This window comes from Roseococcus sp. SYP-B2431, assembly GCF_004336745.1.
Lineage (GTDB): Bacteria > Pseudomonadota > Alphaproteobacteria > Acetobacterales > Acetobacteraceae > Roseococcus.
In genome coordinates, this window is record NZ_SJXD01000022.1 from 1 (window position 1) to 112,379 (window position 112,379).

General features: G+C 71.3%; 102 protein-coding genes and 3 tRNA genes (1 of these 105 running past the window's edge). 49 read left to right on the forward strand and 56 right to left on the reverse strand.

Annotated features, from left to right (window positions below; genetic code table 11):
- From EJV46_RS08005 to EJV46_RS08015, 3 genes are all read right to left on the reverse strand, one after another.
- Positions 1-107, reverse strand: a 107-nt coding sequence (locus EJV46_RS08005; RefSeq protein ID WP_131546788.1) for an NAD-binding protein, incomplete at its 3' end; no start/stop codon positions are given.
- Between the two features lie 135 nt (positions 108-242).
- On the reverse strand, positions 243-1,112 hold the full coding sequence (gene galU / locus EJV46_RS08010) for a UTP--glucose-1-phosphate uridylyltransferase GalU (protein WP_206020750.1): 870 nt from the start codon (positions 1,110-1,112) through the stop codon (positions 243-245).
- Between the two features lie 156 nt (positions 1,113-1,268).
- Complete coding sequence (locus EJV46_RS08015) at positions 1,269-2,477, reverse strand: D-alanyl-D-alanine carboxypeptidase family protein (RefSeq protein ID WP_131548105.1); 1,209 nt, start codon at positions 2,475-2,477, stop codon at positions 1,269-1,271.
- A 293-nt stretch (positions 2,478-2,770) separates the two neighbouring features.
- Here EJV46_RS08015 and EJV46_RS08020 point away from each other — a divergent pair, with 293 nt between their 5' ends.
- The 4 genes from EJV46_RS08020 (at position 2,771) to EJV46_RS08035 (ending at position 6,759) form a co-directional block, all read left to right on the forward strand.
- Positions 2,771-3,277 carry a phasin family protein gene (locus tag EJV46_RS08020; protein ID WP_131548106.1) on the forward strand — a complete coding sequence of 169 codons (507 nt, stop codon included), beginning with the start codon at positions 2,771-2,773 and terminating at the stop codon, positions 3,275-3,277.
- A gap of 214 nt (positions 3,278-3,491) precedes the next feature.
- Complete coding sequence (clpS, locus tag EJV46_RS08025; protein ID WP_206020771.1) at positions 3,492-3,821, forward strand: ATP-dependent Clp protease adapter ClpS; 330 nt, start codon at positions 3,492-3,494, stop codon at positions 3,819-3,821.
- A 149-nt stretch (positions 3,822-3,970) separates the two neighbouring features.
- A complete protein-coding gene (gene clpA / locus EJV46_RS08030) occupies positions 3,971-6,325 on the forward strand; it encodes an ATP-dependent Clp protease ATP-binding subunit ClpA (protein WP_131548107.1) in 2,355 nt (784 codons plus the stop codon).
- A 71-nt stretch (positions 6,326-6,396) separates the two neighbouring features.
- Positions 6,397-6,759, forward strand: a complete 363-nt coding sequence (locus EJV46_RS08035; RefSeq protein WP_131548108.1) for a carboxymuconolactone decarboxylase family protein — start codon at positions 6,397-6,399, stop codon at positions 6,757-6,759.
- Here EJV46_RS08035 and EJV46_RS08040 read toward each other — a convergent pair.
- Positions 6,756-7,583: an alpha/beta hydrolase gene (locus tag EJV46_RS08040; protein WP_131548109.1), complete on the reverse strand. Its 828-nt coding sequence runs from the start codon at positions 7,581-7,583 to the stop codon at positions 6,756-6,758. The two genes, EJV46_RS08035 and EJV46_RS08040, sit on opposite strands and share 4 nt — an antisense overlap.
- Positions 7,584-7,662: 79 nt before the next feature.
- On the opposite strand from EJV46_RS08040, the gene EJV46_RS08045 reads away from it, so the two are divergent.
- Positions 7,663-7,738 (forward strand) — tRNA-Glu (locus EJV46_RS08045).
- A gap of 353 nt (positions 7,739-8,091) precedes the next feature.
- On the opposite strand, the gene EJV46_RS08050 is transcribed toward EJV46_RS08045, so the two are convergent.
- From EJV46_RS08050 to EJV46_RS08060, 3 genes are all read right to left on the reverse strand, one after another.
- Positions 8,092-8,823 carry a polysaccharide pyruvyl transferase family protein gene (locus tag EJV46_RS08050; RefSeq protein ID WP_165585414.1) on the reverse strand — a complete coding sequence of 244 codons (732 nt, stop codon included), beginning with the start codon at positions 8,821-8,823 and terminating at the stop codon, positions 8,092-8,094.
- A 411-nt stretch (positions 8,824-9,234) separates the two neighbouring features.
- Positions 9,235-10,371: a CaiB/BaiF CoA-transferase family protein gene (locus EJV46_RS08055; RefSeq protein ID WP_131548111.1), complete on the reverse strand. Its 1,137-nt coding sequence runs from the start codon at positions 10,369-10,371 to the stop codon at positions 9,235-9,237.
- Positions 10,372-10,404: 33 nt separating this feature from the next.
- Complete coding sequence (locus tag EJV46_RS08060) at positions 10,405-11,379, reverse strand: tripartite tricarboxylate transporter substrate binding protein (protein ID WP_131548112.1); 975 nt, start codon at positions 11,377-11,379, stop codon at positions 10,405-10,407.
- 254 nt (positions 11,380-11,633) lie between these two features.
- Here EJV46_RS08060 and EJV46_RS08065 point away from each other — a divergent pair, with 254 nt between their 5' ends.
- Positions 11,634-11,828 carry a hypothetical protein gene (locus tag EJV46_RS08065; RefSeq protein ID WP_131548113.1) on the forward strand — a complete coding sequence of 65 codons (195 nt, stop codon included), beginning with the start codon at positions 11,634-11,636 and terminating at the stop codon, positions 11,826-11,828.
- 7 nt (positions 11,829-11,835) lie between these two features.
- Here EJV46_RS08065 and EJV46_RS08070 read toward each other — a convergent pair whose 3' ends face one another.
- Both EJV46_RS08070 and EJV46_RS08075 read right to left on the reverse strand, forming a co-directional pair.
- Positions 11,836-12,492: a PAQR family membrane homeostasis protein TrhA gene (locus EJV46_RS08070; protein WP_131548114.1), complete on the reverse strand. Its 657-nt coding sequence runs from the start codon at positions 12,490-12,492 to the stop codon at positions 11,836-11,838.
- 74 nt (positions 12,493-12,566) lie between these two features.
- Positions 12,567-13,334, reverse strand: coding sequence for a hypothetical protein (locus tag EJV46_RS08075; protein WP_240782459.1), 768 nt, complete (start codon positions 13,332-13,334; stop codon positions 12,567-12,569).
- Between the two features lie 262 nt (positions 13,335-13,596).
- Here EJV46_RS08075 and EJV46_RS08080 point away from each other — a divergent pair, with 262 nt between their 5' ends.
- The 6 genes from EJV46_RS08080 (at position 13,597) to EJV46_RS08105 (ending at position 25,917) form a co-directional block, all read left to right on the forward strand.
- Positions 13,597-15,327 (forward strand): ShlB/FhaC/HecB family hemolysin secretion/activation protein, encoded by a 1,731-nt coding sequence (locus EJV46_RS08080; protein ID WP_165585415.1) that lies wholly within the window; start codon positions 13,597-13,599, stop codon positions 15,325-15,327.
- Positions 15,328-15,346: 19 nt separating this feature from the next.
- Complete coding sequence (locus tag EJV46_RS08085; protein ID WP_165585416.1) at positions 15,347-19,924, forward strand: filamentous hemagglutinin N-terminal domain-containing protein; 4,578 nt, start codon at positions 15,347-15,349, stop codon at positions 19,922-19,924.
- 3 nt (positions 19,925-19,927) lie between these two features.
- Complete coding sequence (locus EJV46_RS08090) at positions 19,928-22,840, forward strand: CHAT domain-containing tetratricopeptide repeat protein (protein WP_131548117.1); 2,913 nt, start codon at positions 19,928-19,930, stop codon at positions 22,838-22,840.
- 34 nt (positions 22,841-22,874) lie between these two features.
- Entirely contained in the window at positions 22,875-23,639 is a 765-nt protein-coding gene (locus EJV46_RS08095; protein ID WP_131548118.1) for a hypothetical protein, read from the forward strand.
- Between the two features lie 106 nt (positions 23,640-23,745).
- Complete coding sequence (locus EJV46_RS08100) at positions 23,746-24,801, forward strand: PHB depolymerase family esterase (RefSeq protein WP_131548119.1); 1,056 nt, start codon at positions 23,746-23,748, stop codon at positions 24,799-24,801.
- A gap of 654 nt (positions 24,802-25,455) precedes the next feature.
- The gene (locus tag EJV46_RS08105) at positions 25,456-25,917 is read left to right on the forward strand and encodes a hypothetical protein (RefSeq protein WP_131548120.1); all 462 of its coding nucleotides are present in this window, start codon (positions 25,456-25,458) and stop codon (positions 25,915-25,917) included.
- Positions 25,918-25,921: 4 nt separating this feature from the next.
- On the opposite strand, the gene EJV46_RS08110 is transcribed toward EJV46_RS08105, so the two are convergent.
- From EJV46_RS08110 to EJV46_RS08120, 3 genes are all read right to left on the reverse strand, one after another.
- Complete coding sequence (locus tag EJV46_RS08110) at positions 25,922-28,189, reverse strand: NADP-dependent malic enzyme (RefSeq protein ID WP_131548121.1); 2,268 nt, start codon at positions 28,187-28,189, stop codon at positions 25,922-25,924.
- 116 nt (positions 28,190-28,305) lie between these two features.
- The gene (locus EJV46_RS08115) at positions 28,306-30,162 is read right to left on the reverse strand and encodes a serine/threonine-protein kinase (protein WP_165585417.1); all 1,857 of its coding nucleotides are present in this window, start codon (positions 30,160-30,162) and stop codon (positions 28,306-28,308) included.
- Between the two features lie 346 nt (positions 30,163-30,508).
- A tRNA-Leu gene (locus tag EJV46_RS08120) sits at positions 30,509-30,594 on the reverse strand.
- 20 nt (positions 30,595-30,614) lie between these two features.
- Here EJV46_RS08120 and lipB point away from each other — a divergent pair.
- The gene (gene lipB / locus EJV46_RS08125; RefSeq protein WP_131548123.1) at positions 30,615-31,334 is read left to right on the forward strand and encodes a lipoyl(octanoyl) transferase LipB; all 720 of its coding nucleotides are present in this window, start codon (positions 30,615-30,617) and stop codon (positions 31,332-31,334) included.
- Between the two features lie 62 nt (positions 31,335-31,396).
- A complete protein-coding gene (locus EJV46_RS08130; RefSeq protein ID WP_131548124.1) occupies positions 31,397-32,320 on the forward strand; it encodes a cation diffusion facilitator family transporter in 924 nt (307 codons plus the stop codon).
- Positions 32,321-32,508: 188 nt separating this feature from the next.
- Here the strand turns inward: EJV46_RS08130 and EJV46_RS08135 are convergent, their stop codons facing one another.
- From EJV46_RS08135 to EJV46_RS08195, 13 genes are all read right to left on the reverse strand, one after another.
- Positions 32,509-33,909 carry a DEAD/DEAH box helicase gene (locus tag EJV46_RS08135; protein ID WP_131548125.1) on the reverse strand — a complete coding sequence of 467 codons (1,401 nt, stop codon included), beginning with the start codon at positions 33,907-33,909 and terminating at the stop codon, positions 32,509-32,511.
- 271 nt (positions 33,910-34,180) lie between these two features.
- Positions 34,181-34,456 (reverse strand): acylphosphatase, encoded by a 276-nt coding sequence (locus EJV46_RS08140; RefSeq protein ID WP_131548126.1) that lies wholly within the window; start codon positions 34,454-34,456, stop codon positions 34,181-34,183.
- Between the two features lie 10 nt (positions 34,457-34,466).
- The gene (locus EJV46_RS23465; RefSeq protein ID WP_131548127.1) at positions 34,467-35,165 is read right to left on the reverse strand and encodes an ATP12 family chaperone protein; all 699 of its coding nucleotides are present in this window, start codon (positions 35,163-35,165) and stop codon (positions 34,467-34,469) included.
- Positions 35,166-35,171: 6 nt separating this feature from the next.
- On the reverse strand, positions 35,172-37,559 hold the full coding sequence (locus EJV46_RS08150) for an AsmA family protein (protein WP_131548128.1): 2,388 nt from the start codon (positions 37,557-37,559) through the stop codon (positions 35,172-35,174).
- A complete protein-coding gene (locus EJV46_RS08155; RefSeq protein ID WP_131548129.1) occupies positions 37,556-38,527 on the reverse strand; it encodes an RluA family pseudouridine synthase in 972 nt (323 codons plus the stop codon). The genes EJV46_RS08150 and EJV46_RS08155 overlap by 4 nt, the downstream gene beginning before the upstream one ends.
- Before the next feature lie 43 nt (positions 38,528-38,570).
- Complete coding sequence (locus tag EJV46_RS08160; protein ID WP_131548130.1) at positions 38,571-39,233, reverse strand: hypothetical protein; 663 nt, start codon at positions 39,231-39,233, stop codon at positions 38,571-38,573.
- A 142-nt stretch (positions 39,234-39,375) separates the two neighbouring features.
- Entirely contained in the window at positions 39,376-40,257 is an 882-nt protein-coding gene (locus EJV46_RS08165; RefSeq protein ID WP_131548131.1) for an MBL fold metallo-hydrolase, read from the reverse strand.
- 15 nt (positions 40,258-40,272) lie between these two features.
- Entirely contained in the window at positions 40,273-41,133 is an 861-nt protein-coding gene (gene rsmA / locus EJV46_RS08170; protein WP_131548132.1) for a 16S rRNA (adenine(1518)-N(6)/adenine(1519)-N(6))-dimethyltransferase RsmA, read from the reverse strand.
- A gap of 154 nt (positions 41,134-41,287) precedes the next feature.
- Positions 41,288-42,598 (reverse strand): peptidylprolyl isomerase, encoded by a 1,311-nt coding sequence (locus tag EJV46_RS08175; protein ID WP_240782460.1) that lies wholly within the window; start codon positions 42,596-42,598, stop codon positions 41,288-41,290.
- 82 nt (positions 42,599-42,680) lie between these two features.
- On the reverse strand, positions 42,681-45,155 hold the full coding sequence (locus tag EJV46_RS08180; RefSeq protein WP_240782461.1) for an LPS-assembly protein LptD: 2,475 nt from the start codon (positions 45,153-45,155) through the stop codon (positions 42,681-42,683).
- A 3-nt stretch (positions 45,156-45,158) separates the two neighbouring features.
- Entirely contained in the window at positions 45,159-46,283 is a 1,125-nt protein-coding gene (gene lptG / locus EJV46_RS08185; RefSeq protein ID WP_131548134.1) for an LPS export ABC transporter permease LptG, read from the reverse strand.
- Positions 46,280-47,410 carry an LPS export ABC transporter permease LptF gene (gene lptF, locus EJV46_RS08190; protein ID WP_131548135.1) on the reverse strand — a complete coding sequence of 377 codons (1,131 nt, stop codon included), beginning with the start codon at positions 47,408-47,410 and terminating at the stop codon, positions 46,280-46,282. Before lptF ends, lptG begins: the two co-directional genes overlap by 4 nt.
- A 30-nt stretch (positions 47,411-47,440) precedes the next feature.
- Positions 47,441-48,868: an FAD-binding oxidoreductase gene (locus tag EJV46_RS08195; RefSeq protein WP_131548136.1), complete on the reverse strand. Its 1,428-nt coding sequence runs from the start codon at positions 48,866-48,868 to the stop codon at positions 47,441-47,443.
- Between the two features lie 162 nt (positions 48,869-49,030).
- Here EJV46_RS08195 and EJV46_RS08200 point away from each other — a divergent pair, with 162 nt between their 5' ends.
- Positions 49,031-49,336, forward strand: a complete 306-nt coding sequence (locus tag EJV46_RS08200; protein WP_131548137.1) for a hypothetical protein — start codon at positions 49,031-49,033, stop codon at positions 49,334-49,336.
- 31 nt (positions 49,337-49,367) lie between these two features.
- On the opposite strand, the gene EJV46_RS08205 is transcribed toward EJV46_RS08200, so the two are convergent.
- Together EJV46_RS08205 and EJV46_RS08210 are read right to left on the reverse strand one after the other, a co-directional pair.
- Entirely contained in the window at positions 49,368-50,324 is a 957-nt protein-coding gene (locus EJV46_RS08205; protein WP_131548138.1) for an L-threonylcarbamoyladenylate synthase, read from the reverse strand.
- Positions 50,321-51,088, reverse strand: a complete 768-nt coding sequence (locus tag EJV46_RS08210) for a 3'(2'),5'-bisphosphate nucleotidase CysQ (RefSeq protein WP_131548139.1) — start codon at positions 51,086-51,088, stop codon at positions 50,321-50,323. The genes EJV46_RS08205 and EJV46_RS08210 overlap by 4 nt, the downstream gene beginning before the upstream one ends.
- Positions 51,089-51,175: 87 nt before the next feature.
- On the opposite strand from EJV46_RS08210, the gene EJV46_RS08215 reads away from it, so the two are divergent.
- The 4 genes from EJV46_RS08215 to EJV46_RS08230 all read left to right on the forward strand — a co-directional run bounded on the left by EJV46_RS08215 (position 51,176) and on the right by EJV46_RS08230 (position 55,541).
- Positions 51,176-52,648 carry a leucyl aminopeptidase gene (locus EJV46_RS08215; protein WP_131548140.1) on the forward strand — a complete coding sequence of 491 codons (1,473 nt, stop codon included), beginning with the start codon at positions 51,176-51,178 and terminating at the stop codon, positions 52,646-52,648.
- 4 nt (positions 52,649-52,652) lie between these two features.
- A complete protein-coding gene (locus EJV46_RS08220; RefSeq protein WP_131548141.1) occupies positions 52,653-54,038 on the forward strand; it encodes a M17 family metallopeptidase in 1,386 nt (461 codons plus the stop codon).
- A gap of 18 nt (positions 54,039-54,056) precedes the next feature.
- Positions 54,057-55,037 carry an NADPH:quinone reductase gene (locus tag EJV46_RS08225; RefSeq protein WP_131548142.1) on the forward strand — a complete coding sequence of 327 codons (981 nt, stop codon included), beginning with the start codon at positions 54,057-54,059 and terminating at the stop codon, positions 55,035-55,037.
- Positions 55,038-55,100: 63 nt separating this feature from the next.
- Positions 55,101-55,541 (forward strand): DNA polymerase III subunit chi, encoded by a 441-nt coding sequence (locus tag EJV46_RS08230; protein ID WP_131548143.1) that lies wholly within the window; start codon positions 55,101-55,103, stop codon positions 55,539-55,541.
- A 9-nt stretch (positions 55,542-55,550) separates the two neighbouring features.
- Here the strand turns inward: EJV46_RS08230 and EJV46_RS08235 are convergent, their stop codons facing one another.
- The 6 genes from EJV46_RS08235 to grxC all read right to left on the reverse strand — a co-directional run bounded on the left by EJV46_RS08235 (position 55,551) and on the right by grxC (position 59,992).
- On the reverse strand, positions 55,551-56,516 hold the full coding sequence (locus tag EJV46_RS08235; RefSeq protein ID WP_131548144.1) for a tripartite tricarboxylate transporter substrate binding protein: 966 nt from the start codon (positions 56,514-56,516) through the stop codon (positions 55,551-55,553).
- A 51-nt stretch (positions 56,517-56,567) separates the two neighbouring features.
- Positions 56,568-57,923 (reverse strand): siroheme synthase CysG, encoded by a 1,356-nt coding sequence (gene cysG / locus EJV46_RS08240; RefSeq protein ID WP_240782462.1) that lies wholly within the window; start codon positions 57,921-57,923, stop codon positions 56,568-56,570.
- A 34-nt stretch (positions 57,924-57,957) separates the two neighbouring features.
- The gene (locus EJV46_RS08245) at positions 57,958-58,227 is read right to left on the reverse strand and encodes a chaperone modulator CbpM (protein WP_131548146.1); all 270 of its coding nucleotides are present in this window, start codon (positions 58,225-58,227) and stop codon (positions 57,958-57,960) included.
- On the reverse strand, positions 58,224-59,162 hold the full coding sequence (locus EJV46_RS08250) for a DnaJ C-terminal domain-containing protein (protein ID WP_240782511.1): 939 nt from the start codon (positions 59,160-59,162) through the stop codon (positions 58,224-58,226). Before EJV46_RS08250 ends, EJV46_RS08245 begins: the two co-directional genes overlap by 4 nt.
- On the reverse strand, positions 59,159-59,641 hold the full coding sequence (locus EJV46_RS08255) for a DUF1178 family protein (RefSeq protein ID WP_131548148.1): 483 nt from the start codon (positions 59,639-59,641) through the stop codon (positions 59,159-59,161). Before EJV46_RS08255 ends, EJV46_RS08250 begins: the two co-directional genes overlap by 4 nt.
- Positions 59,642-59,734: 93 nt before the next feature.
- A complete protein-coding gene (gene grxC / locus EJV46_RS08260) occupies positions 59,735-59,992 on the reverse strand; it encodes a glutaredoxin 3 (protein ID WP_131548149.1) in 258 nt (85 codons plus the stop codon).
- 223 nt (positions 59,993-60,215) lie between these two features.
- On the opposite strand from grxC, the gene EJV46_RS08265 reads away from it, so the two are divergent.
- Positions 60,216-60,944: a hypothetical protein gene (locus tag EJV46_RS08265; protein WP_131548150.1), complete on the forward strand. Its 729-nt coding sequence runs from the start codon at positions 60,216-60,218 to the stop codon at positions 60,942-60,944.
- An 18-nt stretch (positions 60,945-60,962) separates the two neighbouring features.
- On the opposite strand, the gene EJV46_RS08270 is transcribed toward EJV46_RS08265, so the two are convergent.
- Genes EJV46_RS08270 through EJV46_RS08280 form a run of 3 tightly spaced genes read right to left on the reverse strand, consistent with a single transcriptional unit; the run spans position 60,963 to position 63,897 of the window.
- On the reverse strand, positions 60,963-61,805 hold the full coding sequence (locus tag EJV46_RS08270) for a ComF family protein (RefSeq protein ID WP_370323078.1): 843 nt from the start codon (positions 61,803-61,805) through the stop codon (positions 60,963-60,965).
- Complete coding sequence (locus EJV46_RS08275; protein WP_240782463.1) at positions 61,733-63,268, reverse strand: rhodanese-like domain-containing protein; 1,536 nt, start codon at positions 63,266-63,268, stop codon at positions 61,733-61,735. The genes EJV46_RS08270 and EJV46_RS08275 overlap by 73 nt, the downstream gene beginning before the upstream one ends.
- On the reverse strand, positions 63,268-63,897 hold the full coding sequence (locus EJV46_RS08280; RefSeq protein WP_131548151.1) for a cysteine dioxygenase family protein: 630 nt from the start codon (positions 63,895-63,897) through the stop codon (positions 63,268-63,270). Before EJV46_RS08280 ends, EJV46_RS08275 begins: the two co-directional genes overlap by 1 nt.
- A 64-nt stretch (positions 63,898-63,961) precedes the next feature.
- On the opposite strand from EJV46_RS08280, the gene EJV46_RS08285 reads away from it, so the two are divergent.
- The 5 genes from EJV46_RS08285 to EJV46_RS08305 all read left to right on the forward strand — a co-directional run bounded on the left by EJV46_RS08285 (position 63,962) and on the right by EJV46_RS08305 (position 67,962).
- On the forward strand, positions 63,962-64,855 hold the full coding sequence (locus EJV46_RS08285) for a methyltransferase domain-containing protein (protein ID WP_131548152.1): 894 nt from the start codon (positions 63,962-63,964) through the stop codon (positions 64,853-64,855).
- 64 nt (positions 64,856-64,919) lie between these two features.
- A complete protein-coding gene (map, locus tag EJV46_RS08290; protein ID WP_131548153.1) occupies positions 64,920-65,723 on the forward strand; it encodes a type I methionyl aminopeptidase in 804 nt (267 codons plus the stop codon).
- Positions 65,724-65,841: 118 nt separating this feature from the next.
- Positions 65,842-66,588, forward strand: a complete 747-nt coding sequence (gene radC / locus EJV46_RS08295; protein ID WP_131548154.1) for a RadC family protein — start codon at positions 65,842-65,844, stop codon at positions 66,586-66,588.
- Positions 66,589-66,736: 148 nt separating this feature from the next.
- Positions 66,737-67,576: an AraC family transcriptional regulator gene (locus EJV46_RS08300; RefSeq protein WP_206020751.1), complete on the forward strand. Its 840-nt coding sequence runs from the start codon at positions 66,737-66,739 to the stop codon at positions 67,574-67,576.
- Positions 67,577-67,605: 29 nt separating this feature from the next.
- The gene (locus tag EJV46_RS08305; protein ID WP_131548155.1) at positions 67,606-67,962 is read left to right on the forward strand and encodes a VOC family protein; all 357 of its coding nucleotides are present in this window, start codon (positions 67,606-67,608) and stop codon (positions 67,960-67,962) included.
- A 28-nt stretch (positions 67,963-67,990) separates the two neighbouring features.
- On the opposite strand, the gene metF is transcribed toward EJV46_RS08305, so the two are convergent.
- Positions 67,991-68,929, reverse strand: a complete 939-nt coding sequence (gene metF / locus EJV46_RS08310; RefSeq protein ID WP_131548156.1) for a methylenetetrahydrofolate reductase [NAD(P)H] — start codon at positions 68,927-68,929, stop codon at positions 67,991-67,993.
- 186 nt (positions 68,930-69,115) lie between these two features.
- Between metF and EJV46_RS08315 the strand changes: the two genes are divergently transcribed.
- Entirely contained in the window at positions 69,116-69,925 is an 810-nt protein-coding gene (locus EJV46_RS08315) for a VacJ family lipoprotein (protein WP_165585418.1), read from the forward strand.
- A gap of 36 nt (positions 69,926-69,961) precedes the next feature.
- A complete protein-coding gene (locus EJV46_RS08320; protein ID WP_131548158.1) occupies positions 69,962-70,612 on the forward strand; it encodes a phospholipid-binding protein MlaC in 651 nt (216 codons plus the stop codon).
- A gap of 92 nt (positions 70,613-70,704) precedes the next feature.
- Here EJV46_RS08320 and EJV46_RS08325 read toward each other — a convergent pair whose 3' ends face one another.
- The gene (locus EJV46_RS08325; protein ID WP_131548159.1) at positions 70,705-71,874 is read right to left on the reverse strand and encodes a pyridoxal phosphate-dependent aminotransferase; all 1,170 of its coding nucleotides are present in this window, start codon (positions 71,872-71,874) and stop codon (positions 70,705-70,707) included.
- The gene (locus EJV46_RS08330) at positions 71,871-73,358 is read right to left on the reverse strand and encodes a gamma-glutamyltransferase (RefSeq protein ID WP_165585419.1); all 1,488 of its coding nucleotides are present in this window, start codon (positions 73,356-73,358) and stop codon (positions 71,871-71,873) included. The genes EJV46_RS08325 and EJV46_RS08330 overlap by 4 nt, the downstream gene beginning before the upstream one ends.
- Before the next feature lie 156 nt (positions 73,359-73,514).
- On the opposite strand from EJV46_RS08330, the gene EJV46_RS08335 reads away from it, so the two are divergent.
- Positions 73,515-74,240 (forward strand): DsbA family protein, encoded by a 726-nt coding sequence (locus EJV46_RS08335; protein WP_131548161.1) that lies wholly within the window; start codon positions 73,515-73,517, stop codon positions 74,238-74,240.
- 173 nt (positions 74,241-74,413) lie between these two features.
- Here EJV46_RS08335 and EJV46_RS08340 read toward each other — a convergent pair whose 3' ends face one another.
- Positions 74,414-74,956 carry a hypothetical protein gene (locus EJV46_RS08340; protein ID WP_165585420.1) on the reverse strand — a complete coding sequence of 181 codons (543 nt, stop codon included), beginning with the start codon at positions 74,954-74,956 and terminating at the stop codon, positions 74,414-74,416.
- Positions 74,957-75,040: 84 nt separating this feature from the next.
- Between EJV46_RS08340 and ispH the strand changes: the two genes are divergently transcribed.
- Genes ispH through rnhA form a run of 3 tightly spaced genes read left to right on the forward strand, consistent with a single transcriptional unit; the run spans position 75,041 to position 77,426 of the window.
- A complete protein-coding gene (gene ispH / locus EJV46_RS08345; protein ID WP_131548163.1) occupies positions 75,041-76,003 on the forward strand; it encodes a 4-hydroxy-3-methylbut-2-enyl diphosphate reductase in 963 nt (320 codons plus the stop codon).
- A gap of 3 nt (positions 76,004-76,006) precedes the next feature.
- Entirely contained in the window at positions 76,007-76,984 is a 978-nt protein-coding gene (locus EJV46_RS08350) for a homoserine kinase (RefSeq protein ID WP_131548164.1), read from the forward strand.
- The gene (gene rnhA, locus EJV46_RS08355; RefSeq protein WP_131548165.1) at positions 76,977-77,426 is read left to right on the forward strand and encodes a ribonuclease HI; all 450 of its coding nucleotides are present in this window, start codon (positions 76,977-76,979) and stop codon (positions 77,424-77,426) included. Before EJV46_RS08350 ends, rnhA begins: the two co-directional genes overlap by 8 nt.
- Positions 77,427-77,430: 4 nt before the next feature.
- On the opposite strand, the gene EJV46_RS08360 is transcribed toward rnhA, so the two are convergent.
- Complete coding sequence (locus EJV46_RS08360; RefSeq protein ID WP_131548166.1) at positions 77,431-78,096, reverse strand: aspartate/glutamate racemase family protein; 666 nt, start codon at positions 78,094-78,096, stop codon at positions 77,431-77,433.
- A gap of 142 nt (positions 78,097-78,238) precedes the next feature.
- Here EJV46_RS08360 and EJV46_RS08365 point away from each other — a divergent pair, with 142 nt between their 5' ends.
- Entirely contained in the window at positions 78,239-78,946 is a 708-nt protein-coding gene (locus EJV46_RS08365) for a substrate-binding domain-containing protein (RefSeq protein ID WP_131548167.1), read from the forward strand.
- A 47-nt stretch (positions 78,947-78,993) separates the two neighbouring features.
- On the opposite strand, the gene EJV46_RS08370 is transcribed toward EJV46_RS08365, so the two are convergent.
- A tRNA-Ala gene (locus tag EJV46_RS08370) sits at positions 78,994-79,069 on the reverse strand.
- Between the two features lie 164 nt (positions 79,070-79,233).
- Between EJV46_RS08370 and EJV46_RS08375 the strand changes: the two genes are divergently transcribed.
- From EJV46_RS08375 to EJV46_RS23210, 9 genes are all read left to right on the forward strand, one after another.
- A complete protein-coding gene (locus EJV46_RS08375) occupies positions 79,234-79,545 on the forward strand; it encodes a YggT family protein (RefSeq protein ID WP_131548168.1) in 312 nt (103 codons plus the stop codon).
- Between the two features lie 42 nt (positions 79,546-79,587).
- Positions 79,588-80,427, forward strand: coding sequence for a bifunctional methylenetetrahydrofolate dehydrogenase/methenyltetrahydrofolate cyclohydrolase FolD (gene folD, locus EJV46_RS08380; RefSeq protein WP_131548169.1), 840 nt, complete (start codon positions 79,588-79,590; stop codon positions 80,425-80,427).
- Between the two features lie 88 nt (positions 80,428-80,515).
- Positions 80,516-81,352 (forward strand): DMT family transporter, encoded by an 837-nt coding sequence (locus tag EJV46_RS08385; RefSeq protein WP_131548170.1) that lies wholly within the window; start codon positions 80,516-80,518, stop codon positions 81,350-81,352.
- A 19-nt stretch (positions 81,353-81,371) separates the two neighbouring features.
- Entirely contained in the window at positions 81,372-82,553 is a 1,182-nt protein-coding gene (gene coaBC / locus EJV46_RS08390; protein ID WP_131548171.1) for a bifunctional phosphopantothenoylcysteine decarboxylase/phosphopantothenate--cysteine ligase CoaBC, read from the forward strand.
- Positions 82,550-82,993, forward strand: coding sequence for a dUTP diphosphatase (gene dut / locus EJV46_RS08395; protein ID WP_131548172.1), 444 nt, complete (start codon positions 82,550-82,552; stop codon positions 82,991-82,993). Before coaBC ends, dut begins: the two co-directional genes overlap by 4 nt.
- A gap of 64 nt (positions 82,994-83,057) precedes the next feature.
- A complete protein-coding gene (locus EJV46_RS08400; protein WP_131548173.1) occupies positions 83,058-83,651 on the forward strand; it encodes a hypothetical protein in 594 nt (197 codons plus the stop codon).
- 53 nt (positions 83,652-83,704) lie between these two features.
- Positions 83,705-84,502, forward strand: a complete 798-nt coding sequence (locus tag EJV46_RS08405; protein WP_131548174.1) for a molybdopterin-synthase adenylyltransferase MoeB — start codon at positions 83,705-83,707, stop codon at positions 84,500-84,502.
- Positions 84,499-84,870 carry a DsrE family protein gene (locus EJV46_RS08410; RefSeq protein ID WP_240782464.1) on the forward strand — a complete coding sequence of 124 codons (372 nt, stop codon included), beginning with the start codon at positions 84,499-84,501 and terminating at the stop codon, positions 84,868-84,870. Before EJV46_RS08405 ends, EJV46_RS08410 begins: the two co-directional genes overlap by 4 nt.
- Before the next feature lie 53 nt (positions 84,871-84,923).
- The gene (locus tag EJV46_RS23210; RefSeq protein ID WP_240782465.1) at positions 84,924-85,760 is read left to right on the forward strand and encodes an SH3 domain-containing protein; all 837 of its coding nucleotides are present in this window, start codon (positions 84,924-84,926) and stop codon (positions 85,758-85,760) included.
- Positions 85,761-85,806: 46 nt separating this feature from the next.
- Here the strand turns inward: EJV46_RS23210 and EJV46_RS08420 are convergent, their stop codons facing one another.
- Both EJV46_RS08420 and accD read right to left on the reverse strand, forming a co-directional pair.
- Positions 85,807-87,108 carry a folylpolyglutamate synthase/dihydrofolate synthase family protein gene (locus tag EJV46_RS08420; protein WP_131548176.1) on the reverse strand — a complete coding sequence of 434 codons (1,302 nt, stop codon included), beginning with the start codon at positions 87,106-87,108 and terminating at the stop codon, positions 85,807-85,809.
- 154 nt (positions 87,109-87,262) lie between these two features.
- A complete protein-coding gene (gene accD / locus EJV46_RS08425) occupies positions 87,263-88,135 on the reverse strand; it encodes an acetyl-CoA carboxylase, carboxyltransferase subunit beta (RefSeq protein WP_131548177.1) in 873 nt (290 codons plus the stop codon).
- 232 nt (positions 88,136-88,367) lie between these two features.
- Between accD and EJV46_RS08430 the strand changes: the two genes are divergently transcribed.
- Both EJV46_RS08430 and EJV46_RS08435 read left to right on the forward strand, forming a co-directional pair.
- Positions 88,368-90,266 (forward strand): transglycosylase domain-containing protein, encoded by a 1,899-nt coding sequence (locus tag EJV46_RS08430; protein WP_131548178.1) that lies wholly within the window; start codon positions 88,368-88,370, stop codon positions 90,264-90,266.
- Between the two features lie 3 nt (positions 90,267-90,269).
- Positions 90,270-90,575 (forward strand): AzlD family protein, encoded by a 306-nt coding sequence (locus tag EJV46_RS08435; protein WP_240782466.1) that lies wholly within the window; start codon positions 90,270-90,272, stop codon positions 90,573-90,575.
- Positions 90,576-90,723: 148 nt separating this feature from the next.
- On the opposite strand, the gene EJV46_RS08440 is transcribed toward EJV46_RS08435, so the two are convergent.
- Positions 90,724-93,009, reverse strand: a complete 2,286-nt coding sequence (locus EJV46_RS08440; RefSeq protein WP_131548179.1) for a mechanosensitive ion channel domain-containing protein — start codon at positions 93,007-93,009, stop codon at positions 90,724-90,726.
- Positions 93,010-93,101: 92 nt separating this feature from the next.
- On the opposite strand from EJV46_RS08440, the gene EJV46_RS08445 reads away from it, so the two are divergent.
- Positions 93,102-93,290 (forward strand): HIG1 domain-containing protein, encoded by a 189-nt coding sequence (locus EJV46_RS08445; RefSeq protein WP_131548180.1) that lies wholly within the window; start codon positions 93,102-93,104, stop codon positions 93,288-93,290.
- A 7-nt stretch (positions 93,291-93,297) separates the two neighbouring features.
- On the opposite strand, the gene EJV46_RS08450 is transcribed toward EJV46_RS08445, so the two are convergent.
- From EJV46_RS08450 to EJV46_RS08470, 5 genes are all read right to left on the reverse strand, one after another.
- The gene (locus EJV46_RS08450; RefSeq protein ID WP_131548181.1) at positions 93,298-94,719 is read right to left on the reverse strand and encodes a TRAP transporter large permease; all 1,422 of its coding nucleotides are present in this window, start codon (positions 94,717-94,719) and stop codon (positions 93,298-93,300) included.
- Positions 94,720-94,722: 3 nt separating this feature from the next.
- The gene (locus tag EJV46_RS08455; protein WP_131548182.1) at positions 94,723-95,256 is read right to left on the reverse strand and encodes a TRAP transporter small permease; all 534 of its coding nucleotides are present in this window, start codon (positions 95,254-95,256) and stop codon (positions 94,723-94,725) included.
- Positions 95,257-95,268: 12 nt separating this feature from the next.
- Positions 95,269-96,237 (reverse strand): TRAP transporter substrate-binding protein, encoded by a 969-nt coding sequence (locus EJV46_RS08460; RefSeq protein ID WP_131548183.1) that lies wholly within the window; start codon positions 96,235-96,237, stop codon positions 95,269-95,271.
- Positions 96,238-96,436: 199 nt separating this feature from the next.
- Positions 96,437-96,889 carry a CBS domain-containing protein gene (locus EJV46_RS08465; RefSeq protein WP_240782467.1) on the reverse strand — a complete coding sequence of 151 codons (453 nt, stop codon included), beginning with the start codon at positions 96,887-96,889 and terminating at the stop codon, positions 96,437-96,439.
- A 135-nt stretch (positions 96,890-97,024) separates the two neighbouring features.
- On the reverse strand, positions 97,025-98,785 hold the full coding sequence (locus EJV46_RS08470) for a glucan ABC transporter ATP-binding protein/ permease (RefSeq protein ID WP_131548184.1): 1,761 nt from the start codon (positions 98,783-98,785) through the stop codon (positions 97,025-97,027).
- Positions 98,786-98,969: 184 nt separating this feature from the next.
- On the opposite strand from EJV46_RS08470, the gene EJV46_RS08475 reads away from it, so the two are divergent.
- From EJV46_RS08475 to EJV46_RS08490, 4 genes are all read left to right on the forward strand, one after another.
- Entirely contained in the window at positions 98,970-99,998 is a 1,029-nt protein-coding gene (locus EJV46_RS08475) for a tripartite tricarboxylate transporter substrate binding protein (RefSeq protein ID WP_131548185.1), read from the forward strand.
- Positions 99,995-101,002, forward strand: a complete 1,008-nt coding sequence (locus EJV46_RS08480) for a tripartite tricarboxylate transporter substrate binding protein (RefSeq protein ID WP_165585421.1) — start codon at positions 99,995-99,997, stop codon at positions 101,000-101,002. Before EJV46_RS08475 ends, EJV46_RS08480 begins: the two co-directional genes overlap by 4 nt.
- 76 nt (positions 101,003-101,078) lie before the next feature.
- Positions 101,079-102,089, forward strand: coding sequence for a tripartite tricarboxylate transporter substrate binding protein (locus EJV46_RS08485; RefSeq protein ID WP_131548187.1), 1,011 nt, complete (start codon positions 101,079-101,081; stop codon positions 102,087-102,089).
- A gap of 124 nt (positions 102,090-102,213) precedes the next feature.
- Complete coding sequence (locus EJV46_RS08490) at positions 102,214-102,705, forward strand: glyoxalase/bleomycin resistance/extradiol dioxygenase family protein (protein WP_131548188.1); 492 nt, start codon at positions 102,214-102,216, stop codon at positions 102,703-102,705.
- A gap of 158 nt (positions 102,706-102,863) precedes the next feature.
- Here EJV46_RS08490 and trxA read toward each other — a convergent pair whose 3' ends face one another.
- The 6 genes from trxA to tsaE all read right to left on the reverse strand — a co-directional run bounded on the left by trxA (position 102,864) and on the right by tsaE (position 111,960).
- Complete coding sequence (gene trxA, locus EJV46_RS08495) at positions 102,864-103,193, reverse strand: thioredoxin TrxA (protein ID WP_131548189.1); 330 nt, start codon at positions 103,191-103,193, stop codon at positions 102,864-102,866.
- 51 nt (positions 103,194-103,244) lie between these two features.
- A complete protein-coding gene (gene addA / locus EJV46_RS08500; RefSeq protein ID WP_131548190.1) occupies positions 103,245-106,685 on the reverse strand; it encodes a double-strand break repair helicase AddA in 3,441 nt (1,146 codons plus the stop codon).
- The gene (gene addB, locus EJV46_RS08505) at positions 106,682-109,699 is read right to left on the reverse strand and encodes a double-strand break repair protein AddB (RefSeq protein WP_240782468.1); all 3,018 of its coding nucleotides are present in this window, start codon (positions 109,697-109,699) and stop codon (positions 106,682-106,684) included. The genes addA and addB overlap by 4 nt, the downstream gene beginning before the upstream one ends.
- Positions 109,696-110,409 carry a nucleotidyltransferase family protein gene (locus tag EJV46_RS08510; protein WP_240782469.1) on the reverse strand — a complete coding sequence of 238 codons (714 nt, stop codon included), beginning with the start codon at positions 110,407-110,409 and terminating at the stop codon, positions 109,696-109,698. The genes addB and EJV46_RS08510 overlap by 4 nt, the downstream gene beginning before the upstream one ends.
- Positions 110,410-110,581: 172 nt before the next feature.
- Positions 110,582-111,526, reverse strand: a complete 945-nt coding sequence (locus EJV46_RS08515; RefSeq protein WP_240782470.1) for an aminoglycoside phosphotransferase family protein — start codon at positions 111,524-111,526, stop codon at positions 110,582-110,584.
- Positions 111,523-111,960 carry a tRNA (adenosine(37)-N6)-threonylcarbamoyltransferase complex ATPase subunit type 1 TsaE gene (gene tsaE / locus EJV46_RS08520; protein ID WP_131548192.1) on the reverse strand — a complete coding sequence of 146 codons (438 nt, stop codon included), beginning with the start codon at positions 111,958-111,960 and terminating at the stop codon, positions 111,523-111,525. Before tsaE ends, EJV46_RS08515 begins: the two co-directional genes overlap by 4 nt.
- A 90-nt stretch (positions 111,961-112,050) precedes the next feature.
- Here tsaE and EJV46_RS08525 point away from each other — a divergent pair, with 90 nt between their 5' ends.
- Positions 112,051-112,379, forward strand: the 5' portion of a protein-coding gene (locus EJV46_RS08525) for an NAD(P)/FAD-dependent oxidoreductase (protein WP_131548193.1). It continues 688 nt past the right edge of the window; the window shows 329 of its 1,017 coding nt (coding positions 1-329); its start codon is at positions 112,051-112,053; its stop codon lies off the right edge, out of view.

The window sequence follows — 112,379 nt, forward strand, 5'->3', positions numbered from 1 at the left end:
ATCTTGCTGGAATCCGTGTCCACCAGCGCCACGTCGACGCCAAACTCGGCAAAGCAAGCACCAGAGACGAGGCCGACATAGCCGGCCCCGATCACCGCGATTTTCATAAGGGAACCCCCGAGGACCGCATGACCAAAACAGCATGCGGAAGCAGCATTTGATCGGATCGCTGGAGGTTCATCAACATCCTAGCCCGGCCGACCGGGAAAGTTCAAAATCCCGCGGCGGTCGCGGAAACGGCGTCAGCGGTACTTCGCCAGGAATTCCCGGACCTGCGGCGCGAGTTCGGGGCGCTTCAGGGCGAAGGCGATCTGCGCCTCCAGGAAGCCCACCTTGTCGCCGCAGTCGAAGCGCCGGCCCTCGTAGCGCAGGCCGTGGAAGGGCTGGTGGCCGAGGAGCTTGGCCATGCCGTCCGTCAGCTGCACCTCGCCGCCGGCGCCCAGCTCCATCTTCGCCAGATGGGCGATGACCTCGGGCATCAGCACGTAGCGGCCGATGATGGTCAGGTTGGAGGGCGCCTGGTCGATTGGGGGCTTCTCCACGAGGCCCTTCACCGAGACGAGCCGGCCCATGTCCTTCTCGATATCGATCACGCCATACTTGTTGACGCGATCCCTCGGGACCTCCTCTATGGCCACGACGTTGCCGCCCGTCTCCTGATAGGCATCGGCGAGCTGCCTGGTGCAGGAGACGTCGCACATCATCAGGTCGTCGGGCAGCAGGATGGCGAAGGGATCGTCGCCGATGAAGCTGCGCGCCGCCCAGATGGCGTGGCCGAGGCCCATGGGCACCTGCTGGCGCGTGGTGGTCACGCTGCCGGGCGGCAGGGCCTGGGCGCGGAGCTCGGCGAGCTCCTTGGCCTTGCCGCGCTCCTCGAGCATCCGCTCCAACTCGAAATGGACGTCGAAATGCTCGACGATGGCCATCTTGCCGCGGCCGGTGACGAAGCAGAACTGCTCGATGCCGGCGGCCCGGGCCTCGTCCACGGCGTATTGGATCAGCGGCCGGTCGACGACCGGCAGCATCTCCTTGGCGATGGCCTTGGTGGCGGGGAGGAAGCGGGTGCCCATGCCGGCGACGGGCATGACGGCCTTCTTGAGCGGCTTCAGCACGGGGTGATCCCTTTGTTCATTCGGCGCAACCTGTTGCCACGCCCTGGCTGGCGGCGGCAAGCCAGGGCCGGTCGGCTTTCATCCCGATCTGCGCCCCGATCTCCGCCCCGAGCTGCTCCAGGCGCAGGGGACAGGCCGCTTCCACCCGGGCCACCGTCACCCGGGGTTCCGGGCCAGCTGCTGCCGGGGCGGCGGCGCAGCGTCGGCCGACCGGGAGGGCGTGCGCGGCGTGGCCTGGGCGGCGCGCGTGACGGGACGGGCGGCGGGGCGGGCGACAGGACGGACGGCGGAACGGGGCGCGGCGCGAAGCTGGCGCGGCCGGGCCGCGGGGGACGGCGTCGTTGCCACGACCCGGCGCACCCGCGCCGCGGGCTGGCGGGCGGCGGCCACCGACCGGACGCCGGGCGCGCGGTTGCGCGGCGCCGGTTCCCGCAGGGCGGCCTGCCGGACGTTGGCCGCCCGGCGCGGGCCGGGGCCGACGGTGGCATCATGCCGGACGGCGACGCGCGGCGGCAGCGCGGCCATCAGCGGCGGCACCTCGCGCACGCCCAGGCGGGCGAAGCCGGCGTCCAGCAGCTCGGCCATCCGGCCATTGCGCTGGGCCCATGAATTGCCGCCGAAGACCGCGCCCACCAGCCGCACGCCCTCGCGCTGGGCCGAGGTCACGATGTTGAAGCCGGAGGCATTGATGTAGCCCGTCTTGATGCCGTCGGCGCCGGGGTAGTCGCGCAGCATGCCGTTGTGGTTGCGGATCAGGCGGTTGCCATGCGCGAAGTGGGTCAGGGAGAAGTAGTGGTACTGCTCCGGGAAATCCTGGATGAGCCGGCGGCCGAGCAGCGTCATGTCGCGGGCCGTGGTCACCTGGTCGGGGTCCGGCAGGCCGGAGGCGTTGCGGAAGGTGGTGCGCGACATGCCGAGCGAGCGGGCGCGCAGGGTCATCATCCGCGCGAAGCTCGCCTCGTCGCCGCCGAGCGCCTCGCCGACGGCCACCGCGATGTCGTTGGCGGAGCGCGTGACCAGGGCCAGGATGGCAGTCTCGGTGGAGAGGGTGCCGCCGGCGGGCACGCCAAGCTTGGAAGGCGGCATCGAGGCCGCCTCGGCGCTGACGCGGATGGGCGTGGAGAGGGTAAATCGGCCGGCCTGCATCGCCTCGAAGAGCATGTACAGCGTCATCATCTTGGTGAGGGAGGCCGGATGCCGGGTGTCGTCCGCGGCCTCCGCGATCAGCACATTGCCCGTGCGCGCATCCACCACCATGCCGGAATAACGTGGGCTCGCGGTGATCTGGGCGCTCGCCGCGGCCGGCAGGAGGCCCACGGCCAGGAGCGCGCCGGCGACGGCGCGGAGAACGGCGGATCTGAACATGCGGCTTCCCCAAAGCGGACGCTGGCCTCGCCTCCCCCAAGGCCCGGCCCGCGTTGAAATGCAAAGAAACAGTCGAGCCGCCATTTGTCCATCCGTTTCGCGCGAAACTGTGGCCATGCGGTTCCGAATCGGCCTGATCCGCCGAGCGCCGGAATTTTTGTGCACTGCACAAAAACCGCTTGCATTGGACCGGACGACCTCATAAGTAGGCCCTCGTGATGCTGCACTGCAACAAACGCAGCAAGACCATGCCTTCCTCGCATCGGGGCAGGCCACGCGAAGGAGCGAATGACATGGCCACTTCGGCTGAGATCAAGAAGACCATGGCCGACGCGGCCCAGACCGGCGCCGCCCAGGCGAAGCAGATGGCCACGGACGGCGTGGCCCAGGCCCGCGTCGCGGTCGAGAAGACCATGGAGACCGCCAACAAGACCGCCGGCGACCTGATGAAGGCCTCCGAGGAGGCCGTCGAGTTCGGCCGGGGCAATTTCGAGGCGGTCAGCAAGGCCACCCAGGTCTACGTGACCGGCATGCAGGACCTGTCCCGCCAGACGGTCACCATGTTCCAGGCCTATTCGGAGCAGGCGATCGAGGCGGCCAAGACCCTCACCTCGCTGAAGAGCCTCAAGGAGGCGGCCGATTTCCAGGCCTCCTTCGCCAAGACCGCCTTCGAGCGCGCGATGGCCGACGCCACCCGCCTGCAGGAGGCTTCGCTGAAGCTGGCCGAGGCCGCCGTGGAGCCGATCTCCGCTCGCATGACGGTCGCCATGGAGAAGATGACCAAGCCGCTCGCGGCCTGATCGTCCGCCGTGCCCGGGGACGTTCCGCCCCGGAACGGCCCGCACACGCCTGAGTTGAGGGCCCGCATGCCGAAGGCATGCGGGCCCTTTCCTTTTGTTCATTCCGCCCTGCGAGGCTTTCAACCCCTTCCCGTGGGCTGCCGGCTCCCGATATCCTGTCCAGGACCATGAAGACGCGATGCACCACCGGAAGCGAGAGATGACCAGGATCACGATGTCCGATCCGGACAAGCGGGACGGCGAGGGCGGCCCGACGACCGGGGTCGTCGTCAAGCCGCGGCCGAAGACCAAGAAGCCGGCCATGTACAAGGTGCTGATGCTCAACGACGACTACACGCCCATGGAGTTCGTCGTGCATGTCCTGGAACGCTTCTTCCAGAAGAACCGCGACGAGGCGACGCGCATCATGATGCACGTCCACCGCCGCGGCGTCGGGGTTTGCGGCGTCTATACCTACGAGGTCGCGGAGACGAAGGTCACGCAGGTGATGGACCTGGCCCGCCAGAACCAGCATCCGCTGCAATGCACCATCGAGAAAGAGTGACACAAAAAATCACGTGCGGAATCGCGCCACGCAATTGTCTTATGCGTTGGTGTCGGATGTGACGGCAGGGGGAGAGCCACCACATCACTGTCAACCCGCCGCGCCGCCAACCTCGGCGGCCGGCCTTCGCTGAAGGGGAGCGTTGAACCATGCTATCCCGCAATCTCGAGCAGACGCTCCATCGTGCGCTCGGCCTCGCCAACGATCGCCGCCACGAATACGCCACCCTCGAACATCTCCTCCTCGCGCTCGGTGACGATGCGGACGCGACGACCGTGTTGCGCGCCTGCGGCGTCGACGTGGACAAGCTCAAGCGCGAGCTGACCGAGTTCCTCGACAAGGACCTCGCCGGCCTCGTCAGCGACCGCACGGGTGATCCCAAGCCGACCGCCGGCTTCCAGCGCGTCGTGCAGCGCGCGGCGATCCATGTGCAGAGCAGCGGCCGCGACGAGGTGACGGGCGCCAATGTGCTCGTGGCCCTCTTCTCGGAGCGCGAGTCGCACGCCGTCTATTTCCTGCAGCTGCAGGACATGACGCGGCTGGACGCGGTGAACTTCATCAGCCACGGCATCGCCAAGGCCCCCGGCCGCTCGCAGCCCCGCCCCGTCCAGGGCCAGGCCCCGACGCCCGAGGACAATGCCGGCAAGGAGGACCGCGAGGAGAAGCCGCGCGGCGGCGGGCGCAACCAGGACGCGCTCAGCACCTATTGCGTCAACCTCAACAAGCGCGCGCTCGCTGGCAAGATCGATCCGCTGATCGGCCGTGACAGCGAGATCGAGCGCACCATCCAGATCCTCTGCCGCCGCACCAAGAACAACCCGCTCTATGTGGGTGATCCGGGCGTGGGCAAGACGGCCATCGCCGAGGGCCTGGCCAAGCGCATCGTCGAGGGCGACGTGCCGGAGGTGCTCGCCAAGAGCACCATCTTCTCGCTCGACATGGGCAGCCTGCTGGCCGGCACCCGCTACCGCGGCGATTTCGAGGAGCGGCTGAAGGCCGTGGTGAACGAGCTGGAGGCCCAGCCGGGCGCCGTGCTCTTCATCGACGAGATCCACACCGTGATCGGCGCCGGCGCCACCTCCGGCGGCGCCATGGACGCCTCGAACCTGCTCAAGCCCGCGCTGGCCCAGGGCACGCTGCGCTGCATCGGCTCGACCACCTACAAGGAGTACCGCAACCACTTCGAGAAGGACCGGGCGCTCGTCCGGCGCTTCCAGAAGATCGACGTGAACGAGCCCTCCGTCGAGGACACGGTGAAGATCCTGACGGGCCTGAAGACCAACTACGAGAAGCACCACAAGGTGAAGTACACGCCGGAGGCCATCCGCGCCGCCGTCGAGCTCTCGGCCAAGTACATCCATGACCGCAAGCTGCCGGACAAGGCGATCGACGTGATCGACGAGGTCGGCGCCTCGCGGATGCTGCTGCCGGAAGGCCGCCGCCGGAAGACCGTGACCCTGAAGGATGTGGAGGAGACCGTCGCGAAGATCGCGCGCATCCCACCCAAATCCGTCTCGGCCGACGACAAGGAGACGCTCCGCACGCTGGAGCGCGACCTCAAGGCGATGGTCTTCGGGCAGGACAAGGCGATCGAGGCGCTGTCCTCGGCGATCAAGCTGTCCCGCGCGGGGCTGCGCGATCCCGAGAAGCCGATCGGCAACTACCTGTTCAGCGGCCCCACCGGCGTCGGCAAGACCGAGGTGGCGAAGCAGCTCAGCAAGACGCTCGGCATCGAGCTGCTGCGCTTCGATATGTCCGAATACATGGAGCGGCACAGCGTCAGCCGGCTGATCGGCGCGCCGCCGGGCTATGTGGGCTTCGACCAGGGCGGCCTGCTGACCGACGGCATCGACCAGCATCCGCATTGCGTGCTGCTGCTGGACGAGATCGAGAAGGCCCATCCGGACCTCTACGCGATCCTGCTGCAGGTGATGGACCACGGGAAGCTGACCGACCACAACGGCAAGACGGTCGATTTCCGCAACGTGATCCTCATCATGACCACCAATGCGGGCGCCGCGGACATGCAGAAGTCGGCGATCGGCTTTGGCAACCCGGTGCGCCAGGGCGAGGACGAGGAGGCGGTGAAGCGGATGTTCACGCCGGAATTCCGCAACCGCCTCGACGCCGTGATCCCCTTCGCGGGTCTCTCGGCGGAGATCGTCGCCCAGGTGGTCGAGAAGTTCGTGATGCAGCTTGAGGCCCAGCTGGCCGACCGCAACGTCACGATCGAGCTCTCGAGCGCGGCCAAGGAGTGGCTGGCCGAGCGCGGCTACGATCCGCTCTATGGCGCGCGGCCGCTGGCCCGCGTGATCCAGGAGTTCATCAAGAAGCCGCTGGCCGAGGAGCTGCTCTTCGGGCGGCTGGTGAAGGGCGGCTCGGTGAAGGTCAATCTGACCGACGGCGCGCTGACCTTCGACATCGCCGAGGCGCCGGTCGCCGCCCTGCCCAAGCCGGAAAGCGACGGCGAGGCGGAGAAGGAGCCGGAAGCCACGGCGGAGTAGCCTGCTCGCGGCTTGTGGAGAGGGCCCCGATGGGAAACCATCGGGGCCCTTCTCATTTCCGGACCGAAGCCATGACCACCGACAACCGAATCGAGGACTGGGACAGCTACAACGCCGCGCTGCGCGAGCGCGGCAAGGAGTTCTCGCAGCTGCATCCCGAGGCTGTGAAGGCCTTTTCGGCCCTCGGCCGCGCCTCGGCCGTCACGAAGCACCTCGACGCAAAGACGCGGGAGCTGATCGCGATCGCGGTGGCCGTGACCACGCGGTGCGGAGGCTGCATCGACGACCATGCGCGTCGCGCCCGCGCGGCGGGCGCGACGAAGGAGGAGATCGCCGAGGCGTTGGGCGTGGCGGTGGCCGTGAATGCCGGCGCGGCCTTCACCTACTCGCTGCACGTGCTGGACGCTTATGACGGGGCGGGTGCGCGGCCCTAGGCCAGAAAGGCACGAACCTCGCCGAGGACATCGCCCCCCTCCAGGCCGAGGGCGCGGATCGGGTCGGCCAGCGCGGCCACGATGCCGAGATGGCTCATGCCGGGATAGGCGACATGGCGCACCGGAACGCCCGCCTCGCGCGCCCGGGCCGCGAGGTCGGCGGAATGCTGCGGGCGGACGGTCGTGTCGGCCGCGCCATGCAGCAGCAGCATCGCCGGTGTCGCGGGGCCGAGCGGCAACGGCGCGGCGACGGCACGCGGCGTTCCGGCGAAGACCCCGGGCGGGTCAACCTCGTCCGCGCCGAAATCATAAGGGCCGGCGAGGCCGATGAAGCCGCCGACGCGGTCCTGGGCGCGCCAGTGCGGATCCAGCGCGACGCAACCGGCGTTGAAGGCCCCGGCCGAATGCCCCATCAGGATCAGGCGCCGCCGAGGCTCGCGGGCGGCCAGGAAGCGGACGGCCAGAGCCGTGTCCTCGACGAAGCCGGGAAAGCGCCCCTCGGGCCACAGCCGGTAGTCGATCACCGCGAGGAGGCAGCCGAGCCCGGCCAGCGGATAGGCGAGGAAGCGGTAGTCCCCGCGCTCCGCCGAGCGCCAGCCGCCGCCCGGGACGAAGACCAGCAGCGGCGCGGCCTCGGCCAGGCCTGGCGGCGCATAGAGGTCCAGCCGGTGGCGCGGCAAAGGGCCGTAGGCGATGCCCTGCTCGCGTGTCGTGCCGCGGGCGCGGGTCAGGGCCCCGGCGAGACCGGTCGGCGAGCAGGCTCCCAGCGGGAGGAGCGCCGCGCCGGAGAGCAGGGCGCGGCGCAGGGGCGCGGGAAGCTTCATCGCAGGGAAATGATCCGGCGCGGGGCGGGTTGCCAGGATTGACCGCGGCGCCCTTCGCCTCTAAGCCGCGCAGCTTCACGTCCCCATCGTCTAGAGGCCTAGGACACCAGCCTTTCACGTTGGCAGCACGGGTTCGAATCCCGTTGGGGACGCCACCTTCCTTGGCTTCCGAAAGTTTGCCCCTCCGGCAAATTGGCGGTTCGGATCTCACTTTTCGAAGCCGCGCTGCGGCAGCTCGCGAATCCGCCGATTCATCTCAGCATCTTCAACGCCGCGGCGTGAGCTTCTTCATCGGCCAGGGCCGAGGCGCCCGGGAGCCCTCGGGCACCCGCCGGACGCCCGACCCTCGTGCCCGGCGTCCAGCGTCCGAGGACTCAATCGAAGATGAGTCCGGAGTATCCGGCCGATTTCATCTCCTGCAGTTTACGGAGCCAGAGCTTCCTGCGGCTGGCCTCGATGAACGGGCACGCGTTCAGAAGTCGCCCGGCATTGATCCGGGTCGGGGGGATTACCTCGTCACATTGGGACCAAGATAGCCTTCCGCTCCCATCAATGGTGCATTTGACATTCGATGTGATTCCGACGCTTGCGAGATAATCGTAGAACTTGAAGCCATCGCCGGCCGGCAGTCGCGTCGCCTGATGCCAAAACGCTGGAACGCTGGAACGCCGTAGGCATGGGCCGCAATGATTCCGTGCAAGGAGCTGGATACGATCATCCGGCATGAGAGTATGGCGTCGACAACTGAGTTAATTTCACCGGTGATGTCGATATTGAGCCGATGAATTTCGGGAGAGATCGGAAAAGTGTCTTCCGGCAATTCTTGCTCGTTGATATGGCGTATAATACCTATATCATATACGATCTGAATTGTCGGATAATATATCAGTGGATAAAGAACCGCTGGATCGCCAAAAACCCCAGGGCAATCAATGCCCATCGATATCAGCTTTCCCCGGGTCAGGGGGCCACGAACAGCATGTATTTTGCGCGGAGGAGCGTTAATCTTCTCTGAAAAGAACTTGAACCCCATCCCCCATACCTCGTGATGAGGGCGCGTATTTGCCAGTCCGCTGCCAATCACGCGGTATACGCTACGGCCATCCCATCCCGTCGCGGGCTTGGAGTTACTGACTTCGCGCCCCGAAAGCGCCTGAACCAATATCGGATTGAGCTTATCCCCCCAATTCGCAGCCACCTTACCCTCGCTCGGCCAGCTGACGAAAAGAGGATGATCCATCCCGGAGGCAGCCTCTTTTTGAGGAACCCGGAGCGGCAAGTCTCGCATCCCCGAATTTGTTGGAGGTGGGCGAGCCTAAGGGACCGCCGCATCACGAGCAACACGCGCTCTCGACGCGCCGCGATGTGACCTGAGCGGTGAACCTGCCGTTCCTCGGCAGCCACTGACAAAATCCGACGGGACGTCCGAGATTTCTATTGCAGTGCAACCAAACGGTCTCAGGGGCGTTCCCCAATCACTCTCCTCTGCAATCTCCTCTTCAGCCCGGCCGGGTCCATCCCCTCGGCCGGGCCTTTTACGCTGCCGCCCGTTCGGCCGAGGATGCGGAAGGCAACCTGCTCTTTCGCCCGCGCGCCTGCCGCAAGCGCAACGACCCGCCGCGTTCAGGCCGGCCGCCGACTTACCCAGCCCTCAGTCCCGCCCCAGGATCTCGCGGTTGTGCTGCCCCACCCGGGGCGCCGCCCGCCGGGGGAAGGGCCGCCGCCGGTTGAAGGAGATCGGCAGGCTGACGATCTTCGGCCCGCCCTCCGGCAGCTCGCGCAGCAGGCCGACCGCCTCCATCTGCGCGGAGTTCGTGACCTCGGCGATGTCGTTCACCGGGCCGCTCGGCACGCCCACGGCGTCCAGCGCGGCCAGCCAATGGTCGCGCGGGCGGGTCAGGAAGGCCTCGGCGATGAGCGGGATCAGCGCGGCCTTGTTCCGCACCCGGTCGCCGGCCCTGGCGAAGCGCGGGTCCTCGGCCCATTCGGGATGGCCCAGCACCTTCGCCGCCCGGGCGAAGAAGCGGTCGTTGCCCGCGGCGAGGCAGAGCGGCCGGTCCGCCGTCTCGAAGGTTTGATAAGGCACGATCACCGCGGCGCCGGTGCCATGGCGGGTCGGGATGTCGCCGGTCGCCAGGTAGTTGTTGATCTGCCCTTCCACCCAGAAGGCCGCCGTCTCGAAGAGCGAGCTGTCCACCAGGCAGCCCTTCCCCGTCTTCTCGCGCCAGCGCAGCGCCGCCAGGGCGCCGACGGTGACGAAGAGGCCCGTCGCCTTGTCGTTGATCGAGGCGCCGCAGAAGGTGGGCGGGCCGTCCGGCTGGCCGGTCACGCTCAGCATGCCGCCATAGGCCTGGAGCAGCGGGTCGAAGCCCGGCTTGAGGCGCATCGGCCCCTCAAAGCCGAAGGCCCAGATCGAGCAGTAGATGAGGCGCGGATGGCGCGCGAGCATGGCTTCCGGGCCGATGCCGATCTCGTCCACCACGCCCGGGCGCAGGTTCTGGATGAGGATGTCGGCCGTCGCGCAGATCTTGTGCAGCGCCTCGATGTCCTCCGGCTTCTTGAGGTCGAGGGTGATGGAGCGCTTGGACCGGTTCTGCCCGTGGAAATAGAGCGAGGTCACGCCATCCGGCCCATAGGGAGGGCCCCAGAGGCGGGCATCGTCGCCGCCGTCCGGCTTCTCGACCTTGATGACATCGGCGCCCATATCGGCCAGCACCGCGCCGGCCAGCGGGCCGGCGAGCGCCTGGCCCACCTCGATGACGGTGACGCCGTCCAATGGCAGATCCATGAAGTCTCCTGGGGGTGATTCGGGCATGATCGGCTATTCGGGCCGCATTCCGGCCCGGCGCGCAACCTCCGCCCAGGCGCCCACATCGGCGCGGATGCGGGTGGCGAGCTCCTCCGGCCCCGCATAGGCCGGGACCGAGGCCTGGGTGGCGAGCTGCGCCCGCGCCTCTGGCTTGGCGAGAAAGGCCGACAGCGCCTGCGAAGCGCGGAGCACGATCGGCGCCGGCGTGCCAGCCGGCGCCAGCACGCCGAACCACACGCCGGAGTCGGCGACCTCGTGGCCGAGTTCCTTGAGCGTCGGCACCTCCGGCAGCTCCGGCGCGCGCCGCGGGCCGAAGACGACCAGCGGGCGGAGCTGGTTCTCCCGGTAGGGCCCGATGGCGCCCACCAGGGTCTGCAGCATGAGCGGCACGCGGCCGGCCACCACGTCCAGCAGCGCCGGCGCCGTGCCGCGATAGGGCACATGGGTGATGTCGATGCCCAGCGCCTGGCGCAGCGTCTCGCCGCCGAAATGCCCGTTGCCACCATTGCCCGTGCTGGCATAGCCGAGCGTGCCCGGCCGCGCCTTGGCCGCGGCGACCATCTCGTCGAGGCTTCGCCAGGGCTGCGAGGCGCCGCACCACAGCACGTTGGGCGAGGTCGCGACCATGCCGATGGGCGCGAAGCTCGTCACCGGATCATAGGGCAGCCGGGCATAGACGCTGGCATTCATCACCAGCGAATTCGAGGAGAAGAGCAGGGTCTGGCCATCCGGCGCGGCGCGCGCCACAGCCTCGGCGGCCAGGACGGAATTGGCCCCCGGCCGGTTCTCGAAGACCATGGTCTGCCCGAGTTGCTCCTGCAGCCCCGTGGCGGTGAGCCGGCCGACGAAATCGGTGGGGCCGCCCGGCGGAAAGCCCATGAGCACGCGCACGGGCCGGTCGGGCCAGGCGGGCTGCGCGAGCGCCGGCGAGGCCAGGAGCGTGGTCAGGGCCAGGGCGCCGCGGCGGCGGATGTGCATCTGTGGCATTCGGTCATCTCCCTTGCCCGGCGTCCTGCGCGCCGGCGCCTTGCCGCCGATGTTGCCCGCGGGGAAAGCGCGGCGGCAAGGGCGTCGCCCCTATCCGCGGACGGCGAACGGGGACTATACCGTGCGGTGCAGGGGCGATGGGCGCGATGTCCCCTGCCGGAGCCGTGACGTCCCGCGGCGAAGCCGGGACAGCCCAGCTTCATTCCCTCCTCCCGGGCCCTCGCTCCGGGCGAGGCTTCGGAACAGGATTCACCATGAAGAACCCGGCAAAGGCCGCGGCGGCGCCCAAGGCGCCGGAGCCCGTGATGCTCGACCCGAACGAACTCCAGGACATCGCGAAGCGGCACCGCCTCTCCGTCGCGATCGTAACGGAGATCGTGCGGCGCGTGGGCACCGGCGAGCGCGCGGCGATCGAGCGCGAGATCAAGAAGGGGATGGCGCGGCGCTGAGCCCGGCTCAGCCCAGGCCCTTCGCAAGTCGCAGCACCACCACGAAGTGGCAGGCGGCCGCGGCGAGCACGAAGCCGTGCCAGATCGCATTCTGGTACGGCATCCGCCGCGACACATGCACGATGACGCCCAGGCTGTAGAGCAGCCCGCCGGCGCCCAGCAGCGCCAGGTCAAGCCCAGGTAGCGCGGCCGCCAGCGGCACGATGGCGACGATCCCGGCCCAGCCCAGCAGCAGATAGGCGGCGATGGCCGCGCGCTCGAACCGTCCCGGCGCGAAGAGCTTGAGGCCAGCACCCGCGAGCGCGCCCGCCCAGACGAAGGCCGCCACGCTCCACCCCCAGCCGCCGCCCAGGCCGAGCAGCGCGACGGGCGAATAGGTTCCCGCGATCATCACGAAGATGGCGGCATGATCGAGGCGGCGCAGGAGGCGCTTGCCCCGCCCCTCGGCGGCCAGGTTATAGGCGGCCGAGCAGCCCAGCATCGCCACCAGCCCAAGGGCGTAGAGCCCGAGCGCGAAGGCCGGCACCCACTCCACGGGCCAGGGCATCGCCGCGGCCAGCGTTACGCAGGCGGCGATGGAGGCGGCCAGGCCCAGGACGTGGATGCAGGCATCGGCCCGCAGCGCGCCCCGGGAGACGGGCGGCAGGGCGAGGGATTTCGTCATCCGGCCATCCTGAAGCACCCGCTCAACCAAAACACCAGATCATGCCCGGGGAGCGAAGGCGTCGGAGCCTGGAGCTAGACGCGCAGCAAGATCTCGTGGTCCAGGCCGCGGCAGTCCATCTCGAAGTCGATCTTCTGCACGGGCGGGCGGCAGGGATGCCAGGTGATGCCGTTTTGCGCGGCGCCGCGCGCGGCGATCTCGTCGAGGAAGAAGGGATGCAGGTCATAGACGGTATAGACCTGCACGGCCGTCGTATCCGCCCAGCCGAAGCCGAAGGCGGCCAGCCGCCGCTCCATCTCGCCCAGCGTCTGGCGGGCCTTGGCGCGCAGCCCCTCGGGCGAGGTGTCGCCATAGGCGACGACGGCCTCCGCCACCGGCCCGCCCCCGCGCCGCTCCGCCCCGCCCGCGATCAGGAAGGTCGGCCCGACCCGGCTGTCCGGCACGGTGTAGGTGAAGGCGTGGAAGCCGGACTCGCTCGGCGGAGCCAATTCGGGACAGACGTTGCTGCGCGCGACGGGATTGTCGTCGCCCTCCAGGATGCCCCAGTCGCGCAGCACCTGGGCGTAGCCCAGGTTGAACTCGCGGAAGCCGTCCTCGGTAAAGGGCAGCGCGGAGCGCAGCTCGCAGGCCGCGAAGGCCGTGAGCGGACGGCCGAGCGCTTCCAGATGCGCCTTGATCCGGGCGAAGCCTTCCTTCATCGGCAGCAGCCGGCTGAACCGCGCGCGCTCGAGCCGGTAGCCCGGCAGCGCCGCGACGCCGGAGGAGTACTGGAACACGGCGGGGATGTAGCGGTAGTCCCCCGCTTCCATGGTCTTGAGGGTGGCAGCGGGGGTAGCGGACATCGTCGCATCGTCCTTCGAAGAGGGGCACCGGCGCCAGTTAAGCCGGGAGATCCGGCGCAAGGCCATCCCCAGCCCCCGGGCATCGCCCTCCGGGGGAAGGCACCCGCGTGCTTCCCCAGACACAACCCTGGAGCAAATCCCTGCCAGGGTATTCTTCGACTTGCGCCGAGCGCGAATCGAGTAGCATCGTAAAGCATATAATTTCAGTGATGAGCGGGCGTTACTCGGCCCTGGTACGTTGCTGAACAGGGGGATGGACTGCATGCGGAAGTCTAGGGCGGTGCTTCCGCGCCACGGCGCGACCATCGCGGCGATCCTTATGGGCCTCTCCGCGACCGGTGCCCTCGCGCAGGTGCCGCCCCCCGGCATCATCCCGCCCGGCGGCACGCCCATCCCGCAGCTCGCCCCGCCCAGCCTGCCCCGCGTCGGCCCGGGCCTGTCGCCGCCGGGCCCCGCCCGCCCCGCCGAGGGCGTCACCGGGCAGGTCGCCATCCGCGACGTCACCTTTCTCGGCTCCACGGCCTTCACCCCGGCCGAGCTGGCCGCCGTCTCCGGCCCGCTGACCGGCCCCGCCGTCCCGATCGCGAAGATCGAGGACGCGCGCGCCGCCATCGTCACCCTCTACCGCGAGCGCGGCTTCGCCTTCGTCACCGCCGACGCCACGGTCGGGCCCGACGGCACGCTGCGCTTCCAGATCGCGGAGGGCTTCATCAGCGAGGTCCGGCTGGACGGCGATGTCGGCCCCGCCGGCACCCAGGTGCTGCGCTTCCTGAACCGCCTCGTGAACGTCCAGCCGCTCGACATCGCCACGATGGAACGCCAGCTCCTGCTGGCGCAGGACATCCCGGGCCTGACCGTACGCACGGTGCTGCGCCCGGCCGGGACGGCGCCGGGCGCGCTGTCGCTCGTGGCGCAGCTCTCGCGTCGGGCGGTGACGGGCTATATCGCGGCCGACAACCGCGGCCCGCGCTTCTCGGGGCCCGAGCAGGGGCTGGCGGCGGTGCAGTTCAACTCCTTCACCTCGCTCGGCGAGCAGACGGAGCTGGCGCTCTTCTACGCCCGCGCCACGACGCAGATCTTCGGGCAGGCGAGCTGGCGCGGCTATATCGGCGGCTCGGGCCTGCAGGTGCGGCTCTATGCGGGACACGGCACCAGCAACCCCTCCGGCGTGCTGCGCAGCCTCGGATACGAGGGCGCTTCCACGGTGGCCGGCGCCTCGCTGACCTATCCGGTGATCCGCCGCCGCTCGCAGACGCTGAACCTGATCGGCGCCTTCGACACGATCGACAGCGACATCTGGGTGGACGGCAGCAACGGTCAGCGCGCGCGCCTGTCGCAGGACAGCCTGCGCATGCTGCGCGCGGGCGCCGACTGGACCACCTTCGACCTGCTGGCCGGCGACACGCGGCCGGGCACCAATTTCGTGAGCCTGCGCCTCAGCCAGGGCGTCGGCGGCTCCCTGGGCCGCAACCCGGCGCGGCTCGGCTCGACCGGCGACTTCACGAAGCTCAGCGGCGAGGCCACGCGCACCCAGGCCCTCTTCGCGCCGTGGTCCGGGGCGATGCTCGCCTTCCAGGGCACGGTCGCGGGGCAGTGGAGCAACGACATCCTGCCATTGGCGGAAAAATTCTACCTCGGCGGCAATCGGCTGGGCCGCGGCTTCTACGCCGGCGAGGTGACCGGCGACAGCGCCGTCGCGGTCTCCGCCGAGCTGCAGCTCTCGACGACGCACGAGCTCAGCGCATTCGGCGTCGGGCTGCGGCTGGCGCCGACCTACTACGTCTTCACCGATGCCGGATGGACCTTCGAGAACCAGGCGGCGGACCCCGACCGCCGGCTGCATTCCTTCGGCCTCGGCCTGCGGATGCAGGTGAACGAGCGCTTCGAGGCGCAGTTCGAGGCGGTGCGGCGCTTTACCCGCCAGCCCCAGGGCCCGGCCGTCCCGGCGCTGCACGAGGACGCATTCTTCTGGCGCGTGCTCGCCCGTTTCTGACGGAGGACAGGATCCCATGATGACCCCCTCCCCCTCGTTTCGGCTGGCCCTGCTGGCGGGCACGGCGCTGTTCTTCCCCGCGCTGGCCCAGGCGCAGCCGGCGCCCAATGCGCGGCCGCAGGGCGGGCAGGTCGTCGCCGGCTCGGCCGTGATCGGCGGCGATGCCGGGCGCACCGTCATCAACCAGTCCACCGACCGCGCCGCGATCAACTGGCAGAGCTTCGATGTCGGCCGGAACCAGGCCGTGCAGTTCCAGCAGCCCAGCACGACCTCGGTCACGCTGAATCGGGTGATCACGCCGAATCCCTCGCAGATCGCGGGGCGGATCACCGCCAACGGCCAGGTCGCGATCGTCAACCAGTCCGGCGTGGTGTTCCACCAGGGCGCGCAGATCGACGCCGCCGGCTTCGTCGCCTCCACGGCCAATATCACCAACGAGGCCTTCATGCGCGGCGGGCGCATGAACTTCGACCAGCCCGGCCGCCCCGACGCGCGCATCGAGAACCACGGCACCATCACCGTGCGCGAGGCCGGCCTCGCCGCGCTGGTGGCGCCGCAGGTCGCCAATCACGGCGTCATCCGCGCCCGCATGGGCCGGGTGGTGCTGGCCGGCGCCGAGACCTCGGTGGTGGACCTGCATGGCGACGGGCTGCTCTCGCTCGAGGTGACCTCGCCCGTCCGGCAGGCGCCCGCCAACGGCCAGGCGCTGGTCACCAACACCGGCACCGTGACGGCGACCGGCGGCACCGTGGTGCTGACCGCCCAGGCGGTGGACGGCATCGTGCAGGATCTCGTGCGGGCCGGTGGCCGCATCGCCGCGAACACCGACGGCGCCACGGGGCGCAGCGGCCGCGTGGTGGCGGCCGGCAATGGCGGCGCCGTGCGCATCGAGGGCCGGGTGAGCGCACAGGGCCGTGCCGCAGGCACGCGGGGCGGCGAGGTCCAGATCCTGGGCGACCGGACGCTGGTGGATTCCACGGCGCGGGTGAACGCCTCGGGCCGGGCGGGCGGCGGCACCGTGGCCATCGGCGTGACGCCCAACGGCGCGGCCAGCCGGCGTCTCTCGCGGCGCGCCGGCATCGCGCAGGGCGCCGTCGTGCGGGCCGATGCCACGGAGCGCGGGAATGGCGGCACCGTGCTGCTGAACTCCAGCGAGTACACGGTGCATGCCGGCGCCATCTCGGTCCGCGGCGGGCCGCAGGGCGGCGATGGCGGCTTCGTCGAGGTCTCGAGCGCCAGGGATTTCCGACTGCTCGGCGAGGTGAACGTGGCCGCGGGACCGGGCGGACGCGTGGGGACGCTGCTGATCGACCCGGACAACCTCACGGTGATCGCCGCTGCCAGCGGCTCCGGCTCGGACGACGGCAACGTCATCGGCGGCGTGCTCGACGCCGGCGCGAGCAGCGGCGACCAGACCATCTCCAACGGCTTCATCAACGCCTTCGCCGGCAACCTGGTGCTGCAAGCGGACGACACCATCCTCGTCGACGCGCCCATCAACAAGCCGACCGGCAATCTGTCGCTGGAGGCGGGCACGACCCTGACCGTGGGCGCGAACGGCTCGATCGTGCTGGGCGCCGGCGATCTCGGCCTGACGGCCCAGACATTTGTCTTCAACGGCCCGGTGACCGTGCCGCTGGCCAATACCATCAGCTTCACCGCCACCGGAAGCGACTTCCCCTCCGCCTCGATCTCGCAGACCGTCGCGGGCGTGGTCACCGCCGGCACGGTCACGCAGACCAATCCAAACCTCTTCGGCGACGTGGGTCTCGGCACCGCCGACAATGTCATCGGAGCCATCGGCACGCTCAACGCAGCGCTCGGCAACGTCACCATCCGGAACACCCGCTCGCTGACCGTCAACACCGGCATTGCCGCGAACGTCGATGCGCGGATCGACGTGATCGGCGGCGATCTCACGATCAACGGCAATATCAGCGCCGCGACCGGAACCGCCGTCTTCCGCTCCACCGGCAGCTTCACCCAGGGAGCGGCCAGCACGGTCCGCGCCCCCAACATGATCATCAGCTCCGGCCTGAACGCCTCGCTGGCCGCCATCGACCCGACTTCGACAGCCGGAACCTTCATCGCCGGCATCATCCAGGCCGGCCCGGCCATCAGCTATTTCGAGCCCACCGGCCTGATTGTGATGAATGCGGGACGCGGGGGCATCGTGCAGACCGGCGGCTCCCTGGAAGCCAATACGCTGAGCCTCAACACCACGGGCAACATCTCGCTGCCGGGCGGGGACAGCGCGAACCGGATCGACGAGATCACCAGCCTGACTGCCGCTGGCGATGCCAGCGTGGCATCGCGCCCGGGTTCGGCTTTCAACCTCACGCTCAGCGGGCCGATGCAGGTCGGCGGCACGTTCAGCCTGAACCGGACGGGCGGCGGCAACATCATCCAGACCGAAAGCTCGGTCATCACGGCGAACACGCTCAACGTGACCAACGCCACGAACGGCGCGCAGCTCACGGGCGAGAACCAGGTCGCGCGGCTGGGGACGGTCGACGTCCAGTCTGCCTTCGATTTCCGCAACGCCACCAGCCTGGCCGTCACCGGCCCGGTCGCCGTGGAGAACGCGACCGCCTCCATCGACGTCGTCGGCGACCTGGACGTGACCGGCAGCGTCTCCGGGCAGGGCGGCATCACGCTGACGGCCAGCGGCAACATCAATCTCGCGGCCGGCAGCCTCGTCGGGCAACCCAGCTCCTTCGGCGGCGGCATCACCATCCTCGCCGGCTACAATCCCAATATCGAAGGAGGATCGGACCTGAACGGTCCCTCCAGCCTGACCCTGGGCGGCACGCTCGGCAATGCCGGCTTCCCGGCGCAGGTCGAGCTGGGTGCGGGGACGGGCGGGATCACACAAACCGGCGGCCGCCTCATCGCGTCCTCCCTGATCGTGCTGTCCGGCGGCGACGTGCTGCTGGACCTGCCCTCGCCGGGCCTCCTCAACAGCGTTGCCAACCTCAATACCCTCCATGTGGCCGGGAACTTCGCCCTGGACAACGGGGTGAGCGATCTCCAGGTCGGCCTGTCCGGCGACACCATCAGCACGCAGAGCTTCGCGGTCCGAACCGCCGGCACGGTCACGGTCAACGCTGCCATCACGGCCGTCGAGCGTGCGACCTTCCGCGTCGGCTCCCTGGCGTTCTCGCCCTTCACCGGCACGCCGCTGCCCAGCATCACCGCCCCGCTCGTGGAACTCGCCCCCGACGCCGCGTTGGGCATGGCCATTCTTCCTGACGAGGGCACGCCGCAGCCCTTCCGCCTCGGCTCCGACATCTTCGACCGGATCACGGCCAGCAATTTCCGCTTCGGCGCCACCACCTTCCGCGGCGTGACGACGACGACCGCGAGCGAGATCAACTTCGCCAGCAGCTTCAGCCTCCCCGGAACGGTGGATGTCCGCGCCACGGGCGACGTCTTCCAGGCCGCCGGAACCACGCTCGGCTTCGGCACGCTGACGGGCGCTGCAGGCGGCGCCGTCGAGCTGAACGATCCGGCCAACGTGCTGCCCGTCATCGGCGACCTCTCGGCCGGCACCCTCCTCGCGCTGCGCACGACGGGCAGCCAGGTGCTGACCGGCAACCTCGCCGCGCCGAACACGCTGCTGACGACGGGCGGCAGCCTGACCCAGTCCGGCGCCGGGCGGATCACCGGCGGCACACTCACGCTCCAGACGGGCGGCGACGCGCTGCTGAACGGCGCCAACGGCCTCACCGGACTGGGCGCATCCGATGTCGGGGGGCGGCTGGAACTGAAGAACAGCTCCGACCAGCTCGCCTTGCCGGCCGGGCGGGTGTTTTTCACCCAAGGTTCCTACGACATCCAGCAGACCGGGAATCTCGTGGTGGACGGCACCGTCACGGGGACGACCGGCGCGCTCGCGGCAACCGGCACCTTGCAGGTGAACGGCAACTCCGCCATCGCCCGGACCGGCGACCTGAGCATCGAGAGCGATACCTTCGCCCTGAACGGCCTGCTACAGGCGGCCGGCGCGATCCGCATCGCGGCCGGCACCTCCGCCTCGCTGACGGGCACCGCCTCGGGAACCTCGCTGCGCATCACCTCCCCCAGCATAACCTTCGGCGGGCTGAACGCCTCGAGCACGCCGGTCCTGCTGTTCCTGGGGCCGGACGGAAATGCCACCGGCACGCTGAGCGCCGGCGCGCTGAGCGTCTTCGGCGGGGCCGGCGCCAATCTCTTCGGCGCCATCGCGGGGATCAGCGGCGGGGCAGCCGCGGCGACGGGGCGGCGCGGCACCTCGGGCGGATCGCTGCTGGTCGAGCCGCTGCCCAGCCCGGCGCTCTATCTGTTCAACGACTGCGCGATCGGCGCCTCCGTCTGCACGCCTGCCGCGGCAGGCGGCGGCGGGACCGCCACGCCACCGGCCGGCAGCCCCCTCCGTATCGGTCCCTTCCTCGCCCCCACGGTGAACCCGCCCTTGCTGGCCGCCGTGCTGGAGCCCGCCCTCACCGCGATCCAGCAGCTGCGCCCCCCGGTGCCGGTCCTGTCCTTCCGCCTCTTCCGCGACCGTTCGGAGGAGGGTGAGCTCGCGCCTCCCAACATTCGTGGCGAGGATTTCTAGCCCATGATCCGCCCCGGCCCCTTCCTCCCGCTCGCCCCCCTTCTGCTGGCCCTGGGCGCCTGCGCCTCGCCGCCGCCCTCCGCCTATGTCGCCGTGCCTTCGGGCGGCGGCGCGGGGATGCTCGCGCTCGGCGCCACCGCCTCGGGCGAGGAGTGCCGGCTGTCGCGCTCCGGCCAGGGCGGCGATGTCTGGTGCGGCGAGTGGTCGTCGCCCAGCGCGCGCGTGCGCCCCGCCACGGGATCGACGCCCATGGAGGCGGCCGGGCAGGCCCGCGCCGGCCTGGCCAGCCGGCTGGACTGCGCGGCGCCGCGCGCCAGCACCGCCCTGGGCGGAGAGCCGGCCGCGATCATGGATTGCCGGCGCCGGGCCGGCGGCTGGCCCGCCTTCGCCATGACGGCCCAGTCCGGCAACGCCATCTGGCTCGCCGAGGGGATCCTGCCCGCCCAGGCGGCGGCCGAGCGGGCGATCGGCGTGCTCTCCGGCCGGATCACGGCCGAATCCGCCCGGCTGCCCTCGGCCGCCATCGACCAGATGGCCGCGCGCCTGGCCCGCGAGGCCTTCTCCACCGGCGACATCGGCCGCTACGAGAGCCTGATGGCGGTGGGCCGCGACGCGAACCAGGCCGAGCGCTTCGTCGCGGCCGAGACCGCCTATCGCGCCGCGCTCGCTCTACAGGAGCGCGCGCTCGGCGCCGACGCGCCGGACCGCTTCCTGCCCATGGTGCTGCTGGCGCTGCAGCTCTCCAACCAGGGCCGCTTCCCGGAGGCCGAGGCCTTCTTCACCCGCGCCGCCGTCCTGGTCCCACGCGCCTCCGAGCCGCTGGCCGGCGCCTACCTCACCCATTACCGCGGCCTGCACGAGGCCAACCGGGCGCGGCCCGACCAGGCGCTGGCCCTGCTCGCCCAGGGCGGCGCCGCCTATGCCCGCTGGGTGCCGCCCGAGCTGCGCGCCGGGATGGGCAGCCCGCAGCCCTCGGTCGATCCGCTGGCCAACCGGGCGCTGATCGGCCTGATCGAGACCCGCCGCAACGCCGCCGCCGTGCTGCGCGCCGCCGGGCGCACGGCCGAGGCCGAGACCGCCGCCGCCGAGGCCGGGCGACTGGCGCTCGCCGCCACCGGCACGGCCAGCGGCACCGACCTGATCGCCGCCCGCATCGCCCGCACCGAGGGCGCCGTAGCCGCGGGCGCTGGCCGGTCCGGCGCCGCTGCCGCCGATTTCGGCCGCTCCGCGACGCGCTTCGCGCGCGGCATCCCGCGCTCGCGCCCCCTCGCCGAGACGCTGCTGCTGCGGGCCGCGAACCTCCCGCCCTCGGGCGCCGTGGCGCCCTGCCGCGACGCCGCCGCCGTGCTGCGCAACCTGCGCGAGGGCACCTCGCCGGGCCGCGTCGCGCCCTGCATCGACGCCTTCCTCGCCCTCGGCACGGCTGAGGGTGTGGCAGAGGCCTTCGAGGCCGCGCAGCTCGGCCAGGGCGGCGTGACCACGACCCAGATCGCCACCGCCGCCGCCCGCCTCGCCGCCGGGGCGCGCGACCCGGCGGTCGCCGAGGCGCTGCGCCGCCGCGACGAGGCCGATCGCACGCTCGCCGCCCGCTACCGCGAGCGCGACGCGGCGGCCGCCGAGGGCCGCGACGTGGCCGCCCTCACCGCGCAGATCAACGAGGCCGAGGGCGTGGCCGCCGAGGCCGATGCCGCCGCGCAATCCGCCGCCCCGGGCTATGGCCAGCTCGTGCAGTCTGTCTCCTCCGCCGCCGACGTGCTGGCCGCCCTGGCCCCGGGCGAGGCCCTGGTCGCCACCACCCTGCCGCCGGACCGGCGCGGCTGGACCTTCGTGCTGCTCGACGGGGCGGTGAGCGTGGGGCGCGTCGGCGCGGACACGGCCGAGGTCGCCGCGCTCGTCGCCAGGATCCGGGAGAGCACGGAATCCGGCACCTCCCGCCGGGCCTTCGAGGCCGGCGCGGCCCATGCGCTGCACCAGGCGCTGTTCGGCGCCGTCGCGGAGCCGCTGGCCCGGGCCAGGTCCATGGTCGCGCTGGCGGAGGGGCCGATGCTCTCGCTGCCCTATGGCCTGCTCGTGACGGCCGCGCCGCCGGCGCCGCGGGGGCACGAGAACGTGGCCTATCTCGTGCAGAAGATGCCGGTGACGCATGTGCCGGCCGCCTCCAGCCTGGTGACGCTGCGCCGGGCGGGCAATTCCGTGGCCAGCCGGCCCTGGTTCGGCTTCGGCGATCCCCGGCCCGTGCCGGCCGCCTTCGCCGCCCGATCCTTCCCGGCCGCCCCCAGCTGCGGCCAGGGCCTGTCCAGCCTCGCGCGGCTGCCCGCCGCGGCGGTCGAGCTCCAGGCGGCGCAGCAGGCCATGGGCGCCACGCCGGCGGAGCGCCGCACGGGCGACGCCTTCACGGTCGGCTCCGTCCGCGCGGCCCATCTGCGCGACTACCGGATCCTGCATTTCGCGACCCATGGCGTGCTGCCCGCCGAGCTCACCTGCCTGACGGAACCGGCGATCATCGCCTCGGCCGGCAACGGGCCGACGGCGACGCAGGCCCTGCTGACGGCCGGCACCATCCTGGACCTCGACCTCGATGCCGATCTCGTCGTGCTCTCGGCCTGCAACTCGGGCGGCGGCGCCGCGGCGGGCGAGAGCCTTTCGACCCTAGCCCGGGCCTTCTTCTTCAGCGGCGCGCGCGGGCTGCTGGTGACGCATTGGTACGTGAACGACGTGGCGGCGGCGCGGGTGGCCTTCTTCACCCTGCAGAACATCCGGAACGGCGATGCGCCGGCCGAGGCGCTGCGCAAGGCGCAGCTCGACCTGATGGGCGTGGCGGGCCTGGGGCACCCGGCGCTCTGGGCGCCCTTCGCGATGATCGGGCCCGGCCCGGCGCCGGCGGCCCAGGCGGCCAGGACCGCGCGCGCGGGATAGGGCGACTCCATCGGGACGTGACAGGCTGCCGCGCATGCCGCTGCAGCTCGAACACCGCCCCGCGCCGCCCTGGATCGCCGAATCGGCGCCCGTCTTCCGCTCCTCCATCGAGAGCACTGGCCTCCTGGTCGGCATGCCCTGCTACGGGGGCATGGTGACGGCGGCCGCGATGCGCGGCCTGCTGGACACGCAGCAGGCCTGCCTCCGGCTCGGCCTGCCCTTCGCGGTGGCGACGCTGACCAATGAGAGCCTGATCACGCGCGGGCGGAACGCCCTGGCGTCGATCTTCCTGCGATCCTCGGCTTCGCACCTGCTCTTCCTGGACAGCGATATCGGCTTTGGCGCGGATGCGGTGCTGCGGCTGCTGGGGCACGGACGGCCGGTGATCGGCGGGCTGTACCGCAGCAAGCGCCTCGGCGGCGCGGACTGGGTCGCGACCTTCCCCCAGGGCGAAGGCGCGACGGCGCGGCGCGACGCGGCCACTGGCGCAGTGGAGGCCGAGGCCGTCGGCACCGGCTTCCTCCTGCTGCAGCGGAGCGTGCTGGAACGGCTGGCCGAGGCGCATCCGGAAACCGTGCACCAGACCGAGGACGGCCCCGTGCATGCCTTCTTCGAAGCCGGGATCGACCCGAAGGCCGCGCCCGGCCAGGGCCGCTACCTCAGCGAGGACTACCTGTTCTGCGCCCGCTGGCGCGCGCTGGGCGAGGAGGTGTGGTGCGACCCGGCCATTCGGCTCGAGCATCACGGGCAGGTCGCGCTTTCGGGTGATCCGATGGCGCTGTTTTCACCTGCCGGGTGATGAATTTCCCGGGGCTTACTCCCACATGCTGCACTGCACAACGCTCGCGTCCGGCGAGCGTTATGACTGGGCCGGCGCCTTCTCACCCCGGCTTCAAGGAACACCCATGCGGCCTCTGTCCGATACCATCGCCCGACTGGCCGCCTTCCGTCACGCAAGAGACACCGCCCAGGCGCCGTCGAGCGATCTCGCGGAACTGACGGGCTTCGGCTCCAACCTGGGCGCGCTCCGCGCCTGGACCCGCATTCCGGCCGACCTGCCGCCCCATGCGCCCCTCGTGGTGGTGCTGCATGGCTGCACGCAGACGGCGGCGGCTTACGACAACCACTCCGGCTGGTCGCATCTGGCCGAGGCGCAGGGCTTCGCGCTGCTCTTCCCCGAGCAGCAGCGGGCCAATAACGGGCATCTCTGCTTCAACTGGTTCCAGCCCGAGGACACGCGGCGCGACCAGGGCGAGGCCGCCTCCATCCGCCAGATGATCGAGCGGCTGGTGCTCGACCACGGGCTGGACCGGAGCCGGATCTTCGTCACCGGCCTCTCGGCGGGCGGCGCCATGGCCTCCACAATGCTGGCCGCCTATCCGGAGGTCTTCGCCGGCGGGGCCATCATCGCCGGCCTGCCTTATGGTGTCGCCGGCACCGTGCCCCAGGCGTTCGACCGGATGCGCGGCCATGGCATGCCCGATCCGGCGCGGCTGGAGGCGCTGGTGCGCGGGGCCTCCGACCACAGGGGCCCCTGGCCGAGGATCTCGATCTGGCAGGGCACCACGGATCGGACGGTCGCGCCGTCCAACGCGGACGCGATCCTCGACCAGTGGCGCGGGCTGCACCGCGTGGGCGGGCGGCCCGCACGCGTGGAGACGGTGGACGGCGTCCCGCACGAGGTCTGGTGCGACCGCGAGGGCCACGCGGTGATCGAGCGCTACGACATCGCCGGCATGGGCCACGGCACGCCGCTGGACGGCGCGGAGCCGGGCGAGACGGCCGGGGCCTATATGCTGGACGTGGGTGTTTCCTCGACCCGGCACATCGCGCGCTTCTGGGGGCTGGCGCCCGCCGCGTCCCGCGCGCCGCGGAAGACGGCAGCCCCGGCGCCCGAGCCGGTGGGCGTCATCCAGCAGACGATCGAGAGCGCGCTGCGGCAGGCGGGGCTGATGCGATAGGTCGGGATGCGAACCGCGCCCAGGCGCCGGTCCCGAACCCGGTCGCGCGACTCAATGCCCTGACAGCACGTGCCAATGCGGGCACGGTGGGGCTGATGGGAGACCGCCCTTGGCCGCCTTGTCCCTCTCCGCCAGACCCGACAGGCAGACCGTCCGGGCGATCTCCCGTACTCCTTTCGAACGCTCGCGTAACGGTGGCCCCGTATCCGTGCGCGCCTATAGCCGGATCCGCAACGGCAAGACGGAGCATGTCGGTGCGCACCAGCGAACGGACCCTCCCGGTTGGCGCACAGGCACCAGTCATTCTGGCCATGGCGCGTCGCCCTGGGCCGCCGGAGGACCCTCGCGGCAAACCGACGCCTCTTGAGGGTGGAGCAGGCATGGTCAATCGCGGTGGCGGCCCCTCGTCAAATTCGCCGCTGCGGCAGAATGATCCAGCTTACGCCGCTCCACGTTCAAACCCCGCCTCGCCGCCTCAGCCGCTGTCCGAAATCCTCGCTCCCGGGGGACAACCGATCGGAACCAGCCGCGCGCGAAGTGACATCGATATTCGTGGCATGCCCGGCGGCAATACGGGTGCCCGACAGATGTTTGAGCGCCTTACCTCGGGGCGGGGCGGAGTGGATGTAACGCCACCCGGCTAATCGCGGCCGAATGGTGAAACTTCCGGCGGAAGCCGAATTGGTTATCGCCATGAATCAAAAAGTGGAGGCCCTGCAATCGACATCAATATTCCTGGCTTCGATACCGTCAGACGCCTGCACTACTAATTATATTGGAGGATTTCCTGTGGCATCCTTAAAACAGCATATCGAATGGCTTATTGCGGAAGCTGAGCATGACTACGTTAGCCTCTCGCTGATCATCGGCGCCGCAAACAAAGCTGACGAAGCCGATCCGAATCTCAATCAGATGCAACGGACGCTTGCCCTTATAGGCAAGCTCCTGGATCACGGCTTCCAGGCCGTGGACCTTGCCGACCACGGAAAATGCGTGCCATGGCCAAATCAGGATCGCGCTTCCATCCTCCGCCGCATCGAAGAGGCTTGGCGTCGTTCAGGAGAGCTCGAGATCGCCTTCGACTTCTGGTTCGACCTCCCCAAATCCCGCCGCTGACGCCCTACCCCCGCCGCACCTCGCTCCCCGCCACCGCCGCCAGATTCGCGATGCCGCGCGCCGTCACGCTCGGAACCAGGACATGGATGGGCTTGTTCATGCCGAGCAGCATGGGCCCCACCTGCAACCCGTCCGAGACCGCCTTCACGAGGTTGAAGGCGATGTTCGCCGCATCGATGTTGGGGAAGACCAGCAGGTTAGCCATCCCCTCCAGCTTCGGGTCCCGCACGGCCTTGGCGCGGATGGCCGGGACGATCGCCGCGTCGCCATGCATCTCGCCATCCACCTCCAGGCCGGGCGCGGCGGCGCGGATCAGCTTCAGCGCCTCGCGCATCTTACGCGCGCTCGGCGCGCCCGAGGCGCCGAAGGAGGAATGGCTCAGCAGCGCCACCTTCGGCGTGATGCCGAAGCGGCCCATCTCCTCGGCGGCGAGCAGCGTCATCTCGGCCAGCTGCTCGGCCGTGGGGTCGATGAGCAGATGCGTGTCCACGAAGAACAGCGTCGCGCCCTGGATGATGACGGCCGAGAGCGCGTAGGCGCGGCTGACATCGGCCCGCTTGCCGACGATCGCCAGCACATGCTCCCACTCGCGCATCCAGTCGCTGCGCCCGCCGATGATGGCGGCATCCGCGCGCCCCGCTTCGAGCAGCAGCGACGCCGCCACGGCCGGGCGGTTGGAAACGCGCCGCGCCGCCGCCTCGGGCGTGATGCCGCGACGGCCGACCTTCTCCTGATAGAGCGAGACCAGCGGCTGGAAAAGCTCGGTGTGCTCCTCCGGATGCAGCACCGTCACGGAGGAGCCGATGGCCATGCGCAGGCCCAGGGCCTTCACCTTCTCCGCCACCACCGCGGCACGGCCGATGAGGATGGGCAGGGCCGTGCCCTCGTCCAGCACGGTCTGCACGGCGCGCAGCGTCCGCTCGTCCTCGCCCTCGGAGAAGACGATGCGGGCCGGCTTGCTCTTCGCCAGCTCCTGCACGGGGCGCATGAGGTTCCCGGAGCGGTAGACGAAGCGCGACAGGTCGGCCTTGTAGGCCACGAAATCCTGGATCGGCCGGCGCGCCACGCCGCTGTCCATCGCCGCCTTCGCCACGGCCGGCGCGATCTCCAGGATCAGCCGCGGATCGAAGGGCTTGGGGATGATGTATTCCGGCCCGAAGACCGGCGCCGTGCCGCCATAGGCCGCGGCCACGACCTCGCTCGCCTCGACGCGCGCCAGGGCCGCGATGGCCTCGACGGCAGCGACCTTCATGGCCTCGTTGATCGTGGTGGCGCCAGCATCCAGCGCGCCGCGGAAGATGAAGGGGAAGCAGAGGACGTTGTTGACCTGGTTCGGGTAGTCCGTGCGGCCGGTGGCCACGATCGCGTCCGGCCGGGCGGCGCGGACAGCCTCGGGCAAAATTTCCGGCTCGGGATTGGCCAGCGCCAGAACCAGCGGCCTGGGGCCGAGCTTGGACAGCCACTCGCCCTTCAGCACGCGCGGGGCGGAAAGGCCGAGGAAGATATCCGCGCCGTCCAGCACCTCAGGCAAGGTGCGGGCGTTGGTCTCCTGGGCGTAGCGCGCCTTGGTGGGGTCGAGGCCGGGGCGGCCGGAATAGACCACGCCCTCCACGTCGCAGACCGTCACGTTCTCGCGCCTCAGCCCCATCTCGACCAGCAGGTCGAGGCAGGCCAGGGCGGCCGCGCCGCCTCCTGTATTGACCAGCTTCACATCCTCAAGCCGCTTGCCCTGGACGAGCAGGCCGTTGCGGATGGCGGCGGCGACGATGATGGCGGTGCCGTGCTGGTCGTCGTGGAAGACCGGGATGTTCATCCGCTCGCGCAGGCGGCGCTCGATCTCGAAGCACTCGGGGGCCTTGATGTCCTCGAGGTTGATGGCGCCGAAGCTGGGCTCCAGCGCGGCTACGACCTCGACGAAACGGTCGGGGTCCAGAGCATCGACCTCGATGTCAATGGAATCGATGCCGGCAAAGCGCTTGAAGAGGACCGCCTTGCCCTCCATCACCGGCTTGGAGGCGAGCGGACCGATATTCCCCAGCCCCAGCACCGCCGTGCCGTTGGTGATGACGGCGACCATGTTGCCGCGGGTCGTGTAGTCCCAGGCCTTGTCGGGATCTGCGGCGATCTCCTCGCAGGCGGCGGCGACGCCGGGGGAATAGGCCAGCGCCAGGTCGCGCTGCGAGGCCATGCGCTTGGTGGGCTCGATGGTGAGTTTCCCGGGCCGCGGCAGGCGGTGATAGTCGAGCGCGGCGCGGCGGAAATCATCATCCATGAATCGAACCCCTCCAGGAGCGCGAAAATGCGCGCCCCAGGACGGGAGGGCAACCTATCGCCGGGCCGCCACTCCGCATCGGGGCGCCAGGGAGACGGGGGGTTGGGCGCCGGCGGCTATTCCGCGCCGTCGAGCACGTCCAGCACGACGCGGTTTCCGTCCATGCGATAGGTGCGGATGCGCGCCGCCGGCGTGGTCTCGATCCGCAGGGCCGTGCGGGCCTCGTCCGGCCGGATGGCGCGGACATTCCGCGGCAGGCCGAGTTGCTCGACCCCCGGCAGGCAGCCGGCCCCGGGGAAGCGCAGCAGCGCGCCGTTCTGCACCGGCTCCACCTCATGGCGGATGGGCCCGGTCCAGTGGAAGACGAGGCGCCCGAAGCCGGGATGGCTGCCGGATCGGGTGGCGAGCCGGTCGCGGTCGCATCGGGCCGTCCCTTCCGCCGGGAGCGGGACGGGCGGCGGGGCGAGCGACGCCGGAATGGCGGCGGTTGAGGCCGGGTGCGGCACTTCGGCCGGGGACGGGTCCGGAACGGCGGCGGTCGGGGCCAGGTCTGGAACGGAGGCGGCCGGGGTCAGGTCCAGAGCGGCGCCGGGCGGGGTCAGGTCTGGAGCGGAGGCCGCCGGGGTCAGGTCTGGAACGGTGGCAGGCGGGGTCAGGTCTGGAACGAGGGCAGGCGGGATCAGGTCTGAGCCGGTGGCGGGCGGGATCGTGCCCGAAGCAGCGGGCGTCAGGTCGGGAACGGTGGCGGCCGAGTCGACGCCACGCTCTTCCCGCGTGAGTTCCGTCTTCCCGGGCGAATCCGATGCCGCTGGCGCTGAAGGGGCCGCCGGCACGCCGTCCAGCGCCTTTGTCTGGTCAAGATTCGCAACAAAGGCTTGCACGCCTGCCGTGGCGGCACTGGAGAGGTCCATGGCCTCGAGGCGAGGCCAGGCCAAGCCGCAAGCCAGGCCGGTGGCGAAGATTCCCGCCATGGCAAGGCCGCGTCTGACCCGCAGCCAGCCCCGGCGCGGCGGCGCCGCGGCCATCTGCGGCATGGGAGCGGGGAGCATCGGAGCGGGAGGCGCGGCAACAGAGAGCGGGGCAACGGGAGCGGCTGGCGGCGGCGCCACCACCGCCATCATGACGGTCTCGGCCTCCGCCTCTGGAGAAGGCTGTCCGATCGCCGCCCGCAGCGCCGCGGCCATCGCGGCCGCGCTGGGGTAGCGGTCCCCGGGATTCTTGGCGAGGGCCGTGGCGACGACGGCGTCTACCCGCGGGGAAAGCCCCGCCAGCAGCATTGAGGGCGGATTCGGCGTCCGGGTCAGGATGTTCTGGAAGATGGCCGGCATGGTGCCGGCGAAGGGCCGCTCGCCGGTCAGCATCTGGTAGAGGATGACGCCCACGGACCAGAGGTCGGACCGCTGGTCGACCGCCTCGCCGCGGACCTGCTCCGGAGACATGGTCGTCGGCGTGCCGACGATCTGGCCCACCAGGGTCTGTTGGGCCTCGCCGACGCGCGCAACTCCGAAATCGGCGAGCCGGACCTCGCCCAGCCCCTCGGCGGCGGAGATCGCCAGCAGGATGTTCGCCGGCTTCACGTCGCGATGCACGATGCCGCGGCCATGGGCGTAGTGGAGCGCGTCCAGGAGCTCGCCGATGATGCGGCCCGTCTCCTGCAGGCCCGGCCTCTCGCCGCGGTCGAGGACCGCCTTCAGGGTCTCGCCGATGACGAGCTCCATGACGATCCAGGCGAATTCCGGCGTCTCGCCGAAGTCGTGCACGGTGACGATGCCGGGATGGGAGAGCCGCGCGACGGCCCGCGCCTCCAGGTGGAAGCGGCGGAACTCCTCCGTCGCCTCCGCTTCCGAGACGGCTTCGATGGGCAGCGTCTTCAGCGCGACGAGCCGGCGGAGGCGCTGGTCATAGGCCTCGAAGACCTCGCCGAAGGCGCCGGAGCCGATGCGGTCGCGCAGCTCGTAGCGCCCCGCGATCAATGGCGGAGCCGCCTGGGCGGCCGATGGGTCGCACGCAGCTGTGTTCAACATGGCGCGGTGACGAGTTCGGATGCTCTTTCCACACGTGCTTCGTCGCACGGAATCACTCATTTATGCAGTCGGTTAGGTGTCGAGTTTTGTCGATAGCGTAGCTGGCGGGGACCAGACCGTCGCGCGAGGATCCAGGGGTTGATCAAGGCTCAGGGGCACGAGACCGGCGCGGAGGATTGGAAGGCTGTCGGCCGACCCCATCTCCCACGATGCCGAAGGTGTCGAGGCCCTGGGCCGTCTTGATCCTGGACGCCGGCTCCGGCAATCAGCCCGGGCGATTTCAGGCGGGTCGGAATGGTGCGGTCGAGAAGATTCGAACTTCCAAGGGGTTTCCCCCACCAGCACCTCAAGCTGGCGTGTCTACCATTCCACCACGACCGCAGACCGGGGGCGTTTAGCGCATGATCCCGAAGGGTTCAACCGACCCGGCCAAGGAAATCCCCGAAGTCGAAATTCAATGGGCGGTCTCGGACGGGCTGACGCCCTATCCCGATGCCCTGGCCGCGATGGAGGCCCGCGTCGTCGGCATCCGCGCGGGCACCGCCTCCGAGGCCGTCTGGCTGGTCGAGCATCCGCCAACCTACACCGCCGGCACCAGCGCCAGGCCCGAGGAACTCATCGAGCGCCGCTTCCCCCATTTCGCGGCCGGGCGCGGCGGGCAATGGACCTATCACGGCCCCGGCCAGCGCACCGCCTATGTGATGCTGGACCTGCACAAGCCGCACGGCCCGGTGCCGGCGCGCGACATCCGCGCCTATGTCCACGGGCTCGAGGAATGGATGATCCGCGCGCTCGACCGCTTCAATGTGCGCGGCGAGCGGCGGCAGGGGCGAGTCGGCATCTGGGTGGTGAAATCCGGCGGCGCGGAGTTCAAGATCGGCGCCATCGGCGTCCGGGTGACGCGCTGGGTGAGCTGGCACGGCATCGCGCTGAACGTGGAGCCGGACCTCTCTCATTTCGGCGGCATCGTGCCCTGCGGGATCGCGGAGCACGGCGTCACCAGCCTGCACGACCTCGGCATCCTCGCGACCATGGAGGAGGCCGACGCAGCGCTGATGTCGGCCTGGGGCGAGGTCTTCGGCGGGCACGAGCTGGCGGCGGAGACAACCTTGCCAATATAGGCAATTGACCCCATTGGACAAATCGTCACCATCCGCCGCTCGGACCGTTTGGAGTCTGCTGCTTGCCCGCCACACCCCGCGCGACGCGCGGCGCCGTATCGGAAGAAGCGCTCCGGGGCGAGCGTGCGATCCTCACCGGATGCCTTCTCGACATCCTCATCGGCATTGTCACCCTGGTCGCGGCATTCTGGGGCAACTCGCTGACCCTTCTCGGCGAATGCGTGCGCGGCGGCCTGCTGATCATTCTCGAGCTCGTGCTGCTGGTCCTGCTCCGCCGGATCAACCGCGGCACCATCGCGGATTACGACTACGGCACCCGCAAGCTCGAGCAATTCGCCAATCTCGTCGTCGGCATCGCGATGATCCTGGGCGCGCTCTGGCTGCTCTCGGGCGTGGCGCGGCGGCTGGACACGATCCAGGTGCAGTCGGCGACGGGCATGGCCTTCGGCGCCGTGGCGGCCCTGGCCAACCTGGCCATCAACGGCTGGGTCTTCTACCTGCTCTGGCGGTCAAGCCGCGGCGGCACCTCGATCATCGTCAACGGCCAGCTGCTCTCGCGGCTCTCGAAGGTGATCGCCTCGGCGCTGGTCGCCGTGGCTGTGCTGGTGAATGCCTCCGCCGGCCCCGAGGGCATCGGCCATTGGGCGGACATCGTCGGCACGATGGTCGTCGTCACGGTCATGCTCAGCTTCGGCGCGCGGATGATCCAGCAATCGCTGCCGCACCTCATCGACCGCGCGCTGAACGACCGGCAGCAGGCCACCATCAACCGCGCACTGGCCGCCAGCTTCGACGCCTATGACGAGTTGCTGGCAGTACGGACGCGCACCCAGGGCAGCGACGCCTGGATCGAGATCGAGGTCGGCTTCGCGCCGGACCGGTCGATCGGCGAGGTCCACCGGCTGGCGGAGGAGATGGCGGCGGAGATCCGCCAGGTGATCCCCGGCGCGCAGGTTCTCGTGATCCCGCGGGCCGTCGGGGCTTAGGGCGATCGGGTCTTAGGGCGGATCCCGATCGTGCCGCCTCGCATGGTCTCTCGCCGCGCTTGCGGGAGCCGGCGTTCAGGACCAGGCGCTTTCAGGTCCGACGCCTTCACCGATGACCCAGGACATCCCTGGAACGAAAAACGGCGGCCCTTCGCAGGGCCGCCGTTCTGAAGTCGCTTCGGTCGGGGTTACCGGCCGCGCGCCATGAAGCTGCGGCCCGAGGAATTGCCCGGCGAGGCCGGACGCTTCCGCCCGCCATCGCCCATCGGCTTCACGAAGCTGCGCTGCTCCTGCGCCGGCCGGCCCGGTCCGCGCGACTCGTGGCGATCGCCGTGGTCCGAGCGCGCGCCCTGGTGGCCGCCATGGTCCCGCTTCGGCTGGCGGTGCTGCTGCTGGGGCGCGCCGCCCCGGCCGCGCTGCGGGCGCGTCGGCGTGGCCTTGTCGTTCAGCGGGATGGTCGGGTTCGCGCGCCGGTCCTCGGAATCGATCTTCTGGCGGGTCGTGCGCTCGATGGCGCGCAGCAGCCCCACCTCGTCCGGCGCCACCAGCGCGATGGCCTGGCCCGAGGCGCCGGCGCGGGCCGTGCGGCCGATGCGGTGCACATAGGTCTCGGGCACCTCCGGCAGCTCGTGCTGGATGACATGCGTCACCTCCGGCACGTCGATGCCGCGGGCGGCGATGTCGGTCGCGACCAGGATGGGCGCGCGGCCGGCCTTGAACTCGGCCAGCGCCCGCTCGCGCTGCGACTGGCCCTTGTTGCCGTGGATGGCGTTGGCGCGGAGGCCGTCCTCCTCCAGGCTCTTCACGATCTTGTCCGCGCCATGCTTGGTGCGGGCGAAGATCAGCACGCGGCCGACGCCCTCGGCACGGAGGATGCCGGCCAGCACGCCGCGCTTGGCGGCGCCGTCCAGGATGATGACCTTCTGGTTCACGCGCTCGGCCGTGGTGGCGACGGGCGTCACCTCCACGCGGACCGGCTCCTTCAGCATCACGTCGGCGAGCTTGGCGATCGCCGGCGGCATAGTGGCGCTGAAGAACATCGTCCGGCGCTCCTTCGGCACCTGCGCGACGATCTTGTTGATGACCGGGAAGAAACCCTGGTCGAGCATCTGGTCGGCCTCGTCGAGGACCAGCACCTCGGTCATGTCGAGGCGCGCATGGCGCGTCTGCATGTGGTCGACCAGGCGGCCCGGCGTGGCGACGAGCACGTCGACGCCGCGCGCCAGCGCCCGCTGCTGCGGCACATGGCCGACGCCGCCGAAGACGGTCGCGACGGAGAAGCCCATGTGGCGGCCGTAGCTCTTGAAGGACTCGGCGATCTGCGAGGCGAGCTCGCGCGTCGGCGAAAGCACCAGCACGCGGCAGCCGCCGCGCGGCGGGCGCCCGCCGCCCTCGGCCAGCAGATGCAGGATCGGCAAAGCGAAGGCGGCGGTCTTGCCGGTGCCGGTCTGCGCGATGCCCAGGATGTCGCGGCCCTGCAGGGCCGGGGGGATGGCCTGCGCCTGGATCGGCGTCGGCGTGGTGTGGCCGGCCTGCTCCAGCGCGGTGAGGAGGAGCGGGTTGAGGTTCAGTTCGGCGAAGGTGGTCATGATGAATCCAGCTGCACGGCGCGCGTCCTCGCGGCCGTGGGAGTAAGGGGTGGACACCCCGCGTGGCTGGGTTGTTCCGGGAAGAGCGCATCGAAAGGTCCGGCAGTTCGGCTGCCTGATTCACCCCGTGTCGCGGAGCTCGGCGCCGCTCACGCGGCCGGACCCTGGCGAGCATGCGTGCCCGCTTGGATGACGGTCATATGCTGCATTGCGAAAGGAAATGCAAGGACGGAATGCGCCGGCATGCCCGGTCGCCGCCCGCCCGAGGCGGCTAGAGGGAGGGCTTGCGGATGAAGCCCGGCTCGGCCGGGGCCTCGGCGAAGCTCTCCTCGATGCTCGTCACTTGCGCCGCCGGCGGCCCGCGCCGGCAGGCGGTGAGCACGGCCTGCACGGCGTCCCGCTCGCCCGCGAGCAGGGCCTCGACCGTGCCGTCGCGCCGGTTGCGCACCCAGCCCGCGATGCCGTTGCGCCGCGCCTCGTGCACCAGCCAGTCGCGATAGCCCACGCCCTGCACGCGGCCGGCGATGCGGATGAGGCTCGCCGTCACGCCAGCTCCCTCATGCCAACGATGCCAGCCGCGCGGCCAGCGCCAGATCCGCCGCGACCTTCACGCGCTGGTTTTCCGTCGCCCAGTCCAGGCCCCAGCGCTCCTCCTGGAAAAGCTCGTCGGTGAGGGCGATCCGATGCGCCTCCTCCGGCGCCAGCGCGCCCCGCACCACCGCGAGGCCGAGCACCAGGCTTCCCAGCGCCGGCACCAGCACGCCCAGCGCCGAGAGCCGCACGGGCGAGAGCGCCGCGACCGCGCGATGCAGCGCGTCGATCGTGGCCGGGCTTTGCCGGATGGGCATGATCCCGGTGGTGCTGCGCAGCTCGGCGCCCAGCTCGCGCGCGGCCCATTGGATCCAGGGATCCCAGGCGGCGCGCTGCAGGACGGCGAGATCCGGGTCCTCGGCGCGGTAGGAGAGGAGATCCGTCTCCGCATATTTCGCGATGGCCTCGATCGTGGCCTCCGGCGCCGGCGCGATGCGCTCGGCCGCGGTGCCGGCGAGGCGCGTCAGCGGCACGTCCTCCCAGGACATCTCGCCGTCCTTCGCGCCGCCGGCGGCCTGCCACTCGCCGGCCAGCGCCTCGCCCAACTCGCGCGTGGCCACGCGGAGCGTGCCGCCGCCGGGCAGCCGCATCGGCCGCCCGTCCAGATGGATGGCGAAGCCCCCGTCTTCCTGCACGCAGGCCGCATGATCCCAGAAACGCTTCATCGCCGCCTACCGTCCGAAAATGCCACGCAGCATGTTGTTCAACGCCGGCTGGCGCTGCTCCCCCGCGGGGCCCTGGGCCGGCTGCTGCGGCGGCGCGGCCGCCGCCGGGACCGGCCCGGCCCTTCCGCCGCGCGCGGCCCGCAGCGCCGTGCCGCAATCCGGCAGCGAAGGCGCGCCGCTCTGCTGCGGCAGCAATCCGCCGATCCCCGGGATCGCACGCTCCAGCCGGTCGCCGAGCTCGCCGGAGAGCGCGCCCTGGGCCACGCCCGCCATCTCCAGTCGCGGCGAGGCCAGGGTGCCGGTCAGCGGCACGGGCGCGCGCAGCCGCACGCCGGCGACGCGCAGATCCGTGTTGAAGCGCATGGAGAGCGTCTCGTCGCGCAGGTTCAGGGTGCCCTCGCCGCCGATCCGGCCGGGCGCGCCCTCCAGATAGAGGGGCCGCATGGCGGCGATCCCGCGATCGGCCTCGGCACGGAGGGCGAGGCAGGAGAGCGCCAGGTCGCCGCCGCCCAGGCCGGGAATCTGCGCCAGGGTCTGCGCCGGGCGGCCGGACAGCCGGCCTTCCGTGACGGCCAGGCCGAGATGGCCCGTCGCCGTCCCGGCCAGCGCGCGCGTCGTCGCCCCCTGCCCCCGCAGATCCATGTCGAGATCGGTGCGGCCGGCCAGCGGGCTCGCGATGCCGAACGCGCCGAGCAGCGCGACGGGATCGAGCCCCTGCCCGCCGCCGGCGATCTGCAGCGCCGGCGGGCTCGCCGTCGCATCGGCCGCGATGCGCAGGTTCAGCGTCCCGCCCGGCAGGGCCGCCGCGAAGGGGTCGAGCCGCGCGACGCCGGCCTGGTTCACCAGACGCCCGCTCATCTGCCGGGCCACCATCGTCCCGCTGCGCAGCTCGACCTTGTCGAAGGTCAGGTCCGCGTCGAAGCGCCGCAGGCCCGCGAGGTCGACGGCGATGTCGGGGATGAGCCGCCCCGAGGCCGGCGTCACGGGCGCGGGCCCCGGCGTGGCCGGCGTAGGGCCCGCCTGGGCGGGCGCAGCGCGGAAGGCGGCGAGATCGATCCGGGCCGAGGTCACGCCGCCCTTCAGCGACGGGCGCGGCGCCCAGCCCAGCTCCAGCGCGCCCGTCAGCGTGCCGCCGGAAGAGGCGAAACGGATGCCGCCGATCCGCGCGCCATCGGCAAAGCGGTCGCCCAGCGAGGCCACATCCGCGCGCAAGGCCACGTCCCGCAGCGGCGGGAGCGGCTGCTCGACCAGCGGTCCCAGCGCGGCGAGGTCCGGAGCATTGGCCTCCACCACCAGGTCGCCGGGCCAGGAGCCATAGACGGAGAGCGAGGCGTCGGCCGCGCCGAAGCGCAGCGTCACCGGGCTCGGCGTGCCGGTTTGCAGCGCCAGCGGCACGAATTCGGCGTGCAGCGTGATGGGCTGCCCGCGATAGGTGCCGTTGGCGTCGATCCGCGGCGCGCCCTGCAGGGAAGCCTGCGCGAAGGTGGCGCCGGTCAGCGTGATACCGGCGAACTCGCCGCCGCCGATCCGTCCCTCGATCCCGCCGAGCTGCGGCGCGCCCCCCACCAGCGCCGCCTGGGCACGGAGATGGATGCCGGTCAGCGCCGGCAGGGCCCGGCCCGCGATGGCGCTCAGCGCGTCCAGCCGCGGGATCTCGGCGGAGAGCACGGCCTGCCAGTCGCCGCCGGTCTTCTGGCCTTCGGCCGAGAGCCGCCCGCCCGGCAGGACGGCGGTCAGCCGGAAGGGCCAGGGGTTGGTGGCGGCGAATTGCAGGGCCGCGCCCACGCGGCCCTCGATCAGCGCCTCCGTCCCGCGCGCGACGACGGTGGCCGTGAGGTCCAGCGGGCCGTCCACGCCGGTGCCGGTGAGACGGGCCTGCGGGACGCGAATCTCCTCGCCCTCATAGCTGACGATCCAATCCTTCAAAGCGGCGCTGCGGATATCGAGGATGAGCGGCCGCGAGGGCGCCGCCGCCGGGGAGGTGGCGGGCGCCGGCGCGACGGGTGCCGGCACGGGCGCGCGATCCATCTGCCAGTTCTGCTTCTCCAGCAGCAGGCGGCCGCCTTCCAGCGTCAGGCTGGCGATCTCGATCCGCCCGCCGATCAGGGCGATCAGGCCGAGGCGCAGCTCGGCATGGGCCACGCGCAGCATCTCCGGCGAGCTGCCGCCGGGGATATTCGCGAGCACCAGCCCATCGACGGACACGGTCGGAGTCAGGGCCGGCGAGAGGCGCAGCGGGCCCTCGATGCGGAACTCGCGGCCGGTGGCGCGCTGAACGGCCTCCGCGAGGCGCGGCCGGAAGGAGTCCGCGTCGAAGAAGAGCAGGAAGCCGCCGATCGCCAGGACCGGGATGGCGACGACGATCGCCGCGACGACGAGCAGGATCTTTCTCATTTCTGGCGCTTCGGCTTGTAGGGGATGGGGTTGTCGAAGCCGAAGAAGCCCATGGTCGCCTCGAAATGCGGAGGCGGGGCGGCGCTGACCTCCAGCGTGCCCCCCTCGGGATGCGGCAGGCGCAGCGTGCGCGCATGCAGGTGCAGGCTGCCGGAGATGCCCTCCAGATGCGCGGCCTCGCCGCCATACTTGCCGTCGCCGAGAATGGGGCAGCGCAGCCCGTCGGCGCAATGGACGCGCAGCTGGTGGGTGCGGCCGGTCTGCGGCTTCATCTCCAGGAAGGCGGCCCGCCGCTTGGCGACGTCGAGCGTCGTGTAGTCGGTGACGGAGCGCAGGCCGGTCTCGCCGGGGGCGGCCGGAACGGTGCGCTCGCCGCGCGGGCCGTTCTCGCGCGCCAGCGGCATGGAGATGCGCCCGGCCCGGTGCTCGGGCTCGCCGACCACGATGGCCCAATAGGTCTTTTCCATGTCGCGGCCCCGGAAGGCCCTGGCGAGATGCGCCGCGGCGGGCGCCGTGCGTGCCACGACCAGGATGCCGGAGGTGTCGCGGTCCAGCCGATGCACCAGGCGGGGCTTCTCGCCGTCATAGGCCAGGGCCTCGAGCATGCCGTCGACATGCTTGGTGATGCCGGGCCCGCCCTGCACGGCGAGGCCGGGCGGCTTGTCGATCACGATCACGCTGTCGTCGCGGTAGAGAACGCGCGACTGGATCTCGGCCGCGACGGCGTCGGGCAGCTTCTTCGGCTCGGCCTTGGGCGCCGGCTTGCTGGGCATGGGCGGGATGCGCAGCTCCTGCCCGGCGAGGAGACGCGTATTGGCCTCCGCCTTCTTGCCGTTCACGCGGATCTGGCCGGTGCGCAGCATCTTCTGGAGCGCGCCCTGGGTGAGCGCCGGATAGCGGCGCTTCAGCCAGCGATCGAGACGGGTGTCGTCCTCGGCGGGGGGGACGGTGAGCGAGATGACGGACATCCGGCGCGTCTTAGCAGATTTGCCAGGACCGCGCCCCCGCCCCTCATCGCAACCGCAACAACGGCATCAGGATGGGGCCGAGCGCGCCGGCATCGCGCTGGGACGAGGCCTTGGTCGGGCAGTTCCCGGCCTTGGTCTTGATCGCCCAGCCGGCATTGCGCAGGGCATCGGCGAGCGAGGCGACCCGCTTGGGCGTCATGATCCCGGTGTTCACGTGCAGTCCGCGCTGGAGCAGCGGCAGCCGGCCGAGAACGCCTCCGGAGGTCAGCACGCGGTGCACCACATCGGCGCAGTTCTTGCGCAGGAAGTTGTAGTTGGCCTTCGGCTTGTCACGGATCTCCTTCCACCGCAGCCGCATCTTCTCCACGCTGAGGCCGTAGAGGTCGTAGACCACATGCGGCTCGCTGCGCTCGGCCGCGACGTCCTGATAGAGGCCGAGCTTCGGCTCCGCCCGGCCGAAGCTCCCGTCCTCGGGCCACCAGCTCACGTAATTCTGATTGTAGTGAACGCCCGAGGCGCCGAACGCCGTCTCCAGCGCGGACGGCATGACGTATTCCGGCGAACGCGGATCGAGTGAAATCTCGAAATTCTTACCGACCTCATAGTTACCGAGATAGAGGCTCGCATGGCCGATATGGGTGTCTCCATTCGGGTCTTCATTTGGGTACCAGATGAAGAGACGCGCACTGACGGGTCCACTGGGCATCGATAACCTCCATGGTGACGATACCACGACTGTAGGGTTCGATGTTCCGGCACCGGAAGCCAGAACTTCCGATGCCCTCGTTCGGCCGCGCCGATCGTAGCCCCGCGGGAGGTCTCGCCGCGCCTCAGGCGCCCTCCGCCGCTCAGTCCCGCTTGAAGCTCCACTTGTAGCCCGTTCCGGCCTTGGTCACCCGGCCGGCCGTGGGCGCGGGGAAGTGGATCGGCAGCAGCAGCGTGTCGGTGCCGGCCACCTCGTCGAAGACGGTCCTGCGGCTCTCGCCGGCCTGGGCCGGATCCCAGCAGAAGATGGTCGACATGGTCGGGTCGATGCATTGCAGCTGGTGGTGCATCATGTCGCCGGCCACGATCGCGCGCTTGCCGCCGCTCCTGATGTCCACGCAGACATGGCCCGGCGAATGGCCTGGCGTGAGGATCAGCCCGATCGTGTCGTCGAGGGTGAAGCTCTCATCGACCAGCAGCGCCTGACCGGCCTTCACGATGGGCTCGCAATTCATCTTCCACACGCCGCCCGCCCCGCCCGGCTTGTCGATACCCTCCTTCGCCAGCTTCTCCCATTCGGCGTACTCGCCCTTGTGGAAGACGTACTTGGCCTTGGGGAAGGTCGGCACCCATTCGCCGTTCACGAGCTTGGTGTTCCAGCCGCAATGGTCGATGTGCAGGTGGGTGCAGAAGACGTAGTCCACGTCTTCCACCGTGAGCCCCTCGGCCGCGAGGTTGTCGAGCCAGGGCTGCTTGGGGAAGTCCATGGGGGCCGGATAGCCCTTGTCCTCGCCCGTGCAAGTGTCGATCAGGATGACGTGCTTGGGCGTGCGTACCAGGAAGGTCTGGTAGGTAATGACCATCTTGCCGGAGGATTTCTCGAAGACCTCGGGCTCCAGCTGGGCGACATCGGCGGCCTTGGCGGCACTGTCATAGTTCAGGAAGAAATCCTCCGGGCGGCGCCAGGGCCCGTCGCGCTCGATGATGCTGGTGATGGCGACATCGCCGATCTGCAGACGCTTCATGGAATTTTCGCTCCCTTATTCGGGAGCATCCTGGATCGGCCCGCCGCCATCGTCCAGACGAGCGCGGACGGCTTTCGCGAGGCTGTCGAACTCAGCGACGGTCAGTTCCTCCGCCCGCCGCTCGCCGGCGATGCCGCAGGAGGCGAGCAGCGCATCCGCGGATCCCAGCGACTTCAGCGAGCCCCGCAGCATCTTCCGCCGCTGGCCGAAGGCCGCGGCTGTCACGCGCTCCATGGCGCGGAACAGCGCGGGCTCCGGCTGCTCGGCATGCGGCGTGACGACCACCACCGCGGAATGCACCTTCGGCGGCGGGCGGAAGGCCCCGGGCGGCAGCCGCAACCCGATGGCGCAATGCGCCACCCATTGCGCCAGCACGGCGAGGCGGCCGTAATGGTCCGTGCGCGGCGGCGCCACGATGCGTAGCGCCACCTCCTCCTGGAACATGAGCGTCATCCGCTCCCAGGCTCCGGCCTGCCGCAACCAGCCGATCAGCAGCGGCGTGCCGACATTGTAGGGCAGGTTCGCCACCACCTGCCGTGGCGGGGGCAGCGCCGTGCCATCGAACTTCATCGCGTCCTGCTGCAGTACGGTCAGCCGCCCGGGAAAGGCGGCCCCCACCTCGGCCAGCGCCGCCAGGGCGCGCGCATCCAGCTCGACCGCGGTGAGATGCGCGAGCGGTGTCGCCAGCAGCGCCCGAGTCAGGCCGCCCGGCCCCGGCCCGACCTCCAGCACCTGGCGGCCGGTCAGGTCGCCCGGCAGGCGCGCGATGCGCGCGCAGACGGTTTCGTCCAGGAGAAAGTGCTGGCCGAGTGCCTTGCGCGCATCCAGCCCGTAGCGGCCGACGACCTCGCCCAATGGAGTCAGCTCAGAGCTCATCCGGGACGCCTGTCGGCTGAGGGCCCGGCCGGGATTCTTCGTGCCGGGCGGAAGGAAAGGCCGGCACGATGCAGGGACATCGGGTCAAGCTTCCGGCGCACCCGGCGCGGAAAAGACCGCCGGGGCCGACCCGGCAGGCGTCCCGGATGGGCTCTCAGGCACGCGTCTCGATCACGGCCCGCCGGCGCAGCTCGCGCTGGAGCTGGCGCGCCAGGACCTCCACGCGGTCGCGCAGGATCTGCTGGCGGGCCGCGTCGGCGGAGAACTCCTCCTGCTGCGCCTGCTCGCGCGAGCAGACCATGAGGATCAGGATGCCGTCCGGCGAGATCACCGGCTGGCTGGCCCGGCCGACGGGGAGCGTCGCCAGCATCTGCCGGAGCGGGGGCGGGTTCAGGGCCTCGAGCCGGATCGGGCCCGGATCGGCAGGGCGGTCGCTGCCGCGCGGCTGGGCGTCCATCTGCTCGCAGCCGCGCAGGCTCGCCGACAGCCGCTGCGCCCGCTCCAGGACGGCGCGGTGCGCATCCGTCGGCGCCTGCGGGTCGAGCCGGCCGGAGAAGGGCAGGAAGAGCTGGCGGAGGGAGAGCATGGTGGAGTTCTGGATCCGCCCGCCCTCGCGCTTGCCGCGCAGGGTGACGATCTGGAAGCCGCCCGCCACCCGGATGGCGTTGCTGATCGCGCCCGAGGGCATGCGGTCGACGATCGACGCCACTTCGGGGTCGAGCTGGGCCGAGGTCACCCAGCCCAGGTCGCCGCCCTGCACCGCCGTCTGCGACTGGCTGAACTGCGTCGCCACGGCGGGGAAGGGCGAGCCGCGGCGGAGCTGGCCGACCACCTCCTCCACGAAGCGGTTGACCTCGCTTTCGGTGGAGGGATCGTCCACCGGGATGAAGATCTCGCCGACGAGGTATTCGGTCTGGCCCTGCCGCGCGCGGTGGTTGGCGATGGCGCCCTGGATGTCCTGCTCGCTGATCTCGGCCAGCGGGCCCAGCATCTGCCGGAGCAGCCGGCCCCAGCCGATCTGGGCACGGATCTGGTCGAAGAGCACGCGCGTCTGGATGCCGGTCGAGCGCAGCTGCGCCCGCAGCATGCCCTGCGGCATGTTGTTGCGCCGCTCGATGTCGCCGATGGCCTCGGCGATGTCGTTGTCGCTCACGGCGATGCGGCGGCGCTGCACCTCCTGGATGCGCAGCTTCTCGTCGATAGCCAGGCGCAGGACCTGCGGCCGCAGCCGGTCCAGGACCTCGGGAGAGATCGAGACGCCGGTGTTCATCGCGAAGAGCCGGGCGCGGGAGTTCACCTCGGCCTGGGTGACCACGTCGCCGTTCACCACCGCGAGGATGCGGTTGCCCTGTGCCGTTGCCGACGGCGCGGGTGCCGCCGCCGGGGCGCGCTGCGCCGCCGCGGAAAAGGCTCCGAGACACAGGATCGGGACCAGCAGGACGGCGAGGAACGGGGTGCGGGGCATGATTCGATGTCTCATAATGCAGATTGCCCGGGGAGCAACCGGAAGGTTCGGTCAATCTGCATGTGCAACGCTGTCCCGCCCCTTAAATGGCACGGAAGAAATAGTCGCCGACGGTCTTGAAGCCGACGCGGACCAGGAAAACCGTGTTGCCGACGAAGTCCTGCCGCGTCGTGATGTCCTGGGCGTAGCGCCGCACCAGTCGTCCCTCCACGATGAAGCATTCGTCCTCGTAGCCGACCAGGCCCTGCACCAGCACGGGTCTGTCCAGCTTCAGGTCGTAGCGGATCGTGGCATTGGCCCGCCAGATCGCGCCGCCGGCCGTGCGGTATTCCGCCCCGCCGCCCACGGAGACCTCGTTGCGGCCCTGGTCGTTGCTCAAGATGAAGGGCTGCGGGCGCTGGTACATGTAGCCCGAGCTGAGATAGATGCCCTGGAGGGGACCGATCCGGCCCAGTTGAAGGCTGGCCACCGCCTCGCTCGCGCGGTGCGCCCCGGTCTCGCCGTCCAGCCGGGCGCGGCCCAGGATCTCGAGCCAAGAAACCGGCGAGAAGGTCGCCCGGCCGACCCAGTCCGAGGCCCGCTCGTCCAGCCCCTGGCCGGCCGGCAGGTTGTTGGTGCCGGCGATGCGGTAGGAGCGCCCGACGAGACCCTCCACGCGGCCCCCGTTCACGAAGTTCCAGCTGGCCCGCAGCGCGCCGTCGATGCGCGTGCCGCCCTCGAGCCGGTCGCGGCCGGAGAAGCGGTTCAGATTGAAGAGGTTGGCGTCGGTGAACTCGAAGTCGAGGCTGTCCTCGTTCGGGAAGCGCAGCTGGCGGCCCATGTTCGGCCCCGTGACGAGCTGGACGCGAGGCTCGATCAGCTGCGTGCCCCATTTTCCGGCGGAGCGCATGAAGGGCATGCGCCAGTCCATCGCCGCGCGGAAGTTGGCATTGACATGCGTGCCGTTGGCGGCCGGCAGGTTGGTGGGCGCGATGTCCTGGCCGCCGGCATAATAGCCGAGGACGTCGGCCTGGCCGCGCGCGGTCCAGACGCCGCCGAAGCCGTCATGCATCGGCCGCTCCCAGGTGGTGCGGGTGGCGAGGCGCTGGCTGAAGGTGCCGATCTCGCGGGTCAGGCCCAGGAGGCCGATATCCGTGGTGAGCCAGCCGCCGGCGAACTGCTTGCGGGGCGCGTATTCGAAGATCGCGTTGGGCCCGACGATCGGAATTCGTGTCGTGTCGTCCGTGCTGCGCAGGCCCTGGTAGAGGCGGCTGTCGATGCGGGCATAGGCCTCGGTGCCCCAGAAGCCTTCGGCATAGACCTGGCTCGTGAGCACGCGGCGGTATTCGAAGCGGAAGGTCCGCAGGTAGGAATCGCTGGAGGCCCGGTTCAGGTCGAAGCCCACCCGCCAGTTCTCGTCGATGTTGAAGCGCCCGCGCGCGAAGATGTGGCCGGAGATCCGCTCCGCCAGCTGCTCGTTGGCGCCGGCGCCAAGGCGGATGGCGGCCTCGTTGTCGAAATAGCCGATCGAGCCCTGGATCTGCAGCTCGCCGCTGTTGAAGCGGTGGCGATATTCCAAAGCGAGGTTGGGCAGCACCTTCTCCGACAGGGTCGGGGTGATCAGCAGGTCGGACTGGCCGTTGATCGCCCAGAAATACGGCGTCTGGGCGAAGGCGCCCAGGAAGCGCGTGTAGCCCATGGTCGGGAAGAGGAAGCCCGAGGCACGCGGCGTCTGCGGGTCGGGATGCGAGAAGAAGGGCGTGTAGAGCACCGGCACGCCGCCGATGCGGATCGTGGCGTCCCGGTAGGAGATGCGCTGCGTGTTGCGGTCCTGCGTCGCGACGCGCGCGCTCATCTGCCAGAGCGGCGCGCGGGTGGGATCCTCGGCGCAGAGGTTGCAGGAAGAATAGACCACGCGGGCGATGTCGTTGATCGTGCCGTCGGTGCGGCGCAGCCCGTTGCCGGCCATGCGCGCGTTCTGCGCGAGGCGGGCGCGCACCTCGGTCAGTACGCCGTCCCGGAAGCCTTCGCCGAGCTCCGCCTCGTCGGCGTAGTAGACCTGTCCGTCGGCCTCGATGATCTGGACATTGCCCCGCACCACGGCGATGCGGGTGTTGCGGTCGTAGGTGAAGCTGTCGGCGCGGAGGAAGCGGCCGCCCTGCCACGCCTCGACATGGCCGCGCGCGATCACCCGCTCCCGGTCGCGATCGTATTCCACCTCGTCCGCGGTGAAGGTGACGGGACCATCCGTGTCGCGCCCGGTCTCAGGGGCGTCGGCATCGGGGGGGGTGGCGGGCGTCAGCAGGGTGGACAGGCCCGGGGCCCCGGTCGGCGCCGGAGCGAGGCTCCGCAGCGTGTCGCCCATCTGCTGCGGTTCGGAGTAGAAGGAGGTCGAGCCCTGCTGCGCGTCCGAGCCCACCGGCATGGCAAGCGCGAGCAGCAGGGCCGCCACGAATCCGGCATCCCGCCAGGTCCGGCGGGTCAGGCGTAGGCCGAGCCGCATGGCTTGGCGGCGACGGAGTCTCCGGCGCGCGAAGCGGGGCAGGCCGGAGGGGCGGGCGGGCGGCGGACGCAGCATCGGCTACCCATCCTCCAGATGGAGCAGCAGCGCCAGGGCCAGGAGCAGCCCCGCGGCCGTCGGCACCCAGGCTGCGAGCCAGACCGGCAGCGTTCCCGCCTCGCCGAACTCGCCGGTGATGCGGTCCAGCATGAAAAGTCCGAAGCCGGCCGCGACGCCGGCCGCGATGCTCTGGGCCACGCCGCCGCGCCGGGTGTTGCGCATGGAGAAGCCCGCCGCCAGCAGGGCCATGGTCATGGCCAGCGCCGGCGTGCTCAGCATGGACTGGAACTGCAGCCGGTGCCGGAGCGCCGAGAAGCCCGCATGCTCCAGCACGGCGATGAAGCCGGGCAGCGCCCAGAAGGAGAGGGTGTCGGGCGAGGCGAAGCTGTCCTCGATGCGGTCGGGCGTGAGGTCGGTCGGCAGGTCGATGATCGCGGCCGGGCGTGGCACGCGGTCCGGCCCGAAGGACACGGCCTCCTCCAGGATCCAGCGGCCGGGCGCCAGCCGCGCCCGCGGGGCCTCGATCCGGCCGAGGCTCAGGTCGCCCGCAGAGAGCCGCCACACGGTCACCTCGGCCAGGACGAATTCGGCCGCGCGGTCGGTGCCGAGCAGCCGCGCGGGCCGGCCGGACAGGATGGCGACGCCGTTCGGCTCCAGCCCGCGATCCGCCTGGCGCAGCCAGAGCCGGCCGCCGGCCAGCGCCGTCACGCCGCCGCCGGCGCGCAGGAAGGAGGCGTCCAGCCGCTCCGCCCTTGCGAGCATGGCCGAGGAGATGGGCGAGATCGCCATGATGGCGGTCGCCCCGAAGAGCATGGCCACGACGACCGGGCCGGAGAGGAAGCCCCAGGCTGAGATGCCGGCGGCGCGCGCCACGATCAGCTCCGAGGATCGCGTCAGCCGCCAGAAGGCGACGATGCCGCCGAGCAGGATCGCGAAGGGCAGGATCTGCATGCCCACGAAGGGCATGCGCAGCCCGGCGATGGAGGCCACGAGGCCGAAGGTGGCATCAGGCCGCGTGGCGGCGCGGCGCAGCAGCTCGATGAAATCGAACATCGAGACCAGCAGGGTCAGCGCCAGCAGCATGGCCGCCGTCGCGGTGAGGAAGCGCCGGCCGATATAGAAGGTGAGGGTGCGCGCGACGATCATCGGGCGTAGCCGCGGATCTGCGTCGGTACGCCGGGCATGCCGGAGATCACCCAGGCCGAGATCAGGCCCGGCAGCAGCGCATGCGCCCAGATCAGCGGCAGCAGCGCCGACTGCCGCGCCGCCACATTGCCGATGCCCAGGCCGAGCGCCAGCAGGCCGACCATCATGATGCAGCCCACGAAGAGGTTGAAGCCGCCGCCGAAGCGCCGGAACTGGCCGGTCAGCGCGACGGCCAGCGCCAGGAGCGAGAAGCTGATGGCCGTGAGGGGCCCGCTCAGCCGCTGGTGCGCCTCGGCCAGGAAGCGGCCGCGGTCGCGCAGCGAGACGCCCTCCTCCGGGTGGAAGAGCTCGGCGAGGTCGCGTTCCTGCGCGTTGCGGAAGCGCTGGCCCTCGGCGCGGCTGGCGCGGGCGAGGTCGAGGCTGTTCTCCTGGAAGGTGAGCACGGAGAGGCGCAGCGCGCTGGCGCCGTCGGGCTGCGTCACGCGCTCCACCTGCTGGCGCTGCCCGTTGAACAGCGTCACGCGCGGGCCCTGCGGCGTGGAGGTGATGCGCCCGGTCTCGGCGAGGATCGTAATCGGCGCGCCGCTCTCGCGCGCGTCGTGCACCAGGATGCCGCGGAGCGTGCCCTGCGAGTCGCGGTCGCGCGCATAGACGGTAAGGTCGTCGCCCACCGAACTGAACACGCCCTCCTGCAGCAGCAGGCCGGCCATCTGGTTGCGGATCTCGAACTGCCACTCGCGGAAGGCCTCGTGAGAGGCGGGCGTGATCCAGATATTGAGGACGAAGCAGACGCTCATCGCCAGGCCCGAGATGAACATCGCCGGCTTGGCGAGCTGCCAGTTCGACAGCCCGGCCGCGCGCATCACCACCAGCTCGCGGTCGGAGGCGAGGCGGACATAGGTGAACAGCGTGACGACGAAGGCCGTGATCGGCAGGATCACCCCGAAGAAGCTCGGCAGCAGCAGGCCGGTCAGCTCGAGAAAGACCCAGATGGAAAGGCCGCGGTCCAGCACCAGCTCGATGAAGCGCAGCGACTGGGTGAGCCAGACCAGCGCGGCCAGCCCCACCGTCACGGCGACCAGCGACAGCCCGAGCTGCCGCGCGACATAGACGTCGATCCGCCTCATGCGGTCCCCTGCTCGGTCACGCGGGGGCCGTCAAGGCAGCACCTTGCCCGGATTCATGATCCCCTTCGGGTCCAGCGCCGCCTTGATCGCCTGCATGGCCGAGAGCTCCGCGCCGCCGCGCCAGGCCTCCATCATGTCGGTCTTAAGGCGGCCCACGCCGTGCTCGGCGCTGAAGCTGCCGCCGAGGTCGCGCACGATCTCGTTCACGCAGTCCATGATGTCATGCGCGCGGGCCAGGAACTCGGCCGGATCCATCCCGACCGGCTGCTCCAGGTTCATGTGGATATTGCCGTCGCCCATATGGCCGAAGGGCACGGGCCGGCTGCCGGGGATCAGCTTCACGAGCTCGGCCGAGGCGCGGCGGATCAGCTCGGGCACCGACGAGACGGGCACGGAGACGTCGCTCTTCACGCTCGCGCCGGCGCGCTTCTGCGCCTCGGGATGCTCCTCGCGCAGGCGCCAGATGGCGGCGCGCTGGGCCTCGGATTCGGCGAGTGCCGCGTCCAGCACCTCGCCCGCCTCCATCGCGGCCTCCAGCACCTGCTCCAGCAGGCCGCGCAGCCCGGCGCCCTCGCGGGAGGCGGAGAGGTCCACCAGCACGAAGTGCTCGAAGCCGGGAGCGACGGGCAGCGTGGCGCCCTCGATATGGTCCATCACCAGCCCCATGCCGATGCCGGACATGTACTCGAAGGCGCGCACCGCGCCCTCGTCGGCCGCGCGGAAGCGCCGGAACAGGGCGAGGGCCGCGTCCTCGGAGGGCACGGCGCAGAGGGCCGTCGCGGTCTCCCTGGCGGCCGGGAAGAGCCGCAGCACGGCGGCCGTGATGATGCCCAGCGTGCCCTCCGCCCCCACGAAGAGGTGGCGCAGCGCATAGCCGGTGTTGTCCTTGCGCAGCCGGCGCAGGCCGTGGATCACGCCGCCGTCCGGCAGCACGACCTCCAGGCCCAGCATCAGCTCGCGCGCATTGCCGTAGCGGACCGTGGTGTTGCCGCCGGCATTGGTGGAGAGCAGCCCGCCGATCATCGCCGAGCCCTCGGCGCCCAGACTGAGCGGGAAGAGCGTGCCGTGCTCGGCCGCCACCTGCTGGGCCCTGGCGAGCACCAGCCCAGCCTCCACCGTCATGGTCATGTCGGCCGTGTCGACCTCGCGCACGCGGTTCATGCGGGCGAGGCTGAGGATGACCTGGTCGGGCCGCGCCTCCGGCGTCGCGCCGCCGACCATGGACGTGTTGCCGCCCTGCGGGATGATGGTGATCCCCTGCTCGGCGCAGAGGCGCACGCAGGCCGAGACCTCCTCGGTGCGGGCCGGCCGCAGCATCGCCATGGCCTGGCCGCGGTACAGGCCGCGCCAATCGGCGAGGTAGGGCTCCAGGTCGGACGCCTGGGTCAGCATTCCGTTCGGGCCGAGGATGGCACGGAAGGCGTCCAGCAGTCCGTGGGGGCGGAGGTCGTCGGGCATCGAGGCGTTATACCCGGCCCCGGCAATCACTCCATCCTCCCGTTGCGCATCTCCGGCAAGATGCGTGTGCCCCGATGGACACCCCCGATGGATTCCGAATTGCCGAAGGCCTAGGCTCTGCTAAAATGACCACCATCCATTTTTTGAAACGAGCACCCCCCCATGGCTTCCGGACGTGTCATCGGCATCCTGGTCGTCTTCGTCGTGTTTGCCGCGGGCGGGTTCGCCGTGGTGAACTGGTGGCAGAAGCCGCGCGGCCCCGCCCAGGGCAACACCTATTACCAGTCTTCCAGCGATGCGCGCGTGATCAACCGCCTCGAAGGCTGCGAAGGCTTCAACCAGGCCATCGACGAGGCGATCGCGCTGCAGAACCGCATCGGCCATCCGCACAATTCCGAGCGCCTTCGCCCGCTCAGGCGCGACTGCAGAGGCGAGCAGCAGGAGCATTACCGCGTCATCACGCGATAGTTGTCGCCCCTCGCCTCTTGAGTGATGCCCGTCAGGCGTGGCGGGGCGCGGCGGCGCGGGCCAGCCGGTCCCGGATCGCGGCGCCCAGCCCCCGCTCGGGGATCGGCATGGCGGCGATGCCCCGCCGTCCCGAGGCATCCAGCGTCCGCAGCCCGGAGAAGAGACGCGAAGCCGCCTCGCGCAGATCGCCCGTTTCCGACAGCTGGAAAACCGTCCCGGCGCCGCGCAGAGGCGGGCCGAAGGCCAGCAGCGCCTCGTCCGGGCCGACCTCCGTCGCATCCAGCCGCACCGGCAACGCGGGCGCGTAGTGGGAGAGCATCATTCCCGGGCTGCGCAGCGAGCGCCCGGCGGCCGCGCTGAGCGGAACGGCCCGCCCGACCGGGCCGATCACCGCCTCGATGGCCTCCACCGGCACGCCGCCCGGGCGCAGCAGCACCGCCCCGCCGGCCGCCAGGTCCAGCACCGTGGATTCGACGCCGACCGGGCAGTCGCCCCCCTCCAGCACGGCGGCGATGCGGCCGGAGAGCTCCTCCATCACATGCGCAGCGCTGGTCGGGCTCACCCGGCCCGAGCGGTTGGCCGAGGGCGCGGCCACCGGCGTCCCGGCCGCGCGCAGCAGCGCCAGCGCGCCGTCATGCGCCGGCACCCGCACCGCCAGCGTGTCGAGCCCGGCGCCGGCCAGCAGGTCCACCCGGCAATCGGCCCGGCGCGGCAGCACGAGGGTGAGCGGGCCCGGCCAGAAGGCCGCGGCCAGGGCGCGGGCCCGGTCGTCGGGGCGGACCTCGGCCCAGGCGGATTCGGCGTCGGGGAAATGGCAGATCAGCGGATTGAAGTGCGGCCGGCCCTTGGCCTCGAAGATGCCGGCCACGGCCTTGCCGTTCCGCGCATCGGCGCCGAGGCCGTAGACCGTCTCGGTCGCGAAGGCGACCAGCTCGCCGGCGAGGATCAGCGCCGCGGCATCCAGCGGGTCGTCGAGAAGGACCGTCATGGAGCGGCCCCCCAGGCCACGAAGCCCGGGTTGCGGTAGCCCGGCTTGCCATAGGCCAGCGGCGCGCCGGCCGCGTCCACGACCCGGCCGCCCGCCGCCTCCAGCAGGGCCTGCCCCGCCGCCGTGTCCCATTCCATGATGCCTGAATTGAGCCGCGGCATGACATCCGCGCGCCCCTCGGCCAGCCAGGCGAATTTCAGCGCCGATCCCATCCGCGTCGTGGCGGCGATGCGCAGGCCGCGGCAGAAGCCCTCGGTCGCGGCGTCGTCGCGGTGCGAGCGGCTGTCGAGGAGGTGCAAGCCCTCGCCCGGCGGCCTCCGCGCGGCAATGGGGCGCCGCGCCCCGCCGCTCTCCAGCCAGGCGCCCTGCCCCACGATCCCGGCATAGATGTCGCCCTTCGAGGGGACGCCGATCACCCCCAGCACCGGCCGCCGCGCCACGACGAGCGCGATGCAGGTGACGTATTCGTCGCGCCCCGCGGCGAATTCCCGTGTGCCGTCGAGCGGATCGACGAGCCAGAAGGTCTCCTCCGGCGCCGGCATGCCGCTCTCCGCGCAGGCCTCCTCGCCGACGACGAGCCAGTCCGGCAGGGCCTTGAGCAGCCCCTCGGTGATGATCCCCTCGGCCAGCCGGTCGGCCGCGGTGACGGGACTGGCGTCGCCCTTGCGCTCGATGGCGAAGCCGGCGCGGCGCACGGCCTCGATGGCCCCGCCCGCATCGCGGGCCAGTCCCACGGCGAGCTCGAGCAGGGCGGTGCGATCCATGCGGCGGGTCTATCGCCGCCGCATGGGATGACGCAAGGCGAGGGCGACCCTATTGTCCGTCCCAACTCAGGAAAGCCGGGAAATCCCATGCTCGACATCGCCTTCTCCAAGCCGGCGCTCCCGAAGGCCGGCGCGCTCGTCCTCCTGATCGCCGAAGGCGCCGCGCCCGAGGGCTTGGCCGCGCAGCTGGACACCGAGATGGAAGGCGGCCTGACCCGCGCGCTGGAAGCCGCCTCCTTCAAGGGCAGGAAGGGCCAGTCGGTCACGCTCTGGGCCCCGGTCGTCACCGTCACCAAGCTGCTGGTGGTGGGCATGGGTCCGCTGGCCGGCCTGGACGCCGAGAAGCTCGGCGGCGGCATCTACCCGCAGGTCTCGGGCGAGACGCAGTGCACCGTCGCCGCCGACGGGCTGAGCGCGGCCCAGGCCGCCGCCATCGGCATGGGCGCCGCGCTGCGCGCCTATCGCTTCGACCGCTACCGCACGACCGAGAAGGCCGAGGACAAGCCGAAGCTCGACAAGATCACCGTCCTGGCGGCCGACCCTTCTGGCGCCAAGGCGGCCCATGCGCCGATGAAGGCCGTGGCGCAGGGCGTCTTCCTGACGCGCGACCTGGTCTCCGAGCCGCCGAACGTGCTCTTCCCGGCCGAGTTCGCCGACCGCTGCAAGGAGCTGACGAAGCTCGGCCTCGAGGTCGAGGTGCTCGGCCCCAAGGAGATGAGGAAGCTCGGCTTCGGCGCGCTGCTCGGCGTGGCGCAGGGCAGCATCAACGAGGCCCGCATGGTGGTGATGCGCTGGAACGGCCTCAGCGGCGGCAAGAAGAAGGCGGAGAAGCCCGTCTGCTTCATCGGCAAGGGCGTGACCTTCGACACCGGCGGCATCTCCATCAAGCCGGCCGGCGGCATGGAGGACATGAAGTGGGACATGGCCGGCGCCGGCACCGTCACGGGCCTCATGGCGGCGCTGGCCGGGCGCAAGGCGAAGTGCGACGTGGTGGGGCTGATCGGCCTCGTCGAGAACATGCCGGGCGACAACGCCCAGCGCCCCGGCGACGTGGTGACCTCCGCCTCGGGCCAGACCATCGAGGTGATCAACACGGATGCCGAAGGCCGCCTCGTCCTGGCGGACGTCATCCACTACGCGATCGAGAAATACGATCCGAAGCTGATGGTGGACCTCGCCACGCTGACGGGCGCGATCATCGTCGCCCTGGGGCATGAGCATGCGGGCCTCTTCTCGAACGACGAGGAGCTGGCCGCGCGCATCCTTGCCGCCGGCCTCGCGACCGGCGAGGCCGCCTGGCGCATGCCGCTGGGCGAGGCCTATGACAAGCAGATCAAGTCCGACATCGCGGACATGAAGAATGTCGGCGGCGGGCGCGCCGGCGGCTCGATCACGGCGGCGCAGTTCATCCAGCGCTTCGTGCAGGGCCGGCCCTGGGCGCATCTCGACATCGCCGGCACTGCCTGGAGCAGCAAGGACGCGCCGATCATCCCGAAGGGCGCCACGGCCTATGGCGTGCGGATGCTCGATCGCCTCGTGGCGGACCATTACGAGGGTTGATCCCTTGATCAAGCTGCGGCGCGGGCTGTCGAAGGACGCGGTCCTGCTGCGTCCGATCGCCGAGGGCGCGCCGCATCCCTCCGGTTTCGCGGGCCGACAAGGCCAGGTGCTGGAGCTCTCGCCCGGCGAGCGCTGGATCGGCGCCGACCACGCCGCCACCGCGACGGAATGGGAGGGCGTCGGCGCCGCCTGCATCGCCGCCGCGGGCCGGGCACCGCGGGTGGCGCTGGATGCGCGCGAATTGCCGGCGCATTTCGCCGTCGGCCTGGGCGTCGGCGCCGTGCTGCGGGCCTGGCGCTTCGAGATCCTGAAGGCGCGCCGCGCGCCGGGGCCGCGGCGGCTGGAGCTGCTGGTGGACGATCCGGCGGCGCTGGCGGACGCCTGGGCGCGGGCGGAGGCCCGGCTCTCCGGCGTGCTTCTGGCCCGCGAGCTGGTGGCCGAGCCGGCCAACCGCCTCACGCCGAAGGAATTCGCGCGGCGGCTGCGCGGCCTGGAAAGCGACGGCATCGAGGTCGAGGAGTTCGGGCGCCCGGCGCTGAGAAGGCTCGGCGCGGGCGGGATCCTGGCGGTGGGCGGCGGCAGCGCGGTGCCGCCGCGGATCGTGGTCCTGCGCTGGAAGGGCGGCTTCAGGGCGCCGCCGGTCGCCTTCGTCGGCAAGGGGCTGTGCTTCGACACCGGCGGCATCTCCATCAAGGGCGCGGCCGGGATGGAGGCGATGCGCGCCGACATGGCCGGCGCCGCCGCCTGCGCCGGGGCGATGCTGGCGCTGGCGCGGCGGAAATCCCCCTGCCCCGCCGTGGCGATCCTCGCCATCGCGGAGAACATGACCAGCGGCTCCGCCTACCGGCCCGGCGACGTGCTGCGCATGATGAGCGGCCGCACGGTGGAGGTCGTGGACACGGATGCCGAAGGCCGCCTCGTGCTGGCCGACGCGCTGCACCTCGCCGTCACGCGCTTCCGGCCCCAGGCCGTGCTGGACCTGGCGACGCTGACCGGCAGCGTGATCACCGCGCTCGGCCATCATCGGGCGGGGCTGTTCCACAATGACGCGGCGCTGGGCGCCGCCGTCGCGGCGGCCGGGGAAGCGGTGGGCGAGCGGCTTTGGCCGCTGCCGATCGGCGGGAGGCATCGCGAGGAGCTCAACAGCGACATCGCGGACCTCCGGCAATGCGTGCCCGACGGGACGCGCTTCGTCTCCGACGCCTCCAACGCGGCGGCCTTCCTGCGGGAGTTCGTGGGCACCCTGCCCTGGGCGCATCTCGACATCGCGGGCATGGACACGGCGGAGACGGACGATCTTCTCGCCGCGAAAGGCACGCCCACTGGCTTCGGCGTGCGCCTGCTGGACGCGCTGGTGGAACGGCATTTCGAGGACCCGCACCGGGTATGATGCTTTAGGGAGAATGCGATGAAAGCCGTCTGGTACGAGCGGAACGGGCCCGCGCGCGACGTTCTGGTCCATGGCGAGATGCCCACCCCCGAACCCGCGGCCGGGGAGGTGCTGGTGCGCGTGCATGCCTCGGGCGTGAACCCCTCGGACTGGAAGACGCGCGGCGGCTCGCGCCCGATGGCCGCGGCGCGGGTGATCCCGCACAGCGACGGCGCCGGCGTGATCGAGAAGCTCGGCGCCGGCGTGGATGCAGCGCGGCTGGGCCAGCGCGTCTGGATCTGGAACGCCCAGTGGAAGCGGCCCTTCGGCACGGCGGCCGAATATGTCGCGCTCCCCGCCGCACAGGCCGGGGCCATGCCGGATTCGCTGAGCTTCGAGGCCGGCGCCTGCCTCGGCATTCCGGCGCTCACCGCCCTGCGCGCGGTCACGACCGATGGCGGCGTCGCCGGGCAATCGGTGCTGGTGGCGGGCGGCGCGGGGGCCGTGGGGCACTATGCCATCCAGTTCGCGAAGCGGCTGGGTGCGGCGCAGGTGCTCGCGACGGTCAGCTCGGAGGCCAAGGCCGAGCAGGCGCGCGGCGCGGGTGCCGATGCCGCCATCGACTACCGCCGCGAGGACGTGGCGGCGCGGGTGAGGGAACTCACCGGCGGCCGCGGCGTGGACCGCGTGGTGGAGGTGGATCTCTCGGGCAATGTCGGCCTGCTGCCGGCGGTCCTCGCGCCGGACGGGATCTGCGTCGCCTATGGCTCGGCCGAGCGCGAAGTCGGGGTGAATTTCGGGCCGATGATCCTGGGCGGATTCGCGATCCGCTTCTTCATCGTCTACGAGCTCGCCGCCGGCCCGCGCGCCGAATGCGAGGCGCTGCTGGCGCGCTTCCTCGCGGAGGGTGGCCTGCAGCACAAGGTCGCGGTGACCATGCCGCTGAGCGAATGCGCGGCGGCGCATGACCTGGTGCAGGCGGGCACCGTCATGGGGAATGTGGTACTGACGGTGCCGTGAGGATGTCCTTCGCGCGGCCGGCGGCCGCCGCACCAACCCTTCCGGCCGCGCAGAGGCAGCCCAATGGCTGAGATCGGCTTCTACCACCTCACCCGCAGCACGCTGGAGCAGGCGCTGCCCCGCCTGCTCGGCCGCGTGTTGGCCATTCCGGCCCGCGCCCAGGTGCTCTGCGCCAGCGAGGAGCGGATGAAGTCGCTCGACGACGCGCTCTGGCTCTGCCCGGAGCCCGACTGGCTGCCCCATGGCACGCGCGATCCGGCGGAGCAGCCGATCTTCCTGACCGTGCAGGACGGGCCGGCGGCGAACGGCGCGGCGCATCTCTTCCTGACCGAGGGCGCGGAGAGCGCGCATCTCGCGGACTACGCGCGGGCCTTCGATCTCTTCGACGGCGGCGACGAGAGGGCCGTCGCGGCGGCACGGCAGCGCTGGAAGGCCGCGAAGGAGGCGGGCCACACCCTCGCCTATTGGCAGCAGACGGAGAAGGGCTGGGAGAGGAAGGCGTAGTCCGCCCCCTCAGCTCTCCATCATGATCCCGGTGAGTTGCGCCATCTCCTGCCAGCGGCGCACCTCTGCGAGCTGGAAGACCGCGAAATCCACGGCGCCCATCGGCGCCGCGTTCAGCCCGGCCTGCACCGCGCGGGCCGCGACATCGGCCTGGGACAGCGCCTCTAGGAAGGCCAGGGACAGACGCGTCACCCGCCCGGGCTCCACGCCCTTCGGCGCGAAGAGGCCGAACCAGGCGTCGACCGCCATGAAGGGCACGCCCGCCTCGGCCACCGTCGGCACGGCGGGAAAATCCTCCAGCCGCGCGGGCGCGCCGATGGACAGCGCCCGCAGGCGGCCCTCCCGCACCAGCGCCACCACGCCCGGCCAGGTGGAGACGTAGAAGTCCACCACGCCCGCCACCGTGTCCGTCGTGGCCGGGCCGCCGCCGCGATAGGGCACGTGCACCGCGTCCATCGCCGAGCGGCGCACGAGGGTCTCCGCGATCACATGGCTCGCCGAGCCGGCCTGCGAGGAGGCATAGGAAATCCGCCGCCCGCCGCGCCCCCGCTCGATCAGCCCCGCCATGTCCCGCGCGGGCGAATTCGCCGGCACCACCGTCGCGTGATGCACCGTCGCCAGCCGCGCGATGGGCGCGAAGCTCTCCACCACCTGATAGGGCAGGTTCCGCGTCATCCACTGGTTGGAGGCGTGGGTCTGGTTGTGGCCGAGGATGATGGTGTTGCCGTCGGGCGCCGCGCGCGCCGCAGCCTCGGTGCCGATGATGCCGCCGGCGCCGCCGCGATTGTCCACCACGACCGGCTGGCGCAGCAGCGTGCTGGCCCGCTCGCCCACCACGCGGGCAAGGATGTCGGTGCTGCCGCCCGGCGGGGCGGGCACGATCAGGCGCAGCGGGGACTGGGTCTGCGCGCGGGCGATGGCGGGCGCGGACAGCAGGCCGCCAAGGGACAGACGGCTGAAAAGGCGACGTTTCATGGGCTCCTCCGCCCCCTCCATAGCCCGGATTCCGCCGCCGCGCAGGGCCTGTCAGGCCCTTTCCGCGACCTGCGAGGCCGGCAAGGCGCCGAGCGCCACCGCCTCGCCGAGCAGCAGCAGGATGGGACCGTCGCCCGCCCAGCCCGGCGCCTGGGCCACCACCTGGGCGAAGCTGCCACGCAGATCGCGCTGCCGGGGCGAGCCGCCACGCTCGATCAGGGCCGCGGGGGTGGCAAGGTCGAAGCCCTCCCGCGCCAGGCCGTCGCGGAGCGCGGCGAGCGTCGTGAGGCCCATATAGACGGCCAGCGTCTGCCGCGAGCGGGCGAGTGCGGGAAAGTCCAGGTCCAGCCGGCCCTCGCGCGTGTGGCCGGTGACGAAGGTGAGCATCTGCGCCGCGTCGCGATGGGTCAGCGGGATGCCGGCCTGCGCCGCGCAGCCGAGGGCCGCGGTAACGCCGGGCACCACCTCGAAGGGAATGCCGGCGGCGGCCAGGGCCTGGGCCTCCTCGCCGCCACGGCCGAAGACGAAGGGGTCGCCGCCCTTGAGGCGCACCACGCGCAGCCCCTCGCGCGCCAGCTCGACGAGCAGCGTGTTGATGCCCTCCTGCGGCACGCAATGCGCCGCGCGCCTCTTGCCGACGAAGATGCGGCGCGCATCGCGCCGGGCGAGGTCGAGCACCTCGGCGCTGACCAGGCGGTCATGGACGATGACGTCGGCCTCGCCCAGCGCGCGCAGGGCGCGCAGCGTGAGGAGGTCGGCCGCGCCGGGGCCGCCGCCGACCAGCTGGACGAAGCCGCGCGGCGCGGCGTCGGCGGCGTCGAGCATGCGGGCGAAGGCGGCTTCGGCCTCGGACTGGCGGCCGCTCAGGGCCAGCTCGGCCGGCTCGCCGGTCAGGGCGCGCTCCATGAAGCTGCGGCGCGCGGGCAGGCTCGGCAGGCGCGCACGGACGGCCCGCTGGAAGTGCCGGCCCAGCGCGGCGACACGCCCGATGAGCGGCGGCAGCGCCGCCTCCACCTTCTGGCGGATCAGCCGCGCCAGCACGGGCGCCGCGCCGCCCGTCGAAATACCGATCGTGATGTCGTCGCGCGTCACGATGGCCGGCGTGATGAAGCTGCACAGCTCCGGACGGTCCACCACGTTGACCGGAATGCCGCGGCGCAGGCAGGCCTCGTGCAGGGCGTGCAGTTCCTCCTCCGGCGCGCCGGCGGCCACGACGAGGGCGCAGCCGTCCAGCAGCGGCTCCTCGAAATGCGCGGCCTCGCGCAGCTCCGCGCCGGCCGCACGCAGCAGCGCGGATTTGGCCGCGAGCGCCTCGCCCTCTCCGAGGAGGAGCACCGGCCGGCCCGCGAGGTCCAGGAAGGCGGGAAAATGGCGCATCAGGCGGGGATTTTCGGCCTCGCGCAGCATGCGGTCAATTCCGGCCTGCCGCGACAGGCGCCGCTCAGCCCGGGAGGGCGCCAAGGTCGCGCAGGCGGCGGCGCAGGGCGTAGAGCTGGTCCAGCAGCGAAAGGACGACGGGCAGCGCCTCCTCGTTCACCTGCATCACGTCGCGCAGCTCGAGGATGAGGCGGACGCGCTCGGCGTCGATCTCCTCGAAGATCAGCTCGGCGCCGCGGCGCTCGGCGCGGACATGGCCGGCGCAGATCCAGCGCTCCAGGTCGCCCTCCTGAAGCGAGGAGAAGCGGGCGCAGAGGATGTCGAGGGTGATCACTCCCCGAACTCCAGCCCGGCGCGGGGATCCTCCGGGTGTTCCGGTTCCCAGCCGCGGACGAATTCCTCGAGCGCGGCGTCGGGCGTGCCGACCGCCACCCGCAGCGTGAGGAAGAGATCGCCGGCCGCGCGCTGGCCGTGCCCGGCCACGCCCTTGCCGCGCAGGCGGATGGTGCGGCCGCTGTCGCTGCCGGCGGGCAGGTTCACGCGGAGCGAGCCGTGCGGCGTCGGCACCACCACCGGGCCGCCGAGGACCGTCTCCTTCAGCGTCACGGGCAGGTCCATGCGGAGATCGTTGCCGTCGCGTCGGAGGAATTCGTGGGCCGCCACATCGAGCTCGATGAGCGCGTCGCCCGCGGGGCCGCCGTTGCCGCCGGGCCCGCCCTGGCCGCGGAGGCGCAGCACCTGGCCGGAGACGACGCCGGGCGGAATCTTCACGCTGAGCGCCTTGCCGTCCGGCAGGGTGAGCTGGCGGGTGGCGCCGCGCACGGCGTCGAGGAAGGCGACGTTCAGGCGATAGGATTCGTCCGTGCCGCGGCGCGGCCCCGTCTCGGCACGGCGCCGCGCCTCGAAGATATCGGCGAAGAGATCCTCGAACATGCCCTCGGGGGCCTGGCCGTAGCGGGCGCCGAAGGGCTCCTCCGCCTGCCGGCGATAGCCGCCCGGATTGAATCCGCCCGGGCCGCCATAGCCGGGCGGCGCCTTCTCCTGGCCCTCGGCGTCGATCTCGCCGCGGTCGTAGCGCGCGCGCCGCTCAGGGTCGGACAGGAGGTCATGGGCGGCGGAGGCGGCCTTGAATTTCTCCTCGGCCTCGGGCTTGCCGGGATTCAGGTCCGGATGGTGCTTGCGCGCGAGCTTGCGGTAGGCCGACTTGATCGCCTCCGGCGTTGCGTCGCGCGCCACTCCCAGGACCTTGTAAGGATCTTCCGCCATCAGCCGTCCGAACGCGGAACCCAGGGCAGACGCGCGATGTCGATGCCGTCGTCGCGGAGGGCCTCGGCCTCCTCGTCGCTGGCCTCGCCGTAGATGCCGCGCGCCTCGACCTCGCCCTCATGGATGCGGCGGGCCTCCTTGGCGAAGTCGGGACCGACATAGTCGCAATTGGTCTCGATCTCGTGGCGCATGCGCTGGAGGAGGGCCACGACCTGCGCAGGCATGGGGCCGGCCGCATGGTGGGGGCCCTCGGCGGGCGGCGCGGGCGGCTTCGCGGGCAAGGCGGGCGGCGCCTCAGCGCGGCCCTTCACGCCCGGCGCCTTCGCGACGGCCGGCGTCATCAGCGCCTTGGAGACGCGCGCCTCCCCGCAGGTCGGGCATTCGACGAGGCCCGCCTCGGCCATGCGGTCATAGGCGGCGCCGTCCTTGAACCAGCTCTCGAACTGGTGCTCGTTTTCGCAACGTAGTGAAAAGCGGATCATTCCGGTGAACCTCGACCGGATGGGCCCTGATGGCAACCGGTCATCTCGGCTTCACATGGGGAGAGATGGAGCGCCCTGACAAGACGGGCGTTTTCACGCCGCCAGCAGCGCATCCAGCTTGCCGGCGCGCTCCAGCGCCGAGAGATCGTCCGAACCACCGATGGGCTTCCCGTCGATGAAGATCTGCGGGACCGTCGTGCGGCCGCCCGAGCGCTCGATCGCGTCCTTGCGGGCCTGGCTGCCGCGCGGCGCATCGAATTCCTGGAAATCGACGCCCTTTCGCTCGAGCAGGGCGCGCGCCCGGTCGCAATAGGGACAGAAGACCTGCGTGTAGATTTCGACCTGTGCCATGCGTTCATAGAAAGGCTCGGCCGCCGCGTTTTGCAAGTCACCCATTGCAAGTCGCCACCGGCCCTCCCTCGCGCCAAGGCTCGGCGCGGTGGGCGTGGCTCGAACGTCAGCGGGCACAATCGGCCGACCGGATCCAGCAACGGTCTTCCGCAGCCTGCAAATTTCGGTGTAAATAACAACCGGAAGTTGTTCAAATGCCATGTCATACAACCGGAGAGAACGGGTGCTGAACCTCGACACCGTCTGGAAGATGTCCGCTCCCTACAAGATCCATTCCTATGTGAAGGACGTCTACTCGCCACCCAAGCCCGCCGTCCGGCCTTCCGGGCCGCTTGAGCCGGGCGATATCCTGCTCAAGATGAATGATAAAAGTCTCCTGAACATCGGCATCAGCCTTGTCGAGGCGGCGACACTCACCGGAGACCACGCGGCCTTCTCGCATGCGGGGCTCGCCAGCTCCGGGACGATGATCGCGGAAATGAGCAAGGAGGGGCTGAACAACCACAATCTGTCCGGCGAGAATGCCGGATACACCTACGACGTCTTCAGGTGCCAGTTCCGCCAGATCGCGCTTGCCGCCGTGGAAGCGAACAACGCCCTCATGCGGGCCGGTAAGGTGAACTATACCATTCTGGGCGCCGGCCTGTCCGCCTTGCCGTCGCTGATATCGAGCAGCAACGAGAACCGGCTTCAGCGCGCCATTCGGAACATCAAGGCCCACCGATTCGATCTATTCTGTTCCGAGCATGTTGTCTTTTGCTATGTAGCCGCCCTTGAGGACAACAACACGCTCACAAGCGTCAGCCATCAGTCGAAGAATCTGACCATGCACGACTTCTTTGATCGCGAGCCAGGGCATTATAGCCCAAGCTACCTCTACGGCACCCTCATCAACCACAAGTTCTTCCAATATGTCGGCCGCTGCCGGGGCGCGAAATGGATCGCGTCCTGACAGTCGCCGAGGGCGGGTTCAGGACAGCCTCTCCAGCCGCGGATCGGGGACGCGCGCGGCGGCCAGCACTGCCACCGCGGCCGCCCCGCCCCCCAGCAGAACCCGGGCGCAGGCATCCGCCGTCGCGCCGCTGGTCAGCACATCGTCGATGAGGAGCACGCGTCGGCCCGCCAGCTTGGGGCCGGCGCCCCGGGCGAGCGCGAAGGCGCCGAGCAGGGCCGCCTCGCGTTGCCTCGCCCCCAATTCCCCCAAGGGCTTCGTCGGGCGCACCCGGCGCAGCAGCATGGGATCGAAGCGCTTGCCGGACATGCGGGACAGTTCCGAAGCCAGCAGGGCGGCCTGGTTGTGCCGGCGCCGGAAGAGCCTCCAGCGGTGCAGCGGCACCGGGACCAGCAGGTCGGCGGCCCGGAGCAGCCCCGCCCCGGCGCGCGCCATGTGGCGGGCCAGCGGCCTGGCCAGCTCGGTGCGGTCCCGATGCTTGAAGGGCAGGATCAGCGCCTTGGCGCCATCGTCGTAGCGGAGCGCGGCCCGGGCGGCGGAAAAGGCCGGCGGGGCGGCCACACAGGCCTCGCACCAGAATCCCTCCGGCTGGCGCAAGCCCGTGCCGTCATGCGGAAAGGGCACGCCGCAGACCTCGCAGAGCGGCGGGGTCACGAAGGAAAGGCGGGAGAAGCAGGCGGGGCACAACCCGCCCTGCTCGCCGACCGGGGTGTCGCAGGTCAGGCAGATCGGCGGCAGCAGGGCGTCGAGAATCCCGACGCCCAGCCGCCTCAGGGCTGGAGCGACGGCTACCAGGCGCCGAAGCGCGAATCGCCGTCGCGCTCGACCTCGTGGACGAGGTCGATCTCCCAGGACAGGTATGCGTGCATCGCCGCCTCGACGCCGGAATTCCGGTCGTAGGGGCGGAGGTACCAGTCCACGCAGGCTTCGTCCGGCGGCGTCTGGCGGTCTGCGGCGACGGGCAGGCCGGCAGCCTTCCAGGCGGCGACGCCGCCCTCCAGCACGCGCGCGCCGGGAACCTCGGCGGCGGCGAGATGGGCCACCATCGGGTCCGGCGCGGTGACGACCACGGGGCCATCGGTCTTCGGGATGCGCCCGCGCACCGCCCAGACCGAGCCCGGGATGTGCCCCGCCCGGAAGTCGATGGAGCGCGTGAGGTCCACCACCGTCACGCCCGTCTCGGCGGCGAGGGCCTGCGAGGTGATGGCCGGGGCGAGCTTCACCTCCGGCGCCTCGGGCTTCCAGGGGCCGGTCGCCAAGGCGCCCTTCAGGGTGTCCTGGACGACATAGACCTCCCAGCCACCCATCTGGCGCAGCCAGGCGGCCGACATGCGGGCGCGGACCGTGTCGTCGTCGGCCAGGATCACGCGCGCGCCGCGCACGGCGATCCACTGGTCCGTCGCCTGCACGAGCTGCCCGCCCGGCGCGTGCCGGAAGCCGGGAATATGGCCGGCCGCGTATTCCTCGGCCGCGCGGACGTCGAGCGCATAGGTCGTGCGGCTGTCGTCGGCGAGCATGGCCTCCGCGGCGGCGCGGCTGATCAGCTTCACGCCGTTCTCCGCGGCAAAGGCGGTGGCGCGTTGCAGGGCCAGCCCGGCGCTCTTCGGCGTGCCGGGGGCGTAGCTGCGGGTCTGGCCGCGCTCGACGGTGAAGCCGGCCAGCTCCCAACCCATGGTGCCGTTGCGCAGGGCCACGATGCGGTTGGGCACGCCCGCCCGGCGCAGGCTCTCGGCGCCCATGATGCTGCGCGTGCGGCCGGCGCAGTTCACGACGATCGTCGTCTCCGCGTCGGGAACGAGATCGCCGATGCGATAGGCCAGCTCCCCGCCCGGCACGTTCACCGCGCCAGGGATGGTCATCTTCACGTATTCGTCCATCGGGCGGCTGTCGAGGATGACCATCGGCCTGCCGGAATCGACCATCGCCTGGAGTTCCGGCGGATCGACGCTCTCGGTGCCGTAATGGTGCTCGACCCATTCGCCGAAGGCCTTGGAGGGCACATGCACGCCGGTGAAGACGACATGGCCCGCCGCCTTCCAGGCCGGCGTGCCGCCCTTCAGCACATGGACATCCGCATAGCCGATCGAGGTCAGGTATTCGGCCAGCTTCGCCGCATGCCCCTCGCCGCCATCCACGCAGACCACGCGCGTCGCCCTGCGCGGCAGCAGCGCGCGGGCACGCAGCTCTTTCTTCGAGAGCGGGCAGGGCACGGCCCAGAAGAGGTGGCCGTGGCCGAACTCGCCCTCCTCGCGCGCATCGAGGATCGCGAGCTCGCCGCCGCGGGAGATCCAGGCCTTGAGGTCGGCCGACGTGACGAAGCGCATCAGGCCTTCGCGCCGCCAGAGGGCGTCGCAGAGGTCGCCTTCATGAAGTTCTTGTTGTAGTAGGAGACCACGCCCGTCTGGTCGTCGAAGGCGCGGCGGCCGTCGAGCTTCTCCAGCGCCAGCCCGTACATGTGCAGATGCCGCGTCGGCTTCGTGCCCATGGTGTGGATGGAGTGGATGTCGTCGGGCATCAGGCAGATTCCGCGGCCCGGCTCCACCATGACCTCCTCCTTCACGCGCATCTCGCAGCGCTCCGGATCCTTCCCGTCGTCGAGGCGCTCGTAGACCTTGTTCAGCTCCTGCCCGTCCACGGCGACGACCACGGCCCAGGTGGTGTGGTCGTGCGGCTTGGTCGCGTTGCCGGGGTTCAGCGCGTTCATGTAGAGGGCGAAGCGGTTGTTCTCGTCCTCCTGGAGCAGGTAGCGGTTGCTGCCCTTCTCGCCGTTGGGCGGCGACGGGAACTCGCTGCTGGGGAACAGGTGCTCCTGCGCGGCCAGGGCCAGCAGCTCGCCGCGGATGCGCTCCAGCGCCGGCCGGGTGACGCCCATGCTCGACTCGATCTCGCGAATGCGGCCGATGGTCGCGGCCACGGCGGCGGCGCGGGCCGCCTTCACATCCATCGTGTTCATCTGAGGCTCCTCCTGAATTCAAAGGAAGATAGTCCCGCTTGCGCCGCCGCGCCACCGGTCGCAGATGGAGCGGGTGGAAACCCCTCCCGCCATTTTCGACCGCGCCCTGGTCGCCCTCCGCAGGGAGAGGGCGGCCGCGACCGTGGCCAAGGTCGCCCCCGTGCTGGACGCCGCAGCGATGGCCCTGCTCGACCGGCTGGACGACACCACCCGCCGCTTCTCCCGCGCGCTGGACCTCGGCGGGCGCGGCCCCGTCGCCCCGGCCTTGCGGGCGCGCGGCATCCCCTTCGTGGTCTCGATGGACCTCGCCCCCGCCATGGCGCGCCGCGCCCAGGGGCTGGACACCGGCGGCCTGGCGGTCGCCGCCGACGAGGAATGGCTGCCCTTCGCGCCTGGCAGCTTCGACCTGATCGTGGCGAGCCTCAGCCTGCATTGGGTGAACGACCTGCCCGGCGCGCTCATCCAGATCCGCCAGGCCCTGTCGCCCGACGGGCTGTTCCTCGCCTCGCTGCCCGGGCTCGGCACGCTGCAAGGCCTGCGCGAGGCGCTGAACGCCGCCGAGGCGGAGACCCGCGGCGGCGTCTCGCCCCGCATCTCCCCCTTCCCCGAGCTGCGCGACCTCGCCGGCCTGCTCCAGCGTGCCGGCTTCGCGATCCCCGTGGCGGACCAGGAGCGGCTGCCGATGATCTACCGCAGCCCCATGGGCCTCGTCGCGGATCTGCGCGCGGCGGGGGAGAGCAATGCGGTGCGCGCAAGGGATTCGCGCGTTCCGCCGCGCGCCTTCTTCCCTCTCGCCTTTTCCCGGCTGAACCTGGACATGGAGCTCCGCCTCCTGGTGATGACGGGCTGGTCGCCTCACGAGAGCCAGCAGAAGCCTGCCCGCCCCGGCAGCGCGAATGCCCGGCTGGCGGAAGCCCTGGGCAGCGTCGAGATCAAGGCGGGCGAGAAACCGGGTTGAACCGGGCGCCCCCGAAGCGCATCTTCGCAGTGCAACCAGAAGTAAGCAGGCCGGACCGATCGAGATGGACAACCAGGGCGCCGAATCGCGCCGCATCACCCGCCACATGCCCGAGGATTTCGAGGGCGCCCGCCGCGCCGGTGCCCTGGCGGCCGCCTGCCTCGACATGATCACCGAGCATGTCCGCCCCGGCGTGACCACCGGCCATCTCGACCAGCTCTGCCACGACTTCATGGTCGAGCGCGGCGCGGCGCCGGCCACGCTGGGCTATCGCGGCTATACCAGGTCCTCCTGCATCTCGATCAACCACGTCGTCTGCCACGGCATCCCGGGCGAGCGCGTGCTGCTCGACGGCGACATCCTGAACATCGACGTGACGGCGCTGCTCCACGGCTGGCACGGCGATTCCAGCCGCATGTACGCGGCCGGCCAGATCAGCACCAAGGCGCGGCTGCTGATGGACGTGACCTACGAGGCGATGATGCGCGGCATCGCCGTCGCGAAGCCGGGGAACACCTTCGGCGACATCGGCCATGCCATCCAGACCTACGCCGAGAAGCACCGCTTCACCATCGTGCGCGACTTCTGCGGCCACGGCATCGGCCGCAAGTTCCACGAGCCGCCGAACGTGCTGCATTTCGGCCGACCGGGCGAGGGCGCGAAGCTGGCGCCGGGCATGTTCTTCACCATCGAGCCGATGGTGAATGCCGGCCGCCCCGAGGTGAAGATCCTCGACGACGGCTGGACCGCCGTGACGCGCGACCGCAGCCTCTCGGCGCAGTTCGAGCACATGGTCGGCATCACCGAGACGGGCTGCGAGATCTTCACGCTCTCGCCGGGCGGGCTGAACAAGCCGCCGTATATCTAGCCCTCAGACGCCGGGCAGCGCCGGCCGCTGTGCGGCCGGATGGACGGGAACTCGCTTAGCCCGTTGAAGCATGCCCTGGCGGGTGCGATCCTCCCCCGCCGCCAGGGAAAACCGCCGCATGTCCGCCAAGCGAGGCCTCGACGAGGCCGGGGGCCTCTTCCCGATCGAGGCGCCGAACGCCACGCCGAACTCTCCCCTGGGCGCCGAGGGCCATCGCGCGCGGATGAGAAAGAAGCTCATCGAGGCCGGCCCCTCGGCGCTGCTCGATCACGAGCTGATCGAGATGGTGCTGTTCCTCGCCCTGCCGCGGCGCGACACCAAGCCCCTCGCGAAGCTGCTGCTCGCCCGCTTCGGCAGCTTCGCGGCCGCCCTCACCGCGTCCACGGCGGAACTCCGCGCCATCGAGGGCCTCGGCGAGGCGGGCATCGCGGCGCTGCGCACGGTGCAGGCGGCGGCGCTGCGGCTGGGCGAGGCGGCGGTGAGGAGCCAACCTCTGCTGAGCGACAGCGGCAGCCTCGCCGCCTACCTGACCGCCGCCATGGCGCGAGAGCGGACCGAGCATTTCCGCGTCCTCTTCCTCGACGTGAAGAACCGGCTGATCGCCGACGAGGTGATGGGCCGCGGCACGGTGGATCACACGCCCGCCTATCCGCGCGAGGTGGTGCGGCGTGCGCTCGAGCTGCACGCCTCTTCGCTGATCCTGGCGCACAACCACCCCTCCGGCGACCCGACGCCCAGCCCGGCCGACATCGCGATGACGCGCGACATCAAGGCGGCGGCCGCGGCGCTGGGGATCGCGCTGCATGACCACCTGGTCGTCGGGCGTGGGGCGCCCTTCTCGATGCGGGGCCAGGGGCTGTTGTGACCGCCGTCCCCAAGGCACGGCCCTGGATCACGCCACCTTGAGCGCGAGGCCGCCTGCAGATGGGTTCCGTGGTGAACGCCGGAAGTCAGGGCTGACTCGGAAGGCGCCGAGGCCGTAGGATCGACCCTTCGGGAAAGATCGCCCTTCCTTGACCCTGACCGCCACGCCCCTGCTTCGCACCGACCTGGTCCGGGTCACGGACGTGCTCTGCGCGGCGGGGCCCGATTCGCCCTCGGTCGTCGAGCATCACACGCATCATTCGCTCGCCTTCGTCCGCGCCGGCAGCTTCGCCTGCCGCTGCGGGCGGGAGGATTTCGACATGGTCCGCGGCTCGGTGCTGGTCGGCTCGCCCGGCCGCGAATTCACCTGCAGCCACATCCACCGCCCGCATGGCGACCGCTGCCTCTCCGTGCAGATCGCGCCGACCGCCGTTGACATGCTGGGCGGGGCGGAATGGGGCATCGGCACGCTGGCGCCCACGGCGGAGATGCCCGTGCTCGCCCGCCTCATCGAGGCGCGCGCCCGGCAGCGCCACCGCCTCGGGCTGGAGGAGGCCGCCCTCCTCGCCGTCGCGCGTTTCGGGCAGCTGGGCCGCCGCGCCCGCTCCGCCCGCCGCGCGCCCAACCCGCGCGAGCGGCGCCTCGCCGTCTCGGCCGCGCTCTGGCTGGAGGCGCAGGCCGGCGAGGAGACCAGCCTCGGCGAGGCCGCGGCCCAGGCCGGGCTCAGCCCTTTCCATTTCCTGCGGGTCTTTTCCCGCACCCTCGGCGTCACGCCGCACCAGTACCTGCTGCGCGTCCGGCTGGACCGGGCCGCGAGGCTGCTGGGCGAGACGGAGCTGCCGGTGACGGAGGTGGCCTTCGAGGCCGGCTATGCCGACCTCTCGAACTTCGTGCGCGCCTTCGGCCGCGCGGCGGGCATGTCGCCCCGCGCCTTCCGGCGCAGCGCCGACCGCAAGAATTTCCAAGTCTCCCCGGCCAGGGCGATCTAACCCCTCCTCCGCAACAGGAGGCACAGGCCATGTACGATCATGTGGGACTCAAGGTTCGCGACACGGGCGCCGCCGTGCGGTTCTACGGCGCCGTCATGGGCGCGCTCGGGCACAGGCCGATCGCAGAGGATGGCACGGGCTACGGCTCGGGCGACGCGGCGCTCTGGCTGAGCGAGGACAGTACCGCGCCCGGCGGCGCCCATGTCGCCTTCCGGGCGGCGGATCATGAGGCCGTCCGCCGCTTCCACGCGGCCGGGCTTGCCGCCGGCGGCAAGGACAACGGCGCCCCCGGCCCGCGGCCGAATTATGGGCCGACCTATTACGCCGCCTTCCTGATCGATCCGGACGGCAACAATGTCGAGGCGGTCTGCCTCAAGGCCGCCTGATCCAAGGGCGCGACCGGCGCCCCGGCCATCAGGCCGCGGCGATCGCCGGCCGCGCGCCCAGGATATGGGCGATGGCATAGGTCAGGTCCGGCCGGTTCAGCGTGTAGAAGTGGAATTCGTCCACGCCATTGGCCTGCAGGATGCGGACCTGCTCGGCGGCCAAGGTCGCGGCCACCAGCCGCCGGGTGTCCACGTCCTCGTCCAGGCCCTCGAAGAGCCTCGCCAGCCAGTCCGGCACCGAGGCGCCGCACATGGCGGAGAAGCGCTTCACGCTGGCGAAGTTGGTCACCGGCATGATGCCCGGCACGATCGGCGCCGTGATTCCCGCCGCGTGGCAGCGGTCCAGGAAGCGGAGGTAGACGTCGGTATCGAAGAAGTATTGCGTGACCGCGCGGGTCGCGCCGGCATCGATCTTCCGCTTCAGGAAATCGAGGTCGGAATCGGCGGAGAGCGCGGCCGGGTGGATCTCCGGATAGGCGCCCACGCTGATGTCGAAATCGCCGATCCGCCGCAGGCCGCGGACCAGGTCCTCCGCCTGGGCGTAGCCGCCCGGATGGGGCTCGTAGGTCGAGGCGCCGGCCGGCGGGTCGCCGCGCAGGGCCACGATGTGCCGCACGCCAGCCGCCCAATAGGCGCGGGCGACCTCGTCCACCTCCTCTCGCGTGGCGCCCACGCAGGTCAGGTGCGCGGCGGGCGTCAGCGAGGTCTCCCTCACCAGCCGCGACACCGTGTCGTGCGTGCGGGACCGGGTGGAGCCGCCCGCCCCGTAGGTGACGGAGACGAAGCGCGGCGCCAGCGGCTCGAGCCGGCGGATACAGGTCCAGAGATCGGCCTCGAGCTTCTCGTTCTTCGGCGGGAAGAACTCGAAGGAGAGCTTCGGCGCCGGCAGGCTCGATGGCGAGGGAAGTGTCCCGACCCGAGGGCCGGTCAGCCAGCGTTCCAGGGTATTGGGGGGCGAGGCATCCATGCCGAAGGTTTGGCGCCCCCCCTTCCGTTATGCAAGGGCCTCGCCATCTCTGCGCGAGGACCGGGCCCCGGCGCATCTCGGGATTCGCTCAGGAACTTGCTGCGGCAGGGGAAAATGTGCATGAAGCTGGAACGGCATCACTTCGTCCGGGTCAGGATGCTCCGTCTGAAAGGTCTGGTTCCGCCCATGCGCCTAGCTTCCCTCCTGGCTTCTGCGATCGTGCTCGTCGGGCTGGCGGGCTGCGCGGCGCGTCCGCCGGCCAGCGACCCCGAGGCGCTGGAGGAGTTCCGGGCCAACAACGACCCCATCGAGCCCTTCAACCGGGCGATGTATTCGGTGAACGATGTCCTCGACACGGTGGCGCTGAGGCCGGCCGCGCAGGCCTATCGCTTCGTGCTCCCGCAGCCGGTCCGCACAGGCGTGCGCAACGCGCTCGGCAATCTGCGGGCGCCGAACATCCTCATGAACGACGTGCTCCAGGGCGAGGTGGATCGCGGCGCCCGCACGGCGGCGCGCTTCCTCATCAACTCCACTCTCGGCATCGGCGGGCTGATCGACGTCGCGGAGTGGCAGTTCGGCATTCCCGGCCACAGCGAGGATTTCGGCCAGACCCTCGCGGTCTGGGGCGTCGGCGAAGGCCCCTACCTCTTCCTCCCCGTCCTGGGCCCCTCCAACCCGCGCGACCTGTTCGGCTTCGGCGTGGATGTGGTGGCGAGCCCCTGGTTCTGGTTCGGCCAGGGCAGCGTGGTCGAAGCGCTGCGCTGGGCCCATACGGGAATCGCCCTCATCGACGCGCGCGAGGGCGTGCTGGATGCCCTCGACGAGTTGAACCGCGGCTCGCTCGATCCCTACTCGACGCTGCGCAGCGCCTATCGCCAGCGGCGCAACGCCGAAATCCAGGGCACCGGCTTCGTGGCGCCGGACGCCGCGCGCGGCACCGGCTTCGGCGTCGGCACCGGCGTCCCCGTCCCGCCGCGCAACCCTTCCGCCCCCTGAGGCCTGACCCCTGAGGCCTGACCCCCGAGGCTTGAAATGACCGAGACAGTTTCCCGGCCCGATGCGCGCCCGACGCGCCGGGCGCTGCTGGCCCTCCTGGCCGGCCTTCCCTTCCTCCGGCCCCTCGCGGCGTCGGCGCAGATGGATCCGGGCCGTGCCACGGCCTTCATCCAGCAGACCGGCGAAGCCCTGGTCGGCGCGCTCAACAACACCGGGCTGTCGGCGGCCCAGCGACGCGAGCGCGTGGCGGGCATCCTTCGCCAAGCGGTGGACATGGAGGGCACCGGCCGCTTCATCCTCGGTCGCTGGTGGCGCACGGCCTCCCCGGCCGAGCAGCAGGAATATCAGCGCCTCTTCGAGCAGACGCTGATCCTGAACCTGGCCGCCCGCTTCGGCGAGTATCAGGGCGTGCGCTTCGCGCTCGGCCGCAGCCAGCAGCGCACCGAGGACGACGCCCTGGTGACCACCGTCGTGGAGCGGCCGAGCAGCGCTCCCGTGAACCTCGACTGGCGCGTGGCGGATGTCGGCGGCCAGCCGCGCATCGTGGATCTGGTGGCCGAGGGGACCTCGCTCCGGCTCACCCAGCGCAGCGAGTACAGCGCCGTGATCCAGCGCGGCGGAAACCAGGTGTCGGCGCTGCTGGCGGCCATGCGGAACCAGCTACAGCAGCTGCAGCAGCGGGGATAGTTCCTCCCGCATTCAGACCCGCGACGATCGCCCCGGTTGGCGGGTCGGTCTCGTCATAGGCCTGCGGAAATCGGCATGCGCCGCTTCGTCGGCTACCGCCCGAGCCAGGCCTTCAGCCGCTCGGGCGCCTCGGTCATGGCCGCCTCCGCCCCACAATAGCTGAACCGCAGGAACCGCCCGCCCCGTGTGCGGTCGAAGTCCACGCCCGGCGTGGCCGCGATGCCCGCGCCGTCCAGCATCCGCGCCGTGAATTGCACGCTGTCGTTGGTCAGGTGCGAGACGTCGCACCAGAGGTAGAAGGCGCCGTCCGCCGCCGCGATCCGGTCGAGGCCGGCCTTCGGCAGCCCCTCCAGCAGGCGGGCGCGGCTGCGGGCATAGGCGGCCTTCTTCGCCTCCAGCTCCGCCACGCAGTCCATCGCGGCTTCGGCCGCCACCTGGGCCACGTGGGGCGCGCTGATGAACATGTTCTGCGCGAGGCGCTCGACCGGCCGCACAAGGTCCTCCGGCAGCAGCAGCCAGCCGATCCGCCAGCCCGTCATGCACCAGTACTTGCTGAAGCTGTTGACCACGATTGCGCTGTCGCTGACGGCGGCGGCCGTGCTCTCGGCGACCGTGCCCCAGGAGAGCCCGTGGTAGATCTCGTCCGAGACCAGCCGCACGCCCCTGGCATGGCACCAGCGCGCGGTAGCGGCGAGCTCCTCCGGCGTCAGCATGGTGCCCGCGGGGTTGCAGGGGCTCGCGACGACGAGGCCGTCCGGCCGCGGATCTAGCGCCTCCAGCATGGCGATGCTGGGCTGGAAGCGCGTCTCCGGCCCGCATTCCAGCAGCACCGGCTCCATGCCGAGGGCGGTGAGAATATTGGCGTAGGGCGGGTAGAAGGGCGCCGCCATGGCCACCCGGTCGCCGCGATCGAAGGCCGCGAGGAAGGCCAGCGGGAAGGCGCCGGAGGCGCCCACCGTCACGGCAATCCGCGCGGGCGGGACGGTGACGCCGTAATGCTCCCGATAGTGCCGGGCGATGCGCTCGCGCAGCGGGAGCAGGCCGAATGCCTCGGTGTAGCCGAGCGGATGGCCGGATTGCAGCGCCTCGACAGCCGCCGCGACGGCACCGGCCGGCGCCCCTGAGCCCGGCTGGCCCACCTCCATGCGGAGGATGCCCGGAGCGGAGGGCGGCAGGGCCGCGGCCCGCGCATTGGCGGCCGCGATCACATCCATGACGATGAAGGGCGGGGCCTCGGCCCCCCTCCCCGTCTTGAGGGTCACCGGTCCGTGGCGCCGAGCGCCACGCCCGCGCCGCGCGGATCGGTCAGCGTGGTGCAGAGCGCCTGATACCCCGGCAGGTATCGCGGGCACATGCCGAGCTGCGTGCGGCCCGGCTCCGGCGATTGCTGGATGGCGGTCTCGGCGCCGGCGTCGCGCAGCATCTGCGCGGCGAGCGGGCCGGCGACCGCCATCGGCGCGGCCTGCTGGCCCGAGCCGGCGACGGCCATGCGGAAGGCGCGCAGGTTGGGGCTCCAGCCGATCGCGGCCGAGAGCAGCGGGGGCTGGATGCGGCCGAGATTGGGCGCCGCCGCGCCGAGGAAGCCCATCCCCGGCATGATCCGGCCGGTGCCGAACAGGTTGTTCATCGTGAAGGCGCAGGTCACGGCATTGCCGTTGCGGTCGTAGACGACGAGGCCGGCGCTGGCCGGCAGGTCGCCGAGGCCGCCCGAGGACAGGTCGTTCGCGGCGAGAAGGGCCATGGGGTCGCCGCCGCGGGCCCGGCTCGCCGAGGCCACGGCCATGGCCCGCGCTTGGGCGGCATCCGGCGCCTGGCCGGCCTGGAGGGCCTGGAAAGCCGCGGCGGCGGCCAGGCCGCCATCGGCCGGCGGCGGGAGAAAGGCGATGCGGTCGCCGCCGCGGCCGTTGACGATGATCGGGCGCATCAGCTGCGGCAGCGCCGCGCGTAGCTCGGCCATGGTGATGGTGCCGGCGCCGACCTGCGCCGAGGCCTCCTCGAGACGGCGGGCCAGCCCGCCCTGGTGCAGGTCGCCCACGCCGGCGGTGCGCAGCGCCGCGAGCGTCCCGCCCAGCGGCGGGTTCTGGAAGCTCTCCCCGACCGCGACCGGGCGGCCCGCGCGGCTGAAGACGGCCCGGACCTCGGGATCGGCGAAGAGCGGCGCCGGCACGGCGGCCACGTCGTTATGGAGCGCGCGCGACATGGGAACGCCGAATCGCGCGGCCTGCTCGGCCGGGCCGATCAGCTCCTCGAAAGGCCGGGCATTGGGCAGGCGCGTGTAGAGGGCGAACATGCCGCGGGCGAAAAGAGGCACGGCGGCTGGACGGTCGGCGTTGTGCGGGGTGCTCGCGCGCGCGCCGGGCGGGAAGACGAGCGCCTCCGTTTCGTTCCGGGTGCGATTGTAGACGAGGCAGGCCCCGCCGCCCCCCAGGCCCACGCGGGAGGGCAGGGTGACGGCCATGACGAAGCCGGCCGCCACGGCCGCATCCGTGGCGTTGCCGCCGGCGGACAGGACGCTGCGGGCGGCGGCGGCGGCCACCGGCTCCTCGGCCGCGACGCCGCCGAGGAAGCCGGAGACGAAGCCCGGCGTGCCCGCCTGGATGCTGCTGCCGAGCATGCCCGAGGCGAGGTTCCCCGCCGTCTCGCAGGCGGTGAGCGACAATCCGGCGACGACCAGGGCGAGGGCCCGCCCAATGGTCGGCCCATTGGTCGGGCGGCGAGGCTTGGCGGTCCTGGCGGTCGTGTTCATGCGGGTGGCGCTCGATTCCCTCGATGGCGGCATTCCGGCCGGTCGAGGGGGATTAGACGCCTTCGCCCCCCCGGGCAACCGAGGCCTGCCCAGGCGCCGGGAATTGCCTCGGGCGATGGGAGGGAGGATGTTGGGGCTCTGCGCAGGAGGCGGATCATGCAACGACGTGGATGGATGGCGCTCGGCGCCGCCCTGCTGCCGGGGGCCGCCACGGCCCAGGCGCTGAGCCAGGATCAGCGGGCCGAGGTGCTGCGGCTGCTGCGCCAGGCGTTGCGCGAGGACCCCAGCATCCTGCGCGATGCCCTGGCCGGCCTGGAGCAGTCGGAGCAGGCCGAGCGGAGCTCCGCGCAGGCGGCGGCCATCGGCGCCCGCGCCGAGCTGCTGTTCCGCGACCCGTCCGACCCGGTGAAGGGCAATCCGCAGGGGCGCGTCACCTTCGTTGAGTTCTTCGACGCCCGCTGCGGCTATTGCAAGCAGCTGCATCCGGCCATGGACCAGCTGCTCCAGCGCGAGCGCGACGTGCGCGTGGTGCTGAAGGACCTGCCGATCCTGGGGCCGAATTCGCTGCTGGCGTCGCGCGCGCTGCTGGCCGCGCAGCGGCAGAGCCTCTACGTCCCGCTCTATGACGCGCTGATGCGGCTGCGCGAGGAGCCCACGGAAGCCGTGCTGCGCCGCGAGGCGGAGCGCGCGCGAATCGACTGGACGCGGCTGCGGCGGGACATGGACGACCCCTCGATCCAGGCGCGGATCGCACGGAACCTGGAATTGGCGCGCGCGCTGGACATCCAGGGCACGCCGGCGCTGATCATCGGGACGACGATCGTGCCGGGCGCGGTGGATCTGGCAGAGCTGCAGCGGCTGACGGCCGCGGCCCGGGGGTAGCGCCATCGGCCGGAATGGGCTTTCGAACGGAGAATCGGGCCGCAAAGCGACCGGCGACGCCCGACCGACCTCCCGGCCCGGCGCGCCGTTCGCGCGGCGATGCCAAGCCGCCGGAGGCGGCGCCCGGCGTCCGACAGTATAAAATACCGGAGATCAGGCCCTTCCGGCCTGATCTACCTGGGCCCTCGCCGCCGATTCATCGCTAGCTCTTCCTCGGTCAGCTGGAAGCCCACCATGATCCGGTAGTCCTGCGCCCGGCGCTGCTGCCCGACCGGGAAGCTGATCTCCACCGGCTGCGAGCTCACCGCCGCGCGCGTCGTATTCGCGCCGAACTGCGCCGGCAGCACAAAGGTCTGGCGGTTGATCACGTTGTTGTCGGCGTCCAGGAGCGCCAGGAACCAGGGGATCTGCACCTGGCGCGTCGGTGCCGCGGGGCCGCGATCCATCTGGAATCGCATGGAAATGATCGCATCCACGCTCTGGTCGCGGCGGCCGCGGCGGCAATTGGCGTCCACCGCCGTTACCCGGGCGTCGATCACCACCGTCGACAGGTCGGGCGGGGCGCCCGGGCGGTAGCGCGTGAGGTCGGCGAGGTCCGCCGGGAGGGTCAGGGTGGGACAGGAGACCAACAGGTCGTCGATCCGGGTCGGCTGACAGCCGGCCACCCCCATTGCCGCCAGGAACAGCGGCGCCACATAGGCCAGACGCATGCTCACCCCTCCATTCGCGCTCCGTCTGGCACCGATCGGCCCGAAGGGATAGTCTGGGGGCCAGCACCTCGCCTTGGGATTCCGTACCGCATGGCCGAAAAGCCCCCACTTCATGTGTTTCTCGCCGGACCGCGAGGGTTCTGCGCCGGCGTGGACCGCGCCATCAAGATCGTCGAGGAGGCGCTGAAGCGCTACGGCGCGCCCGTCTATGTGCGGCACGAGATCGTCCACAACCGATTCGTCGTCGAGGCGCTGGAGCGCCAGGGGGCCGTCTTCGTGGAGGAGCTCACCGAGATCCCCAATGACGGCCAGCCCGTGGTCTTTTCCGCCCATGGCGTGCCGAAATCGATCCCGGCCGAGGCCGAGCGGCGCGAGATGTTCTTCCTCGACGCCACCTGCCCGCTGGTCAGCAAGGTGCATCGCGAGGCGGAGCATCACTTCTCGCGCGAGCGGCACCTGATCCTGATCGGCCATGCCCGGCACCCCGAGGTGATCGGCACGATGGGCCAGTTGCCGCCCGGCGCCGTCACCCTGGTCGAGGACGAGGAGCAGGCCCGCACGGTCGAGCCGCCGGCTGGCCGGCCGCTCGCCTTCATCACCCAGACCACGCTTTCCGTCGACGATACGGCGGAGATCGTGAACATCCTGCAGAGCCGCTTCCCCCATATCGCCGCGCCGGCGAAGGAGGACATCTGCTACGCGACCACCAACCGCCAGGCGGCCGTGAAGGAGATCGCTCCCAAGGTCGACATGATGATCGTGGTCGGCGCGCCGAACTCCTCCAACTCGGTGCGGCTGGTCGAGGTCGCCGGGCGGGCCAGCACGGCGAAGGCGGTGATGGTGCAGCGCGGGCGCGACCTGGACCTGGCGACGGTCGAGGGCGTCCGCCGCATCGGCATCACGGCCGGCGCCTCCGCGCCGGAAGTCCTCGTCGAGGAGGTGCTGACCCGGCTGCGCGAGCGCTACACCCTCGAGATCGAGGAAATCGTGGTGGCGGAGGAGAAGATCATCTTCAAGCTGCCCGCCGCCCTGGCCGCGCCCGCGCCGGCCTAGTCCATGGCCGTCTACACCGAGGTCACCGACGAGGCGCTGCGCGCGTTCCTCGCGGATTACGCCATTGGCGACCTGCTGGCCTTCCGCGGCATCGCGGAGGGGGTGGAGAACTCCAACTACGCACTGAAGACGACGGAGGGGGACTACATCCTCACCCTCTACGAGAAGCGCGTGGACCCGAAGGAGCTGCCCTGGTTCCTCAACCTGATGCAGCACCTGGTGGCGCGCGGCCTCTCGGCGCCCATGCCGGTGCCAGGGCGCGACGGCGCCGCGCTGCGCGAGCTCGCCGGGAGGCCGGCGGCCATCTGCACCTTCCTGCCCGGGGTCTGGCCGCGGCGGGTGCGGGTGGAGCATTGCGGGCCGCTCGGCGCGGCGCTGGCCGGACTGCACATCGCGGGCGCGGATTACGCGGCGCTCCGCCCGAACAGCCTCGGCGTCGCGGCCTGGAAGCCGCTGCTCGACGCCTGCCGCGCGGATGGAGAGGGCGTGCAACCAGGGCTCGTGGCGGAGCTGGATTCGGCGCTGGCCGGCATCCTCGCCGCCTGGCCGAAGGACGGCACGCTGCCGGTCGGGCAGATCCATGCGGATCTCTTCCCGGACAACGTCTTCTTCCTGGAGGAGGGCGGCGCGCCGCGCCTCTCCGGCCTTATCGACTTCTACTTCGCCTGCACCGAGCTGCTGGCCTATGACGTCGCGGTCTGCCTCAATGCCTGGTGCTTCGAGGCGGATCGCAGCTTCAACGTCACCAAGGCGCGGGCGCTGCTGCGGGAATACGCGGCGCGGCGGCCGATGAGCGAGGCCGAGCGGGCGGCGCTGCCCGTGCTCTGCCGGGGCGCGGCGATCCGCTTCCTGCTGACGCGGCTCTACGACTGGGTGAACACGCCGAAGGGCGCCATGGTCACCCGAAAGGATCCCTTGGAATACCTGCACAAGCTGCGCTTCTTCACGCTCGCCGCGGGCCCGGAGGCGATCGGTGCCTGACAGCCGCGACTTCGTGGAGATCTTCACCGATGGCGGGTGCAAGCCCAATCCGGGCCCGGGCGGCTGGGCGGCGATCCTGCGCTTCGGCTCGGTCGAGAAGGAGCTGACCGGCGCCGAGCCGGCCACGACCAACAACCGCATGGAATTGACGGCCGCCTGCGAGGCGCTGGAGGCGCTGAAGCGCCCCTGCCGCGTGGCGCTGCACACGGACAGCGAATACGTTCGCAACGGGATGGAGCGCTGGATCAAGGGCTGGGTGCGCAACAGCTGGCGCAACGCGGCCAAGGAGCCGGTGAAGAACCACGAGCTCTGGCAGCGGCTGCTGGCGGCGGCCAAGCCGCACGAGGTGGAGTGGCTCTGGGTGCGCGGCCATTCGGGGCACCCGATGAACGAGCGGGCGGACGTGCTCGCGACGCAGGCGCGGGAATCGTTGCGCGCCTGATCCGTCAGGCGGCCTTCCCCGCGCCGACCATCTCCCGCATCCGGTCCACCGCCGCATGCGGCGCCGTCAGCACCGGCACCTTCACCACCGCGCGCACCGCATCCGCTGCACGCGAGGTGGAGAAGTGCGCCAGCATGATCGCGTCATGCCCGCCCAGCTCCGGGGCACGCGCCGCGACGAGGCGGTTGTGTGACTCGACGTCGCCGCCCTTCAGCAGCGCGATCGCATCCGCCACCAGCACCGTGTCCAGCGTCGCCGGCTTGCCGCTGCGCGCGACGAATTCGTCGAACTCGTCGGTCATGGTGCCGACCGAGGGGCCGAAGGTGGCCAGCATGCCGATGCGGCTGCCCTGGGCGATCGCCGCCTGGAACATCGCCTCGTTCGGCTTCAGCACGGGGATGGGCAGTTCCGCGATCATCCGGTCGATGGCCGGGCCGAAGGCCGAGCAGGTCACGAGGATGCCGTCCGCGCCCATGCGGTGGCCGTAGGTGCCGAAGGCGACGAAGCGCTCGATCATCGCCTCGGTCAGCTCAGGCTCGCGCGCGCGGTCGATCGAGAGGCCGTCGTCCAGCAGGTTGATCGTCTCGGCCTCGGGCCAGCGCTCGGCGAAGGCGGACTGGATCGGCTGCATGGCGACGGGTGTCGCATGGAGAAGCACGATGCGCGGCATGGGACACCTTCATGGCTGGACGCTTGGACTCGTCGCCGCCGTTATGCCGGCAAAGCCGGGGCCCCGGAAGCGGGCCGGCTTGACCGGGGCCGGCGCCTGTGGTCGTCCGGAACCAGGCCATCCCTCGGAGGAAACCAGAACCATGACGACAACGGCATCGGGCGTGACGCTCAAGATCCTGTCCGGCCTGGCGGTGCGCGGCGCCTTCGAGGGCGGCATCATCGCGGATTACGAGGCGCGGACGGGCAACAGGATCGACGTCGCCTGGGTTCCCACGACGCTCATCATGTCGAAGGTCGCGGCCGGCGAGCAGGCGGACGTGCTCGTCCTCATCCGAGACGCGATGGACAAGCTGGTCTCCGAGGGGAAGGTCGATCCGGCGACGCGGATGGAAGTGGCGCATTCGCGCCTCGGCGTCGCCGTGCCGCGGGGCGCGGCCCATCCGCCGGTGGGCACGGTGGACGAGTTCCGGGCGGCGCTGCTGGGGGCGCGTTCCGTCGCCTATTCGCGCGCCGGCGCCAGCGGCATCCATTTCGAATCGGTCATCGACAGGCTGGGCATCGGCGACGAGGTGCGCCGCCGCGCCACGGTGATCCCCTCCGGCTTCACGGCCGAGAAGCTGGTGACCGGCGAGGCGGACCTCGCCGTGCAGCAGGTGAGCGAGTTGCTGGTCGTCGACGGCATCGAGGTGGTCGGCAAATACCCGGAGGAGCTGCAGCAGGTCTCCTCCTTCTCGGCGGCGCTGATGACCGGCTCGACGCAGCGCGCGGCCGCCGAGGCCTTCCTGGCGGGCCTCAACAGCGAGACGGCGCGGGCGGCCTATCTGGCGAGCGGCGTCGACCCCGCCTGATCGCCGATGACCGGCGGCAGATGCGGAGAATTGTTCGGGGAGGTGGGTGGTGGAGCTGAGCGGAATCGAACCGCTGGCCTCGTCATTGCGAACGACGCGCTCTACCAACTGAGCTACAGCCCCGTATCACCACCGGCCGCGTTTGGTGGCGCGGCCGAGGCGGCGGGTTTTGCGGGATGGGCGCAGGGGTGTCAAGCGCCCCTCCCGCGCAATCCGGGGTTGCCCCGCCCGCGGCCATCCGCGACAAGGGCGCCTGACGCCGTCGCAACCCGGAGCGCCGCCCCGCGATGATCCTCGATGCCCTTTTCTTCCTGATCCAGGCCGGGCTGACCCTGTTCTTCTGGGCCATCCTCATCGCGGCGGTCCTGTCGCTGCTGACCGGCTTCGGCATCCTGGACACGCGCAACCGGCTGGTCTGGGCCTTGTCGGATTTCTTCTATCGCGTGACGGAGCCGGTGATGCGGCCCGTGCGCAACAGGCTCCCTAATCTGGGCAGCGTCGATATCTCGCCGCTGGTCGTTCTGCTGCTGGTGCAGGCCTGCATGCTGCTGGTGGCCGCCATCCAGGGTTACCTCATCCGCGGCGGGCTGTACTTCTGATCCTGCGGGAATCACGCAGCTGGCACGCGGAGGGCTGAACCGGTGACGCAGATCTTGGACGGCAAGGCGATCGCCGAAAGGCTGCGCGGAAAGCTGGCCGGGCGGGTCGCCGAGCTCGCCTTCCGGCCGGGCCTCGTGGTGGTCCGCGTGGGCGAGGATCCGGCCAGCGGCGTCTACGTCCGCAACAAGGACCGCGCGGCGACCCAGGCCGGCTTCGCCTCCCGCACCCGCCATCTGCCGGAGGAGACGACCGAGGCCGAGCTCCTGGCCGAGATCGCCGCGCTGAACGCCGACCCCGAGGTGGACGGCATCCTGGTCCAGCTCCCGCTCCCGAAGCACATCCGCTCCGAGATGGCGATCGCCGCCGTCGATCCGGCCAAGGACGTGGACGGCTTCCATCCGGTCAATGCGGGCAGGCTGGCCTCCGGCCTGCCGGGGCTGGTGCCCTGCACGCCGCGCGGCGCCATGCACCTGCTGGCCGAGGCGAAGGCGAAGCTGTCCGGCGCCCGCGCGGTGGTCGTGGGCCGCAGCCAGATCGTGGGCCGGCCGATGGCGCAGCTGCTGCTGGCCGCCGACTGCACGGTGACCATCGCGCATTCCCGCACGGCCGACCTTCCCGGCGAGTGCCGCCGCGCCGACATCCTGATCGCCGCCGTGGGCCGGCCCGAGCTGATCCGCGGCGACTGGATCCGGGAGGGCGCCGTCGTGATCGACGTGGGCATCAACCGCATGCCGGACGGCAAGCTCAAGGGCGACGTGGCCTATGCCGAGGCGCTGCCCCGCGCCGCCGCCATCACGCCCGTGCCAGGCGGCGTCGGGCCGATGACCATCGCCTGCCTGCTGGAGAACACGCTGGAGGCGGCGCTGGCCCGGCGGGGCTGAGGCGGCGGAGCTCAGGCTCGACGGCATCGGCGCCGGGCCGCAGGATGCCTGAAAGCGCCGGAACATTCCGATCAACCTCGTCCTCGCCGTGGCCTATGTCCTGCTCTGGGGCTCGGCCTTCAACGCCGCCCGCGTCATTGCGCTGGAATGGTCGCCGCTCTGGGCGCTGCTGATCCGCTTCGGCGCCGTCGTGCCGCTGCTCTGGCTCGTGGTGCGGCTGCGCGCCGCGCCGCTGCCCCTGGGCACCGATCGCTGGCGCGTAGCCGTCATGGGCGCCTTCGGCATGGGCGGCTACCTGGCCTGCGCATGGGTGGCCTCGGCGCATGTGCCCTCCGGCCTGGTGGCGCTGCTGGCGGCGGCCTCGCCGCTCTTCGTCGCGATGGGCGCCCGCCTGCTCGGCCAGCGCATGGCGCCGATGGCTTGGGCGGGGCTGGGCCTCGGATGGGTGGGCGTCGCCACGCTCGGGCTGCTGCGCTCGGCCGATGGGCTGGAGGCGGCAGAGGCCTGGGGCATCGGCACGGCGCTGCTCGGCGCGCTGCTGCAGGCCGTAGGCGTGCTGGCCTTCGCGCCGGCGCGCGACCGGGTGGATCCCTGGGCCACGAATTTCGTGCAGAGCATCGTCGCCACGCTGGTGCTGGCGGTGCTGGTCGCGCTCTGGGGCGGGCCGATGCCTAGCCGGGCGACGCCCGCCGCGCTCGGGGCGCTGGCCTATGTCTCGCTGCTGGTGGGAATGGTTGGCTACGCGCTGTTCTTCACGGTGATCCGGCGATTCGGCGCGGCCAATGCCGCGGCGCTGCAGCTCATGGCGCCGCCGGTGGCCGCGCTGATCGGCTGGGCGCTGCTGGGCGAGCGGCTGGCCTGGGGCGACCTGCTGGGCGGGGCCATCACCCTGGCCGGGCTGCTGCTCATGTTCCGCGCGCGCTGAGGCTGGGCTAGGGTCAGCCATGCTCCACGGCCGAAAAATCCTGCTCATCGTCTCCGGCAGCGTGGCCGCCTTCAAGGCGCTGATGCTGATCCGCCTGCTGCGCGCCGAGGGCGCCAGGGTGCGCGCCGTGCTGACGGCCGGGGGCGCGCGCTTCGCGACGAAGGAATCGCTGGCCGCCATCACCGGCGAGCCTGTCTCGGACGATCTCTGGGCGGCCGAGAACGAAATCGGCCACATCCGGCTGGCACGATGGGCCGATGCGGTGGTGGTGGCGCCCACCTCGGCGAGCCGGCTGGCGCAGATGGCCCAGGGCCTCGCCGGGGATCTGGCCGGCTGCATCCTGCTCGCCACGCGCGCGCCGGTGCTGGCGGCGCCGGCGATGAACCCGGCCATGTGGGCGCATCCGGCGACGGTCGCGAATGCCGCGCTGCTGCGCTCGCGCGGCATCCGCTTCGTGGGGCCGGGCGAAGGGCCCATGGCGGAGCCAGAGAGCGGGCCGGGCCGCCTGTCCGAGCCGGAGGAGATGCTGGCGGCGATCCGCGCGCTCTTCGCCGAAGGGCCGCTGAAGGGCCGGCATGTGCTGGTCACCGCCGGGCCGACGCAGGAGCCGATCGATCCGGTGCGCTACATCTCCAACCGCAGCAGCGGCAAGCAGGGCCACGCCATCGCGACGGCGCTGGCGGCCCTGGGCGCGCGGGTGACGCTGGTGACAGGGCCGGTCGCCCTTCCCGCCCCGCCCGGCGTCGAGGTGAAGCGAATCGAGACGGCGCGCGAGATGCTGGCCGCCTGCGAGGCCGCGCTGCCGGCGGACGCAGCGATTTTCAACGCCGCCGTCGCCGATTGGCGCGTGGCGCATGAGGCGGGGCAGAAGCTCAAGAAGGAGCCGGGCGCCGGCGCGCCGACGATCGAGATGACGCTGAATCCGGACATCCTGGCGGCCATCTCGAAGCACGCCTCGCGCCCGAGGCTGGTCGTCGGCTTCGCCGCGGAGACCGAGCGCGTGATCGAGCACGCCCGCAGCAAGCTGGCGCGGAAGGGCTGCGACTGGATCGTGGCAAACGACGTCTCGGGCGACGTGTTCGGCGGTGGCGAGAATACGGTGCATCTCGTGAGCGCCACGGGCGTGGAGGATTGGCCAAGGATGGCGAAGGAAGAGGTGGGCGAAAGGCTGGCCGCGCGCGTGGCGGAGTTTTTCGCGTGAAGGTGCTTGTTCAAAGGCTGCCGCATGCCGAGGGCCTGCCGCTCCCGGACTATGCCACCGGGGGCGCGGCGGGGATGGACCTGCTGGCCGCCAAGGCCATGACCGTCCCGCCCGGCGGCCGTGCCCTGGTGCCGACGGGCCTCTGCATCGCCCTGCCGGAGGGGTTCGAGATGCAGGTCCGCCCGCGCTCCGGCCTCGCGCTGAAACACGGCATCACCCTGCCCAACGCCCCTGGCACTGTGGACGAGGATTATCGCGGCGAGGTGGGGGTGATCGTCCTGAACACAGGATCCGAGCCCTTTGTCATCACCCGCGGCGACCGCATCGCCCAGGCCGTCTTCGCGCCCGTGACGCGGGCGGAGTGGGAAGAGGTCGTGGTCCTGCCGGAGACGCAGCGGGGCAGTGGAGGATTCGGGAGCACCGGCAAGTCCGTATTGTAACGGGTTGCTCTCAGGAAGCCGTGGATTGACGCTCCTCGTGTTATTTTATGGAGGATGCTCAAGAATGCTTCGTATTTTGGCCCTGTTGGGCCTCATGATGACATCGGCCTGTGCAACAATCACGACTGGCACTTCACAGCCGATCACGGTGACGAGCGAGCCCGCCCAGGCGGTTTGCCAGATGCAGCGCGGTGGCGAGGTCGTTGGCGCGGTGAGCGCCACGCCCGCCACGGTCACGGTGAGCCGCTCCTCCCGCGACATCTCGCTGCGTTGCGAGCGTCCTGGGTACCAGCCCGGCGTCACCACCGTGGCGGCCAACTTCCAGGCCATGACGCTCGGCAATCTTCTGATCGGTGGCCTCGTTGGAATCGCCGTCGACGCCGCATCGGGGGCGATCGGGGAGTATCCCGGCAACGTTCACGTCACGCTTCCTCCCAGCCAGCCCGCGAGTGGCGACAGCCCCCTGGCGGCACGCCGTCGCGAGATCACGACGCAGGCCGATGACCGGATCGCGGCCGTGCGGGCATCATGTACCGACCGGCCGACGCGCGGCGGAGCAGCGAGCAGCTGCGATATGGCGGTGAACGCGATCAACATGGAGCGCGAAGCCCAGCTGCGGCTCCTGCAGGAACCGCCAGGGGCGATGCCGCGAGCCTGAGGAGACCCGGGCGGGGATGGTGCGCAGTCGGTTTTAGGCACCATATCCCCGCCATGGACCTCGATTTCACCGAAGACGAGCTGCACCGCTACTCGCGCCATATCCTCCTCAAGGAGGTCGGCGCGATCGGCCAGGCGAAGCTGCGCGCGGCGCGCGTGCTCATCGTCGGCGCAGGCGGGCTCGGATCGCCGCTGGCGCTCTATCTCGCCGCGGCCGGCGTCGGCACCCTCGGCCTGGTGGACCATGACGCGCTGGAGCTCTCCAACTTGCAGCGCCAGGTCGCGCATGCCACCTCGCGCATCGGCCAGAACAAGACGGACAGCACCGCCGCCGCCCTGCGCGACCTGAACCCCGAGGTGCGGCTCGAGCTTCACACCCGCCGCATGGACCGCGCCGCCGCCGAGGCGCTGATCCCGCGCTACGACGTGATCTGCGACGGTACGGACAACTTCCCGACGCGCTTCCTCCTCGGCGACGCCTGCCACCTGTTGAAGAGGCCGCTGGTCACCGCCGCCGTCCTCCGATTCGAGGGGCAGCTCTCCGTCTTCCGCGCGCATGAGGGCGCGCCGCACCCATGCCATCGCTGCCTCCACCCGGAGATGCCGCCCGAGGGCCTGGTCCCGACCTGCTCCCAGGCCGGCGTCCTCGGCGCGGTCGTCGGCGTGATGGGCACCCTGCAGGCGACGGAGGTGCTGAAGGTCGTCATGGGCATCGGCGAGGACATGTCGGGCCGCCTGCTTCTGTGGGACGCGCTCGACGCACGCTTCCGCACCGTGAAGCTGCGGCGCGACCTGGAATGCGCCCTCTGCGGCGAGAAGGCGGATATCCGCGACCTCTCGGCGCATTCGTGAGCCCGCTCGGCATCCTGCTCCTCTCGGGCGGACATGAGCGCGGCCATTACGCGCTGATGCTCGCGACCGCCGCCGCCGCGATCGGCCGGCCGGTCACGCTCTTCGCCACCAATGCCGGCTGCCGCCTCCTGCTGAAGGACGCGCCCCTCGAAAGCGATGGGCGCGAGCAGGAGCTGTCGCGATCCGGCGTCGCGACGCTCGGCGAGCTGATGGAGGCGGCGCAGGCCCTCGGCATCCGCCTGATCGCCTGCGAGGCCGGGCTGCGCGCCGAATCGCTGACGGAGGAACCCCTGGCCGAGGGGGCCGAGATCGCCGGCATCGTCACCTTCCTCGCTGCCGTGGGCTCGGGGCAGGTCATTTCCCTCTGAGCGCCCGTTCTGACCCTTGACCCGGCGCGGCTGGGCGCGGCATCGAAGGGGGGATGAGGGCCCGCTTCACCATCGCGCTTCTCGCGCTTGCCGGTGCCGTCGGCACGCCGGGCTTTGCTCCCGCACAGTCCAGCCTGGGCGGCTCGCAGGTGCTTGCGCCGCCCCGGGCCGCTTCCCCGCCGGCTGCGACGCCACCCTCCGCGCGCCCCGGCCAGGCGCAGCGTCCCACGCCGCCGGCACGCCCCGCTCAGGCCCAGCGCCCCGCAAGCCAGCGCCCCCAGGCGCAACGCCCCGCCTCGCCGCAGACCGCGGCCCAGCGCCAAGCCGCGGAGCGCCAGCGCCGCGCGGCCGCCCAGGCCGCCGCGGCGGCGGCAGCAGCGGCTGCGGCCGCCGCCGCGGCGGCTGCCGCGCAGGCCACTCCTCCTGCGCCGGAGCCGCAGCCCAGCATCGGCAGCGTCACCGGGCTGCCGATGCCGCGCTTCGCGGCGCTGCGCTCCAATGACGTGAACCTCCGCGTCGGGCCCGACCGCCGCTTTCCGGTCGAGTGGCGCTACCAGCGCGCCGACCTGCCGGTGCAGATCATCCGCGAGCACGACCAGTGGCGCCGCATCCGCGACCCGGACGGGACGGAGGGCTGGCTCGCCGCCTCCAACCTCCAGCCCGGCCGCCGCACCTTCATCGTCCGAGGCAACGCGACGGCCGAGATCCAGCTCCGCCGCCGCGCCGAGGACGGCGCCGCGCCCGTGGCGCGGCTGCGCCCGGGCGTGATCGGCCGCATCCGCAATTGCGAGGCCGGAAGCGCCTGGTGCGAGGTGCAGGTGCAGGACCGCCGCGGCTACATCAGGCGCGCGGAGATCTTCGGCGTGATGGCGGACGAGGAGATCAAGTAGCGGGGCTGGCGGGAAGGATGCGGCAGCCCGTGCGGCCGCGATCCATTCAGGCGGAGGCGCGGCGGCCCGCGGATGGCGCGGCCTGCTCCCCATCCAGCTTCAGCACCTCGCCGGCCAGGTAAAGGCTGCCGCAGATCAGGATCCGGCCCGGCGGCTCCTCGGCCATGATCCGCGCCAGGGCCGAGCGCAGGTCCGGTCCCGGCCGGGCTAGGCCGCCGCTGGCCGCGACGATCTCCTCCACCGACATGGCCAGATGCTGGCCAGGCTCCCGCACGGCCGTGACGCTGTCGGCCAGCGGTAGGAGCGGCGCCAGGAAGCCTTTCGCCGTCTTGCCCTGCTTCATGCCGACCACGAGGTGCACCGGCCTGTCGCGCCATTCCACGAGGGTCTCGGCCAGCGCCGCCCCGGCCCCGGCATTGTGGCCGCCGTCAAGCCACAATTCCCAGGGCGGCGGCGGCGCCAGCGCGCCCCCTAGACGCTGCATCCGCGCCGGCCACTCCGCGGCGGCGACCCCGCGCAGGATGGCCTGCTCCGTCAGCCAGATGGGATTCCAGGTCCGCATGGCGGCGACGGCGATGCCGGCATTGTCGGGCTGATGCGCCCCGCGAAGCCCCAACGGCGGCAGGTTCAACGGCCCCTTCGCGTCCCGGTAGAGATGCCCATTGGAGGTCGGCTCGATCCGCCATTCGCAGTCCCGAGCCAGCAGCGTGGTGCCCAGCGCGGCGGCGCAGGCCGAGATCACGCCGAGCGCCGCCGGATCCTGCCGGCCGGTGACGCAGGGGATGCCCGGGCGGATGATCCCGGCCTTCTCGAAGGCGATCTTCTCCAGCGTGTCGCCCAGGAAATCCATATGGTCCATGGAGACGCTGGTGATCGCCGTCACGGCCGGCGACTGCACCACATTCGTCGCGTCGTAGCGGCCGCCGAGGCCCACCTCGAGCACGAGCATGTCGGCCGGGACGCGGCTGAACAGCAGCAGCGCGACCGCGGTGGTGATCTCGAAGACGGTGATGGGGTCGGCGCCGTTCACCTCCTCGACCTCCTCGAGCGCGGCGACCAGGAACTCCTCGGCGACGAGGTGGCCGGCCAGCCGGATACGCTCGTGGAAGCGCACGAGGTGCGGCGAGGTATAGACATGCACGCGCCGCCCCGCCGCCTCGCCGATGGCGCGCAGGAAGGCGCAGGTCGAGCCCTTGCCGTTGGTGCCGGCGACATGGACCACGGGCGGCAGCCGCCGCTCGGGATGGCCGAGCTTGGCCAGCAGCTTGTGGAGGCGTCCCAGGCTGAGGTCGATCAGGACGGGGTGGAGCGCATGCAGCCGGTCGATGATCTCTTCCGAGCGGGGCATACTTTATGCCCTCAGACGGCGGGTGGGTTGGGGCTGCTTGCCCCAACCGCCGCTTTGCCTTCGCCGCGCCGCGGGGGCGCCTGGCCCGGAGGTGGAGTGGGCGGCGCCGGCCGCAGTCGCGGCCGGATTTCCCTGGGATCGCTCCCGGACCATCTCAGGCGGCCGCCGGCACGGGTTCTCCTTCGGCGTCCCTCAGCAACCGGATCAGCCGTCCGAGCGTGGCGCGCATCTCGCCGCGCCTGACGACCATGTCGAGGATGCCGTGCTCCAACAGGTATTCGGCCCGCTGGAAGCCCTCCGGCAGCTTCTCCCGGACGGTCTGCTCGATGACGCGCGCGCCGGCGAAGCCGATCAGCGCGCCGGGCTCGGCGATCTGGATGTCGCCCAGCATGGCGAAGCTGGCCGTGACGCCGCCCGTCGTCGGGTCGCAGAGCACGACGAGGAAGGGCAGGCCGGCGTCCTTCACCATCTGCGTCGCGATCACGGTGCGCGGCATCTGCATCAGGCTCACCGCGCCCTCCTGCATGCGGGCGCCGCCCGAGCTCGCGAAGACGATCAGCGGCGCGTCCTGCAGGACGGCCAGCCGCGCGGCCGTCACGATCGCCTCGCCCACGCCGGCGCCCATGGAGCCCGCCATGAAGGCGAATTCGAAGGCCGCGACGACGGCGCGCTGCGCCTCGATGGTGCCATGGCCGACCAGCACCGCGTCATCCATGCCGGACTTCGCCTGGGCGTCGCGCAGGCGCTCCGAATAGCGGCGCTGGTCGCGGAAGCGCAGCGGATCGGCGGGCGCCTTGGGGAGCTCGATCTTCTGCCAGCCCTCGTCCAGGGTCGCGTCGAGCCGCTGCCGCGCCGAGAGCCGCATGTGGTGACCGCAATGCGGGCAGACGCGGAGATTCTTATCCAGATCCGTCTGGAAGATCATCTGCTCGCAGGAGGGGCATTTGTGCCAGAGATTCTCCGGCACCTCGCGGGAGCCGAAAAGCGTCTTGATCTTGGGCAGAGCCCACTCGGAAATCCAGTTCATGTCTCTGCCCTCAGGCGCCGGAGGCCGGGCTCGCCGGCCGGGGCTCCGCGCCCTGTGAGGGCCGCGCCAGGCGGGAAGACCGGTCGCGGCGCGCCGGCCGCAGTCACGGCCGGACGCTGCATCATCGTTCACGATCTGACATGACGGCGCTTGCCGTGCGGGTCAAGCGATGTTGCGAAAGGTGCGCAACACGGCGCTACAACGCGCGACAGGCCCATGCTAGGGAGGAGCCATGCCTCGAGCGGCAGCCGCACGGCTGCGTCCCGCGGCCCCTCGCCCTCGCGCCACCCCCCGGCTCGAAAGACGGCCCCCCCCGAGCGGGCCAAAACCCGGCGGGCCCCCTGCCCGCGCCGCCACACCGGCCCGCCGAAGCCTCGGCGGCCGGCTCTTCCGGCTGGGCATCATCCTGGCGATCTGGGGCGCCTTCGCGCTGGCCGCCGTACTCCTCTGGTTCACCTGGGACATGCCGCGCACGGATTCGGCGCTGGAGCACCGGCGCCGCCCCAGCGTCACCCTGCAGACCGCCGAGGGCAGCCCCCTCGGCAACCAGGGCGACCTCTATGGCGAGACCCTGCGCCTGCGCGACATGCCGCCGCACGTCCCGGCCGCGCTGCTCGCCATCGAGGACCGGCGCTTCCGCAGCCATTTCGGGCTGGACCCCATCGGCCTCGCCCGCGCGATCTACCGCAACATCGACGCCGGCGACGTGGTCCAGGGCGGCTCGACGCTGACGCAGCAGCTCGCCAAGAACCTGTTCCTGAGCCCCGCCCGCAGCACGCGGCGCAAGGTGCAGGAGGCGCTGATGGCCCTCTGGCTGGAGCACCGCTTCACCAAGGACCAACTCCTCGAGATCTACCTGAACCGCGTCTATCTGGGCGGCGGCGCCTATGGCGTGGACGCGGCGGCGCGGCTCTATTTCGGCGTCTCGGCGCGGCGGCTGACCCTCCCGCAGGCCGCGATCCTGGCCGGGCTGCCGCAGGCCCCCTCGCGCTACAACCCGCGCTCCAACCCCGACGGCGCCATGGCCCGCGGCCGCGACGTGCTGGCCGCCATGCGCGACACCGGCGCCATCACCGCCGAGCAGGCGGCCCAGGCGGCAGAGGAGATGCGCATCCCGCCGCGGCCCTCGCGCAACGGCGGCTGGTTCGCCGACTGGATCTTCGAGGACATTCCGGAGGCCTTCCCCGGCAGCAGCGCCGACCTCGTGATCCGCACCACGCTCGACCCGCGCTGGCAGAGCGCGGTGGAAACGCGCCTCGCCGCCCTGCTCGACGGGCCGGGGCGCCAGACGCGCGTCAGCCAGGGCGCGGTGATCGTGATGGACGCCCCCACCGGCGCCGTCCGCGCCATGGCCGGCGGGCGGGACTTCCGCCTCTCGCCCTTCAACCGCGCCACCAGCGCGCGGCGCCAGCCGGGCTCCACCTTCAAGGCGCTGGTCTACCTGGCGGCGCTGGAGCGCGGGGCCAGCCCCGGCGATGCCGTGAGCGATGCGCGTCTCGCGCGCGGCTGGTCGCCCTCCAACGGGCATTGGCGCTCGCGCGGCTCGATCACGCTGGAGGAGGCCTTCGCGCAATCGGTCAACACCGCGGCCGTGCGCGTCCTGCAGATGGGGGGCGGGTCGCGGGCCGTGGCGGAGGTCGCCGGGCGCCTCGGCCTGCGCGGGCGCTTCCCGACGGACGGCTCGATCGCGCTCGGCACCGGCGAAGTGACGCTGATCGACCTCGCCGCCGCCTATGCCGCCATCGCCAATGGCGGCCGGCGCGTGACGCCGCATGGCATGGCGCGGGTGGAGGCGGAGGGGCGCGTGGTCAGCGCGCCGCGTCCCCCGGCGCCGCAGGTCATCGCCAGTTCCCATGCCGAGCAGATGCGGCAGATGATGTCCGCCGTCACGCGCTACGGCACCGGCCGCCAGGCGGCGGTGCCGGGCCTGGCCGTGGGCGGCAAGACGGGCACCACCCAGGATTACCGCGATGCCTGGTTCCTGGGCTTCGTGCAGCTTCCTTCCGGGCCGCTGGTGATCGGGGTATGGCTCGGCAATGATAACAATGTCGGCATGGACGAGATCTCCGGGGGGACGCTCCCGGCCCGGCTGTTCCGGGAGATCGTCGAGGCGGCCCGGGCCGGCCCTTAGCGGATGACGCTGCGCTGGGACGTGCTGCTGGCCATCCTGGGAATGGCGTTGTCCACCTACCTGCTCCGGGCCGGCGGCTACGCGCTGCTGCGCGCCTTCCGGCCGACGCCCTTCGTGACGGCGATGCTGAGCCACATGCCCGGCTGCATCTTCGTGGCCTTCGTGATCCCGGCGCTGGTGATCGGCGGGCCGGTGCAGATGCTGGCCGCCGCCGGCGTAGTGGGCGTGATGATCGGCACGCGCAGCTACATGCTGGCGATCGGCGCGGGCGTCGCGGTGATCTGGCTGATGCGGTCACTGCCGGGGTGAAGATCCGGCGCAGTCTGGAGTCCGGCGACGCCGAGGTGCTCGCCGCCCTCCTGTCCGAGCTCGGATGGGCGCCCCACAACGGCGATGTCGCTGATTTCGTCCTCCGGCCGCGGCCCCGGCACCGCGCGCGAGGGGCCCAGGCCGCAGCCTAAGCCGGCGCCGTCTCCGGGATCGGCGGCTGGGGCGGCGCCTTGGCGGAAAACAGCCGCAGCCCGGCCGCGTCGCAATGCTGCTTCATGCGGCGGTTGAGCTCGCGCCCCACGGCCCAGCGCCGCGCCGGCGGCGTCATGATCCGGGCGCGCAGGAAGACGCCCATGTCGGTCATCTTGTCCACGCCCATGACCTCCAGCGGCGCCAGGAGCTGCGGCGCCCAGGCCTCGTCCTCGCGCATCGCCTCGCCCACCTGCCGCAGGATCATCACCGCCTTGTCGGTGTCCACCGAATAATCGAGCGCCACGTCCACGACCGCATATCCGAAGTCGCGCGTCTGGTTCGTCACCGTCGAGACCGAGCTGAAGGGCACGATGTGGACCGAGCCATCCACCGCCCGCAGCCGGATCGAGCGGATCGAGAGCTGTTCCACCGTTCCCGTCAGGCCGCCGACCGTCACGGTATCGCCCACCGTCACCGCATCCTCGAGCAGCAGGAAGATGCCGGTGATGACGTCGCGCACCAGCGTCTGGCTGCCGAAGCCGATGGCGAGGCCGACGACGCCGGCGCCGGCGAGCAGCGGCGCCACGTTGATGCCGACCTCGGTCAGCGCGGTGATCGTGACCACCACCAGCAGCACGCCCGCGATCGCGGTCCGCAACATGGGCAGAAGCGTTCGGACGCGCGCGCTGCGGGCTGCCGAGCTGTCATGAGGCAGGGCCTTGAGCTGACGCTGAATGGCCGAATTCGCCGCCTCCCAGGCCAGAAGCGCGACTGCCGCCGTGATTCCGATGGTCACGGCCCCGGAGACCAGTCGCCCGCCCCAGCGGCCCGGCCGGAACCAGGACAGCGAGTGCAGCCCCCAGGCTTCCAGCAGAAGGACGATGACGATGGCGCTGATGACGGCCGAAACGATGGTGCGCAGCGCCGGCAGGTAGCGGTTGGCCCGCGCCTCCAGCCCGGGGTATTTGCCCGCCAGGTCGGTGCTGACACGGAACAGCCAGTCGAGCAGCCGGCGCATGCCCTCGTCCAGCAGCTTGCCGCCCGCGATGATGGCGACCGTGGTCACCGAGGCGCCGAACAGCCGCTCGAAGCCCCGGTCGATGTTCATCGCCCAGACCGCCCAGGCGGCCAGCAGCCACAGGATGATGATGACATGCCAGGCCAGGGCCAGCCGGTTGCGGATTGCCCGCATCCAGCGTCGGCTGGCGCTCGGCTGGTCGTCCTCGGCCAGGGTCGGCGCGTCCAGCAGCTGGGCGACCGCGCCGCGATTCTGCATCACCACGACGGCGACGAGCAGGGTGAGCACCAGCAGGCCGAAGCGCCAGATCGTCTGGTGCGCGCCATAGGGCAGGCCGAAGAGCATCGCCGATTCGGCGATGGTGTAGAAGAGCACGCCGGCCAGGGCGAGGCGGCGCAGCCAGAGCATGGCATAGGCGGCCGTCTCGTCGTCGCAGGGGATGAGGCGCAGGCGCCCATTGTTCGGCGCGAAGAACATCCGGCCCACGGCCATGATCGCGCGCGCGGCCATATAGGCGAAGACCACCTGCTCCATGACCAGGCGGTTGGAGGGCCAGAGAGCATAGGCATCCACCACCGCGATCGCGCAGAGGCCGAATCCCAGGATGGGAACCATGTCGAGCGCCAGATGGGCCAGTAGGTAGGGCAGGCTGCGGATGCGCCGCATCGGCCCTTCGACGGCGGCTACGCGGGCCTCCAGCATCCGGTGCGGGCGGCGCATGAGGTACCGCAGGATCCGCTCGACCACCACGCCGCCGATCAGCATCAGGGCGAGCTTCCAGGCGAGGCTCAGGACCTGGGACTGCAGGCGCTCGTCATAGGTCAGCCGGCTGAACCAGTCGCCGACGGCGTTGAGCTCCGTCGCGGCGGAGAGACGCGTGAGGATGTTCTCCAGGAAGGCGACCAGCCTCTGGCCGACGCCGGTGACGATCTCGGCGGGGACTGAGGCGGGCTCCTCGTCAGCGGGCGCCGCGGCCGGCGCGGCGGCTGGGGCCGCGCCTCCGGCGGCCGCGGGCGGGGATTCCAGGGCGCGGATCAGCGCGGCGCGGCGGCTCTCGTCGCGGAGGATCTCGAGCAGGGCGCCCAGCTCGGCCTGGGTCGTCGCCGAAACCTGGCCGTTCTGAGCCGCGGCGGGCGCAGGCGCGGGCGCCGCCGGAGCCGCAGCGGCGGGAGGCGCAGCGGCCGCTGGCGGTGCGGCGGGCGCCTGCGCCAGGGCCGGGAGGGCGAGGAACAGGGCGAGGAGGGGCAGGAGTCGACCGAGCATGCCCCTGGTTGTGGGGCCTGGGGGGCTCAGGTCAAGTTTCAGGTGCAGGCCGGGCGGTTGCCCCGAACGGCCAGGGCGCCCACATTGCCGCCATGAAGACATTCTTCACCATCCTGGTTCTGGCCTCTATGGCCGCGACGCTCGGCGTGCTTGTTGCGGGCATGATCGGGATGGCGCGCGGAATGCCGGGCCAGGCCTCGCAGAAGCTGATGCGGTATCGCGTGCTCCTGCAAGGTCTCACCCTGGTCCTTTTCGCCATCCTCATGATGATCTGGAAATAGCCGGCGCCTACCGGCTCAGCAGCCAGTCCGGCAGGCCGGTGACCAGGGTCACCGGGAAGAGCGTGACCAGGACCACCGTCAGCACCAGCATCAAGAAGAAGGGCATGGAGGCCTTCGCCACCTCCAGCTGCTCCTTCCCCGTCATCGTCTGCATGACGAAGAGGTTGAACCCCACCGGTGGCGTGATCTCTGCGATCTCGACCAGCAACACAATGAAGATGCCGAACCACACCAGGTCGAATCCCGCATGCTGCACCAGCGGGATGACGATGGAGGTGGTCAGCACGATCATCGACACGCCGTCCAGCGCCGTGCCCAGGACCACGTAGACCACCGTCAGGATGGCGATCAGCCCATAGGGGCCGAGGTTGAGATGCGTCACGCCCTCCGCCAGGGCCGCGGGGATGCCGGTCAGCGCCATCGCCTTGGTCAGGAAGGCCGCGCCCGCCAGGATGAACATGATCATACAGGAGAGGCGCGTCGCGCCCTTTACGCTGTCGAGGAAGCTCTGCCAGGTCAGCACCCGCTCGCCCGCGGCGAGGCCGAGCAGGGCGAAGAATGCGATCGGCCAGAATTGCGAGAAGGGGATCAGCCCCACCGCCCAGGCGATCAGGTCCAGAACCAGCAGGCCGAGCCCGGTCCAGCGCCCCGCCGCCATGAGCAGCGAGCCCAGCACGCCGAAGGCGGCGGCCTCCGTCGCCGTGGCCCAGCCCACGAACATCGTGCCGATGACGACGACGATCAGCACGGCACAGGGGATGAGCTTGGAGCTCTGCCGCAGCTTCTCGGCGAAGGGGATGGGCGGTTCGGGCCTGGGCTGCTTGGCCGGGTTCATCTTGGCCCAGATCGCGATATAGGCGCTGAACAGCAGCATCACGAGCAGGCCCGGGATGCAGCCCGCGATGAAGACGCGCACGATCGAGACCTCGGCCGCCACGGCATAGACCACCATGATGATCGAGGGCGGGATCAGGATGCCGAGCGTGCCCGAGGTGGCCAGCGAGCCAACCGCCACGTCCTCGTCGTAGCCGCGCTTCTTGAGCTCCGGCAAGGCGATCTTGGAGACGGTGGCGCAGGTCGCGGCCGAGGAGCCGGAGACCGAGCCGAAGATGCCGCAGGCCAGGATGTTCACGTGCAGCAGCCCGCCCGGGAGGCGCCGGACCCAGGGCGCGAGGCCATTGAACAGTTCTTCCGAGAGCTTGGTGCGGAACAGTATCTCCCCCATCCAGACGAACATGGGCAGGGCCGCGAGGGTCCAGGATCCGGTGGCCTCCCAGAAGGAGGAGGCGAGGTAGAGGCCGGGCGAAGGATGCGCCGCAGCCATGGCGACGTAGCCGACGGCCGCGAGCGCCATGGCGATCCAGAGGCCCGCGCCCAGGAACACGCACAGCAGGACGAGCAGGAGCAAGGCGAAGGTGAGGAGGTCCATGTCTCAGACTTCCGCCGAGAAGTCGCCGGCGGCGGCCCGTTCCTCGGCGGCGCGGACATAGGTGGGGATCGCCCCCTTCAGCACCGCGACGAACTCATCGACGATCGCGATCAGCAGGATGCCAGATCCCAGCGGCATGGCGAGCTTCGGTATCCAGAGCTGGAAGGGCACCGTGCCCTGCGCGACCTCCTCGATCTCCCAGGAGAAGATCACGTCCTGCGCGGTCCAGAAGGCGATGTAGCCGACCAGCAGGGCGGCCATCGCCAGCACCAGCAGCTCCATGACCCGGCGGGCCCCCGGGCCGAGCCGGTCGAGCACCATGCCCACCCGGATCAGCTCGCCGCGCTTGAAGGTGGCGCCGAGAGCGAAGAAGGTGGTCGCGACGCAGAGATAGGCGCTGAGGTCGTCGGCGCCGGCGAATTGCCGGTTCGTCTCGCGCAGCGCGACCTGCGACATCATCACGACAAAGATGGAGAACAGCGACAGCGCGGCGAGGCCGGCGCTGGCGGCGTAGAGGGCGTCCAGCGCGCGGCGCATGCGGGGCCCGCCTCAGGCGCGATAGGCCGCGATCAGCTTCTGCCCGTCCTCGCCCGTGCGCGACACCCATTCCTCGGTCATCTGCGCGCTGATGCGGCGCATGCCTTCCTTAAGCTCCGGGGTGGCTTCGGAGATGGTCATGCCGCGCTGGCGCAGCGTGGCCTCGGTGCTGGCTGTCGCTTCCTCGGCCATGCGCCAGCCGCGCGTCTCGGCGGTGGCGGCGGCGGCGCGGATGGCGGCCTGGGTGGCGGGAGGCAGGGCGTCGAAGACGCGCTTCTGCACCATGATGACGTTGCGCGTGAAGGTGAAGGCGGCCGGGGTGAAGACCCGGCAATAGTCCCAGGCCTGGGTGTCCACGCCGGTCTGGGCCGAGGTCACCATCGCGTTCACCACGCCCGTCGCGAAGGCCTGCGGCAGCTCGGCCTGCTGCACCAGCGTCGGGCTCGCGCCGATCAGCGAGGCGAAGCGGTTGGTCATGACGTTGAAGGTGCGGAACTTGGTCCCGCGCAGCGACTCGAGCGAGGCGAGCGGCACGTTGGAATAGAAGCCGCCCGGGGGCCAGGGCACCATATAGAGCAGCGAGAGGCCTTGCCGGTTCAGCCGCGCCTCGACATAGGGCTTGGACAGGTCGGAAAGGCGCTTGGCGCCGGCGAAGTCCGGCACGAGGCCGGGGATGCCGTCCACTTCGAAGAAGGCATCCTCGTTGCCATAGGCCGAGAGCAGGATCTCACCGAGCTGCACCTGGCCGGTCTGCACGCCGCGCTTGATCTGGCCCATGGGCAGCAGCGCCGCGTTGGAATGAAGCTGCACTGCGATATTGGCGGCCTGGAGCTCGGCCAGGAAGGTCTGGATGTTGCGCGTATGGAAATTGCCGTCCGGATAGGCGGTGGCCATCTGCCAGCGCGTCTGCGCGCCGGCGAGGCTCGGCACGAGCGGGCTGGCAGCAGCGGCGGCCAGAAGGGCGCGGCGGTGGATGGTCATGGGTCGAGCCTCTCCGGGATGACGACGGATGGAGCATCGACCGAGGTCCGACGCGGGCGCAAGCCCGACCTTTCGCCGGCTGGTGCGCCGGTGGGCGCCGATTGCCCGCGCGACGTGCAAGGCCGCGCCGGGTTTGGCGTCATCCGCGGCGGCGCCGGCACCCTACTCGCTGCGCCGCGGCCTCCGCGTCCGGATCCCGCTAGCCCGCCGTGGCGACGTAGAGCTTCAGCTCCTCCGTCTCCTGCTCGGCCTCCGCGATCCGCGCCTTCACGAGGTCGCCGATCGAGACCATGCCGGCCAGCGCGCCGTTCGCATCCAGCACCGGCAGATGGCGCACGCGCCGATCGGTCATCACCTGCAGCGCCTCCTGCACGGTGCTGCTGGGTGTGACCGTGTGCAGCACGCGGGTCATGAGCTGCCCCGCGGTCATCTGCATCACCGGCTCGCCGATGCCCGCCATCGCCCGGACGATGTCGCGCTCGCTGACGATGCCCAGGACGGTACCGTCGGGCTCGACGACCAGGACGGCGCCGATGCGATGCTGCGCGAGCGTCCGCGTGATGGAGGCCACGCAGTCGCCCGTGCGGACGGAAATGATGTGGCTGCCTTTGCCGCGCAGGATGTTCTGGATCACCATGAGTTCCTCCTTCATCCCGAGATTGCATTAACGTCAGGTTGCGCCGTTGCTCGCGTCGGTTGCAACGGAAAGCTTTGCTGCATTGCGGCACGGCTTTGCAGCGGGACGCTGAATTCGTGGCGCGCCCGGGAGCGCGACATTCCCGGGCCGCTAGCCGGCCACGGTTCCGGTCAGCTGGGTGCGCACCAGGTCCGCGAAACGGCCGTCCAGGGCGATCAGCGTGGCGAAGTTTCCGCGCTCGACGATGCGGCCCGTATCGAAGACCAGGATCTCGTCCGCGTCGCGCACGGTCGAGAGCCGGTGCGCGATGATGAAGGTCGTCCGCCCCGCCATCAGCGCGCGCAGCGCCTTCGCGACCTTCGCCTCCGTGGCCGCGTCCAGCGCGCTGGTCGCCTCGTCCAGGATCAGCACCGGCGGATCCTTGAGCAGCGCCCGCGCGATGGAAAGCCGCTGCCGCTGCCCGCCGGACAGCGTCGTGCCGCGCTCGCCGACCATGGTGTCGTAGCCATCGGGCTGGCGCAGGATGAAGTCGTGCGCCTCGGCCATGCGGCAGGCGCGCTCGATCTCCTCCTGCGTGGCGTTCGCGCGGCCGACCAGCAGGTTGTCCCGGATGGAGCGGTTGAACAGCATGCTCTCCTGGAAGACCACGCCGATGTTGCGGCGCAGGCTCTCCAGCGTGACATCGCGCAGGTCCGTCCCGTCGAGCGTGATGCGCCCCTCGGTCGGATCCCAGAGCCGCTGCAGCAGCTGCATGGAGGTCGTCTTGCCCGCGCCGGTCGCGCCCACCAGCGCCACCGTCTGCCCGGGTTGCGCCACGAGGTCGATGCCGCTCAGGATCCGGCCGCTGTTGGGGTAGGAGAAGCCCACGCCATCGAACCGCACCTCGCCCACGGCGCGGCCGAGATCCTTGGCGTCGGGCCGCTCCGGCACCGTGCTCATCGTGTCCAGCACGTTGAAGTACTGCCGCAGGGACGGCGCCTGGAAGAGCATGTGCGACACGAAGCCCACCGCGCCCTCCATCCGCGCGACGAGCAGCGTCGCGAAGCCCATGAAGCTCACGATGTCGCCCACCGTGGCCTGGCCCTGCAGGTGCAGCGCCGTGCCGAGCATGAAGATCATGATGACGGTGATGGTGCTGGAGGCGCGCGTGAGCACGTTCACCACGGCCCACCAGTTCAGCACGGGGAACTGGTGGTCCAGCACCTGGCGCATGATGTCGCCGAACATCTTCGCCTCGCTGTTGAGCCGGGTGAAGGACTGCACCACCACCACGTTGGACAGCGCGTCCTGCGCGGAGCCCGCGAGCTGGGTCTGGAATTCCTCCACCTTCATCTGCGCATTCTGCGTCTTGCGGATGACGACGGCCGTGATGACGGTGAAGACGATCACCAGCGCGATGAGCAGCAGCCCGAGCCGCCAGTTGAGCGACATGGTGAGCGGCAGCAGGACCAGCGCGCTCACGATCGTCACCAGATGCTCGCGGAAGAAGGCGAGCCAGAGGCCGAACAGGTTGTCGGTGCCGACCAGCATCACCTTCATCAGCCGGCCCGACTGCACGTCGCCATGGAATTCCAGCGGCAGCGCCAGCACGTGCTGGAAGTAGCGCGACATCATCACCAGGCGGTTGCGATGGGCCATGCGGTCGGCCAGCAGCGCGACCGCCACGTTCGCGCCGATCGAGGAAAGCCCCACCGTCGCCCAGATGAAGAGCAGCGTGTAGGCGGCGGTCCAGACGTCGGAGGCGGCCATCCGGTCGGTCCTGGACAGCAGGTCGATGACGCGGCCGAAGAGCACCGGCTCCAGGAACTGCAGGCCGGCCAGCGCGATGGCGGCGGCGGTCAGGCCGAAGGCCACCCATTTGTCGGGCTTGAGCAGCGTCAGAACGCGCCAGTAGAGATGGAGAAACGCCATCGGCCTCTATCCTGAACGGCTTCGAACAATGCCTGTAGCGACCATGGGGCGACGCGCAAGCCTGTCCAGGGTTTCGATAGCAAGCGGAACCATCGCCGCCGATGCAGGTTGCATGGTTCACCCTTGAACGCGGCGCCGCGCCGGTCCAATCTCCTCGACAAATATATAAATTGGAGACGTTCAGATGCCCCTCTCGCGCCTTTCGCGCCGTGCCGTGCTTTCGGCGAGCCTTTCGGCCCCCTTCCTCGGCGCGCGGCCGGTCCATGCCCAAGGCGCGGCCCAGGGCGGCTGGTCGCCGAGCCGGCCCATTCGCCTCGTGGTGGGATTCACCCCCGCCGGCACGACCGACATCGCCGCGCGCCTCCTCGTCGAGCCGCTGTCGCAGCGGCTGGGCCAGCAGGTCGTGATCGAGAACCGGCCGGGCGCCGGCGGCAATGTCGGCGCGGATGTGGTGGCCAAGGCCGATCCCGACGGCCACACCATCCTCATGCAGACCATCAGCTCGGGGGCGATCAACTACCAGCTCTACGGCTCCCGCATGCCCTACAAGCCGGAGGATTTCGCCGGCATCAGCCTCGTCATCCGCGTGCCCAACGCGATCTTCGTGAACCCGAACGTGCCGGCGAACACGCTGGCCGAGCTGGTGGCGCTGGCCAAGGCCAATCCGGGCAAGATGAACATCGGCAGCAGCGGCGTCGGCACCTCGCTGCACATGACGGGCGAGCTGCTGAAGCTGGCGGCCGGCATCGACCTGACGCATGTGCCCTTCCGCGGCGCCGGCCCCATGATGCAGGAGATCATCGCCGGCCGCATCGAGGTCGGCGTGGACAACCTGCCGAGCGTGATCAACCACCTGCGCGAGGGACGGCTGAAGCCGCTCGCCGTCACCACGGCCACGCGGAGCCCGCAGCTCCCGAACGTGCCCACCACGGCCGAGGCCGGGCAGCCCGGCGTCGAGGCCACCGCCTGGTTCGGGCTCGTCGGTCCCGCCCGCATGCCGCGCGCGGCCATCGAGCGCATCAACCGCGAGGTCGAGGCGATCCTCACCGAGCCCGCCATCTGGGCGAAGTTCGCCGATCTCGGCGGCATGCGCGCCGAGCTGGCGCCGGGTGGCGGCAGCTCGCCGGAGACCTTCGACACCTTCATGCGCAACGAGATCGCGAAATGGAGCGACGCCGTCCGCCGCTCCGGCGCCACGGTGGAAGGGTCGTGATCCGGGCCGCCCCGCGCCGCGCCGTCCTGGCCGCGGGCCTCGCCGCGCCGGCGCTCGCCCTTTCGGAGGGCAGCCGGGCGCAGGGCGGCTGGGCGCCCACGCGCCCGCTCCGCCTCGTCATCCCCTTCCCGCCCGGCGGCACGACCGACATGGTCGGCCGCATGGTCGCCGAGCGGCTGGCGCCCAAGCTCGGCCAGCCGGTGGTGGTCGAGAACCGGCCCGGCGCCGGCGGCAACCTGGCCGGCGAGGTCGTGGCGCGCGCGGAGCCGGATGGCGGCACGCTGCTCTTCACCTCGATCGGCACGGGGGCGATCAACTATTCCGTCTACGGCGCGCGCATGCCGTGGAAGCCGGAGGACATGGCGGCCGTGGGCCTCGTCACGCGCATGCCGAACGTCCTGATGGTTGCGAATCGCATGCCGGTGCAGACCATGGCCCAGTTCCTGGACTTCGCGCGCGGCCGGCAGGGCGAGATCACCTACGGCACGGCCGGAATCGGCAGCAGCCCGCATGTCTGCATGGAGCTGCTGAGCCAGATCACCGGCATCCGGCTGGTGCACGTTCCCTTCCGCGGCTCGGGCCCGATGCTGACCGAGCTCATGGCCGAGCGCGTGGATTGCGGCATGGACAACATCCCCTCCGCCCTGCCCTTCATCCGCGACGGCCAGATCCGGGCGCTGGGGATGAGCGGCGCCTCGCGCGCCAGCGTGGTACCGAACGTGCCCGTCATCGCGGAAACCATTCCGGGCTTCGAGGCGACGGCCTGGTTCGGCGTGCAGACCTCGTCGCGCGTGCCCCGCGCGGCGATCGAGCGGATCGGCGCGGAGATCGACGGCATCGCGCGGACCCCCGCCTTCCGGGCGCGGCTCGCGGAGTTCGGCGCGGATGGGCCGGGCCTCACCCCCGATGGCGGCAGCAGCCCGGCGGCTTTCCAGGCCTTCCTGGCGGCCGAGATCCGGAAATGGGCCGAGGTGGTGCAGAAGGCGAATTTGACGGCCAGCTGATATGCGCGGCCGCCGGTGGATCGGCGGGCCCAAGGGGGATATCACCCGGGGGAATTCCTCCCGGAGATGTCCCCCCATGTCCCACATCAAGTCCCCGACCAAGTCGCTGACGCGCCGTTCCGCGATGGCCCTGCCCACCTTGGCCCTGCCGGCCCTGCTCCCCGCCGTCGCTTCCGCCCAGGCGCCCTGGGCGCCGACGCGCTCCATGCGCATCGTGGTCCCCTTCACCGCCGGCGGCGCCACCGACGTCACGGCCCGCGTGGTCGCCGAGCGGCTGACGCACCTCCTCGGCCAGCCCTGCGTCGTGGAGAACCGGCCCGGCGCGGGCGGCAATATCGGCGCGGAGGTCGTGGCCAAGGGCGATGCCGACGGCCACACGCTACTGATGTGCACGATCGGCACGGCCAGCATCAACCAGTTCCTCTATCCGCGCCTCTCCTTCGATCCGATGAAGGACCTGGCCTCGGTCGCGCTCGCGAACCTCGTGGTCAATGCCGTGGTCGTGCCGGCCGAAAGCCCGGCGCGGAGCATCCAGGATCTCATCGCGCTGGCGAAGCGCGATCCGGGCGGGCTCAATTACGGCACGCCGGGCAACGGCACCTCGGGCCATCTCTGCGGCGAGTACTTCAAGCACAAGACGGGCACCGAGCTCGGCCACGTGCCCTATCGCGGCACGGGCGCGCTGATCCCGGACCTGCTGGCCGGCCGCATCCAGCTGACCTTCGACAACCTGCCCGCCTATATCCCGCATATCCGCGAGGGCCGGCTGCGGGTCCTGGCGGTCACAAGCCGCGAGCGCTGGTTCACCCTGCCGGAGGTTCCGACGGTGATCGAGCAGGGGGTGACGGACTTCGAGGCGGTGGCCTGGTTCGGCCTGCAGGTGCAGGCGCGCACCCCGCGCGCGATCGTGGACCGCCTGACGGCCGTCGCGCAGGAGATCTGCCGCGAGCCCGCGACCGTCGCGAAATTCCGCGAGCTGGGCGCCATGCCCTCGCAGCTCGGCGGGGCCGATTTCGACCGCTTCATCGCGGCCGAGAACGAGAAGTGGGGCGCGGTGGTGCGGGCGGCGAATATCCGCCTCGATTAGTTTCGAAGGCAATCCACGACGTCCGATTGCAGCCTGGCGCGGCGGATTCGGGGTGGCGGATTCCGGCGGCCGGGCCAACCTATCCTCCGAACGCCCGTCGAAGGGGCGTGCGGAGGAACCAGCCATGGAAGCGCTCACGGATGACCCGGCACTCTCGCCCCGCCTCGTCGTGAAGAAATGCGAGGAGGCGCTGGAGTTCTATCGCAGGGCCCTCGGCGCCGAGGAGCGATACCGCCTGGTCGAGAAGGGCACGGGCCGGATCGGCCATGCCGAGATGACGATCTACGGCTCGGTCCTCATGCTCTCCAGCGAGTATCCGGAAATGGGCATCCTGGGCTCGGACGGGAAATCACCCGTCCGGCTGCACCTGATGGTTCCGGATGTGGATGCGGCGCTGGAGCGGGCCAGGGCGGCCGGTGCGACGGTGATCCGGCCGCCGACGGACGAGTTCTACGGCCATCGCGCGGCCGTCTTCGACGATCCCTACGGCTTCAACTGGATGCTGGGCCAGGAGAAGGAGAAGCTCTCGCCCCAGGAGATGCAGCGGCGCTACGACGCGTTGATGGATGGGATGGCCGGCAAGAAGGCGGGTAGGGCCGAAGCCGGCGGAACCTGACAGTATCGGGGAGCCTCCAGCGAATCCGGCCGCACAGCGGCCGGCGCGCCGCGACCAGCCTGCCGACTTGCACGCCCCGACAGGGCGCGAAGCCAAGGCCGCGGACGCGGCCGCCCGGCATTTGAGAGCATAATAAAACCAGCTTCTAAAATTGCTTTTCAGGCAATTTTAGAAGCGATCCAGTCCTTCATCTGGCTGCGCGGCATGGCACCGACCTTGGTGTCCACCGGCTTGCCGTCCTGGAACAGGATCATCGTCGGGATGCCGCGCACCGAGTAGTTGTTCGGCGTCATCGGGTTGTCGTCGATATTGACCTTCGCGATGGTCAGCTTGCCCTGATACTCCTGGGCAATCTCGTCCAGGATGGGCGCGACCATCCGGCAGGGGCCGCACCATTCGGCCCAGAAATCCACCAGCACGGCGCCCTTCGCCTCCAGCACGTCCTGCTTGAAGCTGTCGTCGCTCACGGCCTTGGTCAGTTCGCTCATGGGGGATCCTCGATTCCGATGGGGGAAAGGTCGTGTCGCCCCCGCCGATGGTCAAGCGGGGGCATAGCGATCCAGCAGCATGGCAGGCAAAGGCATCGTGCGGGCGCCATAGGTCCAGACCAGGGCGCACTCCACCGGCCGGCCCGGGAAGGCGGCGCGCAGCACGGCGCGATACGCCGCCATCTGGCGCAGATAGGCCGGTGGCGCGGCCTCGGCGACCTCCGGCGGGGGGCGGTTGGTCTTGAAGTCGAGGACCAGGATTTTTCCGGGCGTCACCAGCAGCCGGTCCACCTGGCCCAGGATGAGCCGCTCGCCAATCCGCCCGGCCAGCGGCGCCTCGGCGAGGCTGCCGGGCCCGAAGGCCGGCGCAATCTCCGGATCGGCCATGACGCCCAGCGCCTCGGCCAGGATCTCCTCCACCTGGCCGGCATCGAGTCCCTGGCCGGGACGCGCGAGCCAGGCCCGTCCGGCGGCCTCCCGAGCCCCCGCCGGAAGGTCCGGCAAGGATTGCAGCAGCGCATGGATCAGGTTGCCGCGGCGGAAGCGTCGGCCCAGCGGATCGCCCGGCGCGTGCGGCGCGGCGACGGGCAGCTCGGCCTCCGTGTCCTCCATATGAGAGGGCGTGGCGATGGCCGGGGCCTCCACCGGCCGGGCCGGGATGCGCGCCCATCCCGGCATGGTGGCGGCGAGGCTGGCCTCGCGCCGCGTCTCGTCGCGCCGCGGATCGGTTTGCGAGGATTCGAGGCGCAGCAGCGGCCCCTCCGCGAAGCCCGCCGGATCGGCGCCCCAGGCGCCCGGCTCGAATGGCCGCGCGGCCACGCCGTCCAGCCGCTGGAAGCCCGCGGCGACCTTCTCGTACCAGCAGCCCGGCACCGGCAGGCGGGCGCCATGCCAGCCGCAGACGAGCAGCCGGTCCTCGGCGCGGGTCAGGGCGACGTAGAGCAGGCGGTTGGATTCCCGCGCCTCGCGCTCGGCGCGTGCAGCATCGGCATCCGCATAGGCCGGCGCGGCAAAGCCGGTCTTGCGCGGGGCCCAGAGCGGCAGCTCCTCCTCGGTCCAGCGCAGGCCGGCGGATTGCGGCGGGCCGCTGGTGGTGTCGGGCAGGATCACGATCGGCGCCTGGAGGCCCTTGGCCCCATGCACGGTCATGACCCGCACGAGGTCGGCGCTGGTCTCCGGCTCGCGCTTCACCTCGGCGCTGGCGCGGCGCATCCAGTGCAGGAAGCCCTGGAGCGAGGCGGGATGCAGCCGCTCATGCGCCATGGCGGCGGTCAGCAGCTCGTCCAGCGGATCGGCGGCGTCGGGGCCCAGGCGCGCCAGCAGCCGCGCCCGCCCGCCGCGCTCGCCCAGGATCTCGGCGATGAGCGCGTGCGGCGGCAGGTGGTCGGCGCGCGAGCTCAGGGCGGCCAGCAGATCGGCGGCGCGGCCTACGGGCGTGTCGGCGCCGCGCTCCGCCATCAGGCGGGCGAACAGCGAGCCGGGACGGCCATGGGCGAGGGCGAAGAGCTGGTCGTCGTCCAGCCCGAGGATGGGCGATTTCAGCGCGGCGGCGAGCTGCAGCTCGTCCTGCGGCAGCAGGATGGAATCCAGCACCGCCAGCACGTCCTGAACGGCGAGCTGGCCGACGAGCAGCATGCGGTCGACGCCGCCCACCGGCACGTGCCTCTCCTTCAGCGCGCGGACGAGGTGGCCGACGAAGGCATTGCGCCTGCGCACCAGGATCAGGATGTCGCCCGCCCGGATGCGGCGGCCCTGCGAGGGATCGCCCTCGTGCCGGGCCGGCAGGCGCTCGTGCCGGATCATGTGGTCGATGCGCGTGGCCAGCGTGGCGGCGAGGCGGGCGTCGGCGCCGGTCTCGCCGGTGGCGGCGTCGGGCACGGCCCATTCCGGCGGCTCCCCGCGCGCGGCCTGGGCCTGGAGCGGCCAGAGCTCGACCACGCCGGCGGCGCCCTGGCGATCGGCGAGGTGCCGGAGCACCTGCCCCTCCTCGATCACGCCCGCCCTTGCCGCGCCTTCCGCGAAGACCGCGTCGACAAGTTCCAGCACGGGAGGCGCGGAGCGGAAGGAGACCTCGAGCGGGACGGAGCGGAATTGCTTCGCCTCGATCGCCGCCTGGAACTCCGCCTCGGCGCGCGGCAGCCCGCCGGCGTCGGCGCCCTGGAACCCGTAGATCGACTGCTTCACGTCGCCCACGGCGAAGATGGTGCGCTGCGGGGCGCCCTCCTCGCGCGTGCCGGCGCCGGCGAAGAACTCGCCGGTCAGGGCGCGGGCGATGCCCCATTGCTCGGGATTGCTGTCCTGCGCCTCGTCCAGCAGCACGTGGTCGAGCCCGCCGTCGAGCTTGTAGAGCACCCAGGCCGACCCCGGATTCTCCAGCAGTTTCCGGGCGGCGGCGATGAGGTCGTCATAGTCGAGCCGTCCGATGCGCTGCTTGGCCGCCTCGAAGCGCTTCAGCACCGGCAGGCCGAGCACCAGCGCGGCCTCGGTGGCGCGCAGCAGCGCCACGGCCTGGGCCCGCGCCATGAGGGCGAGCAGGCGCTCGCCCTCGGCCTCGCAAAGGGCTTGGACCGTGGCTTGATTGGCGCCGGTGGCCTTGGTCGCGAAGCTCTTGCGGACCGTGCGGTCGCCGGTGACGAAGATGCAGGTCCAGTCCTCCAGCAGGGCTTCGCGGCAGGCCTCGTCCTGCGCCAGCCAGGCCTTGATCGCGGCGCCGCGCGGGGCGTCGGTCTTCTCGCTGCCGAGGGCGAGCATCGCGGCCGCGCGCGCCAGATCGCGCTCCTGCGGCGGCTTCGCGGCCTCGCGCCGCAGCGCGGCCTCGTCCGCATCGGGCTCGACGCCCAGTCGCCGAGCGATCTCCGCCAGGAGCATGGGCAGACCGCCCACCGCCTCCAGCCCGGCCTGGAGCATGGACTCGGCGCGCCGCAGCTCGGCCATGAGCCCGCCGAGGCCGCTGGCATGGCTCAGCGCGGCCAGCCGTTCCAGCGCCGGGCTGATGAGCAGCTCCGCCTCGCGAGCGGAGGAGAGCTGCACGGCCGCGTCCATCTCCTCCAGGACGGAAAAGCCGGGCGGCAGGCCGGCTTCCAAGGGAAAGCTGCGCAGCAGGGATTGGGCGAAGGCGTGCAGCGTCGCGATCCGCATGCCGCCGGGCAACTCCAGCACGGCGGCGAAGGCGGCACGGGCGCGCGTGGTCTCCTCGGCGGTGGGCGGATGGCCCAGCAGCGCCTCCAGTTCCGCGGCCAGCGCGCCGGGCTCGGCCACGGCCCATTGGCCAAGGCGGCCATTCAGCCGCGTCGCCATCTCGGCGGCGGCGGCCTTGGTGAAGGTCAGGCAGAGCAGCCGTTCCGGCCGCACCCCGCCCAGGATCAGGCGCAGCAGCCGGTCGGTCAGCAGCTTGGTCTTGCCCGATCCGGCCGAGGCGGTGACGAAGGCCGAGACCGAGGGATCGGAGGCTTCGGACTGGCTCCGCTCGGCGATGTCGCGCGGGCGGTTCATTCCTCGCCCTCCAGCGACCATTCGGCCGTGCGCGCCAGGTGCTGGTAGTCGGGCGCCGCCTGCCGGCCGGGATGGGGATGCGCGAGGAAGGGGGCGTCGCCCAGGAGGAAGTCGTCGGCCAGGCGGTGCAGGGCGCGCTCGGCCACGGCGATGGCCTCCGGGATCTCCAGCTTCGGCACGATGACCTCGCCGGGCTCGGCGGCGCCGGTGAGCCGCCAGTATTCCAGCGAGGAGACGGTGCCCTCGGGCACGCCCTGGAAGGCGCCGCGCTCCGCCATCAGCGCCTCCAGCGGGAGCTGCGGCGCGGTACCGTCGCGCACCTGCCGGGCCGAGGGCACCGTGCCGGTCTTGTAGTCGAGGATCCGCAGCGTGTGGTCGGACTTGCGGTCCACCCGGTCCGCGCGCGCCTCCAGCGTGACGGTGCCGCGGGGGCGCGCGATATCCAGCTTCGCCTTGCACTCCACCCAGGTCGCCAGCAGGGCGCCGCGTTGCTGCGCCTCCATGCCGCGCAGATAGGCGCCGATGCGCGCCAGCCGCGGCTTCCACAAGGCGGCGATCGCCGGCCGCAGCGTGGCATCGGCCAGCGCCCAGTCGGCCGCCGCATCCCAGACCGGCTTGGCGGCCGCCTCCCCGGGCCAGTGCTGCGGGAGGCCCTGGAGGAAGCGGTGGATCGTGGAATGGATCAGGTTGCCGTAATCGGCGGCGCCGGGCTCCTGCTCCAGCGGATCGAGCGGCGAGAGGCCGAGGATGCGGCGTGCATAGAAGGCGTAGGGATCGGCGATCAGCGTCGCGACGTCGCTGACCGTGAGGCGATGCGGCCGCGCCCCGGCGGGCGGTCGCGGCGCGGGGCGGGGCCAGGGCGTCACCGCGGCCGGCTGGTCCAGCAGCGGAGCCCAATCGGCGCAGGGATTCTTCGCCACGACGAGCCCCCGCTCCTGCCCGGCCAGGAAGGTGTCGAGGCGCGTCAGCCAGCGGGCCGGCACGCTTGGGGTGCCGCCGCGCCGCGCCGCCCGCGACAGCACCGCCTCGCGCGCCGAGCTCGCCGCGAGGAAGAAGTCGGCGGCGACGCGGCCGATGCGCAGCTCCGGCGAGGGCAGGCCGAATTCGCGCCGCATGGGGCGGCTCATCCAGGGGCCGGGATCGGCGGCCTGGGGCCAGACGGTCTCGTCCAGCGCGCCGAGGATCACGCAGTCGAAGTCGAGCAGCCGTGCCTCCAGCAGGCCCAGGATCTCCACCTGCGGATGCGCTGCATCCGGCCGCCCCCGCGAGATGCGCGGCGCCCGAGTGACGCCCTGCGCCAGCGCGGCCTCGAAGAGCGCGGGCCATTCGGCGGGGGCCAGCGGCGGCAGCTCGGCCATGGCGGGGGCCAGGGCGGCGAGGTGGCGGGCCAGGGCCTCGCCCTCGGCCTGGGCGTAGAGGCGCAGCCCGCCGGGGAGCTCGGGCGTGCCGGCCAGGGCCTCGGCGGCTTCGAGATGCTCGGCCAGGAGGTCGGCGGGCGGGCGCAGGACGTTGTGCGGCAGGGCGTGGAAGGGGCCGAGCGCCGCTTCCAGAGCCTCCAGCAGCGGCGCGATCCGCTCCACCGCCCGTGCGTCGCGCGATCCGGCCAGGGCCATCCGCAGCCCGTCCAGCCCGGGCGGGGGCGCCGGGCCGCGCAGCACCGCCCGCTCCAGCAGCTGCACCGTGGCCAGCCAGTCCGCGCGGTCCCAGCCGGCCGCGCAGAGCGGATGCTTCAGCACGGAGAGCAGCGGCACCGGCCCGCATTCGCCCGCCGCCAGATGCGCGATCAGCCGGAGGAAGATGCCCGGCGGTGTGTCGGAGAGCGGCTGGCCGGCGGAATCGTCCGCCAGGATCCCGTGGCGCGGCAGCTCGGCCGCGACCCGGCGCGCGAGGTCCCGGTCCGGCGTGATCAGCGCGGCCCGCGCGCCCGGCCGCTCCAGCGCGCCGCGCAGGGCGAGCGCGACGGCCCCGGCCTCGTGCTGGCTGTCGCTGGCCTCGATGCGCGAGAGACCGTCCAGCGCGCCCTTCCAGCGCGCGGCGTCGCGGTCCTGCCAGGGCTCCAGATGCCCCGCCGGCAGCAGCGCGGTGCCGAGGAGCGCGGAGCGGTCGCTCGATCCCTCGGAGGCACTCCCCTTGGGCCAGGGCGCGGCATCGGCCATGGTCGCACCCATGCGCCGCAGCATGATGCGCTGGCCGGCGAAGGGGTGCGTGGGCGCCTCGAAGAGCGCCTCGAAGGGGAGCGCGGCCGTCGCCGCATCCTCGGCGGGCAGCACGACGGCGCCCTCGGGCAGCCGGGTGGCGATGGTCTTCAGCAGGTCGGCGGCGGCGGGCACCGTGCCGCCCATGCCGATGCCGGCCGCGATCACCACGCCCGGGGGCGGTTCGCGCTCCCAGGCCTCGCGCTGGGCGCGCAGCGCCAGCACGCGCCGCACGCCGATGTCGAGCAGACGCTGCGTGTGCAGCCATCCCTGCCATTCCTCCACCACCGGCTTCAGAAAGGAGGTGGTGATCTGCCAATGGATCGCGAGCTTGTCCGGCGCGAGCCTGTCCAGCCGTTCCAGCCAAAGGTGTTCGAGCAGTTCCGGATCCTGAGGGATCGGCTCGGCCTCTTCGAGCGCGATCTCGTCCAGCAGCCGTCCGAGTTCAGCGCCAAGGGCCCAGGCGTGCTCGGCCGTCGGCGGGCCGCCCAGCGAGGGCGCGCGCTTGCCGGCGAAGCCGGCCAGCACCGCCTGGCGGCGCAGCGGATCCACCGCCGGCGGCAGCCGCAGAAGCTCCGGCAGGGCGAGCTCGTCGGCATCCTCGACCGAAAGTCCCGCCAGCGCGCGCATGCGCGGCAGCAGCAAGGCCGGCGCCTCGGCCTCCCGGAGAAAGGCCGCCTGCAAGGCGCGCGCGGCACGGCGCGTGGGCAGCAGGATGGTCGCCGCCGCCAGCCGCTCGCCGGTGCCCAGCCGCGCCAGCGCGCCGCGCGCCAGCATCGGCAGGAAAGGCAGCCCCGGCGCGATGGAGAAGAGCTTCACCGCCAATGGCTGAGCAGCCCGGCGCGCAGCCGCCGCTCCGTGCGGGCGAGGTCCGAGGGGGTGGAGAGGTGGAACCAGGCGCCGTCATGCACGAGGCCGTAGAGCCGGCCGGCCCCGATCGCGCGGTCGAAGCAGCGGTTGAGGCTGAAGCGGCCCTCGGGCTCGGACACGACGAGGGCGGGCGCCATCACCTGCACGCCACCGAAGATGAAGGGCGCGACCTCGGCGCCGTTGGGCCGCCGGAGCCGGCCGGCGCCGTCGAGGAAGAAGTCGCCGCGGCCCACCTCGCCCTCGACCTGCGAGGTGCGGACCAGCAGCAGCAGCGCGTCCATGCGCGCGGGGTCGAAATACTGGGCGAGCAGGGCCAGCGCCGGCTTCGGCCCGTCGAGCCAATAGGCGTCGCCATTCACCACGGCGAAGGGCTCCTCGCCCAGCCGCGGCAGGGCGCGGCGGAGGCCGCCGCCGGTCTCCAGCAACTCCGGCTCCAGCTGCAGGCGCAGGCGGGGCGGCGTGCCCTCGCGCGCGGCCAGGGCCTCGGCCACGCGCGGCGCGCACCAATGCGCGTTCACCACGGCCTCCTCCACCCCGGAGATGGCCAGCCGGTCCAGCGCATGGTCGAGCAGCGACCGACCGAGCAGGGGCAGCAGAGGCTTGGCCGTATCCGCCGTCAGCGGCCGCATGCGCTGGCCGAGCCCAGCGGCGAGGACCATGGCGTGTTTCATACTTCCGCCCTCAGGCGCCGGGCGTAGATTTTCCCGCCCTCAAGCGCCGGGCGGCGGCTCCGCCGCCTTGGCTTGCGCCGCGCCACAGGCGCCCCGGGCCAGCATGCCGGTGGGGCGGCGCCGGCCGCCTTGCGGCCGGATGGTTCTTGCAGGGATGCGCTCACGCGGGGTTCCTCCGCAGCGCGGGCGGCACATGCCTGTCGAGGAAGCGTGCGAGCGGGGCTGCGGCCTCATGCGCCAGCGCGCCGTCCAGCAGCGCCCAGCAGCGCGGGCCATGGGCGAGGTAGTGCGGCTTGCCGTCGCGCCGATCGAGGCGCACCCAGAGCGCCGCCACCCGCAGGTGCCGCTGGGCGCCATGCACGGCCATCGCGGCGTGCAGATCCGCGGCGCCAAGGTCTGGGCGATCCGCCAGGTACTCGCGGATCGCCGCCTCGCGCAGCGCCGGGGGCACGTCGCGCCGCGCATCCTCGACCAGCGAGACCAGGTCGTAGACGGAATTGCCGATCGCCGCGTCCTGGAAGTCGATCAGCGCCATGCCGCGAGGCGTGGGGATGAGATTCGCGGGGAAGAAGTCGCGATGCACGATGCCCTGGGCGGCGAAGGGCGCCAGCATCTCACGGATCGCGGCGTCGAGCGCCGCGTGCACCGCGTCGGAGGGCGGCGCGCCGAACACCGCCGGCCACCACCATTCCAGGAAGGTCGCGGCGGTGGTGCGCGACATGGCTGCCGCATCCCAGGCGGGCAGGCCCTCGGGCGGTGGCGCGGCGTGCAGCCGCGCCATGCTGCGTGCGGCGTCGAGGTAGAGCGGGGCCGGCTCCGCGCCGGCATCCAGCGCCTCGGCCATGCTGGCGGTGCCGAGATCCTCGACGAGCGCCAGGTTTTCCGCCTGCTCCACTGCGAGGATGGCGGGCGCCGGCACGCCGATGGCGTCCAGGTGCCGCGCCACGCGCAGGAAGGCCGCGAGATAGCCCGCATCCGGCGTCTGCATCAGCAGGGCGCCGCGCGGCCCGCCGCTCAGGCGGGTGTAGCGCTTGCTGGCGTCGCCCGGCATCGTCTCCCGATGCGCCGCGCCGTATCCATGGGCCTCGAGGAAGCGCGCGCTCAAGCCAGCCGCCCCTCCCAGCCCTCGATCCGCGCCGAGCGCGAATCCTCGTCCGCGCCGGGCGCCAGAGTCACACGCAGCGCCTTCTCAGGGGCAAGCGGGCCGAGCCGATCCGGCCATTCCACCAGCACGATCCCCTCCCGCGCCTCGTCCCAGCCCAGCTCCGCCAGGCCGCCGGGGCCGGAGAGGCGGTACAGGTCGAAATGATGCGCCGCCGCGCCGCCCGGCAGGTCGTAGGACTGGACCAGCGTGAAGGTCGGGCTCGGCACCTCCAGCGCGGGGTCGCCCGTGGCGCTCCGCAGGAAGGCCCGCGCCAGCGTCGATTTCCCGGCGCCGAGCGGCCCTTCGAGCAGCAGCGCGTCGCCCGGCCGCGCCAGCCCGGCAAGGCGGGCGGCGAGGGCCTGGGTGGCCGCGAGGTCGGGGAGAATCAGCTCCATGCCCGCCCATCTTGCCGTCCGCCGCCGCAACCAGCAAACCGGCGGGGCGAAGGCTGGACGGAAGGAATAAAGGGAGGCATGCCAGGCGCCATGAGCGACACCATCGAGACCGACGTGGCCATCATCGGCGCGGGGCCCTGCGGCCTCTTCGCCGTCTTCGAATGCGGCATGCTGAAGATGCGCAGCGTCGTCATCGACACGCTGGAGGAGATCGGCGGCCAATGCGCCGCGCTTTACCCGGAGAAGCCGATCTACGACATCCCGGCCCACCCCGCGATCGATGGCGCCGAGCTCATCAACCGCCTGGCCGAGCAGGCTGCGCCCTTCTCGCCCCAATACCTGCTGAACCAGCGCGTCGAGCGGTTGACGCCCACGGCCGAGGGTTTCGTTCTGCAGACCAGCGCGCAACGCACCGTTTC

Bases quoted from the DNA above. Each gene is read 5' to 3' on its own strand.
- EJV46_RS08015 (WP_131548105.1), bottom strand. From the start codon at position 2,477: ATGTTCAGATCCGCCGTTCTCCGCGCCGTCGCCGGCGCGCTCCTGGCC.
- EJV46_RS08020 (WP_131548106.1), top strand. From the start codon at position 2,771: ATGGCCACTTCGGCTGAGATCAAGAAGACCATGGCCGACGCGGCCCAG.
- clpS (WP_206020771.1), top strand. From the start codon at position 3,492: ATGTCCGATCCGGACAAGCGGGACGGCGAGGGCGGCCCGACGACCGGG.
- clpA (WP_131548107.1), top strand. From the start codon at position 3,971: ATGCTATCCCGCAATCTCGAGCAGACGCTCCATCGTGCGCTCGGCCTC.
- EJV46_RS08035 (WP_131548108.1), top strand. From the start codon at position 6,397: ATGACCACCGACAACCGAATCGAGGACTGGGACAGCTACAACGCCGCG.
- EJV46_RS08040 (WP_131548109.1), bottom strand. From the start codon at position 7,583: ATGAAGCTTCCCGCGCCCCTGCGCCGCGCCCTGCTCTCCGGCGCGGCG.
- EJV46_RS08050 (WP_165585414.1), bottom strand. From the start codon at position 8,823: ATGGATCATCCTCTTTTCGTCAGCTGGCCGAGCGAGGGTAAGGTGGCT.
- EJV46_RS08055 (WP_131548111.1), bottom strand. From the start codon at position 10,371: ATGGATCTGCCATTGGACGGCGTCACCGTCATCGAGGTGGGCCAGGCG.
- EJV46_RS08060 (WP_131548112.1), bottom strand. From the start codon at position 11,379: ATGCCACAGATGCACATCCGCCGCCGCGGCGCCCTGGCCCTGACCACG.
- EJV46_RS08065 (WP_131548113.1), top strand. From the start codon at position 11,634: ATGAAGAACCCGGCAAAGGCCGCGGCGGCGCCCAAGGCGCCGGAGCCC.
- EJV46_RS08070 (WP_131548114.1), bottom strand. From the start codon at position 12,492: ATGACGAAATCCCTCGCCCTGCCGCCCGTCTCCCGGGGCGCGCTGCGG.
- EJV46_RS08075 (WP_240782459.1), bottom strand. From the start codon at position 13,334: ATGTCCGCTACCCCCGCTGCCACCCTCAAGACCATGGAAGCGGGGGAC.
- EJV46_RS08080 (WP_165585415.1), top strand. From the start codon at position 13,597: ATGCGGAAGTCTAGGGCGGTGCTTCCGCGCCACGGCGCGACCATCGCG.
- EJV46_RS08085 (WP_165585416.1), top strand. From the start codon at position 15,347: ATGACCCCCTCCCCCTCGTTTCGGCTGGCCCTGCTGGCGGGCACGGCG.
- EJV46_RS08090 (WP_131548117.1), top strand. From the start codon at position 19,928: ATGATCCGCCCCGGCCCCTTCCTCCCGCTCGCCCCCCTTCTGCTGGCC.
- EJV46_RS08095 (WP_131548118.1), top strand. From the start codon at position 22,875: ATGCCGCTGCAGCTCGAACACCGCCCCGCGCCGCCCTGGATCGCCGAA.
- EJV46_RS08100 (WP_131548119.1), top strand. From the start codon at position 23,746: ATGCGGCCTCTGTCCGATACCATCGCCCGACTGGCCGCCTTCCGTCAC.
- EJV46_RS08105 (WP_131548120.1), top strand. From the start codon at position 25,456: ATGGTGAAACTTCCGGCGGAAGCCGAATTGGTTATCGCCATGAATCAA.
- EJV46_RS08110 (WP_131548121.1), bottom strand. From the start codon at position 28,189: ATGGATGATGATTTCCGCCGCGCCGCGCTCGACTATCACCGCCTGCCG.
- lipB (WP_131548123.1), top strand. From the start codon at position 30,615: ATGATCCCGAAGGGTTCAACCGACCCGGCCAAGGAAATCCCCGAAGTC.
- EJV46_RS08135 (WP_131548125.1), bottom strand. From the start codon at position 33,909: ATGACCACCTTCGCCGAACTGAACCTCAACCCGCTCCTCCTCACCGCG.
- EJV46_RS23465 (WP_131548127.1), bottom strand. From the start codon at position 35,165: ATGAAGCGTTTCTGGGATCATGCGGCCTGCGTGCAGGAAGACGGGGGC.
- EJV46_RS08150 (WP_131548128.1), bottom strand. From the start codon at position 37,559: ATGAGAAAGATCCTGCTCGTCGTCGCGGCGATCGTCGTCGCCATCCCG.
- EJV46_RS08155 (WP_131548129.1), bottom strand. From the start codon at position 38,527: ATGTCCGTCATCTCGCTCACCGTCCCCCCCGCCGAGGACGACACCCGT.
- EJV46_RS08160 (WP_131548130.1), bottom strand. From the start codon at position 39,233: ATGCCCAGTGGACCCGTCAGTGCGCGTCTCTTCATCTGGTACCCAAAT.
- EJV46_RS08165 (WP_131548131.1), bottom strand. From the start codon at position 40,257: ATGAAGCGTCTGCAGATCGGCGATGTCGCCATCACCAGCATCATCGAG.
- rsmA (WP_131548132.1), bottom strand. From the start codon at position 41,133: ATGAGCTCTGAGCTGACTCCATTGGGCGAGGTCGTCGGCCGCTACGGG.
- EJV46_RS08175 (WP_240782460.1), bottom strand. From the start codon at position 42,598: ATGCCCCGCACCCCGTTCCTCGCCGTCCTGCTGGTCCCGATCCTGTGT.
- EJV46_RS08180 (WP_240782461.1), bottom strand. From the start codon at position 45,155: ATGCTGCGTCCGCCGCCCGCCCGCCCCTCCGGCCTGCCCCGCTTCGCG.
- lptG (WP_131548134.1), bottom strand. From the start codon at position 46,283: ATGATCGTCGCGCGCACCCTCACCTTCTATATCGGCCGGCGCTTCCTC.
- lptF (WP_131548135.1), bottom strand. From the start codon at position 47,410: ATGAGGCGGATCGACGTCTATGTCGCGCGGCAGCTCGGGCTGTCGCTG.
- EJV46_RS08195 (WP_131548136.1), bottom strand. From the start codon at position 48,868: ATGCCCGACGACCTCCGCCCCCACGGACTGCTGGACGCCTTCCGTGCC.
- EJV46_RS08200 (WP_131548137.1), top strand. From the start codon at position 49,031: ATGGCTTCCGGACGTGTCATCGGCATCCTGGTCGTCTTCGTCGTGTTT.
- EJV46_RS08205 (WP_131548138.1), bottom strand. From the start codon at position 50,324: ATGACGGTCCTTCTCGACGACCCGCTGGATGCCGCGGCGCTGATCCTC.
- EJV46_RS08210 (WP_131548139.1), bottom strand. From the start codon at position 51,088: ATGGATCGCACCGCCCTGCTCGAGCTCGCCGTGGGACTGGCCCGCGAT.
- EJV46_RS08215 (WP_131548140.1), top strand. From the start codon at position 51,176: ATGCTCGACATCGCCTTCTCCAAGCCGGCGCTCCCGAAGGCCGGCGCG.
- EJV46_RS08225 (WP_131548142.1), top strand. From the start codon at position 54,057: ATGAAAGCCGTCTGGTACGAGCGGAACGGGCCCGCGCGCGACGTTCTG.
- EJV46_RS08230 (WP_131548143.1), top strand. From the start codon at position 55,101: ATGGCTGAGATCGGCTTCTACCACCTCACCCGCAGCACGCTGGAGCAG.
- EJV46_RS08235 (WP_131548144.1), bottom strand. From the start codon at position 56,516: ATGAAACGTCGCCTTTTCAGCCGTCTGTCCCTTGGCGGCCTGCTGTCC.
- cysG (WP_240782462.1), bottom strand. From the start codon at position 57,923: ATGCTGCGCGAGGCCGAAAATCCCCGCCTGATGCGCCATTTTCCCGCC.
- EJV46_RS08255 (WP_131548148.1), bottom strand. From the start codon at position 59,641: ATGATCCGCTTTTCACTACGTTGCGAAAACGAGCACCAGTTCGAGAGC.
- grxC (WP_131548149.1), bottom strand. From the start codon at position 59,992: ATGGCACAGGTCGAAATCTACACGCAGGTCTTCTGTCCCTATTGCGAC.
- EJV46_RS08275 (WP_240782463.1), bottom strand. From the start codon at position 63,268: ATGCGCTTCGTCACGTCGGCCGACCTCAAGGCCTGGATCTCCCGCGGC.
- EJV46_RS08280 (WP_131548151.1), bottom strand. From the start codon at position 63,897: ATGAACACGATGGATGTGAAGGCGGCCCGCGCCGCCGCCGTGGCCGCG.
- EJV46_RS08285 (WP_131548152.1), top strand. From the start codon at position 63,962: ATGGAGCGGGTGGAAACCCCTCCCGCCATTTTCGACCGCGCCCTGGTC.
- map (WP_131548153.1), top strand. From the start codon at position 64,920: ATGGACAACCAGGGCGCCGAATCGCGCCGCATCACCCGCCACATGCCC.
- radC (WP_131548154.1), top strand. From the start codon at position 65,842: ATGTCCGCCAAGCGAGGCCTCGACGAGGCCGGGGGCCTCTTCCCGATC.
- EJV46_RS08305 (WP_131548155.1), top strand. From the start codon at position 67,606: ATGTACGATCATGTGGGACTCAAGGTTCGCGACACGGGCGCCGCCGTG.
- metF (WP_131548156.1), bottom strand. From the start codon at position 68,929: ATGGATGCCTCGCCCCCCAATACCCTGGAACGCTGGCTGACCGGCCCT.
- EJV46_RS08315 (WP_165585418.1), top strand. From the start codon at position 69,116: ATGCGCCTAGCTTCCCTCCTGGCTTCTGCGATCGTGCTCGTCGGGCTG.
- EJV46_RS08320 (WP_131548158.1), top strand. From the start codon at position 69,962: ATGACCGAGACAGTTTCCCGGCCCGATGCGCGCCCGACGCGCCGGGCG.
- EJV46_RS08330 (WP_165585419.1), bottom strand. From the start codon at position 73,358: ATGAACACGACCGCCAGGACCGCCAAGCCTCGCCGCCCGACCAATGGG.
- EJV46_RS08335 (WP_131548161.1), top strand. From the start codon at position 73,515: ATGCAACGACGTGGATGGATGGCGCTCGGCGCCGCCCTGCTGCCGGGG.
- ispH (WP_131548163.1), top strand. From the start codon at position 75,041: ATGGCCGAAAAGCCCCCACTTCATGTGTTTCTCGCCGGACCGCGAGGG.
- EJV46_RS08350 (WP_131548164.1), top strand. From the start codon at position 76,007: ATGGCCGTCTACACCGAGGTCACCGACGAGGCGCTGCGCGCGTTCCTC.
- EJV46_RS08360 (WP_131548166.1), bottom strand. From the start codon at position 78,096: ATGCCGCGCATCGTGCTTCTCCATGCGACACCCGTCGCCATGCAGCCG.
- EJV46_RS08365 (WP_131548167.1), top strand. From the start codon at position 78,239: ATGACGACAACGGCATCGGGCGTGACGCTCAAGATCCTGTCCGGCCTG.
- EJV46_RS08375 (WP_131548168.1), top strand. From the start codon at position 79,234: ATGATCCTCGATGCCCTTTTCTTCCTGATCCAGGCCGGGCTGACCCTG.
- coaBC (WP_131548171.1), top strand. From the start codon at position 81,372: ATGCTCCACGGCCGAAAAATCCTGCTCATCGTCTCCGGCAGCGTGGCC.
- EJV46_RS08400 (WP_131548173.1), top strand. From the start codon at position 83,058: ATGCTTCGTATTTTGGCCCTGTTGGGCCTCATGATGACATCGGCCTGT.
- EJV46_RS08405 (WP_131548174.1), top strand. From the start codon at position 83,705: ATGGACCTCGATTTCACCGAAGACGAGCTGCACCGCTACTCGCGCCAT.
- EJV46_RS23210 (WP_240782465.1), top strand. From the start codon at position 84,924: ATGAGGGCCCGCTTCACCATCGCGCTTCTCGCGCTTGCCGGTGCCGTC.
- EJV46_RS08420 (WP_131548176.1), bottom strand. From the start codon at position 87,108: ATGCCCCGCTCGGAAGAGATCATCGACCGGCTGCATGCGCTCCACCCC.
- accD (WP_131548177.1), bottom strand. From the start codon at position 88,135: ATGAACTGGATTTCCGAGTGGGCTCTGCCCAAGATCAAGACGCTTTTC.
- EJV46_RS08430 (WP_131548178.1), top strand. From the start codon at position 88,368: ATGCCTCGAGCGGCAGCCGCACGGCTGCGTCCCGCGGCCCCTCGCCCT.
- EJV46_RS08435 (WP_240782466.1), top strand. From the start codon at position 90,270: ATGACGCTGCGCTGGGACGTGCTGCTGGCCATCCTGGGAATGGCGTTG.
- EJV46_RS08440 (WP_131548179.1), bottom strand. From the start codon at position 93,009: ATGCTCGGTCGACTCCTGCCCCTCCTCGCCCTGTTCCTCGCCCTCCCG.
- EJV46_RS08445 (WP_131548180.1), top strand. From the start codon at position 93,102: ATGAAGACATTCTTCACCATCCTGGTTCTGGCCTCTATGGCCGCGACG.
- EJV46_RS08450 (WP_131548181.1), bottom strand. From the start codon at position 94,719: ATGGACCTCCTCACCTTCGCCTTGCTCCTGCTCGTCCTGCTGTGCGTG.
- EJV46_RS08455 (WP_131548182.1), bottom strand. From the start codon at position 95,256: ATGCGCCGCGCGCTGGACGCCCTCTACGCCGCCAGCGCCGGCCTCGCC.
- EJV46_RS08460 (WP_131548183.1), bottom strand. From the start codon at position 96,237: ATGACCATCCACCGCCGCGCCCTTCTGGCCGCCGCTGCTGCCAGCCCG.
- EJV46_RS08465 (WP_240782467.1), bottom strand. From the start codon at position 96,889: ATGAAGGAGGAACTCATGGTGATCCAGAACATCCTGCGCGGCAAAGGC.
- EJV46_RS08470 (WP_131548184.1), bottom strand. From the start codon at position 98,785: ATGGCGTTTCTCCATCTCTACTGGCGCGTTCTGACGCTGCTCAAGCCC.
- EJV46_RS08475 (WP_131548185.1), top strand. From the start codon at position 98,970: ATGCCCCTCTCGCGCCTTTCGCGCCGTGCCGTGCTTTCGGCGAGCCTT.
- EJV46_RS08485 (WP_131548187.1), top strand. From the start codon at position 101,079: ATGTCCCACATCAAGTCCCCGACCAAGTCGCTGACGCGCCGTTCCGCG.
- EJV46_RS08490 (WP_131548188.1), top strand. From the start codon at position 102,214: ATGGAAGCGCTCACGGATGACCCGGCACTCTCGCCCCGCCTCGTCGTG.
- trxA (WP_131548189.1), bottom strand. From the start codon at position 103,193: ATGAGCGAACTGACCAAGGCCGTGAGCGACGACAGCTTCAAGCAGGAC.
- addA (WP_131548190.1), bottom strand. From the start codon at position 106,685: ATGAACCGCCCGCGCGACATCGCCGAGCGGAGCCAGTCCGAAGCCTCC.
- EJV46_RS08510 (WP_240782469.1), bottom strand. From the start codon at position 110,409: ATGGTCCTCGCCGCTGGGCTCGGCCAGCGCATGCGGCCGCTGACGGCG.
- tsaE (WP_131548192.1), bottom strand. From the start codon at position 111,960: ATGGAGCTGATTCTCCCCGACCTCGCGGCCACCCAGGCCCTCGCCGCC.